Source organism: Shewanella sp. SM21 (assembly GCF_025654335.1).
GTDB lineage: Bacteria > Pseudomonadota > Gammaproteobacteria > Enterobacterales > Shewanellaceae > Shewanella > Shewanella oncorhynchi.
This window is the reverse complement of record NZ_JAKKRL010000006.1, coordinates 115344-230686: the sequence shown is the minus strand read 5'-3', so window position 1 is coordinate 230686 and position 115343 is coordinate 115344. Positions and strand designations below refer to the sequence as shown.

Below are 115343 nucleotides of genomic sequence, written 5' to 3'. Positions count from 1 at the left end.
ATCCCGCGTCCGATTGTTGCTGTTAATAACTGTTTTAATTCTGTCATCTAAGAATTGGTTGCGGTAGCCTGTTTTGAACTGACTACCTTCGCCTGTTGTTTATAAGGAGTTGAGCCCGATAAGCTGTTTCTCGTTATAAGCACATATATAAAGTGGTTGCGGGAGCCGGATTTGAACCGACGACCTTCGGGTTATGAGCCCGACGAGCTACCATGCTGCTCCATCCCGCGTCCGATTACTGCTGTTAATAACTGTTTTAATTCTGTCATCTAAGAATTGGTTGCGGAAGCCGGGTTGCTAATGTTAAATCAGCGACTACCTTCGCCTGTTGCTTATAAGGAGTTGAGGCTAATAAGCTGTTTCTCTTTATAAACACATGTAGAAAGTGGTTGCGGGAGCCGGATTTGAACCGACGACCTTCGGGTTATGAGCCCGACGAGCTACCATGCTGCTCCATCCCGCGTCCGATTGTTGCTGTTAATAACTATTTTAATTCTGTCATCTAAGAATTGGTTGCAAGAGTCGCATTTGAACTGACTACCTTCGCCTGTTGTTTATAAGGAGTTGGGCCCGATAAGCTGTTTCTCGTTATAAACACATATAGAAAGTGGTTGCGGGAGCCGGATTTGAACCGACGACCTTCGGGTTATGAGCCCGACGAGCTACCATGCTGCTCCATCCCGCGTCCGATATCTATCTGTATTACTTTACTATTTTGCTTTTAAATGGTTGCGGGAGCAGGATTTGAACCTACGACCTTCGGGTTATGAGCCCGACGAGCTACCATGCTGCTCCATCCCGCGTCCGTCTTCAAAGCGGGGCAGACTATAACGGCAGCGCCTTGGCATTGCAAGGACGAAGATCGAAAAAGGTGGTGAACGCTTAAATATAAAGCGGAGTGGGGGGCTTTCATACAATTTAAACATAAGTTAGGGATTTTTCGTTGATTATCTTAAGTCGAGGATGAGACTAAATGGGGTTTCGACTAATAACTGTTTATCTTTTATGTATTCGAGCAGGTATAATGTCGCTTTGATTTTGACTGCGTACTGATTATCCCATGCTTAATTTTTTTGCCGCCGCCCCTAAGGGCTTTGAATATAGCTTAGCCCAAGAGCTGACAGAATTTGGTGCGACTGAAGTAAAAGAGAGTGTTGCTGGTGTGTATTTCACTGCCCCCTTAGCTTTAGCGTATCGGATTACTTTATGGACACGTTTAGCCAGCCGTATCGTGTTGGTTATCTATAAAGGTAGCTGCGAGTCGGCAGAGCAACTTTATAATGCCGCCTATTGTGTCGATTGGCCGGCGCATTTTTCCAATAAAAGCACTTTTAGTATCGATTTTCATGGTACGGGTGGTTTTATCAATAATACCCAGTTCGGCGCACTCAAGATTAAAGACGCGGTTGTGGATAGATTCCGGGACGATGACGTTGAGCGCCCAAATGTGTCACGCGTCGATGCTGACTTTAAAGTTGATGCCCATTTTCGTAATGGCGTAATCACGATTGCGATGAACTTCTCTGGTCCATCACTGCATCAACGTGGCTATCGTTCTACTACTGGTGAAGCACCACTGAAGGAAAACTTAGCCGCCAACATGTTAGTACGCAGTGGCTGGCAAGCAGCGCCTTCGACCTTGCTCGATCCTTTCTGTGGTAGTGGAACTGTGCTGATTGAAGCGGCTTTAATGGCGGCCGATATTGCCCCAGGCTTACAGCGTAGCCGTTTTGGGTTTGAACATTGGCGTCGTCATGATAAAGCTGTGTGGCAAGAAATCGTTGAAGAAGCGAAAGCGCGTGCCTCATTAGGCGTGAAACGTTGCGAGATTAAATTCTACGGCTCAGATATCGATTCTCGCTTAGTTGCGTTAGCCAAACGTAATGCCGAAAATGCCGGTGTACTCGAGTTAATTGAGTTTCAAGTTGCAGATGCGTTGACGATAACACCGCCTGCAGAAAGTGGATATTTGATCACTAACCCACCTTATGGTGAACGTTTAGGCAATGTGTCTGAGTTATTGCAGCTTTACTATCAGCTAGGCGACAAGTTTAAGAAAGAATTTGGCGGCTGGAAAGTGGCCATGCTGTGTAGTGATATCGAGCTGGTATCATCACTTAAGCTTAAAGCCGACAAACAGATGAAGATGTTCAACGGCGCCCTAGAATGTGCCTTTAACATTTATACCTTGCATGCGACCAGTACACGTCGCGATACACCAGTGCTGCCAGACGGCGTCGACATTGCCGATATCGCCCCTGCTTTTGCTAACCGCATTAAGAAAAATGCCAAGTTATTAGAGAAATGGGCCAAGAAAGAAGGCATCGACAGCTATCGTATTTATGATGCCGACATTCCTGAATATAACGTCGCAGTAGATAAATACTTAGATTACGTGATTATTCAAGAATATATGGCGCCAGCAACTATACCTGAAGCCGTAACCAAGCGTCGTTTAAGCGATGTTTTGTTAGCACTGCCGTCGGCCATTGGTATCAATCCGAATAAGATGATCATGAAGACGCGTGAGCGTCAAAAGGGCACGAGTCAGTATCAAAAGCTGGATGAGCGTAAGTTAGAGCTTATCACTACCGAATATGGCGCTAAGTTCAAACTGAACTTAACCGGTTATTTGGATACAGGTTTATTCCTCGATCACAGATTGACACGCCGTTTAGTCGGTCAAAAATCTAAGGGACGCCGGGTACTTAACCTGTTCTCTTACACAGGTTCTGCTTCTGTGCATGCGGCGCTTGGTGGGGCTAAATCGGTGACGACGGTGGATATGTCAAATACCTATATTGCTTGGGCGAAGGACAACTTTGCACTCAATGGACTGCAAGGTAAGCAGTATGAGTTTGTTCAATCTGACTGCATGCAGTGGATCCGTGATTGCCGTGAAAAGTACGATCTGATTTTTATCGATCCGCCGACCTTCTCAAATTCTAAGCGTATGGAAGATTCATTCGATGTGCAGAGAGACCATGTGAACTTACTGGCATCCTTAGTGAAACTGCTCAGCCCAACAGGCGAGCTAGTGTTCTCTAATAATAAACGTAAGTTTAAGATGGACATAGAGGCACTGACAAAGATGAACATTAATGTGAAGAACATTGATGACGTGACTTTGCCTATGGACTACAAACGTAATCCACATATCCATAATACCTGGCTTATCACCCATGCCTGAGTTGACTCAAGCAGAATTAGATAACAGGCATTATCTGCTATATCACACAGAGGGATGTCATCTGTGTGAACTGGCCGCGGCCTTACTGGACGCGGCTGACATTGGCTATCGGGCCATAGATATTTGTGACGATGAATACCTCGCGCAGCGTTATGGCGTATCGATCCCTGTGCTTAAAGCTTGGGATGGTAGAGAATTACATTGGCCATTTAACGCAACGCAATTACAAGAGTTTACAGGAGCTTAGTTTGAGTCTGGTTCGTATCAATAGTGGCTCTTTAGCCTATGGTTACACTCCGTTGTTACAAAAAGCGGATTTTACTATTCAACGCGGTGAGCGCGTGTGTATTGTTGGCCGTAATGGTGCTGGCAAGTCGAGTTTATTAAAAGTGTTATCTGGTGATGTACTGCTGGATGAAGGCGAATTCAACATCGCTGGTAATGTGACCGTTAGCCGTCTACAACAAGATCCGCCAAAGGCTGAGCAAGGCACGGTATACGCTTATATTGCTGCGGGATTAAAGGAAGTGGGCGAGGCGCTTGAGCGTTATCATCAACTGTCCCACGATGTGGCCCATGCCGATCCTGAGCAAATGGATCGTATGCTGAATGAAATGCAAGGTCTGCAAGAAACCTTAGACCACTATAATGGATGGCAGCTAGATTCTCGCATCCAACAAAACTGCGAATTATTAGGACTCGATCCTGACAAATCCTTGAGCGAGTTATCGGGTGGTTGGCAGCGTAAAGTGGCGTTAGCCAGAGCACTGGTGAGCGAGCCAGATCTGTTGTTACTTGATGAACCGACCAACCATTTAGACATAGACACTATCGAGTGGCTTGAAAAGTTTTTACTCGATTATCAAGGCGCTATCGTCTTTATCAGCCACGATAGGGGCTTTATTGCCCGTATGGCGACGCGGATTGTCGATTTAGACCGTGGTGTGGTGACCTCATGGCCGGGCAACTATCAAATGTATCTTGATGGTAAGCAAGAATGGTTGCGCGTCGAAGCCGAGAAAAATGCCTTGTTTGACAAGCGTCTCGCCGATGAAGAAGTATGGATCCGTCAAGGTGTTAAAGCCAGACGTACCCGTAACGAAGGTCGAGTTCGCGCACTTAAGGCTTTACGTGAAGAGCGAAGTGAACGTCTGAATCGTCAAGGCAATGCTAAAATGGCAGTATCGGATACTGAACGTTCTGGTAAGTTAGTCTTTGATGTGACCGATCTTAACTTCAATCTGCCCGATAAAAATCTGGTTAAAAACTTTAATACGACGGTTATCCGTGGTGACCGTATTGCGCTGATTGGGCCAAACGGTTGTGGTAAATCAACCTTGATCAAGCTGTTAATCGAGAAACTGCAACCGCAATCGGGCGAAATTAAAGTTGGTACTAAGTTAGAAATCGCCTATTTCGACCAATATCGCGAAGCGTTAGATCCTGAGCAAACCGTTGAAGATAACGTTGGTGAAGGTAAGAAGACCATCACGATCAATGGTCAAGACCGCCACATATTAAGTTATTTGCAGGACTTCTTGTTCTCGCCTATGCGCGCCAGAACGCCAGTGAAAGCGCTGTCGGGTGGTGAAAAGAACCGTTTGTTATTGGCTAAGTTATTAATTCGCCCTGCAAACTTAATCATTCTCGATGAGCCAACTAACGATCTTGATATTGAGACCTTAGAATTGCTAGAGTCGTTGCTCACTGAATACCAAGGTACGTTGTTGCTAGTGAGCCATGATAGGGCATTTATCGACAATACTGTGACCAGTAGCTGGTGGTATGCGGGTAATGGCCATTGGAGCGAGTATGTAGGTGGTTATCAAGATGCCGTGAACCAAGGGGCAAAGTTTTATTCTGAGGAACCTAGTTCGCAAAAGGCGGTCGAAGCTCCTGCGGTTGAAACTAAACCCGTTGAAGTTAAAACTGCAGAACCTGTGAAAGCGGTAAAAAAACTGTCGTATAAGCTACAGCGTGAGTTAGAGTCGCTACCTAATGTGATGGAGCAATTGGAGGCAGAAATTCTCGCATTGCAGACCACTATTGGACATTCAGACTTTTATAGTCAGGCGCAGGATAAAGTCAATCAGGTATTGAGTCAGTTGGCTGATAAAGAAAAGCAATTGGAAGTTTGCTTCGAGCGTTGGGAAGAGCTTGAGTCACTGAAGTAAACCAATAATAAAAATGGGAATAGAATTAATGAAGTCAAAGTTGGATAAAGCCCTTTCCTTGGTTGCCTTAGGTGTCCTTGGTGTATTAAACAGTGCCCATGCTGCACCTGTCTATGAAATCGTTAACATCGATAATTATGACCTGCAGGGCACGCTTGAAGGCACTCGTAACGGTTATGCTTTAGGTGTGAATGCTAGTGGTGAATTAGTCGGTATTTCAAAGGGTAAGAAAAAACTCAGCAGTTCAGATGTCGAAGGCGGCGTGATTGATGTTGCCGACGGTATCGCACCAGAAGAAACCATTACTTATTCTATTACCGCTGCCATTGTTGCAAATAACTTTGCTTTTATTGCTGCAGAAAATGGTGCAGCTGGGGCTTGGTTACCGACATTCGACAGCATTAATGGTACTACACCGCCAAATGATACTGCTGTGATTAACTCTGTTGATACCTTTTATTACGGTATTAATGATGCCGGTATTAAAGTGGGCAGCATGACTGCGCCTGAAAAGAAAACAGAGAACACTGCAACTACTGATGTTACCGATGATTATTGGTATTACCGCGACTATGAGTTCCGCGGTGTTGTAAAAGTGGGGAGCACTGAAATTCCATTAGTTCCTCCCTACACGCAATTTGTTAATGCTGATAAGACTAAAACCGCAGAGTTAGGTGGATGGTCTGCTGCTACAGCTATTAATAATAATAACTTAGTGGCTGGTTATGCCAGTACTGCTATCAGTAAATATGGTAGTGATCGTGTTAATTATTGTTTAGGCTCGGATAATACTTTGCCATTGGATGTTTGTGTACAACGTGAGCAATATCCGAACTCTACGGGTACGCGTAACATTCAGTACCAGACGCGTGCCTATGTATGGCAAATCGACAATAATATCGCTACGGGAATTGAGTTGCCTTTAGGGTTAACGCCTAAAGCTGATAACACCTTAACCTTTACTGCTCAGGCGCTCGGCGTGAATGATAACGGCGTGGTTGTTGGTCGTTCGCACGTTTATCGTAACAACAATACAGATAAGTTGCACCAAGATGCGGCTTATTGGGCTAAGGATGCCGAAGGTAATTATAAATACCACTGGATCCCAATGGGCGAATCGATTTCAAGTTCCATTGCCTATGACATCAATGATAGTGGTATTCTTGTCGGTAGTTATCGTAGCTATATTCAAGGTTATTTACGCGACAAGTTTTTCTATTTTGATACTAATACACCCGATGTTGGCTATGTAACCCCTAATGATTTTGCCTCAACGGCAACGGATCTTTCGAGTAAACCCAAGGATATTAACAATAAAGGTCAAGTAGTTGGTTACGTTGAAACGACTTACGATAAAGAGAAGCCACGCCCCAAAGCGGGTTTCCTGTATGAGAAGTCGACGGGTGAGTTTAGCAATATCAATAAATTGCTGACCTGCGAGTCTAAGGGGTATGAAAAATCAAACGATGGTAGCTGGGCACGTCATCAGGTCGAAGTTCAGGATGGCTCGGGTAAAATTCTTCAATATAACGCTGATATTTTAGTGGTTGAAGGTACGAGTATCAATGAAGATGGCACTATCGTAGGTACGGCTTTTATTCGTAAACCTTCTTATCAATTTGATAAAGATGGCAACATAGTTATTGGTGAAAATGGCTTACCGCTATTTGAGCTGAGTGGTAGTGGCGAGCCTGTAACGGCTTATGTTCCACGTATGGTTGTACTTAAACCGGCTACCAGTGGTGAAGCTTGTACTGTTGAAGATAGTACCGATACCGGTAATTTTGAGCGTTCTGGTGCAGCAACGTTAGCTTGGTTATTTGCCTTGCCATTGGTGTGGTTCCGTCGTCGAATTCGTTAAGTTTTAAGCTTCAATTCAGACTAAAAAAATCGAGGCGAAATGCCTCGATTTTTTTTCGCTAAGATCTCAATAGTTTAATAAATAGTCAGTATAATAGCCGATTTTTTGATTGATCTTGGCGTCAAAAAGCACTATTTCTATGGGTGAAGCTTTTGCTTCTATTTTATGTAGAACAGAGGACGCTTGCATGAAAAGACAAAAACGAGATCGTTTAGACAGAGCTTTTTCAAAAGGATTCCAAGCTGGGGTTGGTGGACGCTCTAAGGAGCTCTGTCCATATGCAAATCTTGATTCGCGATCGCAGTGGTTAGGCGGTTGGCGTGAAGGTGTGGATGGCCGAGTTAATGGGCTATTTAATAAATAATTGAGTTTTACTCATTAATTAAATAGCCCAGAACAAGCAAAGTAATGCAGCATATTGCCCTCAGATGAGGGCATTTTTATATCTTCAGTGTATTGGAGTAAGACTGATCAGAATGTAGACGTATCGCTAAAGACACCGACTTTAAGATCGGTTGCACTGTAGATTTGACGGCCATCAACTTCAAGGATTGCATCGGCAATACCCATCACCAGTTTACGGTGAATAGTACGCTTGATATTGAGTTTATAAGTGACTTTCTTAGCGCCTGGTAATACTTGACCAGTAAACTTTACTTCACCTACACCCAGAGCACGCCCTTTGCCTTCTGCGCCTTCCCAGCCTAAATAGAAGCCAACGAGTTGCCACATGGCATCAAGCCCTAAACAGCCAGGCATTACCGGGTCGGTAATAAAGTGGCAGTCAAAAAACCATAAGTCTGGATTAATATCGAGTTCAGCGACAATTTCACCTTTGCCAAACTCACCGCCATTATCATTGATAGTAACGATTCTATCTATCATCAGCATGTTATCGACAGGCAGACGAGGTGAGTTTGGACCAAATAATTTCCCATGGCCACAGGCGATGAGTTCTTCTTTATTGAAACTGTTTGCTTTGTTCATTGTTTTACTACTCCAGCAATAAGAGCCGCCAAGATTAGCGAACACGTGTAAGCTAAACAACTCCGATCAGCTAATTAGCGGCGAAAAAATCCCAATTTTGCGAGTAATCTCGTGATTATGCCGATTTCCTCCTCGCCATTTCCTGCGAGCTTGTCTAATCGTTCCTGCACAAGGCCGTATAATGAATCATGTGGAAAATCATTATCTTCATCGGCTACACCCGCAGGCATTTGCATTAATAGCTCAACAGCTTGGTCCATATGCTCGATTGCATAGAGGTGAAATAAGCCTTTGCCTACAGCTGTAATCACTTTGGGATTGAGGTTAAGCTGTAACACGTTCGACTTGGGCATAATAACGCCTTGTTCTCCCGTGAGACCACGACGTTCACACAGATTAAAAAAGCCTTCAATTTTCTCGTTGATGCCACCAATCGCTTGCACATTACCAAATTGATCCAATGCACCCGTTATTGCCAGTGACTGAATAATGGGTTGTTCGGCAATCGCTGACATCAAACAGCAGTATTCGGCGAGTGATGCGCTATCACCATCAATTTCTTGATAGGATTGTTCGAAAACAATATTGGCATTTAGGTGTAATGGTGCATCTCGCCCAAAGATACGGTACAAGCAGGCAGAAAGGATCATCATTCCTTTGGCATGTATATTGCCACCAAGTTCAGATTTTCTTTCGATATCGGCGACTTCACCATCACCATAGTGAACAGATGCCGTGATCCGCGCTGGCTCACCATAACTATAATCGATGGCATCAATGACAGTTAAGCCATTGATCTGACCAACCATAGCACCCGAAGTTGGCAGATTTATGAAGTTGTCATCGAAGCTTTGACCTGAATATTCTTCCGAGCTGTTATGACGATAGTTGGCTTGGGCTAACGCGAGCTCAATACTGCTCGCATTGATACTCGGTTTACCACAATAGGCTTTAGCTTGTACCATCAGTTGGGCAAACTCGAGCATAGACAAACTGAGGCGGCGCTGATGTTCGGTTAACCGTGCACTATAACGAAAAAGTGGCGCTAGGCTTGATTGTTCTAGAGTGACCTCGACACTTTGTGCAACCGCTTGCAACCATGCGACGTATTGTGACTCTGTATAACGGACCAAGTCGATTTCGCTAGCGAGTTCTGCTAGTAGGGTAAAGTGACGTTGAAATTGCCAATCCTCAGTTCTGACTTGGCTATAAATCATTCCTGCACCGATAAGGACAATTTTACAATTGAGCGGGATAGGACTTAAGTTATTGCTAATCTGATACGCTTTATGAGTGAGGATTTGCATCACTAATTCCCATAAACCTTCACGTTTCCACAGTGACTCGGCGCAAATAAATACATAATGACATTCGGCCAGAGCACCAGCTTGATACTGACTTATTGTTCCTGTTTGTGCCATACGGCCAATGAGGTCTACACGGCGAATATTGCCACTGAGGTAGCGATAGCGAGTCGTTTTTTCGGCAATACTGATCTGATTTTCTAGTGGTTTCTCTGATTGCCACTGAAATGTTGCCGCTTTGTCAGTCGGGCGTGTTGCCACTAAATAAGCTGGAGATAACGGCGCTAGGCTATCAATACAGGCTTGGATCATTAACTGGCGGTCAATGCTCGGGAAATCAGCCAGATACAAGTGCTGATCGACAATAGCTTGGTGGAGTTTAAACGCATCCACAGCACGCTCTTGTCCTAAGAGTAATGCGCTTAGATTGTCAGCCGTTTCGGGAAGGGTTGGCAGGCTAAATTCAGGTGCGAGTGAAGACGTGGGTATCAAGAGTGAATTCATATAAGCATTTACCGTGAAAAGTTGCAGTGATTTTACCATACCAAGACGACAAGTCTCTCACTGTATAGGTCTTTTTACGTCTGTTTACTCGATTATTCGTTGAAACTGGGCATGTATTTGTTGTAAAAAACATCGGGGTGAACATAAGTTGAGCATTTGACTCGATATTTAAAAATTGAGGTTTACAAGTTAGCGGTATACTTATATTATTTTCGGCGTTCGGAGGGGTGGCAGAGTGGTTTAATGCACCGGTCTTGAAAACCGGCGTGGGTTTATAGCCCACCCAGGGTTCAAATCCCTGCTCCTCCGCCATATTTAGTCAAAAATCCGCTAAGCAATTAGCGGATTTTTGCATTTATACAGTTTGAACCCTTTGGTTCCTGATTTGAAGCGCATCTCCTCCGCTATATTTACAAAAAAGGCCATCAGTAATGATGGCCTTTTTTGTTTGTGTAATTTGAACCAAGGTTCCTTATTCTAAGCTCAGCTCCTACGTCATATTAAGTCAAAAAGCCGCTAAGCAATTAGCGGCTTTTTGCATTCATACAGTTTGAACCCTTGGGTTCCTGATTTGAAGCGCAGCTCCTCTGCCATATTCACGAGAAAGGCCATCAGTAATGATGGCCTTTTTTATCCGCGCTTCTCATTTATGGTCTACACTAAGTTTGTGGCCAAGTTAATGGTTTTTATGGCCTTTAAAATTTGCACTAGGATGGTGCGACGTATGATTCTCGACAGTCTTGGACCATACGGCCGAACAATTCTCCCATCTGGGTGACTTATTTTAAGTAGAGAAAGCTATGTTGTTACCTACACGTATTTCGCAGCAGCTCACAATGGGCAGTGTAGTGCTGCTTCTACTGACCGGGCTCGCGGTTTTTGGTGTGATGTCACTTCGAGGGCAGCCTCGAGTGGTGGCGGCGAGTCAAGAGTTAATTGAGCAAACGGGTAGCAGTATCGTAAGGCAACTCGCCCTTAAGTTGGCAAGCATTGAGGGGATTACTTTAAGCCTTGCACACCTCGCCGAAGTGTTGCCCCACGAGCAAGCTCTTTATCTTAATTCTTTACCTAATCTAATTGATAACAATGGCGATCTCACTATTGCTGGCGGTGGGATCTGGCCTGAGCCAAATAAATTCGTCGCTGGGAGTATCCGCCACAGTTTTTTCTGGGCCCGTGGTAGCGATAATCTACTGGCATATTCGGATGACTATAATGCGCCATCTGGCCCTGGGTATCATAATGATCCTTGGTATACGGGCGCGCGGACTAGCTCAGTATCTCAATGTTTATGGTCAGAGGCTTATCAAGATCCGGTTACAAAGGTGGCTATGGTGACATGCAGTGTGCCATATCGTCTCACGGGGACATTTGCAGGGGTCGCAACGATAGATTTAAAACTTGATGATTTAGCCAAATTTTTAACAGAACATGGCAATGTGACTGACGGTTATGCTTTTGCTTTAGACCAAGCGGGTAATATCTTACATTTTCCTGAAACGAATAAGTCCGACACTATGTTGCGTTTTACGGATCTCGTCAGGCAGTTACCTTGGCTTGCCCCCGTTGAAGCTGCACTTAAGCAAACCTCAATCAACAAAGTGGTCTCTGTAAGCTTAAATAAGGATGGAAGACTTAATCAGGCGAGTGAGGTGAGTCTTTTTGTGATGCCTGATACCGGATGGGTGATTGGCCTTGTGACGCCTAAAACGCGAGTCACAGGGCTTGCCCGTGAGCTAACATTTGATATTTTATTGTTTTTATTACCATTACTCGCCATTTTACTTTCTCTGGCTTGGTTATCGGGTAAAAAACTGTTGGCGCAACTTGAGGAAACCACAGATCAAATTGCTTCCCTTGGGAGCGGTAGTGTGGGGGCGAATGTTGAGCTGCAAATTCAGCGAGATGATGAGATTGGCGCTTTGCGCCGAGCCGTAAACACCTATGCAGGGACGTTAAGGGCAATGTTAGATCTGATCACTCAAGAAGCAAAGAAAATTCAATTTGAGGCAACGCAATTAAGCGGACTTAGCCGTAAGTTAGCTCAGCGCGCAGAGCAACAGCGGCTGGAGAGTGCACAATTAGCCGCTGCGATAACGCAAATGTCTTCAAGCGCTATGGAAGTCGCGAATAATACCAATGACTGTGCTGCAACTGCGCAATCGTCTTTGATTGTAGTGCGAGAAGGGCAAACCCGTGTTGCAGCCAGCAATACTTCCATCGAGGCATTATCAGGAGAAATTGCCAACGCAACTAAGGTGATATCCCAATTGGCCCAAGACAGCCAAAAGGTGGGCGCTGTATTAGATGTGATTAAGGCGATTTCTGAGCAGACTAATTTGCTCGCTCTTAATGCGGCAATTGAGGCGGCTAGAGCGGGCGATCAGGGCCGCGGTTTTGCAGTCGTTGCTGATGAAGTTCGAACCCTTGCGGGGCGTACTCAAGATTCGGCCAACGAAATTAGTACCATGATTAACGCTTTGCAATCGGCTTCGCGGCTCGCTGTGCAAGCAATGCAAGCAGGGGAGTCCCGCACTGTCCATGCGGTTGCGGAGGCTGAGGGCGCTGCCAATTCTCTATCGAGTACCGTACAAAGTTTCGATGATATTTCACAGCGTGCCCAACAAATCGCGTTAGCTGCTCAGCAGCAAAGCCAAGTCACTCAAGAAATTAATGAGTTGGCGGTGCGAATAAATAGCATCAGTGAAGATAACTCTCTCGATGCAACGGCGCTTGATGTGTTAAGCCTTGAGATGCAGAAACTATCTGACCGTTTAATCAATATCAATCGAGCTTAGTCTTAATATAGTGTGAAGTGTGCCACCTTAAAATGGCGCTTCAACTGACAAGGGTGTCAAAGATAAGTTGAATAACGCGATATTTTTAAGCGGATTGGATGTAGATTGACCATGTAGATTGCTTCTTTAAATTAAGGGTTTACAGCAGAGTAGTTGATAGCTATTATCTCGCTCGTTCGGAGGGGTGGCAGAGTGGTTTAATGCACCGGTCTTGAAAACCGGCGTGGGTTTATAGCCCACCCAGGGTTCAAATCCCTGCTCCTCCGCCATATTTAGTCAAAATGCCGCTAAGCAATTAGCGGCATTTTGCATTCATATAGTTTGAACCCTTGGGTTCCTGATTTGAAGCGCAGCTCCTCCGCTATATTCACGGAAAAGGCCATCAGTAATGATGGTCTTTTTTGTTTGTGCAATTTGAACTAAGGTTCCTCATTCTAAGTTCAGCTCCTCCGCCATATTTAGTCAAAATGCCGCTAAGCAATTAGCGGCATTTTGCATTCATACCGTTTGAACCCTTGGGTTCCTGATTTGAAGCGCAGCTCCTGCACCATATTCACGGGAAAGGCCATCAGCAATGATGGCCTTTTTTGTTCGTGCAATTTGAACTAAGGTTCCTCATTCTAAGTTCAGCTCCTGCGGCATATTTAGTCAAAATGCCGCTAAGCAATTAGCGGCACTTTGCATTCATACCGTTTGAACCCTTGGGTTCCTGATTTGAAGCGCAGCTCCTCTGCCATATTCACGGGAAAGGTCATCAGTAATGATGGCCTTTCTTGTTTGTGCAATTTTCATTTCAGTTTTCTCATCCTAAGCCCTTTGTTGTTCACGGCTTTCGATTTAAGTGAATATGAAATAGTCAATCAACGCTATTAACCATAAATTTAAGTTTACAGTGGCGACAGAGATAGCTATTATCTCGCTCGTTCGGAGGGGTGGCAGAGTGGTTTAATGCACCGGTCTTGAAAACCGGCGTGGGTTTATAGCCCACCCAGGGTTCAAATCCCTGCTCCTCCGCCATATTTTACAAAAAAGGACATGTTTATTCATGGCCTTTTTTGTGTGCGAAATTTGAACTAGGGTTCTCCATTCTAAGCGCAGTTCTTGCGCCTTTTTGCATTTAAGCTATTTAAAAACCTTAGGTTCCTGATTCTAAGCGTATCTCTTCTGCTATTTTCACGTGAAAGGCTAACAGTAATGATGGCCTTTTGTTTTTCTTGAACTGAAAAATTGCCTATATTTTCTGGATACTTTGATATCGATTTAACAGGGATTTTAGGCTGGTCATTCTGGGGTTATTGCTTCGTTTTTAAACGCTTTTTATTGGTATGCTATTCTGGAATCCTTCCTTTAAATATCATCTAGTTAACAATGTTGAATTTATGCTTTGCGAAATGGGGTTGTTGGGCTAAATTAGCCTTATGAACTCGTTATCCGTTTGCCATGTTGCTTTTTCTAACACACGGATCGAGCTGTAAATTGTAAAAGGTGGGTTAAGTTGATTTCGATATATTTGGTTGACGATCATGAGCTTGTGAGAACTGGGATCCGCCGCATCTTGGAAGATGAACGTGGGATCAAAGTCGTGGGCGAAGCCCCTGATGGTGAGACTGCGGTGCAGTGGGCTCGCCAGAATGAAGCGGATGTGATCTTAATGGATATGAATATGCCTGGGATGGGCGGATTGGAAGCCACTCGAAAAATTTTACGATATCAACCCCATGCAAAAATTATTGTATTAACTGTACACACGGAAGATCCGTTCCCAAGTAAGGTGATGCAGGCTGGCGCTTCGGGCTATTTAACAAAAGGAGCAACGCCACCAGAAGTATTGCAAGCGATACGTCAGGTCTCTCGCGGACAACGTTATTTGTCCCCAGAAATTGCCCAACAGATGGCGCTGAGCCAGTTTAATCCTGCCGATGAAAACCCGTTTAAATCTTTGTCCGAGCGTGAGTTACAGATCATGTTGATGATCACCAATGGCGAGAAGGTTAACGATATTTCTGAGCAACTGAACTTAAGTCCTAAAACCGTTAACAGTTACCGTTATCGTTTATTTGCTAAGCTGGGGATCAGTGGTGATGTCGAACTAACGCGGTTAGCTATTCGCTATAAGATGTTGGATGCTGGCCATTTTTAATGGAAAGTGGATTGCGTTGGTCGATGACTTTAATCTAGCGAGTTCTTGGGTTACATGTTCCTATGTTGTTTGTGGTAAGTCTTCAAAACTGTGGGTGTGAATGATGTCTAATGAATTTAACGCCCAAAGTTTCTTACGTACTGTTTCATCCTCTGCTGGGGTTTATCGCATGTATGACGTCAAAAATGACGTCATTTATGTTGGTAAAGCCAAAGATCTTAAAAAACGGCTCACCTCGTATTTTCGTAAAAACCTCGGTAATGTTAAGACCCAAGCCTTAGTTTCACATATTCACCATATTGATGTGACGCTGACCCACAGTGAAACGGATGCTCTGTTGCTTGAGAATGATTACATCAAGCAATACATGCCAAAATACAATGTGTTGTTGCGTGATGACAAATCTTACCCTTACATCTTATTAAGCCAGCATGAGCACCCAAGGCTTGCCTATCATCGTGGTCCGCAGCGGGAAAAAGGCCACTATTTTGGTCCTTATCCCAATGGCGGTGCTGTGCGTGAAAGCCTGCATTTGATGCAGAAGCTGTTTCCTATTCGTCAATGTGACGATCTTTACTACAAATCGCGCTCACGCCCTTGTTTGCAATATCAACTGTCTCGCTGTAGCGCGCCCTGCGTGGGCAAAGTCAGTAACGCTGATTATGATGAGCAAGTGAAATTAGCCAGCCTGTTTTTAAAGGGGAAAGATCAGCAAGTGATCAGCGCCTTGGTTGATAAAATGGAACTTGCGGCTGAGCAGCAAGCCTATGAACAGGCTGCACGATTTCGCGATCAGATCATGGCGCTGCGTAAAGTTGCCGAGCAACAGGAAGTCTCTAATAATAAAGGCGATATGGATGTTATTGGGGTGCATTATGCGTCAGGCATCGCCTGTTTCCACCTGCTATTTATCCGCGAAGGTAAAATTTTTGGCAGTCGTAGTTATTATCCTTCAGTGCCAGCCCAAACTGATATGGATGAGGTGCTACGCTCCTTTATCCTACAGTTTTATTTAAATGCAGATATTCAACGCACTATTCCAAAAGAAGTGGTGATTAGCCATAATTTTGAAGAATTACATGAACTTGAAGCGGCAATTTCAGAGGCGCTAGATAAAAAGTTTTCGATTAAGACCAATGTTCGCGCCGACAGGGCGAGCTTCTTACGTTTAGCCGTGACCAATGCGACGAATGCAGTGGTTACGCGCCTATCCCATAAGAACACCGTCGAACAGCGTTTTGTGTTACTCGAAGAAATCTTAGAGTTGAGTGGGCCTATCCAGCGGATGGAATGTTTCGATATCAGTCATACCATGGGGGAAAGCACCGTTGCCTCCTGTGTGGTGTTTAATCGCGAAGGGCCGCATAAAGGCGAATATCGTCGTTATAATATCGAGGGTATTACGCCGGGCGATGATTACGCGGCAATGAAGCAAGCGGTAAGCCGCCGTTTCGATAAGATTGAGGCAGGCGGTAAAATCCCTGACATTTTGTTTATTGATGGTGGGCTAGGGCAGTTGCGTATTGCTCAAAAGATAGTGGATGAAAAGTTTGTTCATTTGGATAAAGCACCGCAGCTTATTGGGGTGGCAAAAGGTGAGGGCCGTAAACCTGGGCTTGAAACCTTGATCTTAGGGGATACCGAAACCAGCTTTTCCCTCGAAGGGGATTCGCCAGCACTGCACCTTATCCAACATATTCGTGATGAATCCCATCGATTTGCAATCACTGGCCACCGTAACCGTCGCCAGAAAACCCGTAATACTTCAACACTGGAATCGATTCCAGGTATTGGTCCTAAACGCCGTAAAGCTTTGTTACAGCATTTAGGAGGCTTGCAGGAAGTGAAAGGTGCAAGTGTGGCGGAATTAGTCAAAGTACCAGGGATCAGCATAGAAATGGCACAAACCATTCATGATGCATTGCGAGGGTGATAAAATTAAGGCAAGATTGGCGCTGCTTTTGACTAACTGGTTTGATCATGCCGTTTAACTTACCTATAGCATTAACTCTTTTCAGGCTTTTTTTACTGCCCATTTTTGTGGTGCTGTTTTATTTACCCTATGACTGGACCCCTTTTGTTGCCGCATTTACCTTTTGGCTTGCGGCGTTAACGGATGCATTAGATGGTTATGCTGCCCGTAAATTGAAACAATTAACTCGTTTTGGCGCTTTTCTTGACCCAGTCGCTGATAAGTTGATGGTGATTACAGCTTTAGTTTTGTTGGTCGATCAATACGCGAATATCTGGCTGACGTTGCCCGCCCTGTTTATGATAGGTCGCGAGATTGTCATTTCAGCGTTGAGGGAATGGATGGCTGAAATTGGTAAACGTGGTACTGTCGCCGTGTCTTGGATTGGTAAATACAAGACGGCTGCACAAATGGTGGCAATTATTGGGCTGATTTGGCAATACAATCCTTTAATGACTAATGCCGCATTTGTACTGTTATATATCGCCGCTGTATTAACGTTTTGGTCAATGATGAGTTACATTTTAGCCGCTTGGAAAGATCTTACCGCTGAATAGTGCAATAAAAAATCAAAGAGATTATTTAGTGTGCAAGCAGTAAGTTATCGATAAAACAGCGGTTGACACTGGGTGGTAAATCGGTAGAATGCCACCCCGTAGACAAGAGGCAATGTGAAAACAAAGTCTTAACGTTACCAAATATTGACGTTTGATATTAGCTAGATAATAAAGTGAAATGCTTTGTTTATCTGAGTGAATAGTAAAACAAGATGCGACATTAGCTCAGTTGGTAGAGCGATACCTTGCCAAGGTATAGGTCATCGGTTCGAACCCGATATGTCGCTCCAATATTTTTAAAGTCTAATTCTACACAACATGAGTTAGCAACTATGGCGCGATGGCAGAATGGCTATGCTGCGGATTGCAAATCCGTCGATCTCGGTTCGACTCCGGGTCGCGCCTCCATAGATTAAAGTATTAATGACACGATTCCCGTCGTTAATATCAAGAGTTTGCCCGAGTGGTGGAATCGGTAGACACAAGGGATTTAAAATCCCTCGCTGGTAACAGCGTGCCAGTTCAAGTCTGGCCTCGGGTACCATTATTTTGATAGTGATGGTAAAAATAAAGTCCGAATCTTCAATAGGCTTTATTAAATAGATTTATTAGTGTTAAGCGTTAATGATGTAGAGTTAATAATATTTTTGACATGATTCCCGTCATTAATATTCAGCGTTTGCCCGAGTGGTGGAATCGGTAGACACAAGGGATTTAAAATCCCTCGCTGGTAACAGCGTGCCAGTTCAAGTCTGGCCTCGGGTACCAAAAAAGAAAAAGCCTCGATATTTATATCGAGGCTTTTTTGCATTTAGATTTCTACTTTTAGTCGGCATTCTTCGTGAGGGGTTTAAGGTCAAATTTGACTGACACACTTAACGTACTGCTTACTTTAGTTCGCAGAGGTCCTTGCGGCGACGCACATCAGGAGAGGCTAATAACCCTAAAAGCACACAATAGTGCTACGTTTTAAGTGATAGTGTCATTTTGAATTAAGCCTGTAGTTATGCTGGCAGAGAAGTCGAGCGATAAGGTATGGGATTATGTTTGCTGAAAAGCAGGTCGTGAGTTTTTAGCCTTGGCTTGTTCTATTTATGCTAGAGATAAAACCTATAAATAGTAAGCCTATAAATAAAACCCTAGGTATAAAAAAGCGCCAGTAAAAACTGGCGCTTTTATTCATTTACTCGGTCAGTTTATGCTTGTTAGACAGTGATATTAGTGAATATCAGCTTATTGCCAATCATCGCTATTCCAGCGGTACAGCCAAGTCGCTGCAAGTGGTTTATCGTCTTTCTTAAGCTGTATTCTCAGTTCGGCTACATTGGTACTTTCTGGTTCGAAGCTGATAAATACTCGAGCGCCATTGATGTCCGGGTGGGTGACAATCCGAGACGACAGGATTTTACCTTTGCTGATGCTGGCATCGATGATAATTTTATCAATATCTTGCGGCTTGATGTTACTGAAATCGATAAGTAATTCTTTGCCTTTTGCTAACACTTGCCCTTTAGTACTGCGGACAACACGTGCTTTTAACGCCGTAGAAGGGCTGTCGTTTGAGGCCGTTATGCGATAGGAGTATTTATAGGGCTGATCCTTTTTCAGTCCGCCTTGCGGCTCCCAATAGGCAACTATGTTGTCGTTGGTTTCAGCATTAGAGGGAATTTCAAGCAACACCAGTTGGCCTTTGCCCCAATCATTGAGGGGTTCAATCCATGCTGAAGGTCGAAGTTGATAGTTTGCACTCAGATCTTGATAGTCTTCAAATTTACGATGGCGCTGTATAAGACCAAATCCCTTTATATCTTCATCGCCAAAAGCACTGATCTGCAGTTTGTTAGGATTATTTAATGGACGCCATAGGCGCTCGCCATTACCGCGATCGATTTGTAGGCCGTCGGAGTTATGTACTTGTGGGCGGTAATCGGGTTTATCTGAGTTATCGAGTCCGCCAAAGAGGAACATAGAGGTCAGCGGTGCAAGACCCACATGCTGGATATCTTTGCGTGGGAATAAGGTTACATCCACTTCGACACGTGATGGTGCGCCGGGATAAATACCAAAACGATAGGCGCCAGTGACACTTTGGCTATCTAGCAGAGCATGAACCACAATTGCCGTCTGATATTTAGATGGACGCTCGACCCAGAAACGCTTAAACAGGGGATATTCTTCACCTTTTGGCTGAGCGACATCAATCGCTAAACCACGATTAGACAAGCCATAGGTTTGCCCTTTAGAGAGCACGCGAAAATAGCTCGCACCTTGAAACATGATGAATTCATCTTTTATTTCATCATCATTGATAGGGTAATGTAAACGCACACCCGCGTATTGGCCCACTTGAGTGATGAGTTTTTCAATGGTGTCGTTAGGGACATCGAATGAAGCTTCTGTTAGCTCAATTGGAATAGCTTTGCTGTTTTCGACCACGTCGATATCGACAAGGTTTTTATAGAGAAAGCCTGGAGCAAAAAGTTGCACCGAAAATTTGGTCGGTGTTCCGCCCCAAATCGCGGCATTTTCTTGGTAATTGATTTTGCCATAGGTCGCGAAATCGAGATCAACCAGTTCTTTAGGTGCTTTTTTCGCTTCTTTAAATGGTTTTTGCGACAGTTGTTGAGCGAGTTCAATGACTGTGTCTTGGGAGAATTTTTTGGATTTCTTCTCTGGTGCAGGCGTTGGTGTTGTCTCTGCCGCTGCGGCATTGACGTTGTTTATGCCGACGACATAGACGATGGCGGTCAAGATGACAAAAGGTAGTTTTTTGAGTAATGCCGGATAACCGGTAGGGTAATTCATCATAAGATTCATTCGCAAAATGGAAACTCCTTACTAAAATGACGCTGATTCATAGGCACAATATATGCTTCAGTCTATCTAATCCCTAAATATTAATAACTTGTCTGCTATAAAATCCTCAGTCGTGGGATTCGAGTAGCTGAGGTGAGGGATAATTTTACCTGCGTAGCTAGAGATTTGTAACATAAATTATGCTTGGCGCTATTTTAGGTGCCGTTCTCAATACTTTGCGGTGTGATTTTACGATAAGTAATCACAATTGGTACTGCAGTAAAAACTCTCTTGGCTGAGCTAACACTGTTCTCATTGAATTCAGTGGCGATTTTATACAAACTTGGCGAAGTTGAATCGAGAGTGTTAATTAAAAACTTACAATATCAAATGGTTAATCTTAATTATTGCTAATGAGTGATTCAGGCTCACGGTGTTAACTGTGAGCCCATTTAGATATGCTAACGTGGATATTATGACTTGAGTAAGTGCGATAGGTCACTGCCCACAGGAATTAGGATCTCTTGCTGCTCACCACAGAATAAATACGCAGGTTTGTCACCTAAGAGTGATAGTGTGTCTCCTTGTCGCCACAAAGCTGAGCCTTCAACTATGCCGATCACTGGGGTTAATGGGTCGACTTTAGTGAATTCTAATAACCGCTGGGCACGGGTTTCACCATTGTGGCCCGGTGCTTGGTAATTGGAATAGTGTGGATTGAGCTGGAACGGCACTAAGTTTAATGCGTTGAACGAAGGCGGTTCGATGATCGGCATATCATTAGTGGTGCGAATACTCAGTCCCGATACGTTTGAACCCGCGCTCCAGCCGATATAAGGTTTACCAAGGGCGACTTGCTCACGAATAAGCGCGACCAGATCATAATGATATAGTTGGTGTAACAGGTGAAAGGTGTTACCCCCACCGATTAAAATTCCATCGGCATCTTTTATTGCTTGTTTAGGGTCTGGATGCTGATGAATGCCACTGATATCGAGTTCAAGCTCAGCTAGCCCAGTCACGACAGACGCTAAATAAGTGTCATAACTCATGCTAACCCCTGCATAGGGGATAAAAATCCATTTTTGTGCGTTGGCGGTGAGCGGTTTAATAAAAGGGAGCGCGTGGGCAAGATAAGGCGTATCACCGACACGAGAGCTGCTCAGTAGTAGGGCGTTGATTGTCATTTTGTATCCTGAAATCTCGGAGTGTATTGGTATGTTAACAAAGATTAATTCCGATAAACATAGAGAGTTAAAGCAGAATTGCGCCATAGCACGGCTAGCGGTGGTGTTTTTCAAGATAGTGATCCCCACCAAGATGGAGCGTTCTGGGCATTCTACTTCTGTGTGGCATCAATGCAAAAGTCAGAGATTGATGCGCCTTGAATTAAAGCTCTCAGAACGCGATGAAACTCGTATCTTGAGGTTGCTTGGGCATAAGTTTAAGTTTCGATTAATATACTGTCCCTAGACTCTCGGCCATGAAAGGCAGTGTCTATATACGAGAAAAATAACCTATTTTAAAAACTCTTTTCTTTTACCACTTGAATTTCGATGATTTGGACATATTATGTCTTTGAACAAAGTTAAATGGCCTATTCTTGCCCTAAAGGAGCTGAAATGAAGCGTATATTTCTATTGATTGCGACTAACCTAGCTGTGTTGCTAGTAGCCTCAATTGTGATGTCTATTCTAGGCGTGAACACGTCTACTATGGGTGGACTGCTGGTGTTCGCTGCCATTTTTGGATTCGGTGGGGCCTTTATCAGCTTAGCCATTTCAAAATGGATGGCGAAAAAGACCATGGGTTGTGAAGTCATCACCACCCCACGTGACAGTACCGAACGTTGGTTAGTGGAGACGGTTGCCCGTCAAGCTAAGCAAGCGGGGATTAAAATGCCAGAAGTGGCTATTTATCAATCGCCTGACATGAATGCGTTCGCTACTGGTCCAAGTAAAGACAATTCATTAGTGGCTGTCAGTACGGGTCTGTTATATGGCATGAGCCAAGATGAAATTGAAGGCGTATTAGCCCACGAAGTGAGCCACGTTGCTAACGGTGACATGGTGACCTTGACACTGATCCAAGGTGTGGTTAACACGTTCGTGATCTTCGCGGCTCGTGTGGTTGCTGGCATTATCAACAACTTCGTGTCGAGTAATGATGAAGAAGGCGAAGGTTTAGGTATGTTCGCGTACATGGCCGTTGTTTTCGTACTGGATATGCTATTCGGTATCTTGGCTTCAATTATCGTCGCTTACTTCTCACGTATTCGTGAGTACAAAGCCGATGAAGGTGCAGCACGTTTAGCGGGTAAAGGTAAGATGATTGCTGCGCTTGAGCGTTTACGCCAAGGCCCTGAAAGTACGGCAATGCCTGCACAAATGTCAGCCTTCGGTATTAACGGCAAACGTTCAATGGCGGAAATGATGATGAGTCATCCTCCATTAGAGAAACGTATTGCTGCGTTAAGAGCGAGCTAATAAAGAGTGAGTTAACTCTTAACTCTTAACTCTTAACTCTTAACTCTTAAATGTTAAATCTGAGTCTTTAAGACTCACTTGATATTAGATTGAAGGCTTTTAACATCGGGCTCAAACTTTGGTTTGAGCCCGATTTTTTATGCCTGCAGCAAATTATGCTGCGCGGTTGCCGCAAGGGCACGGTAAACCAGTGTCGTTTGTTTTGCTTTGATATTCCAATGCTGCCAAAACAGCGGCACGCGCATGCGCCGTTCTGGGGTGATCTCAATCAGTATCCCTTTATCGATTAATGGTTTAGCTTGTAAATGCCCAACGAGCCCATAACCTAAACTCAAGTTAATCGCTTCTAAAAAGCTCTCGGAAGAGGGGATAGTATGTTGCCACCATTGCCCTGGCGTCATATTGAAATACTGGGCGAGAAACTTCTCATGTAGTTTGTCTTTGGTGGAGAACACTACCGCTGGCGCCTTTGCTAACTGAGCTTGGTTGATGGTGTTGAATGACGAGGTGTCACTAAATGATGGAGTATCGCTCAGGTCGCCAAAATAGCGCGCAGCAAATTCGGGTGTGGCCACACACAAATATTCCATGGTGCCTAAAAACTCACTGCTGCAACCCGCCATCGGCACTTCGGTTGTGGTGACACATCCGACCGCTTCACCATTTTTCAATAGATGATGGGTGTAAGACTCATCATCGACAATTAATTCCAATAACCAAGCGTGGCGACTGAACATGCCTGCTAGCGCAGGTAAAAACCACGTGGCCAAACTGTCGGCATTCACAGCGATGCGCACTGTGGTTGGATGGTTGGGATCGTCGGCGTCCATCTCAGCTCTTAATTCACTCTCTAGTAATTGTACCTGTGAATAGTGGCGCAGCAGGCGCTTACCTGTGGGCGTTGCGACCACAGGATTGGAGCGAATAAGCAGTGACTGACCAACTTTTTCTTCAAGTTGTCGAATGCGCTGTGATACCGCCGACTGGGTGATGTGCAGCACTTTGGCAGCGCGGTCGAAGCCGCCTTCCGAGACCACAACGGCGAGCGCTTTGAGATTCGCGTATTCCAGCATAGTCATCCTCAAATGAGTGTATTTGGACGGTTATTAATTTTACTTATGATACATAAAAAACATTAGTTATATTAATTTTGTTGTTTTGACTATGCTAGCGCCTTCTTTGAACATGAGAGGTGGTTATGCAAGCGGCATTTATACAGGGTATGGGGATTGGTGGGAGTTTGATTATTGCTGTGGGCGCGCAAAATGCCTTTGTGCTCAAGCAAGGCATCAAGCGCTCATACCCGTTACCGATTGCCTTGCTCTGCTCTATCATTGATGCGCTGATGATCACTGCGGGTGTGGCGGGGCTGGGGCACATTATTGAATCTTTCCCGACCATTAAGCATGTGGCGAGTTTCGGTGGCGCCGCGTTTCTACTCTGGTATGGTGCGAATGCGCTAAAGGCGTCGTTTGTGGCTAAGGGCATTGAGATGGATCAGGCCGATAATGCGGACACATTTAAGAAAGCCGTACTGACGACGCTTGGGATCAGTTTGCTTAATCCGCATTTGTATCTTGATACTGTGGTGTTGCTCGGCAGCATTAGCACTCAATTTGATGATTTTGATCGACCTTGGTTTGGCGCGGGTGCCGTACTGGCATCATTTATTTGGTTTTTTGGCTTAAGTTTTGGTGCGCGTTTGTTAGCGCCCATTTTTACTCGCCCAGCGGCATGGCGTTATCTTGACCGTTTTATTTGGTTAACCATGTGGAGCATTGCCGCTGCGATTATTTGGCCCTATGTGGCAGGATAACCGGTGTTGGGATGCCATCGAATACGGGCATAGCTGAATACTTTTGCGGTTTTTTTGCTCGGTTAGAACGTATCTTGTGATATGAAAGTGAAAATTTTTCATGAAAAAGGTCCTGATTTCAGGACCTTTTCGTTATCGATTGCCGATTATTTATTCAGGCTACCAAGACCAACTGACAACGTTTACACTTTTGTGCCGATTAAAGCAGCAGCTTGAAGCCTTGTATTCGTCGTCATATTAGTCATTAACCCGCGATTTGCGCGAGTACGACTTCATGGTGATCTTTGGTTTTAAACTTATCGAATACGTGGGCGATGGTGCCGTCAGTATTGATAAGGAAGCTTAATCTGTGGATGCCATCATAGGTTTTTCCCATGAATTTCTTTTCACCCCAGACCCCAAAAGCGTCGGCGACACTGTGGTCTTCATCGCTCAACAAAGTGAAGTTGAGTGCTTGTTTCTCTGCAAATTTAGCCAGTTTAGCCACAGGATCTGGGCTAATGCCAAATACAGTGACATTTTGACTATCGAGCTCGGCTTTACTGTCACGTAGGCCGCAGGCTTGAACTGTGCAACCCGGGGTTGATGCTTTTGGGTAAAAATACACTAAAACAGGGCCTTGCTTAAGGCTGTCTGCCAGCGATACTGAGTTGCCATGTTGATCTTGCAGTGTAAAGTGAGGCGCTTTTGCCCCAGCCGTTAAGGTATTCATCTATTATCCTCTGTCCTCTAAGATGGCAGTGCCTTCCATACGACGAATAGTACAATCTAAGGTCATATCTTGGGCGAGCTGATAGATACTCTGTTCGAGCTTTTCTAGTTCAACTTTTTCAGGAATATTAATAGTTAGCGACACATTTTGCGTTTGTTCACCACCGGGGAGTTCCTCAGAAAATGAACGTACTGCGGCAAGATCTAATGACCTGTCAGCAAGGAACTGGGTAATGCGTTTAATGGTGCCGCGTTGGTCTTTACCCGTGAAGCGTACTTCGAGGCGAGAAAGGTAGTTTTGTGGTGTGTGTTTAGAGGTGCGTTTCATCACCGTCAGCAGTTCTAACTCAACGCTGAGACTGGGGAACATACTTTCAATTTTCGTTATTGATGCCCACGAGCCAGACAACATCATGATCAGGGTAAATTCGTTACCAAATAATGCCATACGGCTGTCGACGATATCGCAGTCACAGTCACTGGCAAGTCGAGCTAGTTTACTTACAAGTCCAGGACGGTCGAGACCCATCGCTGTTACGACCAGGAAATTGGTCATGAATTTTCCTCACTTTTTCGATATCATAGAGCGAAAACTCAGGGTTAAAGCTGAGTTTTTGTGCGGGATGTAATGCTACCATAACTAATTCAATTTGAGAGCCCCGTTAATGCTTGTCATTAGTGGTTGGCATCAGTACCATAGCGAATCCTGAAATCTTGGGGAAAGTCAGATGATAAACGGAAGCATCGTAGCCTTAATCACGCCAATGAACAGTGATGGCTCAGTAGATTTTGCAAGTCTTGAAAGGTTAGTCGAATTCCATATTGACCAAGGCACAGATGCCATTGTGGCCGTTGGTACTACTGGCGAGTCAGCGACTCTGCCTATGCCTGAGCATGTAGCGGTCGTTTCACAAACCGTTAAATTTGCTGCAGGACGTGTTCCTGTCATTGGTGGCAATGGCGCCAATGCCACATCTGAAGCCGTTGAGCTCACCAAGTCCTTATCTAAGGTGGGTGTTGCCGCTATGCTTGGTGTAACGCCATATTATAATAAGCCAACGCCTAAGGGATTGATTGCGCATTATAAAGCCGTGGCCGCTAGCACAGATATTCCACAAATTCTTTATAATGTTCCAGGCCGTACTGCCGTTGATATGCTGCCAGAAACCGTTGCCGAGCTTGTTAGCGTGAGCAACATTATTGGTGTAAAAGAGGCGACCGGTGACTTATCCCGTGTAAAACGTCTGCGCGAACTGTGCGGCGACGATTTCCTCTTGTATAGCGGTGATGATGCCACTGCCAGAGAGTTTTTACTCTTAGGTGGAAATGGCGTAATTTCTGTGGCTAACAACATAGTACCAAAGGCTTTTAAAGCTATGTGTGATGCGGCGCTCGCTGGCAATGCCGAGTTGGCTCAGAGCATAGATACCCCGCTGCGCGGTTTGTATAGCACACTGTTTTGTGAAGCCAACCCTATCCCAGTAAAATGGGCTGCCCATCGTATGGGGTTGATTAAATGTGGCCATATTCGTTTACCTTTGACTGAACTTTCTGAGCAATGTCATGGTCTGTTGATAGAAGCAATGACTCGTGCCCAGATAGAGGTTAAATAATTAATGTTAAAGAAAGTCACTCCACTGATCTTAGTTGCTGCGGTTGCAGCCTGTAGTTCGCCACTTGATCGCCGCCAAGCGAACGGTAACGACGACTATGTTCAGGCCGAGCAAGCGCCTTTGCTTAAGATCCCCGCGGGATTAAAAACGCCACCCTACAATAAAGAATTCGATGTACCAGCACTGGGTTCTAAAGTGAATGCTTCGCTGTATGGCAAAAACTTAGATATCCGTCCGCCACTGCAAGTACTGCCAATGGCGGAAGGTACTCATGTGGAAGAGGGCAGTGACAACATTAAAATCGTGGTTGAATCCATCGACAATGCTGTGGATTTGAAACAAGAAATCTTCACAAACTTAGATGGTTTCTTTGCTCAAAAAGGTATTGCTGTTCGTAGCCGTGATTTTGACAAAGGCAACATAGAAACCGATTGGATTGAAAGCCGTGAAGTGATTGAATCGAGCATGTGGGGCTCGGATAAAGTTTATCTGTTGCGCCAACGCTATCGTTTTGATGTGGAAACACGTCCACATGGTCGCACTGCCAATATCGTTATTCACTTAGTTGAACACGAAGAGTTCTACGACGATAAAGCGCAACAAGTTTTATTAAGCGGTGAAGATAAGCAAAGATACACTATTGATATGCTGAACAGCGCCATTGCGTATATCAGCGTTAAGCGCGACCAAGCGATTCAATCGAATCGTTTGAAGCAAACCTTAGGTATTAATGTAGATCTCGTGACGCCTGAAGAAGGTAAAGCTTACTGGTCTGCTAAAGCCTCTTACAAGCAAGTATGGGATCGTCTACGCATAGTGCTACCTGAAATGGGCTTTGAAATTGCCGATATGGATAGTGCTAAAGGATTGTACTTTATCAAGTTTGACGATAACTCTGGTTTCTGGAGTTCATTGTGGGGCGAAGATAAGTTAGCACTGAAAGAAGGTAGCTACCGTTTACTGCTTGAAGATGGTGATACTCCAGAAGAAACGAAAATCTTCCTTCGTGATGGCGAAGATCAGCCATTAAGCGATGAAGTGGTTAGCAATGTGTACCAGTCACTGTCAAACCTGATGAAAGAAGAACGTCAAATACGTTAATTTCAGCAGTTGACTAGAAAAGGGCGAATTATCGCCCTTTTTTATTGGCTGCGATTTGAGTTTTAAGCAGGGGATTGTCGATTATCTAGGCGATCTGTGTTTCAGGATTTAATTATCTATATACCAATCTTTTTCAAATGGTTTTAGTGATAAATGTTGATTTAGTGGCGATAAGTAAAATTAATCACTTAACAACCTTGTTATCGTACTGCATTCTGGCTACTCAACCATTGATATCGCCAAAGACACTTAATCATACATATTTTGCGCTATCAGCGTAATTTGTAAGAAAAAGTAAAACGTATTGATGCGATGATGTGAGTGAGTAAACTAGCCGTCATTAATGCGAGTCATTCCTTGGAAGCCCGATGAAAAAAATTATTCTAATAATCGCCATATTGGCCGCGGCATGGTTTGGATACCAAGCCATGCAACCGCAAGAGATTGCTGCAGCCCAGATTAAACTCATACCTAATGTGGTGATTGCCACTGCCGCTATGGCGCCCATTCGCGATGAAGTTGAAGCTATTGGTAGCAATAAAGCCGCAGAATCTGTAACGATAACGCCTAAAGTCACCGACATGGTGATAGCGCTTAAATTTGACGACGGCGATATCGTTAAAAAGGGTGAGTTATTAGTCCAACTGCAAAATGCTGAGCAGATCGCTAAGGTTAAAGCCGCGCAAGTCAAAGTCAGTGATAATCAACGTGAATTAGCTCGGATCAGTTCGTTGGTGACTAGCCGCACTGTGGCCGAGTTAGAACGCGATAGATTACAAACCCTTATTGATACCACCCGTGCCGAGCTCGAACAGGCACAATCATCACTCAATGATCGCAGTATTCTGGCGCCTTTTAATGGCCGTTTAGGTTTACGTCAAATCAGTGTGGGCAGCTTAGTGTCGCCCGGCACTGTGATTACGACATTGGATGATATTTCTACCATTAAGCTCGATTTTTCAGTGCCAGAGCGCTTTATTCAAGATTTAGAGCCAGGTAAAAAGGTGGAAGCCAAAGCGGTCGCTTTCCCTGATGTGACTTTCAAAGGTGTGGTGACATCGATTGATAGCCGCGTGAATCCAACCACGCGCACAGTGATCGTTCGCGCCGAAATCCCAAATCCTGAGCTGCGTTTATTACCGGGCATGTTGATGAAGGTTAAACTCATCAAGCGTAGCCGCGAGGCCTTGATGTTGCCTGAATCTGCCATTATCCCGATCCAAAACAGCCATTATGTTTACAGCGTCAATGCCGACAAGGTGATTGAACGTAAACAAGTGACTATTGGTATTCGCACCCGTGGCTGGGTGGAGATCTTAGATGGTTTAGCCTTGGGCGAAAACGTGGTCATCCGCGGCTTACTGAAAGTTCATCCTGGGGATAAAGTGCAAACTGAGTTCGCGGAAAAGTTTAGTTATCTTGCCGATACGAACGCGGAGCCAAGTGTATGATCCTTACTGATCTCTCGGTTAAACGTCCCGTATTTGCCTCAGTGATCAGCTTGCTGCTGGTCGCTTTCGGGCTTGTCTCCTTTGATAAATTACCCCTGCGCGAATACCCGAATATAGATCCGCCAGTGGTATCTATCGACACGAATTACCGCGGTGCCAGTGCTGCCGTGGTGGAAAGCCGCATTACCCAATTGATCGAAGACAGGATCAGTGGCGTCGAAGGCATTCGTCACGTGAGTTCATCGAGCAGTGATGGCCGCTCATCGGTTACCTTAGAGTTTGATATTAGTCGTAATATTGAAGATGCAGCTAACGATGTGCGCGATAGGATCTCAGGTTTACTCGACAATTTACCCGATGAAGCAGATCCCCCAGAAGTACAAAAGGCCAATGGCAGTGATGAAGTGATCATGTGGCTCAATCTTGTGTCAGATCAAATGACGACCCTAGAATTGACCGATTACACCAACCGTTATTTGTCGGACCGCTTTTCGGTGGTCGATGGTGTGGCGCGGATGCGTATTGGTGGCGGTAAGGTTTACGCCATGCGCGTTTGGCTTGACAGACAAGCCTTGGCTTCTCGCAGTTTAACGGTTGCCGATGTTGAGGCCGCGCTCAGAGCTGAGAACGTCGAGTTACCTGCAGGTTCGATAGAGTCGAAGGAGCGGCACTTTACAGTGCGACTGGAGCGGGGTTATCGCACTGCCGAAGATTTCGCAAACTTAGTGATCACCCAAGGGGAAGACGGTTATTTAGTCAAACTGAGCGATGTCGCGCGGGTGGAAATTGGCTCTGATGAAGAGCGGATTATGTTCCGTGGCAACAAAGAGGCAATGATAGGTTTAGGCGTGTCTAAACAGTCAACCGCCAATACGTTAGAAGTGGCGCGCGCAGTGAACGCGCTGGTTGACAAAATCAACCCGACTTTGCCAGCGGGGATGTCGATTAAACGCAGCTACGATAGCTCAGTGTTTATCGAAGCCTCGATTAAAGAAGTGTATCAAACCCTGTTCACTGCGATGATTTTAGTGATTATCGTGATTTATCTGTTCCTTGGCAGTGTGCGCGCTATGTTGATCCCTGCGATCACTGTGCCTGTGTCTCTGCTCGGCACCTTTATTGTGCTGTATGCGCTAGGTTATACCATTAACCTCTTGACCTTATTGGCAATGATCCTCGCCATTGGTATGGTGGTGGATGATGCGATTGTGATGCTGGAAAACATCCATAGACGTATCGAGGAAGGAGATTCACCACTCAAAGCTGCTTTTCTCGGTGCGCGTGAAGTGGCTTTTGCTGTTATCGCGACTACACTCGTGTTGGTCGCGGTATTTATGCCAATCACTTTCCTTGAGGGTGATTTAGGTAAACTCTTTAAAGAGTTTGCCGTGACCATGAGTGCGGCAGTGCTGTTCTCTAGCCTAGTGGCGCTCACTCTCACGCCCATGATGTGCTCTAAGTTGCTTAAGCCGAGCTCGCAGGATTCTTGGTTGGTGCGTAAGGTCGACGGCATCATGACAAAAGTGTCAAACCGGTATCAATTGTCCTTAAAATCCGCCATGGCTCACCCGATATTGGTGTCGATTCTGGTGTTAGTCGCATTAGGCTCTAGTGTCTATTTAGTCCAAAAAGTACCGCAAGAATTTGCGCCACAGGAAGACCGTGGTTCGTTATTCTTGATGGTCAACGGGCCACAGGGCGCGAGTTACGAATACATAGAATCCTATATGAATGAAGTGGAAAACCGTTTGATGCCATTGGTCGAAACGGGTGATATCAAACGTCTGCTCATTCGTGCCCCCCGTGGCTTTGGCCGCGCGGCGGATTTCTCTAACGGTATGGCAATCATAGTACTGGAAGACTGGGGCAAACGTCGTCCAGTAAAGGAAGTTATCGTCGACATTAATAAGCGTCTTGCCAATCTCGCCGGAGTGCAAGCGTTCCCTGTAATGCGCCAAGCCTTTGGTCGCGGCGTAGGTAAACCTGTGCAATTTGTGATTGGTGGACCTAGCTACGAAGAGCTTGCCCGCTGGCGCGATATCATGATGCAAAAGGCGGCACAGAATCCTAAATTATTGGGATTAGATCACGATTATAAAGAGACTAAGCCTCAACTTCGTGTCGTCATCGACAGAGACAGAGCGGCGAGCCTTGGGGTGTCGATTTCAAACATTGGTCGTACGTTGGAATCCATGTTGGGCTCACGCTTAGTGACGACGTTTATGCGTGACGGTGAAGAATACGATGTGATCGTTGAAGGCGAGCGCGATAATCAAAATACCGCGGCGGATCTGCAAAATATCTATGTTCGTTCCGAGCGCAGTCAGGAGCTTATTCCGCTGTCTAACTTAGTGACTGTGGAGGAGTTTGCCGACGCCAGTTCGCTGAACCGTTACAATCGTATGCGTGCGATCACTATAGAAGCCAGTTTAGAAGATGGTTATAGTCTAGGTGAAGCCCTTGATTATATGAATCAATTGGCGCGTACCTATTTGCCAGCGGAAGCGGTGATTAGCTACAAGGGCCAATCCCTCGATTATCAAGAGTCGGGTAGCTCTATGTACTTCGTATTCATCCTCGCACTGGGGATTGTATTCCTCGTGCTCGCGGCGCAGTTTGAGAGTTATATCCACCCTGTGGTGATCATGCTTACTGTGCCGCTGGCTACCGTCGGAGCATTAATTGGTTTGTGGCTTACGGGGCAGAGTCTTAATATTTACAGTCAGATAGGCATTATTATGCTGGTCGGGTTAGCCGCGAAAAATGGCATCTTGATTGTCGAGTTTGCTAACCAATTACGGGATAAAGGCGTTGATTTTGATAAGGCCATTATCCAAGCGTCAGCGCAGCGGTTACGACCTATCTTAATGACAGGGATCACCACTGCCGCTGGCGCCGTGCCATTGGTATTGGCAGTAGGCGCGGGTGCTGAAACTCGTTTTGTGATTGGTGTAGTGGTGTTGTCGGGGATTTTACTGGCAACCTTATTCACTATCTTCGTGATCCCCGCCGCTTATGGACTCTTTGCCCGCAACAGCGGATCGCCCGAAGCCATCGCTCAACAGTTAGAAAAAGAATTAGCCCAAGACTAACGCCTCGTGCAGGTTGATGTTGAAAGTACACTAAAGTCCTCACATAGGCGCTTGGTATTCATCAAGCGCCTTATTTTTCGCCATTCGAACCTCGTTTTAGCCCTTGCCCTTGAAAAGCAAATTTGGAGCCCCATTTAGTAAACACTAAGCGTTACTTTTACCAAATTGCGTAACAAATAAAGGAAAATTTCATGTCACAACAAGAAACTCATGGTTTTCAAACAGAAGTCAAACAGCTGTTGCATTTGATGATCCATTCTTTGTACTCCAACAAAGAAATTTTCTTGCGTGAACTGGTCTCCAACGCTGCGGATGCGGCGGACAAGCTGCGTTATCTGGCGTTGACCAATGACGCACTCTATGAAGGCGACGGTGAACTGCGAGTCCGTATCAGTGCCGATAAAGAAAAAGGCACTGTGACCATCGAAGATAACGGCGTGGGTATGACCCGCGACGGCGTGATTGAGCATTTAGGCACAATCGCAAAATCAGGCACCGCTGATTTCTTTAAGAATCTATCGGGCGAATCCTCAAAGGATTCACAGCTAATCGGTCAGTTCGGTGTCGGTTTCTATTCGGCTTTTATCGTGGCGAAAAAAGTCACCGTTCGCACCCGTGCTGCCGGTCATAAGGCCGATGAAGCCGTATTGTGGGAATCAGAAGGCGAGGGTAACTTCACCGTTGATACCATCACTAAGGCGAGCCGTGGTACTGAAATCACGCTGCACCTACGTGACGAAGAAAAAGAATTTGCCGATGATTGGCGCCTGCGCTCGATCATCACTAAATACTCAGATCATATCTCTGTGCCAGTCGAAATGTGGCAAGAAGGCTCGCCAGAGCGTGATGGTCCTGATGGCGAAAAAATTCCTGCGACCGAAGGTCAATGGAAAGTCATGAACAAAGCCACGGCTTTGTGGATGCGCAATAAAGCTGATATCAGTGACGAAGAGTATCAAGAGTTTTACAAACACATTTCCCACGATTACACCGACGCACTACTGTGGAGTCATAATCGGGTAGAAGGTAAGCAAGAATACACTAACCTATTGTATATTCCTGCAAAAGCGCCTTGGGATATGTGGAATCGCGACCGTAAGCACGGCCTGAAACTGTTTGTGCAACGTGTGTTCATCATGGATGACGCTGAACAATTTATGCCATCTTATCTGCGCTTCGTGCAGGGCTTAATTGACTCAAACGATCTGCCGCTGAACGTATCCCGCGAAATTCTGCAGGATAACCACGTGACCAAAGCGATGCGTACTGGTATCACCAAACGTGTGCTTGGCATGCTGGAAAAACTGGCGAAAGACGATGCGGAAAAATATCAACAGTTCTGGGCTGAATTTGGTCAAGTGCTGAAAGAAGGGCCTGCGGAAGATTTCGCCAACCGTGAGCGTATTGCAGGCTTATTGCGTTTTGCCTCGACTCACACGGGCAGTGCTGCGCCGACTGTGTCACTTGATGACTACATCAGCCGCATGAAAGAAGGTCAAACTAAGATTTATTACATTGTTGCCGACAGCCATGAAGCCGCCGCTAACAGCCCACATTTAGAGTTGTTACGTAAGAAAGGCATTGAAGTCTTACTGATGTCAGAGCGTATCGACGAGTGGCTAATCAACCACTTAACTGAGTACAAAGAGAAACAACTGCACTCAGTGACCCGTGGTGATTTAGAACTTGGCGAGCTAGAAGATGCATCTGAAAAAGAAGCGCAAGAAAAGCTTGAGCAAGAATCGGTAGCTTTAGTTGAACGCATTAAAGCGGCATTAGGCTCAACCGTTGCGGATGTGAAAGTCACGTCACGCTTAACTGACACCCCAGCCTGTGTGGTGGCGGGTGAAGGCGAAATGTCGACTCAGATGATTAAGCTGATGCAAGCTGCGGGTCAACCTGTGCCAGAAGTGAAGCCGACATTTGAGATCAACCCAGCGCACCCATTAGTATCGCGCTTAAATGATCTTCAAGATGAGGCCGCCTTCGCGGATTGGTCAAATCTGCTGCTGCAACAGGCGCAATTATCTGAAAAAGGTAGCCTTGCGGACCCATCGGCCTTTATCAAGCTGATGAACCAAATGTTACTGGCTAACATGAAGTAAATGACTATCGGGGCCCTTCTTTGAACGGCCCCGATATTGTTTCTAGTGCAGGAAGAGTGGTTTGCGCCTAGCCTGTCACTCAATCCGTTAGCGGTAAGACTCGATTTTAAGACTTGGTTCTAACGCTTAGTTTTAAAAGAATAAGGCCTCCCATGATAGAGGCCTTAAATGTTAAGGGAATACTATGGATAATATCCTCAGTCTGACTAAAGACAATATTCAGCAAGTGGTTGACACCTCGATGCAACAGATCGTGGTGTTAGCATTTTGGGCTCAGCCGCAGGAACAAAGTGTGGCTATGCTGCACACCTTAGAGAAAATTGCCGCGCAAAATGCGGGTCGATTCGTGCTCGCAAAAGTTGACTGTGAAGCCGAATTAGAAATTGCCAATTACTTTCGCATTCAAAGTCTACCGACCACGTTAGTATTGGATAAAGGTCAGCCTGTAGATGGTTTTGCTGGCCTGCAAGATGCGGCGCAAGTCACGGCTATGCTGGATAAATATTTACCGCTTATGTGGCAGTTACAGTTAGCACAGGCCAAAGCATTACTCGCCCTGAGTCAAGTTAGCGCAGAAGATCTTGCTACTGCAGCTGTGTTGCTTAAAGAAGCACATACAGGGTCAAATCAAGCGGGTGAGGTGAGTCTAGTGCTTGCCGATGTGTATCTGATGCAGGGCGAATTAGTGTTAGCACAAGCCATGCTTGAGAAGGTAGGGCTTGCCGACCAGGATGGTTATTACCAGAGTTTAAAAGCTAAGCTCGCACTTGCCTTGGATGCGGCGGATACCCCTGAAATTCGCGATTTGCAGCAAAAGTTTGAGCAAAATCCAACAGATTTAGTGTTATTACTCGAGCTGAGTAAGGCATTGCATGCTGCCCACCGCGATGATGAAGCATTAGAACTGTTATTCGGTGTGCTCAGTAAAGATTTAGGTGCTGAAAATGGCACAGTAAAACAAGTATTTATGGAAGTATTAACGGCACTTGGCCAAGGTAATCCCATAGCCAATCAATACCGCCGTAAACTCTATACCTTGCTCTATTAATAATAAAAATGCCTAAGGAACCGCAGTTTATTTGCGGTTTCTGAGGCTAAAGTCGAAGCTAAAAGCCTTCTCAATGGCGGCCAGATGTGCGAAGATCGCCGCCCTAAGAAGAATATCAATGCGAAAAGAGGACTCTTGAGATGCGCATTATCCTATTGGGCGCCCCAGGTGCCGGTAAAGGTACCCAGGCCCAGTTCATTATGGAACAGTATGGTATCCCACAAATTTCCACTGGTGATATGTTACGTGCCGCGGTAAAAGCGGGTACTCCACTGGGTTTGGAAGCGAAAAAAGTGATGGATGCTGGTCAACTGGTTTCTGATGATCTGATCATCGGTCTGGTTAAAGAGCGTATCGCACAGGAAGACTGTGTTAAAGGTTTCTTGTTAGACGGTTTCCCACGTACCATCCCACAGGCGGATGCGATGGCGGCAAACGGTATTAGCATTGATCACGTGATTGAAATCGACGTGCCAGACGAAGAAATCGTTAAGCGCATGAGCGGTCGCCGTGTTCACCCAGGTTCTGGCCGTGTTTACCATGTGGTTTTCAATCCACCTAAGGTGGAAGGTAAAGACGACGTGACGGGCGAAGATTTAGCTATTCGTCCAGATGATGAAGAAAGCACAGTGCGTAAACGCCTCGCGATTTATCACGAGCAAACTAAGCCGCTGGTTGAATATTACGGTAAAGTGGCTGCCGCTGGCCAAACTCAATACAACAAGTTTGACGGTACTCAATCGGTTGCGGCCGTGAGTGAGCAGTTAGCTAGGGTGTTGAAATAACCGAATAAAGGTTAATTTACGAGAACAAGTTCTCATATTAAGAAAAAGCCTGCCGATGCAGGCTTTTTTTATGGGTATCGCAATGTTAGCCTCCAAGTGAACTTCATTAACCATGAGCCTAACGTTGAATCCTTCCCCTGCTTTTGGTGTGTTATTGGTTAACCTCGGCACGCCTGATCAACCTAGTCCTAAGGCCGTTAAACGCTTTTTAAGGCAGTTTTTAAGTGATCCGCGTGTCGTCGATTTATCGCCGTGGATTTGGCAACCGCTGCTGAACGGCATTATCCTCAACACCCGTCCGATGAAAGTCGCCAAACTTTACCAAAGCGTGTGGACGCCAGAAGGTTCGCCCTTGATGGTGATAAGTGAGCGCCAAGCACAAAAACTGGCGGTGGACTTAAGCGCTACCTTTAACCAGACCATTCCGGTTGAACTGGGCATGAGTTACGGTAATCCCTCCATCGATGCGGGATTTGAACGCCTGAAAGACCAAGGAGCAGGGCGCATTATTGTGCTGCCTTTGTATCCCCAATATTCCTGCTCGACGGTGGCAAGTGTGTTCGATGCCGTTGCCAGTTATCTTAAAACCGTGCGTGATATACCTCAGGTTCGCTTTAATAAAGACTATTTTGACCATGATGCTTATATAGCGGCGCTGGCGAATTCAGTGACGCGCCACTGGAAAACCCATGGGCAGGCCGACAAGTTGCTCTTGTCATTTCATGGTATTCCACTGCGTTATGTGAAAGAGGGCGATCCATACCGCGAGCAGTGTTTTGTCACGGCTAAACTGTTGGCGCAAAAACTTGAGCTGAGCGAGTCGCAATGGCAAGTGTGCTTCCAATCGCGCTTTGGCCGCGAAGAATGGTTAACGCCCTACGCCGATAAATTACTGTCCGAGTTACCTGCGCAAGGGATCAAAAGTGTCGATGTGATTTGCCCTGCGTTTGCGACCGATTGCCTCGAAACCTTAGAAGAAATCTCCATTGGTGCTAAGGAAACCTTTTTACATGCGGGTGGCAGCGACTATCGGTTTATCCCTTGTTTGAACGACGATGAGTTACACATTGAATTATTACGGCAATTAATCCAAGAACAAGCTGTATCTTGGGTATAGGATCACTGGCTTCGAACTGATTTTGTGATAGAATCTGCGCCCTTCCGGCTAAGGGGGTGGTTTTTTTGTCTCGCTAGCCTAGACTCAATATTTTTAGGATGCTGCTTGGCTTGACCGCCTCGGCAGACGCCAATTAGCATGGATGCCAGGAAAAGAGAGCCACTATGAAGTTTCCCGGTCAGCGTAAATCTAAACATTATTTTCCGGTTAAAACCCGAGATCCGCTGCTTGAACAGCTGACTCAACAGCCTCAGCCGTTTGCGACCTATATCAGCGGTATTGATCAAACCTTAGTGGATATCGAAGCGAAAGTGGAAGACGAATTGCTGAGCCGTTATGGCTTGCCCAAAGGCAATTCTACCTTGATCAATGATGAACAGGCCCACAGACTCTACACAGAGTTAAAAATTCATGGTTTGATTAGCGATGAATTTGCTGGTGGCACTATTGGTAACACAGTGCACAACTATTCTATTCTGGCCGATGACCGTTCAGTGCTGTTTGGGGTTATGAGTCAGAATATTGAAGTGGGCAGTTACGCCTACCGCTATTTATGTAATACCTCTTCTAAAGTCGACCTTAATTTTCTACAACCTGTAGATGGTCCTATCGGTCGCTGTTTTACCCTGATTTCTGAGTGCGGCGAGCGAACATTTGCGATCAGCAAAGGCGCTATGGATAAACTCACACCTGAATTTATCGATAAAGACGTGGTGCAGGGCAGTTCAGCCTTAGTGTTGACCGCGTATTTGATGCGCGCCAGTGATGGCGACCGTATTACCGATGCGGCCATGTGCGCTATCGAATATGCAAAAGCCGCCGAAGTTCCCGTGGTATTAACCTTAGGCACGCGTTTCTTGATTGAAGAAGATCCACAATGGTGGCAAAACTTCATCAAAGAACATGTCACCATTTTGGCGATGAATGAAGACGAAGGTGAAGCCTTAACGGGTTCACGGGATCCTCTGCTTGCCAGTGAAAAAGCCTTGGAATGGTGCGACATGGTATTAACCACAGCGGGTCCAATCGGGCTTTATACTGCGGGTTATACTGAAGATTCTGAAAAACGCGAAACGACTCACACGCTGTTGCCGGGTGCTATCCCTGAATTTAATCGTTATGAATTTTCCCGTCCAAAGCTTAAAAGTGACTGTGAAACACCAATCAAAGTCTTTGCCCACATTTCACCTTACATGGGCGGCCCTGAAAAAATCGGTAACACTAATGGCGCTGGCGATGGCGCATTATCGGCGTTATTGCACGATCTGGCGGCCAATACTTTCCACAAGACTAACGTGCCAGGCTCAAGTAAACATAAGCGTGATGGACTATGTTATTCCTCGTTTTCTCAAGTGTGTAAGTACGCTAACCGCGTCGCCTACGAAGTCTTAGCCCAGCATAGCCCGCGTTTATCCCGTGGTTTACCTGAGCGCGAAGATAGCTTAGAAGAATCCTACTGGGAAAGATAAGTCGATAGCTGTATTGGTATTAAGCTAACTGATTTACGCTAGGGCAATAACGGCAAACCGTTGTTGCCCTTATTTTTATGGCGTTTATCAATAATCAATTAACTAAGCATTAATTTTAACTACAGGCAGTTGCGAATAAATGTTAACGTTAGTTGGGTTCAGGTAGTCCAAATACAGCGATAATTTAAGGTGGAATTTTCGGTGAAAGCGCAAATCTTAAGAGAAATGAAGGTACTCACGGCCATAGAGCCTGAGTTCGAAGTGCAACGTCGTGTCGCGTTTATTAAAACCAAACTAAAAGAAGCACGCAGCAAGGCATTGGTATTAGGGATCAGCGGTGGGGTGGATTCTTCTACTGCTGGGCGTTTGTGTCAGTTAGCGGTGGACAGTTTAAACCAAGAAAATAGCCAAGGCGGTTACCAGTTTATCGCTGTGCGATTACCCTATCAGATCCAAAAAGATGAGCATGAGGCGCAATTAGCCTGTCAGTTTATTCAGCCCTCTAAGTTGGTCACTGTGAATGTGCATCAAGGCGTTGATGGTGTGCATAGCGCTACCGTTGCCGCGTTAGTCGAAGCTGGATTGCCTTTGCCCGATGTGGCGAAGGTTGATTTTGTGAAGGGTAACGTCAAAGCCCGTATGCGGATGATAGCGCAATACGAACTCGCCGGACTCGTGGGCGGGCTTGTGGTAGGGACAGATCACAGCGCCGAAAATATCACAGGTTTTTACACTAAATGGGGCGATGGTGCCTGCGATTTAGCGCCATTATTTGGTCTTAACAAGCGCCAAGTTCGTCAACTTGCCGCTTATCTTGGTGCGCCAGAATCGTTAGTCTATAAAGCGCCGACCGCGGATTTAGAAGACAATAAACCGTTACTCGAAGATGAAGTCGCGCTTGGCTTAACCTATGCGCAAATCGATGATTTCCTTGAGGGTAAAGACGTCGGCAAGGCGGTTGAAGACAAGTTGATTGGTATTTATAAGGCGACGCAGCATAAACGTCAGCCTATTCCAACCATTTACGACTAACCCTGAATCGTCCTTGAATATGCACTCGTTTGAACTCTGTTCACGAGTGCTTTTTTATGCCTTTGTTATTTGGTGACTAATGCTGTGGTGACAGCCGTTACCACAATCATAATGGGATTATTCACTGTGTTGGGGCTCTGGCGTTGCTAAGTGTTGGCGTGTCAGGGCGATCAGTTGGTTTGGGTATTGGCGATAATCCAAATAGGGCGTGAGTACACAATGCTGTCCTGGCGAAGATGGCAGCTTAAGTGCGGTTATGGATTTATTTTGGGCAGTTAAATGCTGCGCACCGGAATCGTTCACGGACATGGTGAGCCCTAAAGCATTTGCAGCTACTTGCCCCGCAATGAGATGAATCTTAGAATTTGCCATCAGCTCTATAGCGCCTATGCAGAGCAGTTCATTTTGCTTAAGTAACACTTGGTCACGATAGCTGCGCCAATCTTCTCCAACCGCGCTGACTTTTGCCATAATAGTGAAGATCTTACGCCAATGATTGCCATTGAGAGCTATAAGAGTCGCGACAGCATCTGGCTGAGTGTAATGCCAGCTCTCAGGTACCAGCGGCGCAGTAGGAAGATAGTAGGCGAAGCTAGCGTGTGGATTACCGATTATCATCGAGAGTGTATAAGTTTCGTTGGCATAAGACTATTTTCGATCCTAACCCGATTAAGGCCTATGCAGTTAATAAAATTGCGAGATGAGTAAATTGGGGTGACTAAATTGAAGTGACTAAATTGGAGTGATTAAATTGTACTGTTTAAGTGGTTTTTATCGCGGTAAAACGTTTGAAGGATGTTTTTATCTACCCGTATAATCTAGTTGCACATTTTATCTTCATATAGGAACAGCGATGAAGGCTATCATCATAGGTTCGACAAAACACCTATTTTTAGCTGCAGTGTATGCGAGTATTGGCATAGTGGTGGCGTTACTCGCGACAGGGATCTATTTTCTTAATGCGCGCCCTGAGCTGTCACTTTGGCATACGGTTGAGCTAAAAAATGAGTTCCATTACAATACCAAACTTGCCAATTTTAATGAGTACTTAGCGCTAGAAGACCGCTTATTCGCCGAAGTTGAGCGCAAAGTTGTACAGAAGATTCCTGCCTCTGAACTATCTCCCGTGAACCGCTATGTCAAAAATAGCTTATCCGATCCTGCTCACTGGCCACAAAATTGGAATCGCAGTTATGAATGGCCTGTGGCTAATGCCGAATTTGGAGTATTACTGCTCCACGGTATGTCGGATTCGCCTTATGCTCTATCCAATGTGGCAGTACACTTTAAAGGTAAAGCCCATGTGCTCGGTTTAAGATTGCCAGGACATGGCACGATTCCAAGTGGATTGACTGAGCTTTATTGGCAAGATCTGGCCACAGCAGTGAATTTAGCCACAGCGCATATGCGGCAAACTCTGAAAGATAAACCGTTATTTGTGGTGGCTTTTTCGACGGGTGCTGCCGTCGCGCTGAACCATGAGTTAGAACGTATAAGCCATGATAAAGCCCCTGATTATGATGGAATGATTTTTATCTCTCCCGCGATAGGGCTAGCGCCATCTGCGGCGGCTGCACGCTGGCAGAGTTGGATAGGACGATTGTTGGAGCTGGATAAACTGCAATGGAACAGTATTCAAGTTGAGTACGATCCCTTTAAATACACCTCTTTTGCGGTTAATGCGGGCGATGTAGTTTATCAATTAGCCCTGCGTAACCAAGGTTTATTGGCAGGATTAACGCCGAAGCAACGGGCGCAAGTTCCGTCGATACTCACCTTTCAGTCGGTAGTGGATGCAACCGTTTCAACCGCGGCGGTGGTGAATAATCTGTATCAAACATTGCCAGAAAAAGGTCATGAGCTAGTGCTGTTTGATATGAACCGACTCGATGTGAATGCCAAGATGGTATCCAATGATCCGCTTGCGGGCTTATTGGCGAACATTAATAACCCTGAGTTACATTATCGCGGCACTGTGGTGGAAAATATCAGTAATGAAACCACGCAGGTTCAGGCGCGCAGCTTTGGTTTAGATGCGCTGGGTAACGTGGTCACAGAAGGCAAGGAACAAGCGCGTGCATTAGATTTGTATTGGCCAGCAGGTGTGTATTCTTTATCCCATGTTGCGCTCCCCTTTGGTGTGGATGATGGCCTCTATGGCGCTGTTATTCAGCCTGATTTACATCGGATCCAAATTGGTGCCTCAGCTTCGCGGGGGGAGCGCGGCTTGTATAGTGTGTCAGCATCTGAAATGTTACGACAGAAATGGAATCCCTTTTTCCCATATCTACTCGAGCGCATGGATGAGTACCGACTCGCCCATATGCACTCGCATTGAATGATGATTTAGTAAACGGGTGTCATTATGTCTGTTCTGCAGCTAAATCCTGTTTGAGTATGGACGTAATCAGTATCGATCAATCATTATCGACGAAAATTGTGTCATTCAGAACATAAACTAAGCAGTTGATCAAAGAGATGTAATGAAGCCCTTGCGCAGTTGCGAGGCAATTGCTACAGTTCTGGCTCGCTTAAGATAAACCCCATAAACAGTATCTTAGGTGATAAGTAATTGAGCAAAAGCCGTAAAGATTATTGCTAAACTATATTTAGCTAAGTCAGCACAGGTATGCAATATACTTAAAAATTCGGTATGTAGCGCAGCCCGGTAGCGCACTGTCATGGGGTGTCAGGGGTCGGAGGTTCGAATCCTCTCATACCGACCAAATTTCTCTTATTAAGAGTATGAAAAGCCTCACTTTTTAAGTGGGGCTTTTTAGTTTTAGAATTCCACATCGCAAAACTCTCGCAAAATACTCGCAAAACCTCCTATCAAAACTAACCATTAAAGTGCATTAGTGTTTTGTTCGTAAGCTAATGATGTGGGCAACAAAAGTAGCTTTAGTTTGCATTTATTAGACTGCTTGAGAGTCGATATTGTCATCTATTAAATAGAGAGTCTGGGGGGGCTTCGGAAAAAGGTAACCTTAGTAATCTTTAAAAAATGACTATTTTAAGTAATTGAAATTATGAGTAATTTACGTTTCGATAAAGGTAACATTTATAGTAACTAAAGAGTAATCATATTACCTTTTTAGATAGTAATATTTTGTATTTAAATAGTTGAATAAATTCAAATACCTAAATAAAGATTACCTTTAAGGTTACCTTTCATTACCTTAAAAGGGTAATCTTTATAAACTATTATTATCAATAGCTTATAACTTGTTTTTCCATGTGATTACACTAGTTACCTTTTTCCGAAGCCCCCCATGCTACTTTAGCATTGCGCCGAGATAGAACATTCTACGATGTAAGTTCGATTTTGCGTTTTTTTGCGTTGTTATTCATCAGGTTGAATTACTGAGAAACCCTGCATAAAGCCTCAAGACTCTCAGTTGCATTATTGCATTTTTTTCACCCGATAAAGCGCGCAGGCGTGGCGTGGGTCTGACGGCGCGCGCTGGGTTGAAAGTGGGGGTAAATCGCAGGCAATAAAAAACCGCCCTAGGGCGGTTGATGGGAATGGGGTTCCGATAGTTACTTGGCTTCGGTTGCGACCGCCAGCTGGTACGGCTTGAAGCGGACTATCTCTTCGCCGGCCCAGTCGTTGATGGCCAGTAGTGATTGGCGAATACAATCCAGCTCGTTAGCATCAAATACCTGTGCCGCCTTGCCGGCATCACCAAAGCCGCCGGTATTGTTGGGCACAATCCCCATGAGTTGAGGCGGTACGCGGTGCGATGCCAGCTGGTCGTCACGGCTGACGTTCTTAATACTCAAAAACTCATCATTCGCGGCAACTTCTGCCACTGGGATTAATTTAACACCGTCCTTATTACCACCAGGCGCATGCAGAAACACGTTGCGGAAGTTGCCAGGGCCTTTGCTGTTCCTTAACGCTTCTCGTAACTTGTCGACGTCTTTCTCATTCACGGTTGAGTCGGTGAGGTACATGATAAATCCGGCATGGCTACCGTTCTCATAGTATCGACGCCTAAAGATTGTTGCGCTTTCATTTAGCAGTGATGAGTTCATGCTAGCCACATAGTCGGGGATGCCATAAACCTCTTGGTTTAGGTCTGGATCTTTTACATGAAAGATTGATGCTTCGGGAAACTCCATTTCTTCGTGAAAATTAGGTACCCACCAATACTGATTAGGTTTAATACCTACTCGAGTATATTTAGCCGGCGAGGCTTGATACTTCAATGCACCGCCAAGGCGATTCTTAATGACTTGCACATAGGCATTATCAAAAACCAAATAGTCGAGCACAATGGCGGAAAAGTCATACAGGCTGAGCTTAGGATGCGGGATAAAACAACTTTTTAGAATGTTGCGCTTTACCTGAATCGCGCTGGCATGATGCACAGAAGCACGATAAATCCGACTTAGGCCCGTCAAGGACAGCGGCGGCTCATAGTACTTGCCGTTAGACATGGCCTCAAGATAGTCGAAAATCTCCCGCTGGCTCAGCACCGGCATGGGGTCGCCAAAGGTAAAGGTTTCAATTCGTTGCTCTTGCGGTCCTTGCTGCTGTTGCTGTTTGGCTGTCATAGCTCGAGCCTTTCTATATTTTGCCATCAGTCGTAAATCTCCATCGTCGATGTACTGGTGCCGCTGGTATCCAGTGGCTCATTGTAAAGCGCATGCATTGCCGCCCACGCGATATCGGCGTGGCTAATTTCTTCACTGCGAGCGGATTCATAGGTAATTTGTCTGCCGCTGGCGGTCAGGGTTTTGCGAATGCTAATGAATGCCTGGGCGAGGTCGGTCCAACCTGCGTCATATTCCAAACGGCCTTTGCTGATCACGTCATAGGCCTTGATCACCATCTGACTTTTCAGCACAGGGTTGTAGAGGAATGGCGTGACCTGCGGGAAAAACTTCTTCACCAGTTGATACACAGCTTCACCCAGTCCCGTGGTATCGATGCCGATAAAGGTCACGTTGTATTTATTGCAGATATCCTGAATTGCTTTGGCCTGCGCCTCAAAGTCCATCCCGTTCCAACGGTGTTTTTCAATCACGCGGAACTTACCGCCTGGCACAGCAGGCGGGCAGATCACGATGCAACCTGCGCTATCACCTTTGCCGCCTTTGTTAGGGTCGTAACCAATCCACACTTCACGGTGCGCCAGCGGTCTTGGCGCAAAGGGTTTGTAGTCTGTCCACACTTCCCACGAGTCAACCATGCAGCGCTGCATCATCACCATAGGGAACACCGACATAGTGTCGTCGATGAACTCGCACATCAGCAGGTTTGAATATTCGTCAGGGCTGTACTCTAAGTGCAGGGTATCGGGGTCGAATAAGTTGCAACCTTTACGGATAGCATCATCGACCGTGACCACTTGGCGCCATTGGCCATCCTCACACCTGCGGCCATTTGCTAGGGCACTATGGCTCACATCAATCTCAATGCGATCGGCTTTTGGGCGGCCACGATTAAACAATGTGCCAGTCCAAAATGGGTAGGCGTCGTGGGTAATCGATGACGGGGTAGAAATGTAGGTTTGGCGCCATTTGGCATGGATAGCCATACCTGAGGCGACCTTGCGGAACTCTTGGAACTTGTGGATCCAAAAGTACTCATCCAAATACAGGTTGCCGTGGTACGACTGAGCTGTTCTGGCATTGGTGCCCAAAAAGTACAGAATGGCACCGTTGAAAAGCACAATAGGATCGCCCTTGAGTTCAATGCCGGTGACATCCTTCACGAACTGAATGATGTACTGCTTAAACACATGGGCCTGCGCTTTACTGGCCGACAAAAAGATTTGGTTACGGCCCGTTACTAGCGCATCAATAATGGCTTCATGGGCAAAAAAGTAAGTCGCGCCAATTTGGCGAGACTTTAAGATGTTGCGTATACGCTGGGTGAGTCCTGCTGTGTACCATTCCTTTTGATAGGCAAACATCGAGCCTTGGAACGCTTCAATCAGCTTTTCCAAATCCTCTTCGCTCACATGGTTCTTCACCGGCTGCTTTTTAGGTCCAGCATTGCGGTTTTGTACGTTTGGATTGAGGTCTGCCTCATTGCCGCCATTGTGATAGCGAGTGATGCGGGCAATGCGCTCCAGCTGCCGACCGAGTAGGTCTATCTCCTTAAAATCCTTGCCGTCTTTATCCTCTTTGTTGATGAGCTGCAGCATGCGCATTTCAAGCGCAGAGTCCACCCTGTCAATGGGCTTGGCATCTTCCCAGGCATCGCGTTTTTTCCAACTCGACACGGTACTTTCAGGCAGTTGTAAATGCTGGCTAATCTCGCGGACAGCCCAGCCTTGCCAAAAAAGGTTTTTGGCAGATTGGCGTTGATTCTTATCTGTAGAGATTTGGGGATTCAGTTTCATGGCGCCAGTGTAAATAGCCCAATACCGAAAACCCTGCTGTTTAAGCGGTATCGGTTTCCTTATACCGCCCGAAGCCCTTGCCCATCATCGCCTTGCTCTTGACCATACAGGCAGCAGTTAACAGACCTAATTCAACCCCAAAGGGCGACAAAATGGCTAAGAAATCGAAATTTTTCCGTGTATTTACTGAAGGACATACGACCGACGGCCGAGTCGTTGAGCGCCAGTGGATCACCGATATTGTAGAAACCTATAACACGGCAAAGTATGGCGCCCGTATTTGGCTTGAGCATATTCGCGGTATTACCCCCGACAGCGCATTTAAAGCCTATGGCGATGTGACTGCGGTAAAGGCTGAAGAAGTCGATGGCAAATTAACTCTGTTTGCGCAAATCGAGCCAACAGACGAACTGATCGCCATGAACCAGAAAAAGCAGAAAGTGTATACCAGTGTTGAGATTGATCCCGACTTTGCCAAAACAGGTAAATGCTATCTCTCAGGCTTGGCAGTCACCGATTCCCCCGCATCACTTGGCACTGAAATGCTGGCGTTCTCCGCAACCTGCAAAGACAACCCGCTTAACTCGCGCAAGCAACGCCCCGAAAACCTATTTACCTCTGCAGTGGAAGTGGATTTTGAGTTTGAAGAGGTCAGCGACGAGCCCGGGCTATTTGCCAAAGTCAAAGCGATGCTCGGTAAAAACAAGGCCGAAGCCAAAACCGACTTTGCCGATGTGCATCAGGCCGTTGAAGAAATCGCCCAAGCCGTTGCTCATGCTGAAACGCAATTCGGTAGCAAGGTCACCAAAGGCATGGAAGATTTGACCAAGTTGCAGACGGATTTTAATGAGCTCAGCACGCAATTTAATGCACTCAAGACTCAGCTCGAAAAAGAAGAGCCAACAGGCCAACGACGTTCACCCGCAACCGGTGGCGACACCAACATGAAAACCGATTGCTAAGGAGCAAACATGCGCAATACAACTCGTACACTTTTTAACGGTTACCTAGGCCAAGTCGCCACGCTCAATGGCGTAGAAACAGCAACCGCCAAATTTACCGTTGAACCAACAATCCAGCAGACGCTAGAAACCCGAATGCAAGAAAGCTCGCAGTTCTTGACGATGATTAACGTTGTACCTGTCACCGAAAAGTCAGGCGAAAAGTTAGGCCTTGGCGTTAACGGTACGATTGCTGGCACAACTGATACGACTCAAAGCGATCGCCAAGCCATTGACCCAACCGATTTAGATGCACTGGGTTATGACTGTACCCAAACCAACTTCGATACGGCGCTTCGCTACGCCAAAATCGATATGTGGGCTAAGTTCCCTGATTTTCAGGCGCGCATCCGTGATGCCATTCTGAAACAGCAAGCACTCGACCGCATCATGATTGGCTTTAACGGTACCAGCCGCGCGGCTACCTCTAACCGCGCAAATAACCCATTGCTGCAAGATGTAAACATCGGCTGGCTGAAAAAAATTCGCCAGCATGCACCGCAGCGTCATATGGCAGAAGTGGTTGAAGGCTCTGGTAAAATTGTCATCGGCACCGATTACGCCAACCTCGATGCTTTGGTATTCGACATGGTTAACAACATGATTGATCCATGGCACCAAGACGATACTGAGCTGGTTGTGATTTGTGGCCGTAAGCTGTTGGCTGATAAGTACTTCCCGATTATCAATAAAGACAACGTCCCCACTGAAACCATGGCCGCTGACATGATCATCAGCCAAAAACGCATTGGCGGATTAGGCGCGGTGCGTGTGCCGCATTTCCCCGCTAACGCCTTGCTGGTCACGCGCCTGGATAACCTAAGCCTCTACTGGCAAGAAGGCGCTCGCCGTCGCAGTGTGATTGACAACCCTAAACGTGATCAAATTGAAAACTACGAATCATCAAACGATGCCTATGTGGTTGAAGATTATGGCTGCACAGCTTTTGCCGAAAACATTGAGATGGGAGCATAACCATGACATCACCCGCCCATAAACGCTTTCATGGCGTGTTAGCGGCAGCGCGGGGAACGGATTCCCCCTTAAGCGCTCGCTCCGAAAATACCTACGAGCTCATGCTCATGCAGCTTACCGAACATCGCCGCATCTTAAAAACAGTGCAGGCGCTCGCGCGTAAGCTACAGGCTAAATCGCAATTCTTGCCTGAATATGATGCCTATATCGACGGCACCATTAAGGGCGACTGTGGCGTGCAGGATGAAGTATTCGTGATTGTGCTGCTGTGGCATATCGACGTTGGCAACATCGACCGCGCGATTGAGCTGGCCGCATACGCGCTTAAGCATGATTTGGTGATGCCAGACCGCTTTGAGCGCAATCTGGCTTGCACCATTGCCGAAGAAATTGCCGAAACCGCCGCGCGCGTGATTGAAACTGAAACCCCAGTAAAAAGTGAGCAATTAAAGGCTGTGCTTGAACTCACGGCCGAGTGCGACATGTACGACGAAGCGCGCGCTAAGTTGCTGCGTCAAATGGGGCAAGCATTTGAAGCTGAAGGCGAGTTAACCGCTGCGCTCGACGCCTATCAACAAGCATTAGCCCTAAACGATAAAGTGGGTGTGAAGAAGTTTATCGAGAAAGTCACTCGTGATCTTAAGAACGCCGACAAACAAACAACCGAAAGCACTGAGCCCTCAGAAACACAAGGCAGTGCTGGTTAACCGAGCGACCCTCGCAACCCGTGCGGCGCTGGCAAAGTAGCGTTATCCAATTTCACTACTTAAGCCAGCCCACCGCACAACCTAGCCGCAAGCAGGTAAACATGAGTTTTATCGCCTCAGCACCAAGCAGCGCACCCAAAACCATCACTAACAGTGAGTTTTGGCCTGATATTGATTTAGCTAAGCTGCGCGAGGCCATGCGCCTTGATGGCACTGTGACCAATGAGCGGCTTGAGCACTCCGCAATCAATGCAGCGCTGCAGACAAACAGTGATCTCAAGGATTGGCGTATCGGGCAGCAAATCTTGGGCTTTGACGGTTTAGAACAGGTGCCAGCCGAGCAAATCAACGGTCAGAGCATCTATTTGCAATTGTATTTACGCGCGGTGTACTGCCTCACCAAAGCCAATCTCATTGAGCGTTATAGCGATTTTGATAGCACGGCCAAGGGGCTAAAGGCGGGTGAAGTGCTTGGTGATAGCGTTGACGATCTTCGCCGTGATGCACGCTTTGCTATTCGCGACATCTTAGGCGAAAGCCATGTCACGGTGGAACTCATTTAATGAGTAGCTTGCAGGCAGTGCGCAGCATCGAGGGCGATACCGTCGATAAGATTTGTTATCGATACCTTGGGGCAACGGCTGAAATCACTGAGCAAGTGTTAGATGCTAACCCGCAGCTGGCCGCCATCGGCCCTATATTGCCAAACGGTACGCTGGTACTTCTTCCTGTGCAGGTGGCCGCGCCGACACAGCCAAACTTTATTCAACTATGGGATTAATGATGAGCGAGCCAATTTCAGCGACATCAGCCACATCTGCAGTCGTCACCGCCAGCGTGCTTACATTAGTGCCAGGGGCTGAACCTGCAGTCATGATCGGCGCGTTTACTGGTGCCGTGTTGTTCATTATTTCGAATGACGCCGCGGGGAATTATCAGCGTATCGGGCTGTTTATTGTGTCATTTTTGGGCGGCGTACTGTGCGCCAATTGGGCCGCCAATGCTTTGAGCGCATTACTGCCAGATGCCTTGCAGGTCAATGTGGGCATGGCAGCATTAATTTCATCCGCCTGTGTTGTGCGCATGCTGCAGTATTTTATGAAACTCACCAATAACCCAGAAAGTTGGCTCAATGCCCTACGTGGGCTTAGGGGGAAATGATGCTGATCATCAATGCCATTATTTGCAGTTTGATTGTGTTGCGCCTGGCTTTGTTTGTACGAACAGGGCGGCATCGAATCTTCATTAGCATTTGCGCCTATCTCATCACCGTTGCCGCAGGCATTGAGGTCATTCTCACTGTGTATGGCGTCGCCACAGTGCCAAGTTATGCGGAGCTATTTCTAAAGGCCACGCTCTGCATCGCCATTTTCCAAGTGCGGGGCAATGTTGCGCATCTGCTGCAACTCAATACGAATAAAGCTGGCAGCAGGCTAGGGCGTATTCCCCGCCCACAAACATTCAAAACCAAGCATAGGTAATTGAGATGACTCTAAGAAAAGGCAGTAATGGCACGGCAGTGCGTGATTTACAACAACGGCTCAATGTCGCTGGCGCGTCATTAACGGTAGATGGTTGGTTTGGTGATGCAACCCAAAAGGCCATCGAGCAATTCCAAGACAAGCAAGACTTACCACGAACTGGCTATGCAGGGGTAAGAACGCTGGCATTGCTCGCGGGCGAAAGCCGCAGCAAGTTTATTCACCACTCACAATTAGCTGATGCTGCAATGGTGCTGGGCGTCTCGTTTGCCGCCATGGCCAGCGTGGCAGAGGTGGAATCTAACGGCTTTGGCTTTTTCGCCTGTGGTAGGCCAACGATTTTATTTGAGCGTCATGTGTTTTATCGCGAGCTGCTGGAACAAGGCGCCGCAGTGGCAGAGCTTGCGGCTAAATACCCGAATATTTGCAACCCAGCCCGTGGCGGTTATACCGGCGGCAGTGGTGAATATCAACGGTTTGCTATTGCGTACCAGCTTAATCCGGAGGCCGCAATTTGTGCCTGTAGCTGGGGCATGTTTCAGATCATGGGCTTTCATTGGCAAGCCTTGGGCTATCCATCACCGCAGGCATTCAAGCAAGCCATGGAAACATCAGAGGGTGAGCAGCTCAAGGCCTTAGTCAAATTCATCGAGGCAGACCCTATTTTGCATAAGGCACTCAAAGCGCGTAAGTGGGCAGAGTTTGCCAAGCGCTACAACGGCCCGGCCTATAAAGAGAATGACTACGACATTAAATTAGCGCGCACGTATCAGCAGTTTACTGCCGCGAGCCAGTCGCAGGGCGCCGATAATGTTGTCGCTGCTTAGTCGGTTTATTCGGCCTTTTGCTGGCTATTTAATTGTCGCCGCCATTGGGGTTGCGCTCACCATGGCGTGTGTGATTTATCAGCAACAAGAGCGGCTTAGTCAGTTGCAGCAGACGCAGGGCGCAATGTTGCAATCGTTGACACAAACATCACAGTCCTATTTTGAATTAAAGCAGCTATCAGCCGAAAACCAACAAGCGCAGGCAGAGCTACGAACGCAGCTAGCCAGCGTGAAAAGCACGAGCCAATACCGAAAAAACAAAATTGAGGAGTTAAAAAGTGAACTTAGTGATGTTAAAGCCTGGGCTGATGCTGTTCTGCCTGATGATATTCGCCGGCTGCACCAGCGCCCCGACATTAGTGGCAGTGCAGAGTACCGTCGTTGGTTGTCCACTCGTGATCCCTTGCCAGTTGCCGGCGAGCAACCCCATCAGCAATCAAGGGATAAGCAGTGAGCTCGATAGCTGCGAAACGGCTTGGCATGACTGCGCTGCGCAAATCGATATGATTATCGAGTGCCAAACTAAACAAGAAGCTAAACAGAAAGTTAAGCAGCAAGCCAAAGAATTAAGTCAGAAAGAAGGGAAACGCCATGAATAAGCCGGCGCAGCTGCGTGAGTTGTTATCCAGTCACGTTCCCCACTTGCAACAAAACCCTGATTGCCTGCACGTCTTTATCGAGAACGGCAACATCATCGCCACCGGTGCGGGGCAAAACCTGAGTTTTGAGTATCAATTCAACTGCGTATTAATCGTGACAGACTACGCCGCCCATGCTGATACGCTTATCGTGCCGATTTTAGGTTGGCTTGCATCGCAGCAACCAGAGCTATTATTTAACCCGGACAAGCGCGAGGCTGGCTTTAAATTCAAAGCGGAAATCATTAATCACACCACTGCTGACATCGAAATTGTGTTGGCATTAACTGAGCGAGTAAAAGTTGTTGCGGGTGAAGGGATGCAGCTTGAAGTGACGCACTTACCTGAACCCGTTTTCAATGACGAAGCGATTGATTGGACGCTTTACACCAATGGAATTGAAGTGCCATGGCCACCGACGATTTAAACCGACTGAATGAGTTGTTTGACGGGCTAATACAACAATTATCCCCTGCTGCGCGCAAGCAACTAAGCCGCGATATTTCAAGACGCTTAAGAGCAAGCCAGGCACAGCGGATTAAGCAAAATACTGCGCCAGATGGCAGCGCATTTGAGGCTAGAAAGCCCCAGCCTACATGGGCGAAAAGGCTTAGGGCTATCAAAAAGAAGCTGATGTTCCAGAAAATTATCAGGCAAAAATACTTAAAGCCTGAGTATTCAGCATCAGCAGCCAGTGTTGGGTTTACGGGGTTTATTTCCCGCGTAGCGACCGAGCATCAATATGGGCTTAGAGGACGGATAAACGAGCGGATATCGGCACAATATCCGCAGCGTGAATTATTGGGGTTCACGGTTGATGAACAGGAAATGATAGAAGAGGCTATCGTTAGGCATTTAGCGATCATGTACTAAATCCATCATCCAACTAAAAACTCAAACAGCTTTGAGACAAATGCATGTTAGCTCATCAGCTATAACTGGTGAATTTCAAAAAATTTCTATTGGGTAACGCCTAAATAACAGGCTAAGTAATGGTTGGCTAAAATTGTGAGCGAAGCGAAACGTAGCCAACTGTTACGTGTCCTTGTTGATTTTCTTGTTAGCTGTCTTTTGAGGAATAAAAATTCGATTCAAAATTCTAGGGATTGAACCATTTTCGATATATTTATAGCTCAAAGAAGAAATATAATGAATTATAACAGTTAGAGTTAAAAGTATACCAACCTCCTGAAACATACTAAAGTCATTGCCAGAAAAATGAAGTAAAACACCTAAAACTAAAACATGACTTAGATAAATAGAATACGAATAATCTCCAGATCTTATCAAAAATTTAGCAAGCCAATTTGAATATGAAATTCTTGATTCTAACAGTATGCAAGACAATACAATACAGCTAGCAGCAATGGTTTTATGTATTAACCCAAACCCTAAAACCCCCGAAAGCATGATTAAAGAAACGATAAGTAATACTGATACCTGAATATATGAAGGAAACAAATTATTTATTCTTTTAAATATATCACTCCTAAAATAAAAACCTATCGCAAAGCCAAATAAAAACTGACATATTTGAGAACCACCTAGAACTTTCGAATATAGGTTTCCTTCTGGAAAAAACAAAGATAAAAATATAACAAGAGAAGAGCAAATTATTATTGAGTATTTTTTAGCTATACCAATGCTAATAGCTAATATCGTATAGAATGCCATTTCAAGAATTAAAGTCCAACCGACTGTTAGTACTGGGTAGAGCCCTATACCAGATGGATTTTGTGAAGGAACCAGAAAGTAAGATTTAATTAAACTTTCGCCATTAAAACTTGTAAACCCAAACTCTTTAGGAAATATGAATAAAAGCACAATCAAAATGGATGTATAGAACCAATAAGCAGGAGCAACCCTTGATATTCTTTTTACAAAAAAACTAGTAGCAGTTATGCCTGTATTTTGTGAAACTAGATACATGACCAGCCCACTTAAAATAAAAAACAAATCTACGCCAAAACTTCCACGTGTTGACATAACACTCCCAATGAGCGTTTTAGATTCAAAGTTATGAAACAGCTGCATGTAATGGTGATAAACAACCAACCAAGCAGCAAAGGCTCGAAGTATTTGTAAAGAATATATTTTATTCATAGATATCTTTTTATTTGTTATTGTGGATGTCATTGATTAGCTCATAGTAATGCTGACAGCTAACGTTTAGTTAAGGGGCGGGCTTTAGCCCGTCCCAGTGAGCGGAGCGAGCGGTTTGAACCAGTTGTTAGGCGTTGTACAGCCTTGCCCATTAACGCGTCATCACCCAGCAGCTCCCGATAAGGCTCAAATGGAAGATTGCCATCGTTAACTTGGCGCTTAATAAAAATTTGCATACGCCAAGTATCAGGTTCTGGTTTATCAAAATCGAAATCTATACCGCCAGTATCTAGGGTTTTATAGACGTCAACACCAATGCCGTGAGTGCGCATGTACCATGCCGTGCCTGGAATGATATGATTTCCGCGATACTCACGGAGCAGAATGTCTTCAGCTTTTTCCAAGCCAAAGCTTCGAGTAATGAGTTCCTTTGCCCAAGCGACCTGAGCGTACCAAAGAGGAATTACTGTTTTTATTGGGTTCACATCCATGATTGCCTCAATGCCTTAAGATTTTATTAGTGCGCATGCGCGTTTACCTCATTATACCAGTAAAAACGCGCATCATTAACTGTCTGTATTGCAAAGAACTTATCAGCTTTTTATCTAATAGACCATCCGGAAAAACGCGCATGCGCGTTTTCCAAACCTATTAACTAATTTTGGTAAGGCTTATGCGATTGATTTTTAAGGGTTTTATAAATTTTAGTCTGGATGGACGCGCAAACTAATGAGTTTAAAAACACTCAAAAGCATCTAAATTTAAATACGACTGTATACCCATACATTGTTAGTCGCTTTACGATAGGGCTAAACATTTGGTAAATAGATGAGATTTTGTAGGGCAATTCATTCATCAGTTTTCAATTCACTAAATGAATGCCAGCCTGCTTTGGGGCATGAATAAGTTTGAAGTAACTTTTAATCGTATCTTGCGCTATAACTTCCCACATACCACTCAAAGCCTTTGCGGCTCGCCATACAACTGGCAACCATAGCCGCATGAACACGACCGCCGCGATTACTGAACTTACACGCCGTATCGATAACCTTTTACGTATTGGCACCGTTGCCGAAGTAAAGGGCGATTCGTGCCGCGTAAAAACAGGCGAGTTACTTACCCAGTACCGGCCCTTTTTTACTCGCCGCGCCGGCACGGCCAAAACCAGCTGGCGGCCTACCGTTGGCGAGCAAGTGATGCTGCTGTCGCTTAGCGGCGACCTTACAAACGCCTACATTCTGCCTGCGCTTTATAGTGATGAAAACCCAGAGCCTGACGATAACAACAACCGTGAGCGCACCACCTACCCAGATGGCGCGGTGATTGAGTACGATCCAGATACCAGCGCGCTTAAAGTGACCGGTATTAAAACCGCCACCGTACAGGCGAGCGAGCGGGTGACTATCGACTGCCCAAACTCGGTATTTACGGGCAACTTACAGGTAAAGAAAAAGCTTACCGTAGAACAAGGCGCTAAGGTCACAGGCGCGATTGAACACAACGGAAAAATGACGAACTCAGGCGGCGTAAGCATCGACGGTATTAATTTTGGCACCCATAAACATGGCGGTGTCGATACCGGCTCGGGCACTTCAGGAGACCCGCAATGAGCGCCAATGAAAAATGGCAAGGTATGAATCGCTTTACTGGCCAAAGCATTAGCGAGTCGCAGCATATCAGCCAAAGTATCCAGGACATATTAACCACGCCATTAGGTTCGCGCGTGATGCGTCGTGACTATGGTAGCGCCATTTTTGAACTTATCGACCAACCCCAAAGTGCAGCGGTAAAGCTGCAGATTATGGCGGCGGCAGTTATCGCGCTAACCCGTTGGGAGCCGCGTATTCGCATTACTGAGATTGAAATTATCAGTGGTGACAGCGACGGCAAAGTGCAATTCAACTTAGTGACCGACCGCATCGACACTCAACGCGGCCAATTATTCGAGGCCACCTATGGCTGAGCTAATCGACTTATCTAAAGTTCCTGTGCCTGACATCATCCAGCCGTTGAGCTTTGAGCAGCGCTTTGCTGCGCTAAAGCAATTACTGATTGATATCGACCAAAGCTATGAAGCTGTGCTGGCACTGGAATCCGACCCTATTACCAAATTACTGCAGGTGTTTGCCTACCGTGAAATGCACTTGGTTGCGCAAATTAATGATGCTACGCGCGGCAATATTTTAGCCTCATCAACAGGTAATAATTTGATTGCATTAGGCTCGCGTTATGGCCTCGCGCCATTAGTTATCCAAGCGGGAAATCCAACTGCAGTACCTCCAATTCCTGAAATTTTAGAGGATGAGCAATCCTTTAAGCGCCGCGTGCAAATGGCATTTGATGGCTTAAATACGGCAGGAAGTATCGACGGTTATATCTTTTTTGCGCTGGGCGCCGATGGCCGCGTGGCTGATGCCAAAGCCGTGAGTCCTGAACCCTCTGAAATGGTGGTCACCATTCTGTCTATCGAGGGTAATGGTGCTGCCAGCAATGAGCTGCTTATCAAGGTGCGTGACGTCTTTGGCGTGAGTGCCGACGGCTTATCACAGTCAAATACCCCGTCAAAAGTGCGGCCGCAGGGCGATAGAGTCTCCATCCAATCGGCAGAAATCATTAGCTATAACGTAGAGGCCCAATTGCAGATACTGCCGGGGCCTGATTCTCAAGTGGTGTTAGCCGCCGCTAATCAAGCTCTAGCACTCTACCAAAAGGAGCAGCGCCGCTTAGGGGCTGATATTACCCGCTCGGGAATATTCAAAGCGCTGCACCAAAACGGCGTCAATAACGTCAATCTGATTAGCCCATCCGCTGATGTAACCGTGCTTGGCCATCAAGCGGCGTATTGCACCAGCATTAATGTCTCAATAGGGGGTGTGGGTGAATAATCGGGTTTCTTCATTATTGCCACCTAATGCATCCCAGCTTGAGCGCGATATCGAGCAAGTGATCGCCAGCTCGTTGGATTTGCCATTGTCTATTGCTGACCTGTGGGACCCGTTTCGCTGCCCATTGTCTTTGTTGCCTTGGCTAGCATGGGCCTACTCAGTTGACCAATGGGCGGACAGTTGGCCTGAAAGCGTTAAGCGCCAGGTCGTTAACGATGCTTTTGGTATCCATCGATTTAAAGGCACTCCATACGCGGTGCAGCGGGCACTTAACAGCCTAGGTATTAAAACCAATATCTTAGAGTGGTGGGAAAGTGCAGGCAGCAACATGCGTGGCACGATGAAAGTGCTCGCGTTAGTTAACGACAATATCACTGACGAAAATGAAGGATTGATAACGGCCAAAATGCTCGCCATGGTGACAGAGGCTATTCGTGCCTCAAAGCGCGGTTCGATCCATTTCGATGTTGAGCTTGGTATCTCATTTGAAGAATCGCTTTCCATTGCAGCGGGCATTAGCCCTAGCGTTGGTATATCTGATATCGATGCCGATTCTAATGGCGTTCGCCCTGATGATGTTATTGCCTTAGCTGGCGTATTTGGAACCTCGCATCGTATCGACTGCATAGATACTGATTACCTGTTATCTCCTGTACTACCTGACGAATTGTTATTTACCCATAGGCTTGCGGCGGTGTCGCATCAACTAATCATCTCTGAACACGAATTAACGGGAGTTGTGTAATGGCACTCACACTGCAATTTACCGAGGCGGGCCTTGCCGCTTGCTTATCAGCAAAAGACAAAGGGCTGAGAGCCGAGATCACTCACATGGCGTTTGGCTCAAACGCCTATACGCCCTCTAAAACCCAAACCAGCTTGAGCGCTGAAAAAGAACGCATTGCCATTTCTGATTATCAAGATGGCGGTAAGAGTCTGCGGATGGCGGGTGTGTTTGATGGTGAGCTTGAATACGCCATCAAGGAGATCGGCTTTTACATTGGCACTACTTTGCTAGGCGTATACAGCGCACCGAACAAGACGCTGGGCTACCGAACCCCAGCGGTAAAAGTCGTGCAGTGGTTTACGTTAAATATTGAGGCGCTGCCAACTGACAGCATCACAGTAGTTGTGGGCACTGAAAACCTTAACCTGATTTTAGACAAAGAGTTTATCGCGGGCTGTACGGCATTTTTACAAAATGCGGCGGCAGTGATTAAAAATGCTCACTGGAACATGCAACTCAGTGAGCGCATTAGACAACTAGAGGGATAATTATGAGCTCAATTGCTGAAGAAATTGCGGAGCTAAAAGTCGCGTCCGCAGCACAAACAGCCGCATCACAGTCGTTATCGCAAGAGGTCGCTGGCAAGATGGCGGCTATCGATAAAAAAACCAATGATTCGATTACTAAGGTCGAATCAACCTATGATCAAAAAGCGGCTGGGCTGACCATTATCGCCACCGACGGCTATAAAAAAGCTATCGAGCACAATTCTGGTGGTCGCAATACCGTGGTGTATGACGCCCAAGGCAACCCTAATATTATGTGCGTTATTCCGCGCTTTAATATGGAAGACCTAGGGCTAGTTGACTTAAACCTTGGCACAGGGGTTCACCCTGCGTTTCAGACTAATGGCGTACCACGCGGCGAGATATTAATCGGCAAGTATTTAGCGTCGGCAGCAGACAATGGCAGTGCGGTGATTGGCGGGGCGCAGCCGCGCACATCCGTTAGCTACGATGTCGCAAAAGAGCTGTGTACGCGCAAAGGCGCAAATTGGCACATGATGTCAGTGCACGAATGGGCAGCTATTGCGCTATGGTCTCTCGCCAACGGAACAGTACCGCGTGGTAACACAAACTACGGTCGCTCACACGAGAAAAAGTGGGAAACTGCAAGGCGTTCTGATAATGGCGCACCTGGCGACATCAGCGGCTCTGGTCGAACAGACACAGGCAAAGGGCCTGCCACTTGGAATCATGATCATACCCATTTGGGTGTGTGTGATTTAGTGGGCAACGTCTGGGAATGGTTAGATCAAATGAAGTTAGATAATGGTCAGATTATTACTACGCTGGACAATAACCCTGCGGTAGCTGAAGCAAATTGGCACAGACACGCAGCTTATTTTGACTCGCCTACGAATAGCCAAAGTGGCACAGGTAGCGCTGGCGTGCCGATCCTTAGTAATGCTGTAATAAACCGTAACGGTCCGATGAATGATGACTCACAAGACTATCCCTACCTTAGTGCGTCGCACTTTGCGGCTATCTCTAAAGCTGTAGGGTACGTACCAAACGAGCTATTGCGTAAATTACTAATCGAGTCGGCAACCCCTGCGACGATAGGTGGTTATGTTGGTGCAAGAAATTACGGTGATCGTTTTCCTGTCCGTGGTGGTTATTGGGATGACGGCATGCGTGCTGGGCTGGGAGCGCTCGACTTGAACGGCACACGTTCGAATGCGATTAGTAGCCTCAGTTTCCGTCCAGCTTTCTTTGTGTAGTGCAGTCTAATTCTCAGGAGAAGCCACAATGAATACCTTCGCCTATTTATTTACCGGCGTGTTGCACACTGATGTGTCGCGTGAATACATGAACAACCTAGGCATGAGCACTGAGCAGGTTAACTCTGTGCTCGCTCAGCGTGACTTTGAGCTGTCACAAAATATCGATAAACGTAAGGTTGCATATCGAGAAGAGTCGGACCCGCTTTATATGGAGTGGCAATACGACCAAACGCCAGAAAGCGAGCAACATTGGCGCGATAAAGTGGTCGAGATCAAGCAGCGCTATCCTGTTGCTACTGATGAATGATCAGAGGTTTTTAGGTCAATAAACGACTCTTACCACTCAAACCAGTAGCACCGCTCCGGTGTGCTCTGCAAGCTTAGCCCTGCTTAGTTTTGCAAAACCCACAGCACCGGAGCTTATTATGGATTATCACCACGGGGTCCGCGTCATTGAAGTCAATGATGGCACCCGAACCATTCGCACAGTATCAACCTCAGTCATCGGCATTGTCTGCACCGCCAGCGATGCCGATGCAAAGTTATTCCCGCTAAACACCCCAGTGTTGCTAACCAATGTCATGCAAGCCATTGGCAAGGCGGGCACCTTAGGCACATTAAAGCCCACGCTTGAAGGCATTGCTGATCAAGTCAATACGCTCACCGTTGTGGTGCGTGTTGAGCAGGGGGCGGATGAAACCGCCACAACGGCGAACATTATTGGCACTGTAACGCCACTGGGCCAATACACTGGCCTTAAAGCATTACTGGCGGCACAGTCTTTATTGGGCGTTAAGCCGCGTATTCTTGGCGTGCCTGGATTAGACACTTTACCCGTTGCCACAGCGCTTGCAGCAACCGCCAAAAAACTGCGCGCTTTTGCCTATATCAGCGCCTACGGCTGTGCCACCAAAGAAGAAGCTGTGGCTTACCGTGAAAACTTTGGCGACCGTGAAGTGATGATCATTTGGCCTGAGTTTGTTGCCTTTGATACCGTCGCGGCCGCCAGTGTTAACGCTACTGCGACCGCTCGCGCATTAGGTTTACGTGCGCGTATCGACAAAGAAGTTGGTTGGCACAAAACGCTATCAAACGTCACGGTTAGCGGCGTTACCGGTTTAAGCAAGCCCGTGTTCTGGGACTTACAAGATCCGTCTACCGATGCAGGCTACCTAAACAGTAATGACATCACCACGCTGATTAATCAGTCAGGCTTTCGCTTTTGGGGCTCACGCACCTGTTCAGAAGATCCCTTATTCCAATTTGAAAACTACACCCGCACCGCCCAAGTGTTGGCTGACACCATTGCCGACGCGCACATGTGGGCCGTTGATAAACCGATGACTCCCACATTGGTTAAAGACATTATCGAAGGCATTAACGCCAAGTTCCGCGAGTTAAAAGGCCTTGGGTATATCGTTGACGGCCAAGCCTGGTATAGCGAAGACGTTAACGACGTCAGCACGATTAAGGCTGGCAAGTTGTATATCGATTATGACTACACCCCAGTGCCTCCGCTGGAAGATTTAACCTTCCGTCAAAAAATCACCGACCGCTATTTAGTCGACTTCGCGTCCGCAGTTGCTGCGGCCTAAGGATAACCCATGGCATTACCACGCAAATTAAAACATTTGAACGTCTTTATCGACGGCGATAACTGGATTGGTGAAGCGGAGGAATTCACTCCAGCAAAACTGACGCGCAAGTTTGAGGCTTATCGCGGCAGTGGCATGCCAGGCTCAGTCAATATTGACATGGGGCTGGATGAGTCAGCCCTCGACGTCGAGTTTGTTTTTTCAGGTATAAGCGATGCCATCATCAAACGCCAAGGCTCCGCCAAAATCGAAGGTGTGCAGCTGCGATTTGCAGGCGCAATGCAGCGAGATGATTCGGGCGAAGTCAGCTCCATTGAAATTGTGTGTCGCGGCCGCTTTAAAGAGTTTGATAGTGGCACGCTCAAAAATGGCGATAACAGTACTACCAAGGCCAGCATGAGCTGTACCTATTACAAGATCATGATCGGCGGAGAAGTTCTGCATGAAATCGACATCATCAACATGATTGAAATCGGGCCGGATGGTGTCGACCGTATGGCCGAACATCGCAAAGCCATTGGCTTATAACGCTAACTACCAACCTAAGCCCGCATCGGAGAGCCGTTTGCGGGCATTTTTTAACTAGGCGGCACCGGGCATCCTGCCCTCAAGCCGCATACCGGCCATCCTGGCCATAACAGAGGGTCTAACAATGTCAGTCACTATTACCCATAAAAAAGTCACACTCGATCAAGCCATCAGCCGTGGTAAAGAGTCCGTTACTGAAGTCACTTTACGTAAACCCAAGGCGGGCGAACTGCGAGGATTATCGCTATCTGATTTACTCAATCTTGATGTTAATGCTATCTCCACTTTGTTGCCTCGTATTAGCACGCCGATGATCACCAAAGATGAAGTACTCACCATGGACCCTGCAGACTTAGTTCAAATCGGCGGGGAAATCAGTAATTTTTTGGTGCCGAAGAAGTTACAGATGGACAGTCAGAGCGAGAACGACAGTCAAGCCTCCCTGAGTGCATAGATGATGTGATGGCGGATATCGCCATTATTTTCCATTGGCCGCTATCCGAGATGGCGGCAATGGATATTGAAGAGCTAATGGGCTGGCACGATAAAGCGTTGGATAGATGGGAAAGAATTAACAAGGTTTCACATGACTAAAAAATTAGAGATGCGCGTGTTATTGGCGGCAGTGGATAAAATCACGGGGCCATTAAAAAAGATGCGCCAAGCCAGCGGCATAACCGCCACTCAATTAAAAGAGACGCAAGACAGAGTTAAGTCTCTTAATAAACAGTCAGCTCAAATCGATGGTTATCGCAAGGTGAGCCGCAGCCTTGGTATTACCTCCAATGATTTGGCCAAGGCACAAAAGGAAGTGAAACGCCTAGCGCTTGAGATGCAAAGTAGTCAGGCACCGGCTAAAGCGCTGGTTAAAGAGTACGAGCAAGCTAGGGCGGCAACGGTCAGGCTGAATACTCAGCATAAAAACTTGACCATTAGCCAGCACCGGCAGCGTGAAGCTCTCCGCACTGCGGGGATTGATACTCGTAATCTTTCGCAGCATCAACGCACGTTGACTGCTGATCTTTCTCAGGCTAACAAACAACTCGACCAACAGAAGCGCCGCCTACAACAGGTTTCGGCCCAACAGAAACAGCTATCCGCAGCACAAGCCACTTACCACAAAACCAAAGCACTGCAGGGCAATATGGCAGGTGCGGGCGCAACAGCTGCAGCCTCAGGTGCGGCTACGCTCTATGCTGGCTCGCAGGTGTTACAACCAGGTCTAGATTTTACCGCCGCACAATCCAAGGTTCAGGCATTAACTCGGCTTGATAAGAACGACCCGCAACTCATCGCGCTGCGAAAACAAGCGCGCGAACTTGGCGCCTCAACCAGCTTTACGGCTAACGATGTGTCACAGGGGCAGTCATTCTTAGCTATGGCGGGCTTTGATGCTAAGTCAATAAAACAAGCCATGCCTGGCATGCTCGACTTAGCCAAGGCCAACGATACCGATCTCGCGGTGACGTCCGATATTGCCTCAAACATATTATCTGGCTTTGGTTTGGCTGCAGATCAAATGAATCGTCTTGGCGATGTGCTCACCGCAACCACAACTCGCGCCAACGTTGACTTAACCATGCTGGGTGAAACGATGAAATACGTTGCACCTGCCGCGCGTGATTTAGGTGTGAGCGTAGAAGAAGCTGCCGCTATGTCGGGGTTACTCGGCAACATTGGTATCCAAGCGAGCCAAGGCGGCACGGTTATGCGCGCCATGCTTAACCGCTTGGCAGGGCAAACAGGGCCAGCTGCCGACGCAATAGAATACTTAGGACTAAAAACCAAAGACAGTGCCGGCAATTTGCGCGCGATCCCCGACATCTTGGCTGATGTGGTCAAGGCGACTAAGGCAATGGGTAATGCTGACCGCGCCGCAATACTTAAAACCATCTTTGGTGAAGAAGCGGGCACTGGCGTCAGCGAGCTGATTAAACAGCAGGGTGATGGTGCCATTACCTCGTTTACCAATGTACTGCGTAAATCTGCTGGCGAGAACGCGCGAGTGGCTAAGACCATGGCTGATAATGCCAAGGGCGATATAGATACCCTTAAATCAGCATGGGAAGATGTCGGTATCGAAATATTCGAAGGTAACAACAGAGGTATTCGCAGTTTTATCCAGCAAATCACCGGAGTCGTTAACGGCATTGGTAATTGGATGCGGGTGAATCCTGAGTTAACCGGTACGCTTTTTAAAGCGGCTGCAGCCATGGCTATTGTCGCTGCCGTCGGCGGTTCGATCACCATCATGTTAGCGGGCATCTTAGGCCCAATGGCCATGCTTAAATACAGCGCATCGATACTTGGCATTAAGTCATTGCCGCTGATGGGTGGTGCATTCACGAAGCTGGGTAGCGCATTCAAGTGGGTGATTGGTGGATTAAGGGCGCTATCTTTGGCGCTGATATCTACACCCATTGGTTGGGTTATCTTAGGCATTACGGCGTTAGTCGCAGCGGGGTATTTGCTCGTTACTCACTGGGACACGGTTAAGGCGTGGATGACAGGGTTCTGGCAGACAATCACCTCATTGGTCGATAGTGGAGTTATTGCAGTTACAAACCTATTTAATGGTTTACCAGACCCCATTAAAGCCGTGCTTTCTGGTATATGGGAAACCATGAAAACCGTTTTTTCATGGTCGCCACTCGGGCTGATTGTGAACAATTTTAGCGAAATCATGTCGTTCTTCACTGGATTGCCCGCTAAGTTTAGCAGCCTAGGCGAGATGACGATGGATGGCCTAGTTAAAGGGATCACCGGCAAGCTGACCGAGGTAAAAGAAACCATCACCAATGCGGCCAGCAATGCGATTGGTTGGTTTAAAGATGTGCTCGGTATTGCTTCACCCAGTAAAGTGTTTGCAGTAATGGGTGACCAAACGATGGACGGTTTAACCGTTGGCCTTAATCGTAGCCAGCAAGCCCCACTAAACGAAGTCAGCAAGCTCGGTAAGCAGATGGCAGGCACTGCCTTTGTGCTGGGCATCTCGGCACTTCCTGCCGCCGCTACGCCGAATGACGTTACTAACCTGCCGTCGCCAGCGCCTATCTTTCAGAACCGTGAAATCATTGAGCAGCTGTCGCCGGCTAAGTTGAGCCAGCCTGAGGATATTGTGCGCCAGGTGCGCGAGGAATATCTGGGCACATCATTGCAGGCAATCCCAGACCAAACTCGCACCATTAAGGATGAATACCAAAGCGCTGATTATTCAGTGCCGGATGCAATCCGTTTGGTAAAAGAGGGCGAGCTACCTGCCAGAAAAGCGAAGAGTGACGACTTAACGCATAACGGCAGCGACTTAGTGCTTAACAGCAATGGCTTAACGCATAACACAGTGCCAGATAGATTAAGCGCCGGCAGTGCCTTTGCGCAGCGCCAAGCGCCACAGCCTCAAACCGTTCACATCGATGCGGGGATTCATGCACCCATTACCATCCACGCTACCGCCAATATGGATGCGCAGGATGTCGCGCGGTTAGTTGCCATCGAACTAGAAAAGCGTGACCGCGCTCAGCAGGCACGCCTGCGCAGCAGCCTTAAGGACCTGAACTAACATGAGTCAAATATTATGATGATGACACTCGGTTTTTTTGTATTTAGCCGGCTAACTGTGCCATACCAAACATCGCAACATGACATGGTATGGCGTCACCCAACCAATAGTCGCATCGGTGCGCGACCATCGGCGCAGTTCTTGGGTGTGGGGGACGAAACGCTAACGCTATCTGGTGTGTTAATGCCAGAAATAACGGGCGGAGAGCTAAGCCTTGAGGCGCTGCGTAAAATGGCCGACACAGGTAAAGCCTATCCACTTATCGAAGGGCGCGGCACTGTAACAGGCTTTTTTGTGATAGAGAAAATTAGCAAAGGCCGCAGCGAGTTTTTTAGTGACGGCGCGGCGAGAAAGATTGAATTTACAATTGAGCTGAAACGGGTGGATGAAAAGAACACTAGCTTAATTGGCACTGAAAACCTTATCGGCATGGGTATCAGCAAGCTAATAAGGAAGATTTTGTGAACCTACTCGAGCAGTTTAACCCGCTGGCATCGAGCGACCAGCCCACGCCAGACTATCAAATATTGGTCAATGGCAAAGACATAAGCCCCAAAGTGAAAGCGCGGCTTATGTCGCTGCGCCTAACAGATAACCGCGGCTTTGAGGCCGACAGCATTGAAGTGCAACTTGATGACGCAGACGGTGAGCTGGCGATGCCACCCAAGGGCGCAACCATGCAAGTGCGTATTGGCTGGAAGGGTAGTGCGCTGGTTGATAAAGGCACTTACACCATTGACGAACTTGAGCACAGCGGACCGCCAGATTGCTTAACCATTCGCGGTAAATCCGCCGATATGCGCGGCACCTTGCAGCAAAGCCGTGAGCAAAGCTTTCACCAACAAAGTGTGAGCAGTATTATCGATGTCATCGCAGCTCGGCATCAGCTCAAGGCTAAAATTAGCGACAACTTGAAAATGGAGTTTATCGATCACATCGACCAAGCCAACGAGTCCGATGCTAATTTTCTAAGCCGCCTCGCTGAACAGTTTGATGCCATAGCGACGGTAAAAAACGGCAACCTGTTATTTTTACAAGCGGGTTTAGCCCATAACGCCAGCGGCATCGCGCTCGACCGTGTAGACATTACCCGTCAGTCCGGCGACAGCCATCACTTTGGCGTCGCCGATCGCGATGCTTACTCAGGCGTTGTGGCCTACTGGCAAAACGATAAAGCCGCCAAGCGGCAGACAGTTAAAGCCAAAAAACCTTGGCAAAAAAGTAAACCGAAAGCTGAACCTGAGCAGCCTCTAGATCAAAATGGTGCGCCAATAGCTGTGGGCGAAAAGGAGATCATGGTTGGCAGTAACGATAACGTCAAAACCCTGCGGCATACCTATGCCAACAAGCAGAACGCCGAGCGCGCAGCGCGTGCCATGTGGGACAAACTGCAACGCGGCGTGGCGACCTTCACCATCACCTTAGCCATGGGGCGACCGGAGCTATTCCCTGAGCTGCCGGTTAACGTCAGTGGTTTTAAACCGCAAATCGATAACAGTGACTGGCTACTCACTCGCGTCGAGCACAATATCACCGACACGGGTTACACCACAGGGATAGAGCTAGAAGTAAAAAACAGCGAAGTGGCTGAGATTGAATTTTGAGTTTTGTTTTAAGAGAAGCAGACTTTGTTGTACAGTCATCAGTTGTTTAAACATCACGAGTATATAAATGAATTATCACGAAAAAATACTGATACTTGGCAGCTTTGACCCTTTTTTAATTTATCAATTATTGAATGAAAATGGTGAAATAATTGGCTATCAAGTTTTTAATGGAAATCAATCGATTAGCGATATTTTTGGAAGTTTAGATGCTGCTACTGAAGTGGCGTTGAGTTTATCTTTAGCAGCAGTGTTAGATGATGCATTATTAGACATGGAATTAACGCCAAAACCTAATCATCTAAAATCAAATAGCACACCATTCAAACCAAAATAAGTTATACTGTTTTTATATACAGTGCTTGTGAGTTTGGATTATGAAAGTGTTAGGCATCTCTGTTCAGCGGGAAAAGTACAATATCCCGCTATTTAGCTCATTGATTGCTGCGGGATTTCCCTCTCCTGCGCAGGACTATGTTGAACAAACATTGGATCTCAATGAACTCTGCATTAGGCATCCTGCGGCGACGTATTTTGTAAGAGTGCAGGGTGATTCAATGATTGAAGCGGGAATATTTAACGGTGATATTCTTGTTGTCGATCGCTCATTAAATCCCGAACATGGTGATACAGTTGTGGCCTCTGTAAACGGTGAGTTTACGGTTAAGCAGCTACAGCTACGTCCGACAATTCAACTAATTCCACGCAACGCTATGTTCTCTGCAATCCCTATTAGTGATGAATCAGAACTGAGTCTGTTTGGTGTCGTCACTAGTGTGGTGAAAAAACTCAAATGAAGCAGACACTGTTTGCACTGGTTGATTGTAATAATTTTTATGCCAGCTGTGAGCGTATGTTTAGGCCTGATCTGATTGGCAGGCCGATTGTGGTGCTATCAAATAACGATGGTTGCGTTGTTGCCCGTTCAGCGGAGGCTAAAAAACTCGGGATTAAAATGGGCGTGCCAGTATTTGAAATTGCCCAATTACTTCGTCAGCATAACGTTGTCGTATTTTCATCTAACTATGCCCTTTACGCAGACCTATCAAATCGGGTAATGACAACCTTAGAACAAATGGCTCCAAGGGTAGAGGTGTATTCAATCGATGAGGCATTTTTAGACCTTTCGTGTATGGACAAATGTACCGACATAAATACCTTAGCCACTGATATTCGCCAACGCATTCACCAGTGGGTTGGGATTGCGGTTTGTGTCGGTATTGCGCCAACAAAAACACTGGCAAAACTCGCAAATCATGCCGCGAAAATCTATCCAGCGACGAAGGGCATAGTTGATTTAAGAGACCGCGAACGCCAGCGCCGTCTTATGGCGCTCACGCCTGTTGACGAAGTGTGGGGGATTGGTCGTAGGCTTTCAAAACGGTTACAGACCATGGGGGTGAATACCGCTTTGCAATTGGCCGATGCTCACCCTAAGTTAATTCGCGATACCTTCTCGATTACGGTTGAACGCACAGTGCGTGAATTAAACGGTATTGCTTGTGCAGACTTGCAGCCAGAAGCCGCAACAAAGCAGCAGATCATCAGTTCCCGTTCCTTTGGTGGCCGTATTTATTCACTCGCGGATATGCAGCAAGCCATTAATGAGTACACTTTTCGTGCTTGCGAAAAGCTAAGGCTTGAGCGTCAATATGCCAAAGTGATGTCGGTTTTTATTCGTACTAGCCCGTTTAGCGACGTTACCCCGCAATACAGTAAATCGTTAACGGGTAGTTTAGTTTGCCCCAGTAACGACACGCGTGATTTCATTGCCTTAGGCCAAGCCTTATTACAGCGTATTTGGAAAGATGGCCATGCTTATGCAAAGGCTGGCGTTATGTTGGGGGATTTTTTTGATCCTGGCGTATATCAATTAGGGTTATTTGATGACGTTACACCTAGGCCCAAAAGTAAAGAGTTGATGCAGTTAATGGATAAGGTTAACCATAGTGGTAAGGGTAAAATATGGTTTGCAGGGCAAGGTATAGACCCGACTTGGGGGATGAAGCGGGAGCAGTTGTCGCCCAGCTATACTACACAATGGGCGCAACTACCTGTGGTTAAGTGAAATTAAAAGTGTTATTTTTCTCGAGTTATCTATAAAAACAATGGCTTATTAATGTGGTGGGAATATGAGAAACGATGATCTGGAATTAGAAAGTACGGTAAAAAGAGTCTATTTAGATGCTGCCATAGAAGCTCTAGAAACAAGAGGTAGGTATTGGAACAATACAATACCTAAACAGGAAGCAAGAAAGTTATACCAGATGTTGGCAGAACGTGGTTATGGACATTTAATGCACGCATCATTCAAACCTCGTTTTGAACATGTATTTTACTTTGAACGAGATTTTGAACTTGTACAATCGATAGCTATAGAACGCGATAGGATACAAAAGTTACATCCTGAAATATCTGAAAATGAACTGCCCATTTAATTAGTAGATAACAGCAATTGGCTATTCATCAGCGTCGAGTGAATACCAAAGACATAGATCGTAGAGTAATGACTATGTATATAAATGAATTGCTATCCTGATAATGTTACTTAGTAAGATGTAGGGAATATTGATTATTTTATACGAGGTGATAATTGACTAATACTAAAAAAATTACTAACAGTTATCATGCTTCATTTCTGTTGTGTGGAATGTTTAAACCATATGGAAAGTCAACGGGTTTTCATGTGAAAAGCCTTTAGGCGAAGTGGTTAGTTTGGAAAATAATCGCAGATGCTATCAGTGCAAAGCTAGTTAATACTTAAAGTCCTTGAAAAGTTATGATATATTTTACCTTTAATGTTAAAAGTGATGAAAGTAATGAAGTATTTACCAATTTTTGACATCTATCCAATAAGCGATGGTCCTGTTACAAGTGAAGAGTTGAGATCTCATTATTTTGCTATGGAGATAGGCATTCAGCCTAATCCGTTACGAAATGAAACTATAATTAACACGCCACTTTGTTTTGTACAACATTGCTTAACTAACGTAATGTCTGGTGTGACTTGGAGATATCATCAATCACTTGATGCTTTTTTATCAAATGTAGGGCTGAAGGATGAGGTGTCTTCATATCTTGATTATTATCAAAATGAAAATTATAAAGTTAATTTTAAAGCGTTAGATGACGAGATACTTAGAAATGGATTTAGTCTTACACCTGGTCAAGTTGTTTTTCATGGTGGAACATTCCCTTATGAAACTGGTACGTTAAATATAGACTTTCCATTTTCAACCACCTTTTCACCAGAAGTAGCTGTACATCATGCATTTAGACAAAATGCAACAACGATGATGCCAGATGCACCATTTAATATTGATTCGACAGTGCTTATACTTTTTATTTCAGAGACTTGCAGAAAGAAATGTCATGTATATTTTTCATGCGACAGTGAGATGAATTATGAATATGAGGTTTTATTTGAGAGTGGATTATCCATACAGATTGTAAAAAAGTGTGAGTGTATTAATTACACTGGTAAAATGACTAGGGTGCTAATTGGGCGTGTGCTGTAAAAAATAGATGTAAAATGTGGAATTTTTATTTGTTTTAAAATTAATCATCAAAAATAGAAATAGAGAGGTCAAGTGCAAGCGGTTTTAAGATGTCATAAGACAAAGGCCAATTTTCAATTAAACGCTCTTTTCTGTTTTTTAACATCCAATAAATGAAAAGTATTGTACTTTGTTGATAAAGTGAGTTGGTGGTATAGTTTGATTTTATTAATTCACCTAGATGACTACATTGCTCTGTTGCTAAAAATATTTGGATTTTATCAATCAAGTTTTCATCAATAAATTTCTCGAAGCAATCAAAAATAACAATAGAAGATTTTTGATTGTAAGATACTAAACCAGTGTAGCAATGATAAATACTATCAAGTCTTTCTAATATCTTAAACTCTTCTAATGGTCCATTATTAAGCGACTCAGTAACAATAGTAAATAGTTCATCAGTTGTCTCAATTAATGCCATGCTCTTTGCAACATTACGATGAATAAGAGGTTTAACGATACGTTTAGACTTATAAATCGCATCATGCGTAAGTTCGGCATGAGCATGCTGCAAAAGCGTTCTTACTTGAACTTCACATGGTGTTGATGTGGATATATTTATATTTTTAAATATGATCTCTTTTTTTGGTTTGAGTATAAAGTGCACTGACTGATAAGTGAAAAGTAGAGGCTCATTCTCTTTATCTTCATTGAAGTGTTTGCATGGATCAAAGTTCCAATCACTAGACTGTTCAATAATATCGGATAAGATATTAATATCAGCTAGAAGAAGAACAACAAATCTAACTCCAACTTTATCTTCAATTTGATTATAAGGGTCTGAATAGCTTTTTTCCGCTCGATTAAAGGCTTTGTCAATAAGTGAAATATCATCTTTAACTCGATGCTTAGGTGGGATTTTTAGAAAAGTATTTACATCCTTTCCTCTAAGCTCAATTTCTCTTGTTATTTTATTGACAATAAACTCTCCCCATGCATCAAACATGGGTTTATCTTCTAACCATTTCGCGCGAAACTCTAGTTCATTCATTCTTGCTGTATAATCCTATCTTTGATAATTATTTTTGTCCATTCAGCAGGAGAGCCAGTTGCATCAAGATCACCGTCAATTGTTTCTATATTAATTAAGGATTTAAACGTCTCAGACGGTGCCGTGATTTTAATATTGTTTTTAAAGCTGATACGCCTAAATTTCAACTTACTTTCAATGTATTCGTTATTTTTTGTAAAAGATACTGCAGGAATGCCAATACTATTCATATGTTCTTTGAAAGAATCACGGGTATCTACATCATTAAAGTAATTTGAAGCAAAATCTAGAGTATTAATTACCGGTGACGTATTAACTTTCAAGTACGTAGTTAATGCGTTGAGAAGGTCACTTCTTTCTTCCGCTGATATTGATAATTTGGATATGAATTTACTTGATTCTTCGAAAAATAGTTTTGTTGTTCTTGCGCTTGATTCTGGATATCCACAACCTAAAAATTCAGAGTAAAAATATTTCGCAGCAGCTTTTCCATCAGCCTTGTTAATTTGATAGTCAGAAATCAGTACAGAAAAGTTGCTTTTTAAATCAACGTTATGGACATCGTAAGATGCTTTCTTGAAAAATGCTGCTGTTTTGTATAAGCGTGTTCCTGGAGTTAATAATATATCTGTAATGTACTTTAATGAAATCTCACCTTTAAAATTTGTTTCCCTTTCATATCCGCTATGCATTTCAGCTTTTATTATGCCTAGAAAACTTCGAGGGTTACTACCTTGTGTTCCTGTAAAAACAACAACAATTCCACCTGGTATATTTCTTTTTGTTTGTGCATCATTTAATTTTACCGCTATATCATAGGATGAAACTGCAAAAGTTATATCATCCTGGTCTATAATTTTATTTATTAATGATGGTAAATCTGTTGATGCTTGATTAAATATTTCCATTTCTACAGCTTTAGAGTCCTCACCTAATGCATCAATAACTCTCTGCTTAAATGTTGTCATTGCCGCAGCGTCAAAATTAGTAAAATTATGCGTCTGGGTTGGCTTAATTTTAGCCCCATCATCTGCTCTAGAAAAAATTTGGTGGATAATTATTCTATCAATATTGACATTGATCAACTGCATATACTTGTTCCTTGTATAGAGAGCTAAACGCTTTTAGTTAACGCATTTGCCATTGCTAGTAATAGTTGCTTATTGTCATCATCAATAATTTTCCATGACTGTAAAAGGTCATTGATAGCTGCATCTGATTCCACTCTCGACTCACCCGTCAGCACGTACTGCACATCGACACCGATTTTGGCCACTTTAGCGAGGTAGTGTGCATCGGGAGCGCGTTCGTTGGTTTCGTATTTGCTTTGGGTATTTTTACGAACACCACCATGCCCACCGAATTCGGTTTGACTTAATCCCAGCTTTATACGCTCGTCACGCAATCGCGTGCCAAAATCTGTCATTTTAGCTAAATTCCAGTTTAACTTTCATTCATTTGGTGGAATAATGATTAAGTGAATTTTGCAAGGCAGTTATTTTAAATCTTGCAATTACAGTCACTTATAAGCACAAGTGTTTATATTCACATATTCAAGCTAGTCATGTCCAACATTCACGCAATAAACCAGTTAAGGAAGATGAAATGCACATCAATTCTGCGATACCCATCGCACAAAATAGCCAGACCAAATCCACGGCTGCAGCAACTGAACCCACTGCGACCCAAACCAATATGGCACCCGTGCAGCAAGACACTGTAACCCTCTCTGATGAAGCCAAAGAAAAGGCCGTTGCAGAAACTCAAGGGAATGGTTGGAGCAATGAGCCTAAAGTCACAACTCAAGGGAATGGTTGGGGTAATGAGCCTCAGTAATCGGTAGTAAAAGGGGTTAGCAGTGGGCAGTTTCATTATCGATATAGCGCCGTACCTATGGATTCTTTGCATCGTTATTTTGTTAGCAGGCTTAATGATGCGTTCCGACAAATCGTCAATGGTAACGCTGACGATCTGGATCGTGTCAGGATTGCTAATGGATAAACTTGCACCGCAAATTATGGCGATTGAAGATAAGCAAATTGCTCGAAACCTATGGTATTTAACTTGGGTTGTGATTGATTGCGTTAGCATCGTTCTGGTACTGCTAACCCATAAACGTTTTAAGTTGCTAGCGAGTGAATTAACCCGATTTATCAGTCACACCTATGCCATGCTTATCGCCGTACAAGCATTAAGATTCTTTGACCGCATGATAATGGAAACCGATTTACTGGGTGCATTTTATATGTACGCCATTCCAACATTAGACATTGCCGTTATCTTAGTATCGCTAATATGGTTATTGGGACATTTAAAGCAGCATAAACACAATACAGGGAGTTAAGTTATGTTAGAGATGGTGGCCTCAATCATTATTCTGCTTTGCATCTTCATAGCTGTAAAAGTAAACCTAGCGATCAAGTGCTCAATAAAGCGTGAGCCGCAGCGAAATGGCTTTGATAATCAGTATGAGCCAAGAGCAAGAGCGCACCGCCTTTGTATGCAGGCCCATGTGCTTCATGCAATGCCTAATGATTTTAGTAAAATCAAAGCAGATGAAGATTTTAAACTGGGAATAAAACGATATGTTAAAGATATCTCCATTACAGCAGAGTCGCAGAATACGTTGAGTATTACAGTCAATAACGTGACCCAGTTATACCCTAACAGCACAGGTAACAAGACCTCAAAGCAATACAACTAGCCTTGGTTACTTTCTTTTAAAATGGGTGTTGGTCGTTGTTGTAGTGCCTGGTTTTTTTCGTCCTGCTTTTGGAAGATAAATCTGGCGAGTTCTTGTACTTGCTCGAATTGTTTTTCATCTAAGGATAAAAACTGTAATCGGCTTGATGTGACTAATAGCTCAGCAACCATATTATCGAATTGTTCAGAAGATAATTTATTCTCTTTCAGAATGTTCCCTGAATGCTGAGCAAAATAATCAGGGATAAAAAACATCCAATGCTCAATCCACTCGAAACCTGGCAATAGCCGCATGACTTGGACTATCTGCTCGGATTTCTCTAAGGAAGGATTAGTCACACCGCGGCGAACATCCATCACATAGGTGTAGTCAATGGATATGCCTGCGGCCTTTGCCTGTCGAACTAACTCCTTTACGTTACTGTCACCGATAACAATTGACATGTTGTCAGCAAAAATTGCCTTAGCTTGCATTATAAAAGTGCCTATAGTCATTAATTGATATGATTATAGACATCCTTTCTATGAGATCTCAATTAAAAAAGTCCTGCTTGAATAGATATCGGACATTTTTAGTTTCTAATTAGCAACTAATACGCGCTTTTAAGATTGTAATTTCTCATATTCGAAATATTTCACATATTCAAAATATGTGTATTGTCATATTTAAGTTGACCTTAGTCATATCGCGATTGTACTCTTGCCATTATTATCAACTGAGTTCTCTCGCTGGGGTTCAAATGACAACAGATCAAATCCGTTCGGCATTAAAAAAGATGCATCAGCAGCGCGGTCGCCTAATGACGTTCGCAACAGCTAACAAGCTGAATTACAACTTATTAATCAAGTTCATGAGTAAGCCTGAACGTCAACTATGGCATGACAATGCTCAACAAATTATCAATGCCTTGCCGCAAGAGTTTAAAGATTGTAAGCAGATTCAACAGGATGCCGCCTGATGGGTAGGGGCGCAGGCATCACCTGCCCACATTGCGACAGCCGCGCCTTGCTACGCCGCACTAAAGCCATATCGGAACTCACTCGCGAGAAAACCTACCGCTGCAACAACGATAACTGCGGCCATGTGTTTGTCAGTGTTGAAGAAATTCAAAGAACTGTGGTGAGACCTCGCCAACCCAGAGATGGGGTGAACCTGCCTATGAGCAAAATGGTAATTGCCAGACTATCGAGCGAAACTTAAACATGGACTTATTAAATATGACTATAAGCATCTTTATTCGCTTGCGTGGGCTTAAAGCCCATGCCATAATTCCAACCGTTGCCACTCCCTTAGACAAGGAGCACCCGCAACAAAGCAGGTGGACTAGACACCCACATGCTGTGACTCAAACAGGAAATAGCGATAACCATATCCCCTATACCGGCGCAGTGCGCGGGTATATCCAAAACCATTGCACGGTATTTGGGGGCATGGACTGGGAGCCAAAGAAAACGCCCCCGATGCGCCTTTCCTGTTTGGGGCGCAGTCTTGCGGCTACCCAGTTCACCTTCACTAAACAAACAGTGAAGGTTTTCATCATGTTATATACATTTCTTATTGCCTATCGCGATCAAAAGCTGGCACAGCTTGCCCGCATCCGCACCGTTTCAACCATTGCCAACACCGAACAAGCTGCCCGTAATCAATTAAACGGCATGCCGCTGGTTTTTGTGTGCCGCACGCCTGCAAATGACAATTCCTGTCATGTTGGAGGTGAAGCATGAGCCATCCATTCGCACCCTTTACCCGTACCGTCAACATCGATGGCAGTAGCCAACGCAAAACCGTTAATGGTTGCGCATTCAATATCACTTGGCCACAGCAGCAACTCAATGCCGACCGTGAAACCCTTGCCAACTTTTTAAGCCGTTTCGGCTATTGTGAAGTGGTCGACGCACCTGAAGATAAGCGCGACTGGGCGCAAGAATTTGCCCAGCAGTTTAATCAGCACAGAATGCCGACGCATGCTAATACGGCCCAACACCGTGGAGGTGCGCTATGAGAACACCATTAGCATTTGAGTTGGCGCAACAGTGGCTGACTGACGACTGCGTTGTATTTGATACTGAAACCACAGGGCTTGGCGATACGGATGAAATTGTTGAAATCGCCTTGATCAACAGTCGCGGTGAAGTACTGCTTAATAGTCTGGTGCAACCATGCAAATCCATTCCAGCGGAAGCGACTGCCATTCATGGCATCACTAATGAGATGGTTGCCAGCGCCCCGCGTATTAGCGAGCTGCTGCATCAGATTAACACCATCATCAGCGGTAAAACGGTTATTGCGTATAACGCTGATTTTGATGTCCGGTTATTAAATCAAAGTTTAATGATGTGCGGCTTTAACGATAGTGATATTGCGCTGCATACCGTGAAGCTTGGCTGCGCCATGAAAACCTATGCTAAGTGGTATGGCAGAGTGGATCAGCAAAAAGGTGAGTACCAGTGGCATAAACTGAGCAATGCAGCTTTTGTTTGTAAGGCAACGTTACCAGAAGGTATGCAGGCTCACCGCGCCTTGGCCGACTGTTTAATGACGCTGGATGTGATCCGTTATATGAGCAACTGTGTGGATCAAATTCGGGCTGGTGTTGTCGCTGATTTTTGTATCTCACGCCTGATCGGCGAGCTGGACCGAGTATGTGTGATGAATGGCGATAGCAGCGTATTTTTTGAGACTGAAGTGGCGCGCATATTTGAAAAACGTAATGGCTATGAACTGTTCGCCGCGTGCGTTAATGGTCAGTTGAGCTTTGAGTTGGCACTCGATCGCCATAGTGCGTTCGCTTTGATGAAAATGTTTCCCGCTATCCAAATTGTTGCGTTAGATCCACAGCGTAATTCCAATGCCATGGGAGTATCAGCATGATTGCACTTGATCAGGCTCAATTTGATGCCGCCATGTATTGGGCGGATAAACCGATTAAAAAATATGTTTGTACTTTACGAGAAGCTGGCAAGTTTGAAACCCGTATTTATGGCGCAACATGCTCAGACCGCGCCGCCGAGCTTGCCCTGGATAACACAGAATTAAACCGTGAGAGTGCCACCGTTACTGAGGTGCGCCTAGCTACGCCAGAGGATTTAGGCTGCGTACTTATGCCGCCACCTTCGGTAAAAGCCAAAATGCTGACCTTTGCAGCAAATCATAAACTGGGTGAGGTGTGCATTGGTGATTCAGCACAGCAATTGCTCATTGGTAATTTGCCGGCGATAGCTGCCGTAAATGAACTTAAGGATCAACACGCCAGATTGTGTCGCGCTCTAGTGGATTGCCTCGCAGTTATGGGGGAGTGTGAGAAGCATAAGAGTTTCCCAAAAACGTTTGCGAGTCCTGTTGGCGGCTTAGGTTGGGATGCGACTATGGCTACAGCGCGCCTGCTGCTTAAGGGAGGCGTGTGATGGAGGCTTTATCTGAAAAAGTTGAAACCCTTAATACTCATTTGGTTCGGCTTGATGGCAGTGTTCAGGCACTGGGCGCTGTCACAGAGTTACTTAATCTCTGTCCGGCAGAACATAAAATTAATGCTAATGCATTAGGGCATTTATTACATGTTGTGAAGAAGGATGTCGATGCTCATCTGCTTGCCATCGATGTTACACAACACCGCCTGTGTGAAAACCTTCAGTCTCAAGCACAGCAGGGGTAGATTATGTCTATGTACCCTGAATTGCTGCGCGAGGTTTTGCCTCGCCTGCTGAACGAGTTTGACTTCGTTGAGGGTAAACAGGGCTTTCTGCAGCAGGGGCGTTGCCCCAGCTGCGGTAAAAAAGAGCTGTATACCAATAGTGAAAGTCCGTGGGTTTTGCGCTGCGGACGTTTAAATAAGTGCGGTGAAGAACTGCACATAAAGGACTTATTTCAAGATCTCTTTACCAGTTGGAGCGATCGCTTCCCAACTAAAAACAACCTACAAACGGGCGCAGTAGAAAATCCTAATGTGGCGGCTAACGCATACATGCAGCATGGTCGTGGCTTTGATTTGGCACCGATTGAGGACTGGTACAGCCAGGGGAGTTATTACTGCGGCAAGCGCGATATAGGTACTGCGACCGTTAAATTTGCCCTACCAAATGGTGCCAGCTGGGAGCGGTTCATCGATAACCCGCAGCGTTTTGGTAAACAAAAGGCTAACTTTGTGGGCAGTTATCAAGGCTATTGGTGGCAACCGCCAACAATAACTGCAATGGATTTAGCGACAGTTAAGGAGCTGTGGCTAACCGAAGGCGTGTTTGATGCCATTGCCTTGCTGCAAAACGATGTGACTGCTTTTGCCTTAATGAGCTGTAATAACTTTCCCGATAAAGCACTAGAGCAACTGGATGCGCAGCTGCCTAGTAGCTCACGCCCAACGCTGGTGTTTGCACTTGATGACGGCAAAGCCGGCGAGAGTTTCACTAAAAAGTTTGTTAAGCGAGCGCGGGAACTGGGCTGGAAGGCAACGGCTGCACAACCTCCTAAGGGTAAAGTAAAGCTCGACTGGAACGAGTTACACCAGCGTGAGCGCCTTACCGAAAAGCATTTAGATGAATACCGCCATTTAGGCCAGTTGCTCATTGCAACCAGTGCGACCCAAAAAGCTTTGTTGATGTATTCAAAGAAAGGGGTGCAAGAGTTTCCCTTTGGTTTTAATAACTCGCTGTTTTGGTTCAAGCTTGATCTCAACCGTTTTAATAAGGCCTATCAGCAGGTTGAAGAAGCTGCTATGCGTGATGAAGAGGAACTGACAGAAGAAGAGATCCGTGAACGAGCACTGCAGGAGTCCGGCAGTATTCAGGAGCTGGCCAAGTGTTACCCTCAGGCTTTGTATTACCAAGAAAACAAACTAACGGATGAAAGCTGGTATTACTTTAGAGTGGACTTTCCGCACGATAGCCCCAGCGTTAAAAATACCTTTAGTGGTAGCCAGTTAAGCTCAAGCGCTGAGTTTAAAAAGCGCTTATTAGGTATGGCGCCTGGTGCGGTATTTAATGGGCAAACACCGCAGTTGGATAAGTTGATGAGCCAGCAGCTGTATAACATTAAGCGGGTTCAAACCACGGACTTTATTGGCTATAGCCGTGAATACGCTTGTTACGTTTATAACGAGGTGGCCATTAGAGAAGGGCGCTTGTATCGACTGAATGAAGAGGATTTTTTCGATATTGGTAAGCTCAGTATTAAGACCTTGAGCCAGTCGGTTGGGGTACATCTTAACCCTGATCTAAAGAAGCTAAATAACGAGTGGCCGCGCCGGCTTTGGAAAGCATTTGGGGCCAAAGGTTTTGTGGCGCTTAGCTTTTGGTTTGGCAGTTTTTTTGCCGAGCAAATACGCCAAGAACATAAGAGTTATCCGTTTTTGGAGGTTATTGGTGAGCCTGGCACGGGTAAGTCAACCTTGATTGAGTTTATGTGGAAACTGGCTGGCCGTGCCGATTACGAGGGCTTTGACCCGAGTAAATCAACTCTCGCAGCAAGGGCGCGTAACTTTGCCCAAGTTTCTAACATGCCAGTGGTATTGATTGAGGGTGATCGTGGCGATGGTAAGGATGCGAAGCAAAAAGGTTTTGACTGGGATGAGCTAAAAACCGCTTATAACGGCCGTAGCGTTCGCGCCCGTGGCTTGAGAAATAACGGCAACGAAACCTATGAGCCACCGTTTAGGGGGGCGATTGTGATTGCCCAAAACGCTGAGGTACAGGCGTCTGAGGCGGTATTGCAGCGTATTATCCATATTCACACTGATCGCAGTGGGCAAACACCGGCTACGAAAGAAGCGGCTGAGTGGATGGAGCGGGTTAGTGTTGATGAGCTTTCGGGTTTTATCTTAAAAGCTGCATTGCATGAGCGTGAGATCATGGCGAGCGTGAACAGCCGCTGTAAGCATTATGAACAGTGGCTAAGCACTTGCCCTGATATTAAAAATATCCGTATTATCAAAAATCACGCTCAGCTTTGTGCCTTGATGGAAGCACTCGCCATAGTTGCTGATGTGAACCAGGAGCAAATAGAGCAAACCCATAATATGCTGCGAGATATGGCGGTTAAACGCCAGCAGGCTATTAACGCAGATCATCCAATGGTGCAGGAGTTCTGGGATGTTATCGACTTTATTGATGACGATAACTTACCTATTTTGAATCATTCGCGGGATCCTAAGCTATATGCCATTAACCTCAACCATTTTGCAGAGGTAGCTGCAGAGCGAAGGCAGAATGCACCCGCTTTAACTGACTTAAAGCGACTGCTTAAGTCTGCTCGTAACCGTAAATTTGTTGGCGTTCGCACCATTAATAGTGGTGTTAACGCACGTCATAATGAATCTCATCCCTACGCGAAACGCCCAACATCGGTGAAGTGTTGGGTATTTGCCAAGGAGGCTTAAGATGGCAAAGTTATCGATACCAGAAGAAGTAGCAAAAGCTAAAGCTGTAGATGTTGCCACGTTTGTTTCTGTTAATGTGCATGATTGTGGTACCGCTTTACGTTATACCAACAGCCACGGTGAATGCGTTCACTGTAAGCTGCTAAAAACAAAATCAAAACGTGATGCAATGAGAAAAGGAAAAGAAAGAAACCTTGAGCATGCCATTGCAGCTTATGGTGACGGTTTGAGTTTGCAACAAGCCTCGATAGAGGGCCGTATTTCAAATCACTCGCTGCGTAAAGAACTTGAAGCCCGTGGTTTGTTAAGGGACCGATATTTAGGTAGCGAAAGTAAAAGCGTTGGCTATGATGCCAATGAGAACAGAGAATCATCAGCTGGCAGTTTAGCACTTAGTTTAATGCGACCTGGGAGATCATTATGAAACTAATGAAAGCCATGGCATGGGCTAAACGTGAATTTGCAGATGGTTCGGTACCTGATAATAAGACCGTCCGCCGTTGGGTGGAACGTAATGTGATTGCTGGGCGGGTTATTGATGGCAATACTTATGTATTCGAAACAGAGAAGGCGGGCGTTGATCCCCATGTGTCGCAAGCCGTTCAAGCATTGTTGAGGGAATGATGGCAGCCAGACCACGCAATAAACAACAAATTAATCTGCCCGAGCATCTTTATTATGATGCTCGATGGGGGACTTATCGAATAAAGCTGGTTAGCGGCAAATTTAAGTCGTTAGGCAGTGATCGAGATGCCGCAGTTTCTATCGCTAGAGAATACAACTTAATTGCCAGGCCAAGAATTGGCATGAAGGTAGATGATTTATTGTCTGGCAATAATGGCAGTATGTTAGGTGAACCAGCATTTTCTGAGCATATTCCTGCACTTCTTAAGCGTATTATTGAAGATGAAAGGCCATCTGCAGACCTTGTAAAAACAATGGAGAATGATGCTCAACGATGCCAATTTTTTTTCGCGAATATTCCCAGTTCGCAAATTACCCTTCAGCATGTGAATGACTACATAACTCAATACCACTCTACTAGCAGCGCTAATGTCCAAAATCGCAAAGTGAGTTGGCTTAAGAAGCTATTTTCTTACGCAGCAGATGAAAGCATCATGCCGAGTAATCCTGCTTCGAATAAGAAAATGCGCAGAGTGAAGAGTAAGCAACGGCAACGTCTGAAAATGGAATGGTTCATGGCCATTCACTCTGTTGCGCCGCTGTGGTTACAAACGGCGATGGATTTATCGCTACAAACAACGCATGCGAGATTAGAAATATCTCGCATACAGTACGCGCTTAAAAAGCCGAATAGTAAGAGTTGTGGTTGCTATTGGTTTGATACGCCTAAAGTCACTCCTTATGGCAATGTGTTCGGCACGCTTTATATTCATCGGCAAAAGGTTGAAGGAAAGGAGGCCGCTCATGTGGCCATACCTATTGGGGATGAACTTAAGCGGATAATCGACCGTAGTCGGGATAAAATAGTTAGCTCTTATGTTGTCCATCGTTTACCCACAAAGCGCTCCAATGGCTTAAGCAAAGAAGTTAATCACATATCGCAGCTAAGCCCTGATTACATCAGCCGAGCATTTTCAGCGTTACGTGATGAGGTTGGGTGCTGCAATCACTTGGAGGCTGCAGAACGGCCAACATTTCATGAGATACGAGCACTAGCTGCACATTTGTTCGATATTCAGGGAATAGATCCTCAATCACGAATGGCGCATACCGATGCTAAAAGCACAAAGATCTATACCCAGAATCATGTGGAATGGGTCGAGGTGCCATTTGCTGAAATCAAAATGATGGCCTGATTGCACTCGCAAAACTAGGGTGTAAGTACTTGATTCGTATAATCCTGAAAATCCAGTTTTACGAGCGTAATTTTGAGGCTAAAACTAAGGTAAAAATCTTTAATATTATGAAGTTACTTAACTACTGTTCGTTGTGATGGGGTGTCAGGGGTCGGAGGTTCGAATCCTCTCATACCGACCAAATTCCTCTTTTTATAAGAGTTAAAAAGCCTGCAAACTTAATCGTTTGCAGGCTTTTTTATTTTTATGCGATTTTTAAGTTCTATTTAAGCATGCCAAAAGACTTCGTTATATGCATGGTAAAGTGTCCTAGCTTGAATCATGAAAAAACATAACAAATATGGGCAGGCTGCGCGTAGCTGCGACTTTATCCCAGTGTTGAATCACCCCGAGGTTTGATTGATTGGGGGGCGGAATGGATAAGTTGTATCGTTAAATAGAAATTTGCTGAAAGCTTTGGGTAGTGCTTTGAAGATTCAGGAGTGGCATTTATTGGGAGCAAAAAAATTAGTTGGACACACTTTTTGTTCCCATCTTATGGTTGAATAAACTGCATTAAAAAACCAAAATACCATGCCAACAAAGACGCCCAAGTATAACCCCAAACTGCCATCAATAAAGCAGCGGAAGCCAGCCTTGGGTGAAAAGCGCTGGCGATAACTGGTGCAGAAGCCGCACCACCAATATTACACTGACTCGCGATCGCGAAGTACATGATAGGTAATCGAAAAAATACAGTAAAAATAAATAAGATAATAATGTGTATAGAGAACCAAATAAGAGCGATACAAACGTAATAGGGCGCGGCGCTCAATGCGCTAATATCAAAGTTCAACCCCATCAACATTATCATGATATAGATAAAAAAAAGAGCTGCCTGCTGAGTTTTCTTGACTAACACATGTCTTGCATTTGTTAATGAAAATAATAATCCTAAAAAAGTTGCAATTAATACTGACCAAAAAAATTCAGAAGTAAGATTGTATTTAAATAAGTGTGGGAAACTATTAGCGATTCTTGTTGCAAGGAAGGATGATAATTTTTCACTAAAGAGAATTACAATGAAAAAAGTCAAGCTCAATATCAGGATCCAATAATAGCTTGTTTGTTTTCCTATCACTTTACGTTTGATGTCAGTGCAAAATATCGGTCTATAGCTTTTATCAGCTTTCAGGAAATCATCGATTTTATCTTGGCGTTCTGCAATGAAAAGTAATATAACCATCCATATACCGGAAAAAAGAATATTAATAGCCATCATTACCGCAAATACGGCATCACCGACACTGTGGATTTCTTTTACAGCCAATTGATTGGCGGTTCCGCCAAGCCAGTTTGCCATCAGTGTTGACATGCCTTTCCAAGCAGCATCATCTCCCTGCCAGACGAGTTCATTCGGAAAAAATATAGAGCCTAACCATAGGCTTAATGGACCACCAATACAGATGCTCACAGCACCTAGCACGTACATGCCGAGAAGTTTTTTTCCCACTAAACTGAGAGCAAAGAAATCGGTACCTAAAATCAACAAAAATAAACAACCGGGCATTAAGTGTGTTTTTGCCATTTCGCTAAGTTGACTATTACTTGCATCAATAATATTTAGCGAGCTAAAGATGGCTGGTAAGGTGTAGCACATTAGCATCAGTGGAAAAATACGATAAAATTGCTTAAAAAGTGTAATAGAGGATGTGTGTGTATAAAATAAAGTACATAGTAAAAAGACTAAAAAAAATCCTATTCCAAGATCTGATGATATCAATTTAATTCACCTAGTAAGAATAGCTGGTATACATTATTATATTTTACAGTAGCTTACTAAAGGCTAGGAAACTCATGCTTAATGCAGATAATTCTTCTCCTTCACGCTGAATTGACCAATAAGTTCGTTTATAATCCTATCCATCCACAGATAATAAAATAAGGTCTTTTCTTGCTAATTCAGCGTCAATCGCTAACAGGGGTAATACACTCAAACCTATACCTGTTCCAATTGCCCTTTTAATTGAGCCAATGGTTGACATGCAGATTTCATCACGAACGTGAATATTTAAGCTTTTTAATAACTGAATTGCACGAATTCGAGAGAACGATGATTCATGGTCGAATATCCACAATTGTTCACTAAGCCAAGATTTTGTATTTAAACCATTCGCAGCAGGATGAGTTACGCCACTCACAATGCAAAGATTATCTTGTAACCAATGCTCACAAATGAGATTTTTACTCGCGGGTTTAGCATCAATAAAGCCTAAGTCTAGTTCTTTTTCTGAAACCATTTTTTCAATAATTAAACTATTATCAATGACTAGTTTTATTTTTACATCGGGATATTGGTTCTTAAATAATGGAATTTTTTTAGATAATACATAGTTACCAGCAGTCTTACTGCTCCCAATGGTTAACGTCCCCTTAATGCCATGCTCAGGGAATGAAAATATATTTTCTAACTCTTTTCCCTTGGATAGCATTTCATTAGCATAAGGTAATATTATTTCTCCATGCGCATTTACAACCAAACCTCCCGCCACTCGCTCAAATAATCTGCAGCCTAAAGACCCTTCTAATTCTTTAAGTGCCATACTTACAGCAGGCGTTGACATATGAAGCACTTTTGCCGCTTTTGAGATCTGCCTCTCAGAATGTATGGCTTTAAAGATCATCAATTGTCTTAATGTTATCCGCATCAAATGCTCCGCGAGGGGAAAATCAATTATACTAGCAGTATAATAGTTTAAAACGATAAATAATTAACATGATAAATATCTGATTTTTATAAAGCGGCTATTTAGCCGCTTTATCTATAGAGGTTAAAATAGATATCTTGTAGATACAAAAATGAGAGTATCATCAAACTCAGTATGTCCTTTGGCGTCAGTATAATCACCATCAAAATAGGAAATACCTACTCCAAAAGTCAAATCCTTTTGAGCCTTAAAATCAACGCCTACTGAATATTGACTTGCATCACTCTCTCTTAGTGTTTTTAGATCTGCTCCGGCATTTTTTGTCACTTTACCCAGCCCAGCATCATCTTTTAAATATTGAAATTTTATATCATATTTATTAATAGGAACAACCATACTTAACAGGTAGGAGTTACCTTTAATATTATCATAAATACTTGACTCAGAGCGCTGGTACATAGCCCCCAATTTTACGGATGAAATAGCAACACCACCCACCAGTCTTGTTGCCTCTAACTGGTTCAATCCATCAGCATAGGCTATTGAAATATAGTGACTATTCTTTTTAAATGCAGCATCGCCTAGGGAAAAACTAATTGCATAATTGTTTTGTTTATCAGAAAGTTCTGGATTTTTTTGATTAAAATCCTTTTCAAAAACATAACTAATACCCATAGTAACACCTGCGACCTTAGCGCTATTTAATGTTACCGAATCGCCTAATCTATCGTTACCTGCAATGATCATATTCATATCGCTTGAGGTAATATTAAATAAATCCACTTTACCTTCAGCACTTTTAAAAACGGTATCATTTCTTCCGAAAACAGCTGAACCATAGTTAGTTTTAAAACCTAAGTATGAGTTTCTCGGTTTGAAAATATTAGAATCATCGTTATCAAAGCTTTCTATCCCTGCTTCAAATTTATATAACAAGCTAAAATTATCATATACACTATACTCACCTTTAACGCCTAAATATGATGCATAATTTTCAAGGGAAAATCCATCAACTTTTTCGTTACCAGAAAGACCATTACTTGAGTTGGCCACACCAAGCCACAGTCTTCCATAAAAATCTAGTGGCTCAGATAAAGCTGGAGTTGAACAAATTAAAATTAAACTAAAACCAATATATTTAGTGTTTTTCATCGACATCACCTTTTTAGAATGTAAAAGCAATGCCATATTAGAGATTTAAGCAAACACATCTCCGCTTTAGATCACATCTAATCAACAAAAATATCGAGTTAAGCATAACTTAAAGTGTGTTAAGTTATATTTAATAATTTCAATTTATTGCTCAATGTCACTATTTAAAAAAATTAAGAAACTATCATCACGCCAAATCTTACCAAAATAAAAACTGGAGAATTGCATGAGGATAAAATACTTGAGTATTATTGTCTGTTCGATTTTAACGGCGTCATCATGGGCTGCTGATAATAAAAATGATTTAGCATCATTCCATAAAGATGTTAATGGTTGTAAAACCTGCCATACAGCACCCAATAAAGTGAGCGATAGCGAGACATTTGAAAATAAACAATGTAAATCCTGCCATGGTGATTATGGAAAACTAGCAAATCCCAAACTAGAAATTGACCCACATTCTTCACACTTAGGTGATATTAATTGTACGTCTTGTCATAAAGGACATGAACAACCAAAGTTATATTGTAATGAATGTCATTCATTTAAAGGGCTCGACATGCCTTTTAATAAAGCCAAATCTAAAGAACCGTGGGACAAAGGTTGGGATAATGAAGCAATAAATAAAGCGATAGCTGCAGGTCCTAAAGAAACAACGGATGTGATTGTTGTTGGAGCCGGTAGTGCTGGATTTAATGCTGCGATTGCAGCTAAAAAGGCTGGGGCTAACGTTATATTGCTTGATAAAGCACCATTTAGTGGTGGTAACTCTATGCTCGCCGCTGGCGGGTATAATGCTGTGGGTACAGTTCAGCAAAAAGATCATAAAGTCGATGATAAAATCGAATGGTATGTCGAAGATACAATGAAAGGCGGTCGATATGCTAACGACCCTAAATTGGTACAAATATTAGCGGAGCAATCGGCTGATGGCATTAAATGGTTAGAATCTTTGGGCGCCAATATGGATGATTTAAAACGCTCTGGCGGCGCTAGAGTCGATAGAACACATCGTCCATCTGGTGGTTTAAGTGTTGGTCCACATATTATTGATGTACTAAGAAAAGCATCGGATAAAGAAGGGGTTGATACAAGACTCAACTCCAAAGTTGTTAAATTGGTTGTTGATGATGAACAAAAAATTGTGGGTGTTGTCATCCACGGTAAACACTCTGGTCACTATATGGTTGCAGCTAAGTCGGTTGTTTTAGCCACAGGTGGTTATGGGTTTAACAAAGAAATGATTGCTTTTTATCGCCCTACATTTAAAGGCATGACAAGTTCAAATAATATCACTTCAACTGGGGATGGTATTGAACTTGCTAAAGCAGTCGGTGCAAGTATGACTGATATTGATTGGATCCAGACACATCCAACAGTCGGAAAAGATAGCCGTATATTAATTTCAGAAACGGTTCGAGGTGTCGGAGCCATAATGGTTAATAAAGAAGGCGATCGCTTTATCAATGAATTAACAACTCGAGATAAAGCCTCCGATGCCATTCTAAAACAGCCTGAACAATATGCTTGGCTAGTATTTGATAATGAATTATATAAAAAAGCTAAAATGGTTCAGGGGTATGATCATTTAGAAATGCTTGAAAAGGCCAATACTGTTGCAGAGCTTGCAAAAATAACAGGAATGACTCCAAGTGTTTTAGACAAAACTATCACAAACTACAACCATTATTTCAAACAGGGTAAAGATGAGGCATTTAACCGTGAGCAGATGCCGCTATCAATAGAAAAATCTCCTTATTATGCCGTAAAAGTTGCTCCTGGCATCCATCATACTATGGGGGGAGTTGCCATTGACACTAAAGCTGAAGTACTCGATATACAAAGCCAACCGCTTAAAGGTTTATTTGCGGCGGGAGAGGTGACTGGTGGTGTTCATGGGTATAATCGACTGGGGGGGAATGCTGTCGCTGATACTGTGATTTTCGGTAAAATCGCAGGGACAAATGCTGCTAAACATGCTCTAAATACAAAGTAACGCTAAATCAGTGAGAGACTCGTTATTGTCTCTCACAACATCTCAAGTTTTATTCATCGTAAATATAAGGAATAAAATTATTGCTTGAGTTAAAGTACTCCCCTGCTATTTTTTGAGAGGCTAATGTAGCCTCTCTTTTTTTATTTTTCGGCAGAATTAGATATCAGGGATTTTGCTAACTCTTCGATCGTTTTCATCTTCTTTATATCGTGTGGTATATGGGTTAAAAGTACTCACTTTTCCATAAAGCTAATCGTTCCCTGTGGGCGAGTTCGGCATTACATTACTATTTGATTGGAGTGTTCACAGACTTGATTAAGTGCCTCATAAGCTGAAACTATTGTGATTACTGAACCTATATTTCCAGCTTTTTAAATGATGACAGATATATTGACTAGCGCTAGCGCTAGTGCTCTGTTGGCTCGTGTCACGAAACTCCTACAGAGCATTAGCGAGGCGTCAGCTCATTTCCTGAGGCTGTTTGGCTGTATTATGCCGCGCAAGCCAGGCACTCAAGCGCTCTTGTGTGCCGATGACAAAGACAAAAAACGCCGGTACGAAGAATATTGCCAGCAAGGTACCACTGAGCATGCCACCGAATACGCCAGTACCGATTGCATGCTGAGTTTCGGCGCTGGCGCCGCTCGCAAGCATTAAGGGTACCACTCCGAGAGTAAATGCCAGTGACGTCATCAGAATTGGCCGTAGACGCAGGCGTGCTGCGGTCACTGCAGCATCTATCAGCGTATGGCCCTCGGCGTGCAGTTGGCGGGCGAACTCGACGATGAGGATAGCGTTTTTGCCGATAGGCCGAGGTGGTGGCTAGGGTGCAGGCGGTATTGCGACGCGATCGCACTAACACGCCTATAAATACCCAAATGTTGCGCGTCGGCCCGTTCCAAATCGACTTAGACAGTCACGAGGCTAGCGTAATCTGTAACGGTCAGCAGCAGGCACTGGATCTGACTTTGACCGAGTTCAAAATGCGCGCCAGCATGCAGAACCTGGCACTTTGACTGTACGATTCTACCGCTCGGGGGCAAGCTGTTACCTCAGCGTAGAAGATGAAGGCCCCGGTATCCCTGATGAAGCTGCAAGCTACGTATTCGAAGCATTTCGCCGAGTCGATCCGTCTCGCTCTCGAAAAAGTGGTGGCAGTGGACTCGGTCTCGCAGTGGTTAAGACAATTGCTGAAGCTCACGGCGGCCACGTGGTTTGCCAGCCATCGGGCCATGGAGGAACAATATTCATCCTTTCTTGGCCTGTCAAAGCTGGTTTAGGACCTCCTTAACTATGTCCTGGTGATTCCTGCACGTATGGTCACCACGCCAGAGCACATTGCTGAATCGGGAAAATGCAGGGATTGTAGGTATTCCCTAGATCCCTTTGGTTGTTATCCGATATTGATTACAACTAATGGGATGTTATTTTGTTTGAATACGCTCAATTTGTTGTACTTGTAGTCTTGATATCGCATTTGCGTGTAACTGTACATAAATTGTTGAGGTAATTAAAACGTGCAAAATTACATGATTTATGTTTAAATTTAGCAGGTTATGATTAAACGGTTCACTGTTATAGAGTGTCAGAGGGCGGAGGTTCGAATCCTCTCATACCGACTAAATTAGATGCTTAATTGTTAGTTTGTTTTAATCATTAAAATAACCAGCAGTTAAGTTAAACAAAACCCCGTGTTAGCATTGCTATACGGGTTTTGTTTTTTATACGTTTTCGCTGCCGATATGACTAACGCTGCTTGCGACTAAGGTTCAAGTTCGAGTGATTAGGCTGGCTTTGGCACAGCAAAAGGCAAAAATTTTCAAGGCGAAATCGTCAATTTCACAAATTATATGCATCCGCCATTTAGCATTTAAGACATTATTGAGTAGGACATTTACCTATGCGCGCGTTTGTTTTACGAGCAAGATCAGCACCTACTGACAGTCAGTTGTTTTTGGCTTCTGTCGGCCAAGAGGCGCATACCGAGATTTTAGCTCATACCCTGATGAACACTATCTTTGTGGCTCAGTCCCATCGAAACGATGTTGTCGTTTATTTGGTGCTAGAAAGTACCCATGATTTTTCCCGCACTATCTGCTTCGATACTCGAAATATTTGCCATATTGGTGGTTTTCACGAGCAAGCTTTGCTCACTAAAATTGCCAAAGCCTTAGATATTTCTCGGGGCATGACGAAGGAGCAAACCCGTGTTGTTGACGAGGGCATCAGTGTCAGTACCACCAGTTTTGAAAAGCTGGTACAGGACCTCGCGGTGGATTATCAATTGTTTATGATGGATAAGAAGGGTACATCAATCCGTGAGCAAGAATTTGTGGGTAATCCGTGCTTTTTACTGACCGATCATATTCCTATGCCGAAGAAAAGTTTTAATACCTTGAAACGACTCGGTGCGCAAAAGATCAGCTTAGGGCCAAAGATGCTGTTTGCTTCTCAGTGCGTGGTATTGATCCATAATGAATTGGATATCAATCAATAGCCTCTGAGTCTTATGTATCCGTTGCTAACGCTGACTATTCCTGTGTGGCAACGTGTGTGTCGAGCCCTATTTTTTAATGGGGGTTTTATATTTTCCCCTTTAAAAATGTAATCGCTTTTTGGGCTCTGCGTGACAAGGGCCATTCCGCGCGGTGGATAAACCAAATGGTGTCTACAACTTGGCTGCCACATTCCACAACATAGATATCTTCTTGTCGTTCAAAGGCTTTGCGGGCGTATTGCGGGATAACCGTAAATCCTAGCCCTTTTGCTACAGGTTCGAGAATGAGGCTGATTTGGTTGGTAAATCCCTTGCAGGGGATCTCTTGAATGCCGGGGTGAGTTGGATATTTACGGCTAAGCAGCCGAGTCGCCATAGCCTCACCATCGGGATGGGAGATAAACCCTAGCCGTTGTAAATCAGTCCATTCATGTTGTTTATGGCTCGCCGGTACCACAAGTTCAAGTGGCTCTTCGGTAAAATGTGTGCTGTGAATACGAGGATCGGAAGGTTTTAAGGTGACCATGCCGATTTCATGTTCATTGGCCAACACTGAGGCCACTATCTCACTGTCAGGTGCAAAACGGTGGCGAATGCTTAACGCCGGAAAGGCTTGTTGTAATTCGATTAATAGCGGAAAGAGCGTTAAACCAATGCTACCTGGAGTGATAAGGCTAATATCACCGACATTGGCATCATCATGGATCAGTTTTTGCTGTAAGCGCTTTTGCGCACATTCAACTTCTTTGACGTAGGTCAGCAGGTTTTCCCCAATGGGAGTGATTTCAAGCTGGCGGGTGCGTCGTAAAAACAGTGTGCCGTAGGTTTCTTCTAAGCGACTGATATGCTGACTCACGGCCGCTTGGGTGATACCTATGGCTTCGGCGGTGCGGGTGAAATTCCCTTTCTCGACTAGCACGCTAAAGGTGTGTAACCACTGTGGATTTATCATAAGTAAAATTTATCAAATCTATAATCTGTATGTGCTTTTAATTATGGCACGATAAGACTAGTCTGTCGTCATTCAGTATTCAAATACCTTTTGATCTTAATAGACACAGGAAACACCATGGCCGATCTATTTTCATCCTTTAAACTTAAAGACATTACTCTCAAAAATCGTATTGCCGTTGCGCCCATGTGCCAATATCAAGCCACTGATGGACTTATCAACGACTGGCATCAGGTGCATTACACTAGCCTTGCCCGTGGCGGTGCCGGTCTTGTTGTGGTTGAAGCCACTGCAGTTTCTCCTGAAGGACGTATTACCCCCAAATGCCTTGGGTTATGGAATGACGAACAAGCACAAGGCTTAGCAAAAGTGGCTAGTGCGATTAAAAATGCGGGTGCTGTTGCAGGCATTCAGATTGGTCATGCAGGCCGTAAAGCGAGTGCCAATATCCCGTGGGAAGGGGATGACCATATTGCCGATGATGATGCGCGAGGTTGGCAACCGATTGCACCATCAGCCGTCGCCTTTGGGGCAAATTTACCTAAAGTGCCTACCGCTATGACAATTGAAGATATTGAGCGGGTTAAAGCCGACTTTGTGGCGGCGGCAAAGCGTGCTTTAGCGGCAGGATTTGAATGGTTAGAACTGCATTTCGCCCACGGTTATTTAGCCCAAAGCTTCTTTTCAACCTATGCTAATCAACGCACCGACCAATACGGTGGCAGTGCGGAAGGACGCGGACGCTTTTTGTTAGAAACCATTGCCGCGGTAAGAGACGTTTGGCCATCGCATTTACCCTTAACGGCGCGATTTGGTGTGATTGAATTCGACCATAAAGATGAAGAAACACTGACGGAATCGATAGCCTTGGTGAAGCAATTTAAGCAAGCGGGGCTCGATATGCTGAACGTCAGCATTTGCTTCTCGACTCCAACGGCAAAGATTCCATGGAGTCCTGCATTTTTGGCGCCTATTGCCGAGCGGGTTCGTCAAGAAGTGGGGTTCCCCGTTGCGACTTCTTGGGGTATGGATGATCCACATCAAGCCAATGCGGCCATTGAAGATGAGCAAATGGATTTAGTGATGATAGGTAAAGCGTTTTTAGCGAATCCACATTGGCCATATCAAGCGGCGCAAACCTTGAAAATTGCGCGCCCATCTTGGGTATTACCCGCTTCCTACGCCCATTGGTTAGCACGCTACTCTACGGTTAAAGCCGATTGATTGTAGAGTGACTTGAGTTGATTTAAACCTAAGCCTTAAAAAGCCGTTATCTAAAGATAGCGGCTTTTGGCTTTAGTGGCAGGTAAGGTCCATCATAAGAGACTCGCTACAAGAGACTAGATTCAAGATACTGGCCACGCAGCCTTCAACCCACGCAGTTAAATCCAAGCTTCGTGCATTTTGTATTCATCCAGTCACTAGGGAATAAAAAAAGCCCCAATCCTTTAGGAATGGGGCTTTCTTAACTAAGATGATGAAGCTCAGTGGTTATAGAAACGTCGACCTTCACGCATCACTTCAATTAATTCAGGCGCGCTCATTTTTTTATTGAGCCTATGTTCATAGTTTTCATCGTAAATACGATATTTACCGTGGCGGTCAATCACTGTCACTTCTGCTTCTTGATAGATAGCAAAAATACGGCTATCACCTATATAGATCCACGTTTCTTTGTCAGGTTGTAATAGGCTGCGGCCAGCGCTGTAATCTGTCGTGTTATTGGTGCAACCTAGCACGTGGGTCATTAAAGTCGGCGCAATGCCGTAATGGCTGGTGCGGTATTTGACCTTAGAAGCACCCGTATTCGGCCAGTGGATCACTAATGGCACTTTGACACTCTGTGGTGACAGGTTGCGATTCGCTTCATCACTATTGCTGGTGAACATTTTGCCATTGACCCCAGTGATAATCACTAAGGTGTCGTTGGACACATTGGCCAGCATCGCCTTGAGTTGTTGATCGACAAAATACAGAGATTGGCGATATTGATTAAACAATACTTTTTGCGCTGGCATTAGGTCGGTATCGGCTTTCACTGTTTCGATACCCAGAAAACCCACGGGAGTATCAAAATTTTCTGGCGCTTTTAAGTTAACGAGCGCCAACCAAGGCTTATGTTGGATGCTGTGCCACTCGTTAAAACTGGCCACTGTGTGCAAATCGGCATCGGCACTGCCATTGGTTTCTTTGGCTATGACAGGATTAAAGTCATTAAACATCGCCTGTGATGAACGCAAATTGAGATTGGTTTCAGGGAGGAAAAGCCCCAATTCATAGCCTGCTTGTTGAAAGCTTCTGGTCAGTAAAGGACTGGTGCTATTAAAAATTCGCGCATCGCCATAACTGCCTTGCAGGCCATAGAGTAGCGAAAACATGCCCGTTCTAAATTGGTTGCCGCCGCTGAAATGCTGGGTAAAAGATTGATTATTTTCAGTGTATTGGTGTAGGAATGGCATGCTTTTACCATCGACCATATCCGCCCGCAAACTGTCGATGGTAATCATCAACACGTTGATTTTCGTGTCGGCCTGGCAGGTGAGTGGTTGCTCTGGATAGCTGAGTACACTGGTGTTGTGATTGACGTCATCGCCTTGGTATGAACCATCGATACCGTGACTTTCCATAAAGGAGCGAGCAGTCGCGGGATAAGATAAAGGATAAGTATCGTCGAAACGGGTAATTTCGGTGATATCGGCGGCATCGGCCCAAATGTGGATCAAGTGGCTGCTGATAAAACAGATACACACTAGGGTGATAACTTTATTGCCTAAATTGAGTTTTTGGATTTTCTCTATGCGTTTCCACAAAAAGTTCGCCATGGTCAGTTCAATGGCGATGATGGCCAGTGGTGTGACGATATAAGAAGTACCACGGAGCAGGGCATTGAGATCCGCCCAAGCTAAATCGAAGGCAAAGGGGCTCAAGTGCATGCCGTAATCGGCGTAAACAATGGTATCGTACAATAAGATACAAAGACTTAGGGTCGCGATCACCGCCGCGACACCTCTTAATATCTTTGAATAGGGCAATATCAAAGTTAGTGGAAATAGGCAGATCAAATAGGCGATAAAGGCGAGAAAGCTAAACTGACCAATAGTGCTGACGCTCAGATAAAACCAGCCATACCAAGTTTCTGGATAACCCACGCTGCCAAGGTATCGGCTTCCGACTATCATGGCTAATAAACCATTGAAGAAGGCGAACCAATGCCCCCAGTTGATGAGCCGGGAAACCCGATCGCGGCTCATTTGCTTTTTTCGCTCGACCATAGTGATCCGCTTATTCCTAAAAGGCCTTGTATCTTATATTCTTTTGATGATTATTACCCAGTTAACTTACTGGGATTTAACCGATTGTGCGAGTGCTTTTGCAAATTGTTCGGCCACGGCTTGGCGCGATTCGCTGGGCACTTTACGTTCTAGCAGGTTAGTCACGCAGTTACCCAATGCCATCAGGCTCAGGTCAGTCGGTGCTTTATGCTTTTCTAACACAGCCAATATTTCGGCGATTAATGATTCAACTTGGGTGTTTGAGTATTTCGATTGGATTGCCATAATCAAAAAATGTTTCACTTTGGAATGGATTAGCGGCATATAATAGCGGATTTATCCCAGTATCACTATCAGGGCTTATGAGTATTAACATCGAACACGCAATTATTCACGAGATTTCTCAGGACAGTCAGGGGCAATTACGCTGCCGTTTGCGTCCTCAACCTCTGCTGAACGGTCAGGCGGTCGAGGTGATGCTCGACGAGTTGCATCAGACATATACGGGAAAGGCCGGTAAAGGTTTTGGCTATTTTGGTATCCATGGTGACGACGGTGAGGCCAATCCCGCCTTTGCCAATGCGCTAACTCAATACCGTGGCGGCGATTTAGGGTTTGTGGAGTTTTCCGGTCAAGCCAGTAAATTACTGCAAGAAGAATTGTCAAAGTACGACTTCAGTCAAGGCGGTTTCCTGTTGATGTCTTGCTATACCAGCATCACCAGCGATTATTTGTTTGTGGCTTTATTAAGTGCTAAGTCGTCAATGACAGTATTAGACGATATGGAACTGTCGCAAAATAACCATTTGGATTTAAATAACATCCAACTCGCGGCGCGTATCGATTTAACTGAGTGGCAAGCCGATAAGGATTCTCGCAAGTATATCTCCTTTATCCGTGGCCGTGCGGGACGTAAAGTCGCCGACTTTTTCCTCGACTTTATGGGCTGCGTAGAAGGCGTCAACACTAAGGCGCAAAACAAAACCTTAATGAATGCGGTTGAAGATTTTGTTGCCAGCAGTGAGTTGACGAAAGACGAGCGTCAGCAGTGCCGCAATAAAGTGTTTGAATACTGTAGTGAGCGTTTCGATGAAGGCGCTGACATTGAGATCAAAGACTTGGCCGATGAGTTAGCCGATCAAGGTATGGACTCCTTCTATGATTTTGCCCGTGGCGGCAGTTATGATCTTGATGAAGAGTTTCCGGCCGACAAATCAACCCTGCGCCAATTGAAGAAGTTTTCTGGTACGGGTGGCGGCGTAACGTTAAGTTTTGATGGCGGCCACTTAGGTCAACGGGTGATTTACGATCCCATCTCGGACACGATTTTAATCAAAGGTGTGCCAGCAAACTTAAAAGATCAGCTTGATCGTCGCCTTAAAGGCGAATAGTACTTAATTCATCCATCGTTTTTTAAGCGAACGAATAACTAAAGGCCGAAAGTTTTTACTCTCGGCCTTTTTGCTAACTAAGTCGCGCTGACTCAGCTTCTAAGTGAGTACTTCTTAGTCAGTGACTCGTCGCCTATGTTAATTATTGGAGCTAAATGGCACTGGACGTGGCGTATCTTTATTCGATGGTGGCAAAATAGGTAGCGTGATTTGCGGCTGATCGCCCGTTAAGGACTCAAGGAAGGCGACCATTTCTTTCACTTCTTGGTCAGAGAGTTTTTGCCCTAATTGAATGTCTGCCATGGTATTCACCGCTTCTTCCAAGGTCCAGACGCTGCCATCATGGAAGTAGGGATAGGTGAGTTCAATATTGCGTAGTGTCGGCACTTTAAACACATATTTATCAGCTTCTTTACCAGTGACGCCCTTACGACCTTCTGCTGGGTTATTGGTGTGGAACGGTTTGATGAGTCCCATTTTCATATACATAGTTCCACCGACAGCGGGGCCGTTATGGCAACTCACGCAACCTTTATCCTTGAAGAGTTGGTAACCCGCTTTGGCATTCGCGCTTATGGCCTCTTGCTTGCCCAGAAGAAATTGATCGAAGGGGCTATTAGGGGTAACTAAGGTTTTTTCAAAGGTGGCAATCGCATCGGTTAAACGGTCAATTGTGACTTTTTCATCGCCATAGACCTTGGCGAAGTGCGCTCGGTAGGCAGGCATAGAGGCGATAGTTTCAGTTGCGAGTTCATGGGTAAAGCCCATCTCTTTCGGGTTGGCGATAGGGCCCGCGGCTTGTTCTTTCAAATCACTGGCGCGACCATCCCAAAATTGAGCCAGCATAAAGTCGGCATTAAGCACTGTGGGTGAGTTAATTGGGCCTTCCTGCCAATGATGACCAATGGACGTTGGCAGAGCATCGACACCACCAGTGGATAAATTATGGCAAGAGTTACAAGAGATAAAGCCAGATTTAGACAGTCTGGGTTCGAAGAACAGCATTTTACCTAATTCAACTTTTTCAGGCTCAGTGATCTTGGCTGCTGTAATGACTTCGATGGGTTCTGCACTGATAGCATGGGTACTGGCTAATATACCTGCGATGAAAATGGCGATAGATGTAAGTTTGGTCATCTTATTTCTCCCTGTATAACCTTGGTTTTTGTATGGTTTAACAGGGATGCTAGCGGTTAATGATGCTGAGTGATAATGCTTTGTTTCGATTGGGTCTATCGCTGTTGCGGATTAAGCTTTTGCGATCTAATTCGCTGTTTTTACGTTGTTATTTTGCTAGGTTGAGTGGTATTTCTGTTAAGGCTTTATCTGTTAATCGACAAGGTCGATGCATTGTTGCTTTCTGCCTATCGGTACCTGATGGTTGCAATGAGTTGCATTGCTGGATTTTAGAAAACCTGATACAAACATGTGATACAAAATATTGGGCCGAGTGGATTCATTTGTCGCGACAACAGACGGAATTGATTAGAATCTCCATTCATGTTGAGTTAACTCGTGTTGAGTGCCTCAAGTTAGCATGCTCGGCCATCGCCAAGCGGTGCTATAAAATTATATAGGTGGACTGTTTTTCTGCCGAGGAGCGTTAATGCAATTGTTTGTCAAAGATTTAACTGTGATCGATTTTTCCTATTTGTGCCCAAAGCGCGGCATGGTGGGGGAGAGTTGGATTGTTGATGTTCTGCTAGAGGGCGGATTAGACGAGCAAAACATGGTACTCGATTTTGCTAAAGTCAAACGCACGATCAAGCAAACCATAGATGCGGTGGCCGATCATCGTTTATTAGTGCCTACGGCCTGCAGTAGTGTGCGATGGCAACAGCAGGGCGATAGAGTATGGATGGATTTTGATAGTCAGTTAGGTGAAATTCATTTGGCCTGTCCTTCACAAGCCTTTGCCTTAGTGCCGACCGAAGAGATTGATATTCCCAGCGTGAATGTCTTTTTACAGAAAGCATTGCGCGAAGCTTTACCTAAGAATGTCGAAGGGATCACGCTCACCTTGAGACACGAAATCCTCGATACGCCTTATTACCATTACAGCCATGGTTTACGTAAACACGATGGTAATTGTCAGCGTATCGCCCATGGACATCGTAGCCCTATTCACGTTTATGAAAATGGCAGTCCAGCAGCTAAGTGGGATGAGTATTGGGCCAAACGTTGGCACGATATTTATTTAGGCAGTGAAGAGGACTTGGTTTCAGTTAAGACCCTTAATCTTTCGCCGCAAACGCGGATAACCGATGACAGCCACTATGGCTTTCATTACCAAGCCCCCCAAGGGGATTTCCAATTGGCAATGCCAAAGGAATGCTGTGATTTAATTCCCCACGACACGACGGTTGAGTTGTTAGCCGATTATATTGCCACGACATTGGTCGCTAAAGTGCCAGGAAGTCAGTTTAAAGTGGTGGCGTTTGAAGGTGTTGGCAAGGGCGCGATCGTCGTTAAGGGATAGGCACTACGAGCTGATATAAGTGAATGGACTTAAACTATTCACCTTTTAATCACGGATTTAATAGGCCTCGGTAGATTATCGGGGCTTTTTTGTTTGTTTTGAGGATAGGCTGAACTGAGATTACGACAGGGATGTGGGTTTGCAGAATCGATTTTTATGGTGCGTTAGGTTAACGTGGCATTGATTGAATTCGGCTGCGTTTTGTGTCGCGATGAATGTATTTAGTGGGTCTTGATCCCTATTGCCCCTCGATAAGGATTTTTTGAAGATGTTGGAAACTAGGATATTGGAAACTAAGATGCTGGAAAATAATAAGATGTTGAGAAATAAAGTATCGCAATTTTTATCTCACGGTGGAGCCCCCCTAAGTTCAAATCCAATGCGCTGCTTATCGGCATTATTCACTTTGGGCCTAGTGCTCATTGCGCCTCAGGTACAAGCTGAGGTGAGTTTACAGGGTAAGTTAGAGCAAGGCGCATTAATGCGGGGTCAAGCGCCAGCGGGCACTCAGATTAGCTTAAATGGTGAAGCCATCAAGGTCACGCCTGACGGTCATTTTGCCTTTGGTTTTGATCGCGACGGTGAATTGAGCCAGCAGCTAACCTTGGTTTATCCCGATGGTTTGACTGAGGTTAAGCCTTTAACCTTAACCAAGCGAGAGTACGATATTCAAAGTGTAAAGGGCATTAGCTCGAAGATTATGAAGCCCGATCCTGTCGCGCAGGAAAGAGCGGCGAAAGACACGGCGCAGGTCAAAGCGGCACGGGCAACATTTAGTGAGCAAACTGCATTTTTACAGGCGTTTATTTGGCCTTTGACGGGGCGTATTTCAGGTGTTTACGGTAGCCAGCGTATCTATAACGATGTACCCGGTAATCCACACTTTGGGGTGGATGTGGCGGCGAAAACCGGCACTATAGTGGTCGCCCCCGCCGATGGTGTTATTAGTCTTTCTGTGCCTGACATGTTTTATTCGGGCGGGACTATGGTGATCGACCATGGTTATGGCGTGAGTTCGAGTTTTTTGCACTTGAGTAAGCTGTACGTCAACGCGGGTGAAGCGGTTAAGCAAGGCCAAGCTGTTGCAGAGGTGGGCGCAACAGGCCGTGCAAATGGTCCACACTTAGATTGGCGAGTGAACTGGTATCAAATGCGCCTCGACCCTACGACCATAGTGCCGCCAATGGCAACAGTGCTGGCGAATGAGAAGGCCAATAAAGCGGCCAAAAAGGGCTAGGTTCGATATCCAGTTTAGGCTCACTTAAATGGCGCAATGATGCGCCATTTAATGGTGATCTATATCGGGAACACTTAGCGAGTTGGCTTCTTTCTAGGCTAGCTTCAAATGTCTGCTTGCCAATAATCATTTTTAACCGAGTCGTCTAAAAAGATTACTTCAACAGTGGATGATCAGCAGGCAGTTGGCGGGTGATCCATAAAATCAGTTTATGTTTCATGTTTGGCCCATCTTCTTTATCTTTGGCCAGTGGCTGGATTAAGTTGTCGGTGACCAATAAACGATAAATGCATTCCACTTTGTCTTTGGGTGAGATGCCTTTGTCAAAGTCCGCATATCCGCGTTTTTTGGCATAGCCCACGCCGATTTCCATGGCGAACTTCAATATTTGTGCTTCGTTCTTGTGTGGCTTCATTGGCGATCCTCTGTTTGCACATAGCATCCATCTACTGGACACGATAATTTGTGCCTGATGGCATCTGCGAGTTATACGTCCTAAGTTACGCTAAATATGCTGTTTTTTAGATTTAATTTTGGCGATTTTTGACAAAACCACCAAAAAAACTGACCTAAAAATAACGAGAATATTGAATCTGATTAAATTGTCATCAACTCAGATGTTAACTCAGGTACTGTCGTAGGTTTTAGCTAAGGCAAGTGCCAATGAAAATCTAAGCTCAGTTTTATCTGCCTGAGTTTAAGTCTGACTTAGTATTCAGATACTTGTTCGCTCGCGATGACCGCTTTTATGCCATGGGGATGCACTTTAATGCACACATTGCCGCGTTTAAAGGCGATAGTTGGATTGGCTAAACGTTCTTTATCGCCTTTGGGCGAGCTCATCTTGACCTTAATCTCAGCAAGGGATGGCAAGTCTGGTAATCTTGACTGCTCTGATTCAGCTGTCTGCTCAGATTGCGGCAATGGACTCAGTCCTAGGTTGAGTAAAGAGCGGAGTGTTGGACATAAGACCAGTAAATCTTGGCTCAAGGTATCGCAATCTTTGGCTTTAGAATCAATAACTAACTCTATGTGCTCCCAGCCTTCCTGTGGATAAACTTTATCTCTAGGATAGGGAAGCTCGACGCAGGCAATGCTAAATTGACCGAGTGTGAGTGGCGTGTCTAGCTCGATGATCAGAATCGTACGGCCATTGATGATGTTGTCTGAAATGATTTTACCTATGCGGCTAAAGGCGTCTTTCAGTGCATTGGCACTGGCGATAGAGTTAACGCGTAATGCCACGTGATCGCAAAACAGTGCTTTATCTGTTAAATCTAAGGTCTTAAGGAAAGCGACAATTTGTGCTTCAAAGGCTGGCCAGCCTTGGATTAATTGCTCATAGCTGAGGTTTGCACTGTGCGGCGCAACAGGCTCGTTGAATTTAGGCATAAATACTCCAAGGCATTTCTATTGGCGTTAGTTTTATCCCTTAAGTAAATGACCGAGACTATTACAACTAACATCATGCTTTAAAAGGTTAAATAAAAACGCCCATTAAGCTGGGCGTGTTTGATATCGTTCAATTATCTATTTGGCATTTTGCCATTAGGAAGCGGGCTAAGATTAAGGCCAAATCTCAATCGGCGTTCCTTCATCGACTACTTTCCACACTTCATCCATTTCGGCGTTGGTAATCGCGATACAGCCGTCAGTCCAGTTGTATTGCTGAGCTTGTTCTGGCGGCAGTGACGACTTAGGGTTTTGGCCGTGGATCATGATCATGCCTCCGGGTCTAATGCCTAAGGCTTTGGCTCTGAGTTTATCCTCTTCATTAGGATAGGAAATATGGATCGATTTATAATAAGCACTATCTGGCTTTTTATAATCTAGGGTATAACGCCCCTGTGGTGTGCGTTGATCGCCTTCCTTTAATTTGTGTCCAGCGGGTAGGTCACCCATGGCGATACGATATTGTTTGAGCACTTTGCCATCGCGCAATAAAGCCATACTGGATTCGGATTTAGTGATCACCACCAGATCCACTTTACCCATGCCAGAGGCATGTAATTCGGGTGAAACGAGAGCCGCGATAGTCACAGTGAGAGATGTCAATGTGGAAAGTAGGGTGGCGCGCATGAAGTCCTCGAAAATAAACACAGGTCGTTGGCTTTTTTCGGCATCATACCGCAATTTTATCCTACTGTGAGTAGATAATTTTGAGCTAGGTGCAATTGCATGGCAGACTCGTGGCATATTTATGCTGTAATCCCTGTGTTAGTCAGTTTGTTGCAAGGAAGTAAAAGTTTGTATGTCTGAGAATATCGAATCCGAAAGTCCGTTAAAACGTCAATTACGTACCATTATTTTTGGCACTGATACTCCCGCTGGCCGCTATTTTGATATCGCCCTCATGGTGTGTATTGTGTTGAGTGTCGGCTTAGTGTTCCTCGACACAGTAGAGATATTCCATCGTGAATACGGCCAGCTTATTTCTGTGTTGGAATGGGTATTCACCATTATTTTTACGATTGAATATGGCCTACGTTTGTACTGCGCGACTCATCCTGTGTTATATGCTCGCAGCTTTTATGGTTTAGTGGATTTGTTATCGGTATTGCCAAGTTATCTGGCGTTGCTGATCCCTGGTGCTAACTTTACCTTAGTCATCCGGATACTTAGGCTGTTTAGGATTTTCCGCGTACTCAAATTACTGCGTTATTTGAGTGAAGGAAATGTGCTGCTTAGGGCGATGATGCAGTCGAGTCGTAAGGTTTTTTTGTTTTTCTTCTCGGTTAGTTTGATCGTTATGGTACTGAGTTCAGTAATGTATGTGGTTGAAGGGCCTGATAATGGTTTTAGTTCAATCCCTAAATCTGTGTACTGGACAATTGTGACTATTACTACAGTCGGTTACGGCGACATTACCCCGAAAACCGGATTAGGTCAGGCGATTGCGGCTTTTACTATGCTAATTGGTTACTCGATTATCGCAATCCCAACGGGGATTTTAACCGCCGAGATATCCCAAGAAGTAGGGCGTCATCGAGATTTACGCTCGTGTAATCAATGCCATAAGACAGGTCATGATATTGATGCCATGTATTGTAGTCGTTGTGGATGTGAGTTAGATAGCCTAGATGTGCCCGTTGATAAAGGCGTTTCATGATGATTTCGGCGAACACTTTTTATTTTTTGTAGGTAAAAGACACGTATGACGCAAGCCAAGTTTGTTGAAGGCCCCATATTACGCCATATCTTAGTGATGAGTTCGACCGCCGCGGTAGGGATTTCTGCCTTATTTGTCGTGGATTTACTGGATATCTTTTTCCTGAGCCTATTGGGAGAGCATGAACTCGCGGCGGCTGTGGGATATGCGGGGAGTATTTCGTTTTTTACCACATCTATTGGAATTGGTTTATCGATTGCATTAGGGGCTTTAGTGTCTCGCTCGATTGGCGCAAAAGAGGTGGCGTTGGCAAAGCGCTTATTACTCAATAGCGCGGTTGTGACGACACTGATCAGTGTGCTGGTGGCGGCTGTGGTCACCACCTTCATTCCTGAGCTAGTTGCCTTAGTTGGCGCGAGTGGTCATACGGCAGAACTTGCTGCGAGCTATTTGTATATTCTCGTGCCTTCCTTACCTTTTATCTGTCTTGCGATGGCGCTCGGCGGGGCTTTACGCGCCGTGGGTGATGCAAAGTTATCTATGATGTCGACCTTAGCGGGGGGCGGGGTTAATGCTGTACTCGATCCGATTTTTATCTTCATGTTCGCCATGGGGATTGAAGGTGCTGCATTGGCATCCGTCTTAGCACGGGTGGCGGTATTTGTGATTGCCGCTCGCGGTGTGGTGGTTAAGCATAAGTTGTTAGGCCATTTTGATAAGGCACATTTTGTCGCCGATCTTAAGCCTATCTTTGCCATTGCAGGCCCTGCGATGTTAACCAATGTGGCAACTCCCATCGGAAATGCCTTTGTGACCCGAGCGATCGCCGATTTCGGTGATGCTTATGTGGCAGGCTGGGCAGTATTGGGGCGTTTAATCCCTGTGGCTTTTGGGATGATCTTTGCACTATCCGGCGCGATTGGACCTATTGTTGGGCAAAACTTTGGTGCAGGTCAGTTTGACCGAGTACGTGAGAGTTTAACGCGGGCGATTCAGTTTTGTACTGTGTATGTGCTGGTAATGTCTTTGCTGCTGTTTATGCTTAAGTCACATTTGGTCAGTGTGTTTGATATGAAGGGCGATAGTGCTGATCTTATTCATTTTTTCTGCAGTTATATTGCGGTATTCTTTATCTTTTCGGGGATTTTATTTGTGGCGAATGCGTCCTTTAATAACCTTGGCAAGGCCAAATATTCCACGCTATTTAACGTAGGTAAAGCCACTTTAGGCACTGTGCCCTTTGTGTATTTGGGTGCGCTTTGGGGTGGTGTTTACGGTGTATTGATTGGGCAAATTTTAGGGTCTATTTTGTTTGGTACATTAGGTGTGTGGGTTGCCTATCGTTTAGTGGATAAAGTGGCGGCGCAGGCACCGTTTTCAGCCGCGCCTAATCTTGATGCTGCGAATGCTATCCCCCGTAATGTCGTACTGAGTGAGGAAGAGGAAATCGCTAATTGTATTGCACAGAACTTACCGAGTGCGACCAATCCGCTTTCATCCTCGTGCGTGCAGATGGCGCAATTAACGGAGGAGCAAGAGAATGAGCCCGTATTGCCCTATTTAGACGAGGGTAAAAAGCCTAATTGACGTTATGTGGCTTAGCTGCGCCATGTAGAAGCTGTGGGCAAGAACGCAGATAAAAATGAGCTCTTAATAATGAGGAGCAGTCAGAAAGCTGCTAATGATAGGAATGCTGAAAAACAAAATGCCACAAGATTGCTTGTGGCATTTTGTTTGAAACGGCGTTTGCACTTCATTTAGTTAAGCTAACAATGCCAAAATACGCCGCTAAAAGACTATTCTGCTGAGCTTCTTATTCTTCAATACTTGGCGTGTCTTGTTGGCCTTCGACTTGTTCAGTCGCAGCTTCTGATGCCGCCATTTTTGCACGATCAGCCTTAGAGATGTAACCTGATTTTGCAGGTGAGCCGATAGTCACTGGGTCGACTTTATTCAGTCTGGCCTTAGCGCGTTTAGCTATTTTCTTGATGATCTTTTGTTTCTTGTTCATGACGTCTCTAATTTCGTTTCGCACCCGCTACGCGCAGGAATATGAGGCCAAGGGCTCAATTGAGGCGGGATTCTAACTCAATCTGAGCGAACTGACCATGTTTTGCTGAATTTTGTCGAAAACAACGGCTACTCTTTGAGAACTAGTTTTGCTAAATGGCGTTAGCATAACAATTTGACTTAAACGGCGCTGTTAGTATTTCACACGACAAATGCTGCGGTGTAGACTGTCTGTGTGGATCAAAAGCCATTATATTGCCTAGCATTATGAGTTTGAAAAATTAACTCTACTGTTATTTTATTGCTCATATCCTGAGCCGAGGAAGATGTGTGTTATTAACTAAAATCACTTTTTTTGAGCGCTTTGAGCACGATATATTAAGTGGCACTAAAACCATTACATTGCGTGATGAAACGGAATCCCATGTGATTGCAGGTCAAACGCTTCCCGTTTCAACCTTCGAAACCGACCGCTGGTTTTGTGATATCCATATTATTGATGTCGTGCCAGTGACCTTAACTGAGCTCTCAGACATTCATGCTAAGCAAGAGAATATGACATTGCCGCAGCTACGTGATGTGATTGCAGAAATTTATCCCGGTCTTGAGCAATTGTTTATGATCCAGTTTAGGGTTTTACCGCAGTAAAAGTATAGAGCGTAATTCGTAAAATAAAAAAGGCCGCACAGCAGCCTTTTTATCACAAATTCAATGGCATATTAAGTTGCCGAAGATTGCTGAACTGTTCAAGAACATCAGCTATCCAAGACAACTAAACCGTCCAAGGTAACAGTTTTTTCGCAAAGTGATCGGCTTGGTCTAAGCGAATCGCTGCGCGGTGACGCATCCGATAAAAAGCTTGATAGCACAGGGGGACTAAGTACAAGCTAGTCACTGTCGAGAACGATAAGCCACCGATAATGGCGATTGCCATGGGGTAATATGGCGGGCCGCCGCCACCGATTTGGGTATCACCCATCGCCAGTGGGACTAATCCCAGTACTGTTGTACCTACTGTCATTAACACTGGCCGCAAACGGGTGATACACACCTCCCGAATGGTGTCAGACAATTTGTCGAGATCCGGTGTCATCTGATTGATTTGATCCACCAGAACGATACCGTTGTTCACCACTATCCCCATTAAAATCAAGATACCTATCATTGCCATCACAGAAATAGGGGTACCTGTGATAAACAGCGCCCAGAATACACCTGTGATGGAAAATAGGATTGAGGTAATAATCGCCGTCGGTAACAGTAGAGATTCAAACAACGCCGCCATAACAATATAAATCATCGCGACAGCCAAGAGCATATTAGTCACCATCACGTTCTGATCTTCATCTTGGCGCTCGAAGCCACCACGGAGTGAATAGTCGTAACCATCGGGGAAACGGATATTTTCCATCACTTGCTTAATCTTAGTTTGCGCCTCTTCTGTGGTGAGGTTTTCTAAGTTAGCCCCAATCGACAGCGAGGTTTGGCGGTTGAAGTGTTTGATAGTATCGAAGCGGGGTTGGATCTCAATCTTCGCCAGATTATCTAAGGTGTACACTCTTTGGTCTAGGCGTACTATGGGTAACTGTTTGAGTTTCTCAAGTGACTTTTGCCATTCTTTCTCGTAGGCCATTTCGATGCGTAGCTCGCCATTAGGATCGTGGCGGAAGGATCGCAGCGGTGAACCGCGCAGTGCCATGGAGATACTTGAGGCAATTTCATTGAGTTTTAAATCTAACCGCGCCGCCATTTGTCTATCAATGCGGATAATCACTTCTTGCTGAGCGCCATTAAGCTCGGAGCGAACATCTTGCAATCCTTTGATGTTTTGCAACAAAGGAATAACTTGCTCGCTCAAATTAATCAGCTCAGAGGTTGAGCGCCCTGTCAGTGTGACTCGCACGCCAGAGTTGTCATTGCCCCAGCCAAATTGCGGTTTGGCGATGGAATACTTAGGGAAGCCACTGCGGATTTTCTTTTTTAACTCATCCACTGACATAGGCAAATCTTTCTTTAGGAGGATCACCGATGAGCCATCGTCAGAGGCATAATAGCTGTAGACAGAATCAATATGGAATTCCTCTTTATTGTTATAAAGATACTCTTCCATTTGGTTGATCATCGCCTCAGTGACATTGAGATTATGTCGACCTTCTACTTGGTAGTTAATGTAGATTCGTTCATTGCTCTCGCTGTCTTCTTGATCCTGTTTAACCATAGATAGCGGCAGGGCGGTGGATGCGAGGATCGCTACAGCAATCACGCCTGAACGCCAAGGTCTGAGCAATACCCAATCTAAGGTATTATTGTAAAAACGTTGTAATTTACCCGCATCCTTTTCGGGGGCGATGTCGAAGTGGAACTTAGTCAACATCAAAGGAATTAAGGTTTTTGCGACCAATAGCGACGCGGCGAGTGAGATACAAATTGCAATAGCAACATGCTCTAGAAAAATAGTGATCTCGACTTTTACGCCAAAAATATTAGGTAAAAATACAATGGCGGTTGTCATTGTGCCTGCCAATACCGCCAGAGACACTTTATCGACCCCCGTCATGACTGACTCTTCATTGTCTTTAGGGTGTTTACCTTGCTTTTCCTGCAGTACGCTCTCAGTGACGACCACTGCGTTATCAATCAACATACCGACGGCGAGCAGGAGTCCCATCATAGACAGAATATTCAAGCTGTAACCGAGTAGATACATAGCGGCGAGCGTCATACCGATTGAAATAGGCACGGATGACACAACCACTAAAGTCATTTTCAAATTACGCAGGAATAAGTACAGCACGACAAAGGACAGCAGTGCACCGATTAACCCTGAAAGCAGCAAATCCATTAGTGAAGATTTTACTCCAGAGGCTTGATCTTCCATGATAAATAGGCGAATACCTTGGAACTGTTGGTCCTGCTTCGCAAGCTCAATCACCTTCATGACACGGTCTGACACTTCGACTAAGTTAGCGCCAGATTCCTTAAACACATCCAAACCCACGGCATAGTGCTTATCTAAATGTCGACCTTCGATACGTTCAGGTAGGGCAAATTGCACATCGGCGATATCGCCTAAGGTCAATCCGGGGATCAGTACTAGTGCTTTGATATCTTCAAGGTTTCTAAACTCACCCTTAGGTGAAACTTGATAAACGATATTACTGGCCCTGAGTGTACCTGCGCTCAGCACAAAGTTCTCTCTGCCGAGATGTTGTTGCAAATCTGTGGCTGAAAATCCACTGGCGGCAAGGCGGTCGGCATTGATGCGTACCTCAATTTGCTTTTGCTCAACGCCGTACAGGCTGACCTTAGAGACACCTTCAACACGTTCAAGTGGACGCTTGAGCTGTTTATCGAGTAGATCGAATGCACCTGAAAGCTCACGATCACTTGAGATGCGTATGGTGAGCACAGGCATGTCGGCGGTGGAGAATTGTCGGATAAAGACCCGCTCCACATCTTTGGGCAGTAAATGCCGCACTGCATCGATTTTTTCCCGCGCTTCTAAGCTCTTAGTGGCAACGTTTTCCCCCCACTTCATGTTGATTTCGATTTCGGCGCCTTCTTGGGAGGATTCTGATTCAAGCTCATCAATCCCACCCATAGTCGCGAGGGATTCCTCCAGCACTTTGGTTATATCGCGTTCCACTTCAGCAGGGGTCGAGCCTTTGTAAGGCACTTCCACCACTATCTGTGGGATATCAATACCGGGGAACATTTCCAGCGGTAATAGGCGACTCGAGGCGAGACCAAACAGCAAGATAGCAAAGAAGAACATGCTGGTGGTTACGGGGCGCTTAATGGCTAAACGGGTGAGGTTCATGGGCGAGCCTCCTCTACGTTTACATGTGAGCCAGTTACGGCGTATTCTTTACGGTCGAACAGGGCATAGAGCACTGGGAGCACAATTAAGGTCAGTAATGTTGACAAACTCAGACCAAAGATCACCGTAATCGCCATCGGTGCGCGCACCTCTGAGCCATCACCTAGACCTAGCGCCATCGGCAATAAGCCTAAGGTCGTGGTGAGGGTTGTCATCATAATCGGGCGTAGGCGCGATTTAGCTGCATCGCGAATGGCATCAAGTTTTTGAGCACCTTCGCTACGCAGTTGATTGATCCGATCCACAAGCACAATCGCGTTGTTCACGACGATCCCCGCCAACATGATAAGGCCAATAAATACCACCACACTCAAATGAGTTTGGGTGATATAAAGCCCAAGTACACTGCCACCTAATGCCATAGGTACGGCAAAGAGGATAAGCAAGGGGTGCAGTAGTGATTCAAACTGACTCGCCATGACTAAATACACTAAGAAAATCGCTAAGATAAGGGCAATTTTGAGTGATTGGAACGAGTGCTCCATTTCCTCATTTTGACCACCAAAACGGGCCTGGACCGATGCGGGTAACACTTGTTGCGATAGTATCTGCTGCGCCTGTGCCACCGCATCGCTTAAATCACCATAGGCGAGGTTAGCTGATACGAGAGCCACACGTTGTTGGCTGATGCGGTTAATCGCAGATGGGCCTAATTGCAATGAAACTTCTGCAACTGCGCTTAATGCAATAGGCTGACTGCTATTCGGATTGATGATTAAGGCATCGATATCGCTGATTTGATCCCGCTCCGCGAGTTCACTGCGCACCAGAATATCAATCTTACGGTCACGCACTGTGTATTGACTGGCAACAGTACCACCAACACGTTGGGCAATACGGTTCGCAACCGTTGGTGCATCCATTCCTAGGGCCGCTAACCTTGCATGATCGAAACGGATACTTAGCTCAGGTTGACCATCACGTAGACTGGTGTTCACGTCGGCAAAACGCTCCGATGCGGATAATGCTTTGACGAGACTATCTGCGCTGCGTTTGAGTAAGTTTAAATCGTAACCTGTGAGTTCAATCTCCAGTGGCGTTTTAAAGCTGAATAACTCAGGTTGCTCAATTTTCGCTTCAAGTTCAGGAATGCGGCGCGCAGTATCACGTAATACTTGAGTGACTGCGTTATAGGCACTGTGGTCGTTAAGCACCACTTGCAAGCGGCCCCAGTTTTCACCCCCGCGGGCAGTATCCGAAGTCATCAAACCGCCGCTACCAGCTTGGCTATAAGCATGTTTAACTTCGGCTCTGTCTTTAATGGACAGTGCAAGTTGCTGTAATATCTTGTCGGTTTCGCTCACTGCCGTACCCGGCGGTAGCAAGATCTCCACATAAAACTCACCCTGATTCATTGGCGGAATAAGCTCCATACCAAGTCGCGGTAACAAGCTAATACAAGCGCCTGTTATTGCAATCGTGAGTAACAGTGTTGCTTTTTGTTGGCGCAGCGCCGAGGCCAGAAGTTTGTAATAAACCTTCTCAATACTGTGGTAGACAAAGTTAAATGCTGAGCTTAACGGGCGCATCACTAGACCAATAAGCCATGAGAAGAAGCGGCCTAAAATCAACACTAAGGTCAGTAGTGCACTGGGTAAGTAACTAACAATTAATAGAATAGGAAAGGAAAACACAGTCGCACTATAGTGTTTAAGCTTGCCCATTCTAGTGGTGGGTTTATCCTTAGGTGTCGTTTTTATCAGCGCGGGTAAGGTTTTAAAGCCTTCACGTGATGCCAGCATTGGGATGGACGTTAACGCGACTAATAGCGATGCTAACAGTGCAAAAGTGACCGTTAGCGCTTGGTCTGAGAAGAGGGCGCCGGCAATCCCATCCACAAATACTAGCGGCACAAACACCGCAAGAGTGGTGAGTGTTGAGGCAAAAATTGCGCCTGCCACTTCTTTAGTCCCCGTCACTGCAGCTTCTAATTTACTCATGCCTTCGCTACGGCAGCGGTCTATGTTCTCTAATACCACAATGGCGTTATCGACCAAGAGACCGATGGCAAGGGCAATACCACCTAATGACATGATGTTTAAGCTGATATCGGCAAAATACATCATGTTAAAGGTGGCGATGACTGAGAAGGGAATCGAGATAGAAATAATCAGTGTCGGGATGATATTACGCAAGAACAGGTAAATCACTAGCATAGATAACAAGCTGCCCATCAGCGCAGAAGAGGTGACTTCGCTGACCGCACTTTCGATAAACTCAGACTGATCGTAAATCACTTCGAGCTTATTTTGCTTAGGGTCTTGATTGATTTTGACGAGTTCATCGCGCAGTTTTTTGGCGACAGCGACAGTATTTGCATCACCTTCTTTATAAATGGCCAGTTCAATCGATTCTTGACTGCCAATGCGGGTGATATCACTACGCTCCTTGTAGGCATCTGTGATGGTAGCAACTTCGAATAAACGGACTAAAGCTTGCTCATCGCGATAGACGATCACTTGGCCGAGTTCATCTAATGAGTTGAATTGGTTTAGCGTTCGTACTAAGTATTCGCGATCACCTTGGATCACTTTACCCGCAGAGAGGTTGATGTTTTCCTCATTAATACGACGTTTAATATCATCGGCATTGAGATTGAGCTGCGACAGTTTTTCTTGATTGAGCTGAATATGCACTTCTTGCTCTAGGCCGCCAGATAAACGCACGGCGGCGACCCCAGATAGCGCCTCTAAACGACGCTTAAGCTCTTCCTCTGCATAGGTGCGCATTTGTTTGAGATCGGCTTCTGAGGCATTGGGCACAGACAGCGCAAGACGCATAATTGGGTCGAGATTGGGGTTAAAACGCAGTAATAAGGGCTTTTTAACATCAAGTGGTAGAGCGATAGTGTCGAGCTTTTCACGTACATCTAAACTCGCCATATCCATTGTTGTGCCCCATTCAAACTCAAGCACCACATCTGACATGCCGGAGCGCGAAATAGAGCTGATTTTACGTAAGCCTTTGACCACGCCAACGGCTTCTTCAATCGGTTTAGAGACGAGCTGTTCAACTTCTACTGGCGCCGCACCGTCATACATAGTGCGAATGGTTAACGTGGGATAGCTTAAGTCTGGCAGTAACTTCACCGCTAGGCGGGAAAATCCCACCATACCGAATAAAATCACTGCCAGCATGAACATCCATACCGTGACTGGCCGTTTAACGGAAGTGCTGATAATTGACATGAAAGGCTCCTATCAGTTCTTAGCGGAAGCAAGATCGAGTGGGGTGATCACTTCGACTAAGGATTGGTCTTTCAAGTTTTGCTGGCCACGGGTAACGACTTGCTCACCGGGGTTAATACCTGTAATCACTTCTACCGAATCACCTTCACGGTAGCCAATTTCGACTTCACGACGGTTCGCATTGGTACCATCAATAACATAAAGCGCTTGTTTGTTGTCTTGGTTAATCAAGGCGCTGTAGGGAACAGTAATCACGTTCTCGTGGGTATCGTATTTGAGCTCAACCCGGGTAAACATGCCAGCTTTAAGGCGCGCCTCTTGATTCGGCACAGCAAGTGTCACCTTAAAGGTGCCACTTTGTGGGTCCACAATCGGGCTTATGCGCAACACTTTGGCGTGGATAGCATTCTTGCTATGTTGATTACTAAACACTTGTGCTTCTTGGCCGAGTTTTAAGCTGGCAAGCTGTTGCTCTGGGAGATGAACTATACCGTGGAGTTCATCTTGGTTGACTATATAAAACAAGTCGCCAAATTCCTTCGCCATATTGCCAGCTTTAACATAGCGTTTAGCAACGACGCCGCTGATAGGGGAAAGGACGCGGCTTTCTTTTACTTGCAGTTCGGCGAGATCTTTTTTAGCAATAGCGGCTTGCAAGTTATATTCAAGTTTGGCCATTGAATCCGCGCTGATAAATTCTCTGTTGCTCATTTTCTTCAGACGATTTAATTCTTGCTCGATGATTTTGACTTCGGCTTCTGAGCGGTCTAAATCATATTGCTGCCTCTTGGCATCAATAACAGCGAGCACTTGGCCCTTTTGAACGCGGTCACCTTCTTCAACAGCGAGAGATTCAATGAGTCCTGATATACGACTCACTACATTGGCTTCCTGTGGCGCTTCTAAGGTGGCAGTTGTACTGTAAAAAGATGAAACGTTTCCTTGCATCACTGTAGTGGTTTCGACGGGAATGGCATATTTTTCTTCTTTTTTGACCACTTCTTCCTCACCACAGGCTGCTAGCATCGAAATCATTAGCAGTGGCAGGGTGAATTGAGCAATTTTTGACTTTTCCATAAGAATGTTACCTGTTGTCTTTATTGTGATGCCAGTTGATAGCAGAAACCATGCCAATGTTTAAATTTGTTTAATTTCAGTCTATTAGTCGTATTTTTGGCTAAGTGTGATTTGTGATTCTTACCAAATGTAGCCAAAAGGTTTAAAAAGTGATGAGAATAACTAAACGCGGTTAATTAAGATTACACAAGTGCGCAATTGCAACAATGTATTTTGTCAGGAGAAGGAAGTCTAAAAGAGGATTATTTGAAATGAAAAAAGCGCCCTTAGGCGCTTTTTAATGCGTAAGTCGTGGGACTTAGCGTTTGTCTTGTGCGACGAAATCACGCGCAGTTTCACCAGTATATAACTGACGTGGACGGCTGATTTTGTGGCCTGGTTGATCTAACATTTCTTTCCAGTGAGCAATCCAGCCTACAGTACGTGCCAGTGCGAACAGCACAGTGAACATACTGGTTGGAATACCAATGGCTTTCATAATGATGCCGGAGTAGAAGTCGACGTTTGGATACAGCTTTTTAGAAATGAAGTATTCGTCTTCAAGTGCAATGCGCTCAAGCTCCATTGCCACATCCAAGAGTGGATCTTGTACTTTCAGTTCTTTCAGCACTTCATGACAAGTTTCACGCATCACTTTGGCTCGTGGGTCAAAGTTTTTGTAAACACGGTGTCCAAAGCCCATCAGACGGAAAGGATCATTTTTATCTTTAGCGCGTTCAATGAATTCAGGAATACGGTCTACTGAACCGATTTCTTCTAACATTTGCAAACAGGCTTCGTTAGCGCCGCCGTGTGCAGGGCCCCAAAGAGATGCGATACCCGCTGCGATACACGCAAATGGGTTTGCACCTGAAGAACCGGCTAAACGTACTGTTGAAGTCGATGCATTTTGCTCATGATCTGCATGTAAAATGAAGATCCTGTCCATTGCACGTTCAACAATAGGGTTCACGACGTATTCTTCGCACGGTACAGCAAACATCATGCTTAAGAAGTTGCCTGCATAGCTTAAGTCATTACGTGGGTACACGAATGGCTGGCCTGAAGAATACTTGTAGCACATGGCTGCTATCGTAGGCATTTTTGAGACTAAGCGATAAGCGGCGATTTCGCGGTGACGTGGATCGTTAACATCCAGAGAGTCTTGGTAAAATGCAGATAATGCACCCGTCACACCACATAACATGGCCATAGGATGAGCATCACGACGGAAACCTCTAAAGAAGAAGGCTAGCTGCTCGTGAACCATAGTGTGGGTTTTAACTGTATGTACAAACTCAGTATATTGCGCTTTGGTCGGCAGTTCACCGTAAAGCAGCAAATAACACAGGTCTAGGTAATCGGAGTCAACGGCAAGTTGATCGATTGGATAGCCACGGTGTAACAATATACCCAGATCACCATCAATATAGGTAATTGCAGATTCACAGGAGGCAGTCGCAAGAAAACCTGGATCAAAAGTAAAGTAACCTTTGCTGCCAAGTTTACTGATATCGATTACGTCAAAACCAGCGGTTCCCTGCTTTACTGGCAATTCTATCGAGTCGTTCCCTGGTAATTCTAATTTGGCTTTTAAATCAGCCATACCCCGTTCTCCTTACTTAGTTCTTATCTGTGAGTGCGGCATGTCAAACCGCCATTACTTTACAGCCATTCTAGATCACATTTCAATTTAAATAAGCGTTTAAATTTGTTAGACCATGGTATAAAAGCCTTTACTTTTCTATTTGTAACTGGCACTTACAGTAAAAAATAGTCAAAAAAACATAATTTGCATTCTGTGATGTTTGTATTTGACATTTGCCGCGAGTATACTTGCCTCGCCCAATAAGGGCCGCAAACAACGATTATAAAGCACCCTTTGTTTACATGTTAAATGAGTGCGTGCTCAGATAGTTAACTGTTTGTTTAAACTTTGCTTTTGTGTTTACTTTTGCAGTGATCAACCTCCTGTTTAAAGTTTGTACAAAAGCGGTTCACATAACAAAAAAAATGCTCAATGGAGCTGAGTGAGCAGAACGTGAAAAAGCAAAGACCTGTCCATTTAGATCTGCAGACCATTCGCTTTCCTGCAACAGCGATTGTGTCAATTCTTC

Annotated in this window: 108 protein-coding genes, 13 tRNA genes and 2 pseudogenes (2 of these 123 cut by a window edge); 86 read left to right on the top strand and 37 right to left on the bottom strand. The window is 45.2% G+C overall.

Annotated features, from left to right (window positions below; translation table 11 throughout):
- The 5 genes from L5L94_RS10110 to L5L94_RS10090 all read right to left on the bottom strand — a co-directional run.
- Nucleotides 1-8 (bottom strand) — tRNA-Met (locus L5L94_RS10110); it reaches 69 nt to the left of the window's first position.
- 145 nt (nucleotides 9-153) lie between these two features.
- Nucleotides 154-230: transfer RNA gene (locus L5L94_RS10105), tRNA-Met, on the bottom strand.
- A gap of 156 nt (nucleotides 231-386) precedes the next feature.
- A tRNA-Met gene (locus tag L5L94_RS10100) sits at nucleotides 387-463 on the bottom strand.
- Nucleotides 464-608: 145 nt separating this feature from the next.
- Nucleotides 609-685 (bottom strand) — tRNA-Met (locus L5L94_RS10095).
- 41 nt (nucleotides 686-726) lie between these two features.
- Nucleotides 727-803 (bottom strand) — tRNA-Met (locus L5L94_RS10090).
- A 257-nt stretch (nucleotides 804-1060) separates the two neighbouring features.
- On the opposite strand from L5L94_RS10090, the gene rlmKL reads away from it, so the two are divergent.
- The 5 genes from rlmKL to rmf all read left to right on the top strand — a co-directional run bounded on the left by rlmKL (nucleotide 1061) and on the right by rmf (nucleotide 7589).
- Nucleotides 1061-3190: a bifunctional 23S rRNA (guanine(2069)-N(7))-methyltransferase RlmK/23S rRNA (guanine(2445)-N(2))-methyltransferase RlmL gene (gene rlmKL / locus L5L94_RS10085; RefSeq protein ID WP_263148520.1), complete on the top strand. Its 2130-nt coding sequence runs from the start codon at nucleotides 1061-1063 to the stop codon at nucleotides 3188-3190.
- The gene (locus tag L5L94_RS10080; RefSeq protein ID WP_168827464.1) at nucleotides 3183-3437 is read left to right on the top strand and encodes a glutaredoxin family protein; all 255 of its coding nucleotides are present in this window, start codon (nucleotides 3183-3185) and stop codon (nucleotides 3435-3437) included. The genes rlmKL and L5L94_RS10080 overlap by 8 nt, the downstream gene beginning before the upstream one ends.
- A 1-nt stretch (nucleotide 3438) precedes the next feature.
- Nucleotides 3439-5364: an ABC transporter ATP-binding protein gene (locus tag L5L94_RS10075; RefSeq protein WP_173497384.1), complete on the top strand. Its 1926-nt coding sequence runs from the start codon at nucleotides 3439-3441 to the stop codon at nucleotides 5362-5364.
- Nucleotides 5365-5392: 28 nt separating this feature from the next.
- The gene (locus L5L94_RS10070) at nucleotides 5393-7225 is read left to right on the top strand and encodes a DUF3466 family protein (RefSeq protein WP_173497385.1); all 1833 of its coding nucleotides are present in this window, start codon (nucleotides 5393-5395) and stop codon (nucleotides 7223-7225) included.
- 187 nt (nucleotides 7226-7412) lie between these two features.
- Nucleotides 7413-7589, top strand: a complete 177-nt coding sequence (gene rmf, locus L5L94_RS10065; RefSeq protein ID WP_006082074.1) for a ribosome modulation factor — start codon at nucleotides 7413-7415, stop codon at nucleotides 7587-7589.
- A 107-nt stretch (nucleotides 7590-7696) separates the two neighbouring features.
- Here rmf and fabA read toward each other — a convergent pair whose 3' ends face one another.
- Together fabA and L5L94_RS10055 are read right to left on the bottom strand one after the other, a co-directional pair.
- Nucleotides 7697-8212 (bottom strand): bifunctional 3-hydroxydecanoyl-ACP dehydratase/trans-2-decenoyl-ACP isomerase, encoded by a 516-nt coding sequence (fabA, locus tag L5L94_RS10060; protein ID WP_028759638.1) that lies wholly within the window; start codon nucleotides 8210-8212, stop codon nucleotides 7697-7699.
- A 74-nt stretch (nucleotides 8213-8286) separates the two neighbouring features.
- Entirely contained in the window at nucleotides 8287-10020 is a 1734-nt protein-coding gene (locus tag L5L94_RS10055) for an AAA family ATPase (RefSeq protein WP_263162997.1), read from the bottom strand.
- 221 nt (nucleotides 10021-10241) lie between these two features.
- Here L5L94_RS10055 and L5L94_RS10050 point away from each other — a divergent pair.
- The 11 genes from L5L94_RS10050 to L5L94_RS10000 all read left to right on the top strand — a co-directional run bounded on the left by L5L94_RS10050 (nucleotide 10242) and on the right by L5L94_RS10000 (nucleotide 18255).
- A tRNA-Ser gene (locus L5L94_RS10050) sits at nucleotides 10242-10332 on the top strand.
- 488 nt (nucleotides 10333-10820) lie between these two features.
- A complete protein-coding gene (locus L5L94_RS10045) occupies nucleotides 10821-12818 on the top strand; it encodes a methyl-accepting chemotaxis protein (protein WP_263162995.1) in 1998 nt (665 codons plus the stop codon).
- Nucleotides 12819-12996: 178 nt separating this feature from the next.
- Nucleotides 12997-13087: transfer RNA gene (locus L5L94_RS10040), tRNA-Ser, on the top strand.
- Nucleotides 13088-13744: 657 nt separating this feature from the next.
- A tRNA-Ser gene (locus L5L94_RS10035) sits at nucleotides 13745-13835 on the top strand.
- Between the two features lie 478 nt (nucleotides 13836-14313).
- Nucleotides 14314-14958, top strand: coding sequence for a UvrY/SirA/GacA family response regulator transcription factor (gene uvrY / locus L5L94_RS10030; protein ID WP_006082070.1), 645 nt, complete (start codon nucleotides 14314-14316; stop codon nucleotides 14956-14958).
- A gap of 103 nt (nucleotides 14959-15061) precedes the next feature.
- Nucleotides 15062-16891: an excinuclease ABC subunit UvrC gene (gene uvrC / locus L5L94_RS10025; RefSeq protein ID WP_263142449.1), complete on the top strand. Its 1830-nt coding sequence runs from the start codon at nucleotides 15062-15064 to the stop codon at nucleotides 16889-16891.
- A 47-nt stretch (nucleotides 16892-16938) separates the two neighbouring features.
- Nucleotides 16939-17487, top strand: a complete 549-nt coding sequence (pgsA, locus tag L5L94_RS10020) for a CDP-diacylglycerol--glycerol-3-phosphate 3-phosphatidyltransferase (protein WP_028759642.1) — start codon at nucleotides 16939-16941, stop codon at nucleotides 17485-17487.
- 214 nt (nucleotides 17488-17701) lie between these two features.
- Nucleotides 17702-17777, top strand: a tRNA-Gly gene (locus L5L94_RS10015).
- Nucleotides 17778-17821: 44 nt separating this feature from the next.
- Nucleotides 17822-17895, top strand: a tRNA-Cys gene (locus tag L5L94_RS10010).
- Nucleotides 17896-17944: 49 nt separating this feature from the next.
- Nucleotides 17945-18031 (top strand) — tRNA-Leu (locus L5L94_RS10005).
- Between the two features lie 137 nt (nucleotides 18032-18168).
- Nucleotides 18169-18255: transfer RNA gene (locus tag L5L94_RS10000), tRNA-Leu, on the top strand.
- 465 nt (nucleotides 18256-18720) lie between these two features.
- Here the strand turns inward: L5L94_RS10000 and L5L94_RS09995 are convergent.
- Nucleotides 18721-20304, bottom strand: coding sequence for a glucan biosynthesis protein G (locus tag L5L94_RS09995; RefSeq protein ID WP_263163059.1), 1584 nt, complete (start codon nucleotides 20302-20304; stop codon nucleotides 18721-18723).
- 452 nt (nucleotides 20305-20756) lie between these two features.
- Nucleotides 20757-21470, bottom strand: a complete 714-nt coding sequence (pepE, locus tag L5L94_RS09990) for a dipeptidase PepE (RefSeq protein ID WP_028759644.1) — start codon at nucleotides 21468-21470, stop codon at nucleotides 20757-20759.
- A gap of 435 nt (nucleotides 21471-21905) precedes the next feature.
- Between pepE and htpX the strand changes: the two genes are divergently transcribed.
- Nucleotides 21906-22769 (top strand): protease HtpX, encoded by an 864-nt coding sequence (gene htpX, locus L5L94_RS09985; protein ID WP_006082065.1) that lies wholly within the window; start codon nucleotides 21906-21908, stop codon nucleotides 22767-22769.
- Between the two features lie 137 nt (nucleotides 22770-22906).
- Here the strand turns inward: htpX and L5L94_RS09980 are convergent, their stop codons facing one another.
- Nucleotides 22907-23842 carry a LysR family transcriptional regulator ArgP gene (locus L5L94_RS09980; protein WP_263162993.1) on the bottom strand — a complete coding sequence of 312 codons (936 nt, stop codon included), beginning with the start codon at nucleotides 23840-23842 and terminating at the stop codon, nucleotides 22907-22909.
- Between the two features lie 125 nt (nucleotides 23843-23967).
- Here L5L94_RS09980 and L5L94_RS09975 point away from each other — a divergent pair, with 125 nt between their 5' ends.
- On the top strand, nucleotides 23968-24585 hold the full coding sequence (locus L5L94_RS09975; RefSeq protein WP_028759646.1) for a LysE/ArgO family amino acid transporter: 618 nt from the start codon (nucleotides 23968-23970) through the stop codon (nucleotides 24583-24585).
- Nucleotides 24586-24829: 244 nt separating this feature from the next.
- Here L5L94_RS09975 and bcp read toward each other — a convergent pair whose 3' ends face one another.
- Both bcp and L5L94_RS09965 read right to left on the bottom strand, forming a co-directional pair.
- Nucleotides 24830-25297, bottom strand: a complete 468-nt coding sequence (bcp, locus tag L5L94_RS09970) for a thioredoxin-dependent thiol peroxidase (RefSeq protein WP_263162992.1) — start codon at nucleotides 25295-25297, stop codon at nucleotides 24830-24832.
- 3 nt (nucleotides 25298-25300) lie between these two features.
- The gene (locus L5L94_RS09965) at nucleotides 25301-25852 is read right to left on the bottom strand and encodes a glycine cleavage system protein R (protein WP_028759648.1); all 552 of its coding nucleotides are present in this window, start codon (nucleotides 25850-25852) and stop codon (nucleotides 25301-25303) included.
- A 172-nt stretch (nucleotides 25853-26024) separates the two neighbouring features.
- Between L5L94_RS09965 and dapA the strand changes: the two genes are divergently transcribed.
- The 10 genes from dapA (at nucleotide 26025) to nadE (ending at nucleotide 40109) form a co-directional block, all read left to right on the top strand.
- Nucleotides 26025-26909, top strand: a complete 885-nt coding sequence (gene dapA / locus L5L94_RS09960) for a 4-hydroxy-tetrahydrodipicolinate synthase (protein WP_263162991.1) — start codon at nucleotides 26025-26027, stop codon at nucleotides 26907-26909.
- A gap of 3 nt (nucleotides 26910-26912) precedes the next feature.
- Nucleotides 26913-28010: an outer membrane protein assembly factor BamC gene (bamC, locus tag L5L94_RS09955; RefSeq protein ID WP_263162990.1), complete on the top strand. Its 1098-nt coding sequence runs from the start codon at nucleotides 26913-26915 to the stop codon at nucleotides 28008-28010.
- A 368-nt stretch (nucleotides 28011-28378) separates the two neighbouring features.
- Nucleotides 28379-29461: an efflux RND transporter periplasmic adaptor subunit gene (locus tag L5L94_RS09950; protein ID WP_198572356.1), complete on the top strand. Its 1083-nt coding sequence runs from the start codon at nucleotides 28379-28381 to the stop codon at nucleotides 29459-29461.
- Nucleotides 29458-32553, top strand: coding sequence for an efflux RND transporter permease subunit (locus tag L5L94_RS09945; protein ID WP_131523289.1), 3096 nt, complete (start codon nucleotides 29458-29460; stop codon nucleotides 32551-32553). The genes L5L94_RS09950 and L5L94_RS09945 overlap by 4 nt, the downstream gene beginning before the upstream one ends.
- Nucleotides 32554-32744: 191 nt before the next feature.
- Nucleotides 32745-34658, top strand: a complete 1914-nt coding sequence (gene htpG / locus L5L94_RS09940) for a molecular chaperone HtpG (RefSeq protein ID WP_028759653.1) — start codon at nucleotides 32745-32747, stop codon at nucleotides 34656-34658.
- A 184-nt stretch (nucleotides 34659-34842) separates the two neighbouring features.
- Nucleotides 34843-35706, top strand: a complete 864-nt coding sequence (locus tag L5L94_RS09935; RefSeq protein WP_263162988.1) for a co-chaperone YbbN — start codon at nucleotides 34843-34845, stop codon at nucleotides 35704-35706.
- A gap of 140 nt (nucleotides 35707-35846) precedes the next feature.
- On the top strand, nucleotides 35847-36491 hold the full coding sequence (gene adk, locus L5L94_RS09930) for an adenylate kinase (RefSeq protein WP_028759655.1): 645 nt from the start codon (nucleotides 35847-35849) through the stop codon (nucleotides 36489-36491).
- Nucleotides 36492-36603: 112 nt separating this feature from the next.
- Nucleotides 36604-37608, top strand: coding sequence for a ferrochelatase (gene hemH, locus L5L94_RS09925; RefSeq protein WP_263162986.1), 1005 nt, complete (start codon nucleotides 36604-36606; stop codon nucleotides 37606-37608).
- 164 nt (nucleotides 37609-37772) lie between these two features.
- Complete coding sequence (locus L5L94_RS09920) at nucleotides 37773-39077, top strand: inosine/guanosine kinase (RefSeq protein WP_028759658.1); 1305 nt, start codon at nucleotides 37773-37775, stop codon at nucleotides 39075-39077.
- A gap of 201 nt (nucleotides 39078-39278) precedes the next feature.
- Complete coding sequence (nadE, locus tag L5L94_RS09915; RefSeq protein WP_263162984.1) at nucleotides 39279-40109, top strand: ammonia-dependent NAD(+) synthetase; 831 nt, start codon at nucleotides 39279-39281, stop codon at nucleotides 40107-40109.
- 117 nt (nucleotides 40110-40226) lie between these two features.
- Here the strand turns inward: nadE and L5L94_RS09910 are convergent, their stop codons facing one another.
- Nucleotides 40227-40727, bottom strand: coding sequence for a DUF6942 family protein (locus L5L94_RS09910; RefSeq protein WP_263162982.1), 501 nt, complete (start codon nucleotides 40725-40727; stop codon nucleotides 40227-40229).
- 235 nt (nucleotides 40728-40962) lie between these two features.
- Here L5L94_RS09910 and L5L94_RS09905 point away from each other — a divergent pair, with 235 nt between their 5' ends.
- On the top strand, nucleotides 40963-42447 hold the full coding sequence (locus L5L94_RS09905; RefSeq protein WP_263162980.1) for an alpha/beta hydrolase: 1485 nt from the start codon (nucleotides 40963-40965) through the stop codon (nucleotides 42445-42447).
- Between the two features lie 311 nt (nucleotides 42448-42758).
- Nucleotides 42759-42835: transfer RNA gene (locus L5L94_RS09900), tRNA-Pro, on the top strand.
- Nucleotides 42836-43649: 814 nt separating this feature from the next.
- On the opposite strand, the gene L5L94_RS09895 is transcribed toward L5L94_RS09900, so the two are convergent.
- Both L5L94_RS09895 and L5L94_RS09890 read right to left on the bottom strand, forming a co-directional pair.
- Entirely contained in the window at nucleotides 43650-44696 is a 1047-nt protein-coding gene (locus tag L5L94_RS09895; RefSeq protein WP_263162979.1) for a phage portal protein, read from the bottom strand.
- Nucleotides 44696-46459 (bottom strand): terminase ATPase subunit family protein, encoded by a 1764-nt coding sequence (locus tag L5L94_RS09890; protein ID WP_263163057.1) that lies wholly within the window; start codon nucleotides 46457-46459, stop codon nucleotides 44696-44698. Before L5L94_RS09890 ends, L5L94_RS09895 begins: the two co-directional genes overlap by 1 nt.
- A 158-nt stretch (nucleotides 46460-46617) precedes the next feature.
- On the opposite strand from L5L94_RS09890, the gene L5L94_RS09885 reads away from it, so the two are divergent.
- The 12 genes and pseudogenes from L5L94_RS09885 (at nucleotide 46618) to L5L94_RS09830 (ending at nucleotide 52967) form a co-directional block, all read left to right on the top strand.
- A complete protein-coding gene (locus tag L5L94_RS09885) occupies nucleotides 46618-47427 on the top strand; it encodes a GPO family capsid scaffolding protein (protein ID WP_263162978.1) in 810 nt (269 codons plus the stop codon).
- Nucleotides 47428-47436: 9 nt separating this feature from the next.
- On the top strand, nucleotides 47437-48441 hold the full coding sequence (locus tag L5L94_RS09880; RefSeq protein WP_115407010.1) for a phage major capsid protein, P2 family: 1005 nt from the start codon (nucleotides 47437-47439) through the stop codon (nucleotides 48439-48441).
- Nucleotides 48442-48443: 2 nt separating this feature from the next.
- Nucleotides 48444-49148 (top strand): phage terminase small subunit, encoded by a 705-nt coding sequence (gene gpM / locus L5L94_RS09875; RefSeq protein ID WP_263162975.1) that lies wholly within the window; start codon nucleotides 48444-48446, stop codon nucleotides 49146-49148.
- A gap of 101 nt (nucleotides 49149-49249) precedes the next feature.
- Nucleotides 49250-49711, top strand: a complete 462-nt coding sequence (locus L5L94_RS09870; protein ID WP_263162973.1) for a head completion/stabilization protein — start codon at nucleotides 49250-49252, stop codon at nucleotides 49709-49711.
- The gene (locus L5L94_RS09865) at nucleotides 49711-49929 is read left to right on the top strand and encodes a tail protein X (protein ID WP_219235396.1); all 219 of its coding nucleotides are present in this window, start codon (nucleotides 49711-49713) and stop codon (nucleotides 49927-49929) included. The genes L5L94_RS09870 and L5L94_RS09865 overlap by 1 nt, the downstream gene beginning before the upstream one ends.
- Nucleotides 49930-49931: 2 nt before the next feature.
- A complete protein-coding gene (locus L5L94_RS09860; protein WP_012197334.1) occupies nucleotides 49932-50309 on the top strand; it encodes a putative holin in 378 nt (125 codons plus the stop codon).
- Nucleotides 50309-50629: a phage holin family protein gene (locus L5L94_RS09855; RefSeq protein ID WP_212601723.1), complete on the top strand. Its 321-nt coding sequence runs from the start codon at nucleotides 50309-50311 to the stop codon at nucleotides 50627-50629. Before L5L94_RS09860 ends, L5L94_RS09855 begins: the two co-directional genes overlap by 1 nt.
- Nucleotides 50630-50634: 5 nt before the next feature.
- Nucleotides 50635-51456: an N-acetylmuramidase family protein gene (locus L5L94_RS09850; RefSeq protein ID WP_263162932.1), complete on the top strand. Its 822-nt coding sequence runs from the start codon at nucleotides 50635-50637 to the stop codon at nucleotides 51454-51456.
- Nucleotides 51440-51814, top strand: a pseudogene (locus L5L94_RS09845) (peptidase); the annotation flags it as partial. The gene L5L94_RS09850 and the pseudogene L5L94_RS09845, both read left to right, overlap by 17 nt.
- Complete coding sequence (lysC, locus tag L5L94_RS09840) at nucleotides 51747-52055, top strand: Rz1-like lysis system protein LysC (RefSeq protein ID WP_317629640.1); 309 nt, start codon at nucleotides 51747-51749, stop codon at nucleotides 52053-52055. The pseudogene L5L94_RS09845 and the gene lysC, both read left to right, overlap by 68 nt.
- Complete coding sequence (locus L5L94_RS09835) at nucleotides 52048-52521, top strand: phage tail protein (protein ID WP_259515454.1); 474 nt, start codon at nucleotides 52048-52050, stop codon at nucleotides 52519-52521. Before lysC ends, L5L94_RS09835 begins: the two co-directional genes overlap by 8 nt.
- Nucleotides 52503-52967 carry a phage virion morphogenesis protein gene (locus L5L94_RS09830; RefSeq protein ID WP_263162927.1) on the top strand — a complete coding sequence of 155 codons (465 nt, stop codon included), beginning with the start codon at nucleotides 52503-52505 and terminating at the stop codon, nucleotides 52965-52967. Before L5L94_RS09835 ends, L5L94_RS09830 begins: the two co-directional genes overlap by 19 nt.
- Nucleotides 52968-53129: 162 nt before the next feature.
- Here L5L94_RS09830 and L5L94_RS09825 read toward each other — a convergent pair whose 3' ends face one another.
- On the bottom strand, nucleotides 53130-54197 hold the full coding sequence (locus L5L94_RS09825) for an acyltransferase family protein (protein WP_263162924.1): 1068 nt from the start codon (nucleotides 54195-54197) through the stop codon (nucleotides 53130-53132).
- Nucleotides 54198-54256: 59 nt separating this feature from the next.
- Complete coding sequence (locus L5L94_RS09820) at nucleotides 54257-54688, bottom strand: DUF6896 domain-containing protein (protein WP_263162921.1); 432 nt, start codon at nucleotides 54686-54688, stop codon at nucleotides 54257-54259.
- Nucleotides 54689-55198: 510 nt separating this feature from the next.
- Between L5L94_RS09820 and L5L94_RS09815 the strand changes: the two genes are divergently transcribed.
- The 19 genes from L5L94_RS09815 to L5L94_RS09725 all read left to right on the top strand — a co-directional run bounded on the left by L5L94_RS09815 (nucleotide 55199) and on the right by L5L94_RS09725 (nucleotide 70399).
- Nucleotides 55199-55807 carry a phage baseplate assembly protein V gene (locus tag L5L94_RS09815; RefSeq protein ID WP_263162919.1) on the top strand — a complete coding sequence of 203 codons (609 nt, stop codon included), beginning with the start codon at nucleotides 55199-55201 and terminating at the stop codon, nucleotides 55805-55807.
- Nucleotides 55804-56160 carry a GPW/gp25 family protein gene (locus L5L94_RS09810; RefSeq protein WP_263162916.1) on the top strand — a complete coding sequence of 119 codons (357 nt, stop codon included), beginning with the start codon at nucleotides 55804-55806 and terminating at the stop codon, nucleotides 56158-56160. Before L5L94_RS09815 ends, L5L94_RS09810 begins: the two co-directional genes overlap by 4 nt.
- The gene (locus L5L94_RS09805) at nucleotides 56153-57082 is read left to right on the top strand and encodes a baseplate J/gp47 family protein (protein ID WP_263162913.1); all 930 of its coding nucleotides are present in this window, start codon (nucleotides 56153-56155) and stop codon (nucleotides 57080-57082) included. Before L5L94_RS09810 ends, L5L94_RS09805 begins: the two co-directional genes overlap by 8 nt.
- Complete coding sequence (locus L5L94_RS09800) at nucleotides 57075-57827, top strand: phage tail protein I (protein ID WP_263162910.1); 753 nt, start codon at nucleotides 57075-57077, stop codon at nucleotides 57825-57827. The genes L5L94_RS09805 and L5L94_RS09800 overlap by 8 nt, the downstream gene beginning before the upstream one ends.
- The gene (locus tag L5L94_RS09795; protein ID WP_263162908.1) at nucleotides 57827-58357 is read left to right on the top strand and encodes a hypothetical protein; all 531 of its coding nucleotides are present in this window, start codon (nucleotides 57827-57829) and stop codon (nucleotides 58355-58357) included. The genes L5L94_RS09800 and L5L94_RS09795 overlap by 1 nt, the downstream gene beginning before the upstream one ends.
- A 2-nt stretch (nucleotides 58358-58359) precedes the next feature.
- Nucleotides 58360-59592, top strand: a complete 1233-nt coding sequence (locus L5L94_RS09790; protein ID WP_263162905.1) for an SUMF1/EgtB/PvdO family nonheme iron enzyme — start codon at nucleotides 58360-58362, stop codon at nucleotides 59590-59592.
- Nucleotides 59593-59620: 28 nt separating this feature from the next.
- On the top strand, nucleotides 59621-59902 hold the full coding sequence (locus tag L5L94_RS09785; RefSeq protein WP_263162903.1) for a hypothetical protein: 282 nt from the start codon (nucleotides 59621-59623) through the stop codon (nucleotides 59900-59902).
- Between the two features lie 115 nt (nucleotides 59903-60017).
- Entirely contained in the window at nucleotides 60018-61190 is a 1173-nt protein-coding gene (locus tag L5L94_RS09780; RefSeq protein WP_263163056.1) for a phage tail sheath protein, read from the top strand.
- 9 nt (nucleotides 61191-61199) lie between these two features.
- Entirely contained in the window at nucleotides 61200-61718 is a 519-nt protein-coding gene (locus tag L5L94_RS09775) for a phage major tail tube protein (RefSeq protein ID WP_259544679.1), read from the top strand.
- 124 nt (nucleotides 61719-61842) lie between these two features.
- A complete protein-coding gene (locus L5L94_RS09770) occupies nucleotides 61843-62172 on the top strand; it encodes a phage tail assembly protein (RefSeq protein WP_263162898.1) in 330 nt (109 codons plus the stop codon).
- Between the two features lie 8 nt (nucleotides 62173-62180).
- Nucleotides 62181-62312, top strand: coding sequence for a GpE family phage tail protein (locus L5L94_RS09765; protein ID WP_263162895.1), 132 nt, complete (start codon nucleotides 62181-62183; stop codon nucleotides 62310-62312).
- Nucleotides 62305-65277, top strand: coding sequence for a phage tail tape measure protein (locus L5L94_RS09760; RefSeq protein WP_263162893.1), 2973 nt, complete (start codon nucleotides 62305-62307; stop codon nucleotides 65275-65277). The genes L5L94_RS09765 and L5L94_RS09760 overlap by 8 nt, the downstream gene beginning before the upstream one ends.
- A gap of 15 nt (nucleotides 65278-65292) precedes the next feature.
- Nucleotides 65293-65742, top strand: coding sequence for a phage tail protein (locus tag L5L94_RS09755; protein ID WP_259520214.1), 450 nt, complete (start codon nucleotides 65293-65295; stop codon nucleotides 65740-65742).
- The gene (locus tag L5L94_RS09750; RefSeq protein WP_263162888.1) at nucleotides 65739-66881 is read left to right on the top strand and encodes a phage late control D family protein; all 1143 of its coding nucleotides are present in this window, start codon (nucleotides 65739-65741) and stop codon (nucleotides 66879-66881) included. Before L5L94_RS09755 ends, L5L94_RS09750 begins: the two co-directional genes overlap by 4 nt.
- Before the next feature lie 67 nt (nucleotides 66882-66948).
- The gene (locus L5L94_RS09745) at nucleotides 66949-67218 is read left to right on the top strand and encodes a hypothetical protein (protein WP_263162885.1); all 270 of its coding nucleotides are present in this window, start codon (nucleotides 66949-66951) and stop codon (nucleotides 67216-67218) included.
- Nucleotides 67219-67258: 40 nt separating this feature from the next.
- Nucleotides 67259-67678, top strand: coding sequence for a translesion error-prone DNA polymerase V autoproteolytic subunit (gene umuD / locus L5L94_RS09740; protein WP_263162882.1), 420 nt, complete (start codon nucleotides 67259-67261; stop codon nucleotides 67676-67678).
- Entirely contained in the window at nucleotides 67675-68949 is a 1275-nt protein-coding gene (gene umuC / locus L5L94_RS09735; protein ID WP_317629639.1) for a translesion error-prone DNA polymerase V subunit UmuC, read from the top strand. The genes umuD and umuC overlap by 4 nt, the downstream gene beginning before the upstream one ends.
- A 64-nt stretch (nucleotides 68950-69013) precedes the next feature.
- Nucleotides 69014-69319: a hypothetical protein gene (locus L5L94_RS09730; protein WP_263162880.1), complete on the top strand. Its 306-nt coding sequence runs from the start codon at nucleotides 69014-69016 to the stop codon at nucleotides 69317-69319.
- A 381-nt stretch (nucleotides 69320-69700) separates the two neighbouring features.
- Nucleotides 69701-70399, top strand: a complete 699-nt coding sequence (locus L5L94_RS09725; RefSeq protein WP_263162877.1) for a hypothetical protein — start codon at nucleotides 69701-69703, stop codon at nucleotides 70397-70399.
- Between the two features lie 40 nt (nucleotides 70400-70439).
- Here the strand turns inward: L5L94_RS09725 and L5L94_RS09720 are convergent, their stop codons facing one another.
- From L5L94_RS09720 to L5L94_RS09710, 3 genes are read right to left on the bottom strand one after another with little or no spacing between them, the layout of a single operon-like run.
- Complete coding sequence (locus tag L5L94_RS09720) at nucleotides 70440-71429, bottom strand: GTP pyrophosphokinase family protein (protein WP_263162874.1); 990 nt, start codon at nucleotides 71427-71429, stop codon at nucleotides 70440-70442.
- Complete coding sequence (locus L5L94_RS09715) at nucleotides 71426-72520, bottom strand: nucleoid-associated protein (protein WP_263162871.1); 1095 nt, start codon at nucleotides 72518-72520, stop codon at nucleotides 71426-71428. Before L5L94_RS09715 ends, L5L94_RS09720 begins: the two co-directional genes overlap by 4 nt.
- A gap of 23 nt (nucleotides 72521-72543) precedes the next feature.
- On the bottom strand, nucleotides 72544-72855 hold the full coding sequence (locus L5L94_RS09710) for a helix-turn-helix domain-containing protein (protein WP_263162868.1): 312 nt from the start codon (nucleotides 72853-72855) through the stop codon (nucleotides 72544-72546).
- A gap of 179 nt (nucleotides 72856-73034) precedes the next feature.
- On the opposite strand from L5L94_RS09710, the gene L5L94_RS09705 reads away from it, so the two are divergent.
- From L5L94_RS09705 to L5L94_RS09695, 3 genes are all read left to right on the top strand, one after another.
- A complete protein-coding gene (locus tag L5L94_RS09705) occupies nucleotides 73035-73265 on the top strand; it encodes a hypothetical protein (RefSeq protein WP_263162866.1) in 231 nt (76 codons plus the stop codon).
- Nucleotides 73266-73422: 157 nt separating this feature from the next.
- Nucleotides 73423-73773 (top strand): hypothetical protein, encoded by a 351-nt coding sequence (locus L5L94_RS09700; RefSeq protein WP_263162865.1) that lies wholly within the window; start codon nucleotides 73423-73425, stop codon nucleotides 73771-73773.
- Between the two features lie 3 nt (nucleotides 73774-73776).
- Nucleotides 73777-74133 carry a hypothetical protein gene (locus L5L94_RS09695; RefSeq protein ID WP_263162863.1) on the top strand — a complete coding sequence of 119 codons (357 nt, stop codon included), beginning with the start codon at nucleotides 73777-73779 and terminating at the stop codon, nucleotides 74131-74133.
- On the opposite strand, the gene L5L94_RS09690 is transcribed toward L5L94_RS09695, so the two are convergent.
- The gene (locus L5L94_RS09690) at nucleotides 74130-74606 is read right to left on the bottom strand and encodes a hypothetical protein (RefSeq protein ID WP_113941649.1); all 477 of its coding nucleotides are present in this window, start codon (nucleotides 74604-74606) and stop codon (nucleotides 74130-74132) included. The two genes, L5L94_RS09695 and L5L94_RS09690, sit on opposite strands and share 4 nt — an antisense overlap.
- Nucleotides 74607-74872: 266 nt before the next feature.
- On the opposite strand from L5L94_RS09690, the gene L5L94_RS09685 reads away from it, so the two are divergent.
- The 11 genes from L5L94_RS09685 to L5L94_RS09635 are packed head-to-tail and all read left to right on the top strand — an operon-like array spanning nucleotide 74873 to nucleotide 82320.
- Nucleotides 74873-75091 carry a hypothetical protein gene (locus L5L94_RS09685; RefSeq protein ID WP_263162862.1) on the top strand — a complete coding sequence of 73 codons (219 nt, stop codon included), beginning with the start codon at nucleotides 74873-74875 and terminating at the stop codon, nucleotides 75089-75091.
- Nucleotides 75091-75333 carry an ogr/Delta-like zinc finger family protein gene (locus L5L94_RS09680; protein ID WP_113941647.1) on the top strand — a complete coding sequence of 81 codons (243 nt, stop codon included), beginning with the start codon at nucleotides 75091-75093 and terminating at the stop codon, nucleotides 75331-75333. Before L5L94_RS09685 ends, L5L94_RS09680 begins: the two co-directional genes overlap by 1 nt.
- Before the next feature lie 2 nt (nucleotides 75334-75335).
- Nucleotides 75336-75857 carry a host cell division inhibitor Icd-like protein gene (locus L5L94_RS09675; protein WP_263162861.1) on the top strand — a complete coding sequence of 174 codons (522 nt, stop codon included), beginning with the start codon at nucleotides 75336-75338 and terminating at the stop codon, nucleotides 75855-75857.
- Nucleotides 75854-76135, top strand: a complete 282-nt coding sequence (locus L5L94_RS09670) for a hypothetical protein (RefSeq protein WP_263162859.1) — start codon at nucleotides 75854-75856, stop codon at nucleotides 76133-76135. The genes L5L94_RS09675 and L5L94_RS09670 overlap by 4 nt, the downstream gene beginning before the upstream one ends.
- The gene (locus L5L94_RS09665) at nucleotides 76132-77004 is read left to right on the top strand and encodes a 3'-5' exonuclease (RefSeq protein ID WP_263162858.1); all 873 of its coding nucleotides are present in this window, start codon (nucleotides 76132-76134) and stop codon (nucleotides 77002-77004) included. The genes L5L94_RS09670 and L5L94_RS09665 overlap by 4 nt, the downstream gene beginning before the upstream one ends.
- Nucleotides 77001-77537 (top strand): hypothetical protein, encoded by a 537-nt coding sequence (locus tag L5L94_RS09660; protein ID WP_263162855.1) that lies wholly within the window; start codon nucleotides 77001-77003, stop codon nucleotides 77535-77537. The genes L5L94_RS09665 and L5L94_RS09660 overlap by 4 nt, the downstream gene beginning before the upstream one ends.
- Nucleotides 77537-77785, top strand: coding sequence for a hypothetical protein (locus tag L5L94_RS09655; RefSeq protein WP_263162852.1), 249 nt, complete (start codon nucleotides 77537-77539; stop codon nucleotides 77783-77785). The genes L5L94_RS09660 and L5L94_RS09655 overlap by 1 nt, the downstream gene beginning before the upstream one ends.
- A gap of 3 nt (nucleotides 77786-77788) precedes the next feature.
- A complete protein-coding gene (locus tag L5L94_RS09650; RefSeq protein WP_263162850.1) occupies nucleotides 77789-80500 on the top strand; it encodes a toprim domain-containing protein in 2712 nt (903 codons plus the stop codon).
- Between the two features lies 1 nt (nucleotide 80501).
- On the top strand, nucleotides 80502-80924 hold the full coding sequence (locus L5L94_RS09645) for a hypothetical protein (protein WP_263162847.1): 423 nt from the start codon (nucleotides 80502-80504) through the stop codon (nucleotides 80922-80924).
- The gene (locus L5L94_RS09640; RefSeq protein ID WP_263162844.1) at nucleotides 80921-81124 is read left to right on the top strand and encodes a hypothetical protein; all 204 of its coding nucleotides are present in this window, start codon (nucleotides 80921-80923) and stop codon (nucleotides 81122-81124) included. The genes L5L94_RS09645 and L5L94_RS09640 overlap by 4 nt, the downstream gene beginning before the upstream one ends.
- Nucleotides 81124-82320 carry a phage integrase Arm DNA-binding domain-containing protein gene (locus L5L94_RS09635; RefSeq protein ID WP_113941640.1) on the top strand — a complete coding sequence of 399 codons (1197 nt, stop codon included), beginning with the start codon at nucleotides 81124-81126 and terminating at the stop codon, nucleotides 82318-82320. Before L5L94_RS09640 ends, L5L94_RS09635 begins: the two co-directional genes overlap by 1 nt.
- Before the next feature lie 535 nt (nucleotides 82321-82855).
- On the opposite strand, the gene L5L94_RS09630 is transcribed toward L5L94_RS09635, so the two are convergent.
- From L5L94_RS09630 to L5L94_RS09620, 3 genes are all read right to left on the bottom strand, one after another.
- Nucleotides 82856-84082: a DUF819 domain-containing protein gene (locus L5L94_RS09630; RefSeq protein WP_263162840.1), complete on the bottom strand. Its 1227-nt coding sequence runs from the start codon at nucleotides 84080-84082 to the stop codon at nucleotides 82856-82858.
- Between the two features lie 136 nt (nucleotides 84083-84218).
- Nucleotides 84219-85007 (bottom strand): LysR family transcriptional regulator, encoded by a 789-nt coding sequence (locus L5L94_RS09625; protein WP_263162837.1) that lies wholly within the window; start codon nucleotides 85005-85007, stop codon nucleotides 84219-84221.
- 123 nt (nucleotides 85008-85130) lie between these two features.
- Nucleotides 85131-86159, bottom strand: coding sequence for a porin (locus L5L94_RS09620; RefSeq protein WP_263162834.1), 1029 nt, complete (start codon nucleotides 86157-86159; stop codon nucleotides 85131-85133).
- 226 nt (nucleotides 86160-86385) lie between these two features.
- Here L5L94_RS09620 and L5L94_RS09615 point away from each other — a divergent pair, with 226 nt between their 5' ends.
- Entirely contained in the window at nucleotides 86386-88155 is a 1770-nt protein-coding gene (locus tag L5L94_RS09615) for a flavocytochrome c (RefSeq protein WP_173244433.1), read from the top strand.
- A gap of 459 nt (nucleotides 88156-88614) precedes the next feature.
- Here L5L94_RS09615 and L5L94_RS09610 read toward each other — a convergent pair.
- Nucleotides 88615-88956 (bottom strand): annotated as a pseudogene (locus tag L5L94_RS09610) (efflux RND transporter permease subunit); the annotation flags it as partial.
- A 211-nt stretch (nucleotides 88957-89167) separates the two neighbouring features.
- On the opposite strand from L5L94_RS09610, the gene L5L94_RS09605 reads away from it, so the two are divergent.
- Together L5L94_RS09605 and trmY are read left to right on the top strand one after the other, a co-directional pair.
- Nucleotides 89168-89446, top strand: coding sequence for a sensor histidine kinase (locus L5L94_RS09605; RefSeq protein ID WP_317629638.1), 279 nt, complete (start codon nucleotides 89168-89170; stop codon nucleotides 89444-89446).
- A gap of 609 nt (nucleotides 89447-90055) precedes the next feature.
- Complete coding sequence (gene trmY / locus L5L94_RS09600) at nucleotides 90056-90652, top strand: tRNA (pseudouridine(54)-N(1))-methyltransferase TrmY (protein WP_263162830.1); 597 nt, start codon at nucleotides 90056-90058, stop codon at nucleotides 90650-90652.
- Nucleotides 90653-90737: 85 nt separating this feature from the next.
- Here trmY and L5L94_RS09595 read toward each other — a convergent pair whose 3' ends face one another.
- Complete coding sequence (locus tag L5L94_RS09595) at nucleotides 90738-91604, bottom strand: LysR family transcriptional regulator (protein ID WP_263162827.1); 867 nt, start codon at nucleotides 91602-91604, stop codon at nucleotides 90738-90740.
- A gap of 117 nt (nucleotides 91605-91721) precedes the next feature.
- Between L5L94_RS09595 and L5L94_RS09590 the strand changes: the two genes are divergently transcribed.
- Entirely contained in the window at nucleotides 91722-92828 is a 1107-nt protein-coding gene (locus tag L5L94_RS09590; RefSeq protein ID WP_263162826.1) for an NADH:flavin oxidoreductase/NADH oxidase, read from the top strand.
- 260 nt (nucleotides 92829-93088) lie between these two features.
- On the opposite strand, the gene L5L94_RS09585 is transcribed toward L5L94_RS09590, so the two are convergent.
- Together L5L94_RS09585 and L5L94_RS09580 are read right to left on the bottom strand one after the other, a co-directional pair.
- The gene (locus tag L5L94_RS09585) at nucleotides 93089-94876 is read right to left on the bottom strand and encodes a DUF3413 domain-containing protein (protein WP_263138480.1); all 1788 of its coding nucleotides are present in this window, start codon (nucleotides 94874-94876) and stop codon (nucleotides 93089-93091) included.
- A gap of 66 nt (nucleotides 94877-94942) precedes the next feature.
- Nucleotides 94943-95161 (bottom strand): YejL family protein, encoded by a 219-nt coding sequence (locus L5L94_RS09580; RefSeq protein WP_011847036.1) that lies wholly within the window; start codon nucleotides 95159-95161, stop codon nucleotides 94943-94945.
- A 77-nt stretch (nucleotides 95162-95238) separates the two neighbouring features.
- Between L5L94_RS09580 and yejK the strand changes: the two genes are divergently transcribed.
- Nucleotides 95239-96267, top strand: coding sequence for a nucleoid-associated protein YejK (yejK, locus tag L5L94_RS09575; protein ID WP_006081997.1), 1029 nt, complete (start codon nucleotides 95239-95241; stop codon nucleotides 96265-96267).
- Nucleotides 96268-96405: 138 nt separating this feature from the next.
- Here yejK and L5L94_RS09570 read toward each other — a convergent pair whose 3' ends face one another.
- Nucleotides 96406-97404 (bottom strand): cytochrome-c peroxidase, encoded by a 999-nt coding sequence (locus L5L94_RS09570; protein ID WP_173244445.1) that lies wholly within the window; start codon nucleotides 97402-97404, stop codon nucleotides 96406-96408.
- Nucleotides 97405-97873: 469 nt separating this feature from the next.
- Here L5L94_RS09570 and L5L94_RS09565 point away from each other — a divergent pair, with 469 nt between their 5' ends.
- Nucleotides 97874-98746, top strand: a complete 873-nt coding sequence (locus tag L5L94_RS09565; RefSeq protein ID WP_173244448.1) for a 6-carboxytetrahydropterin synthase — start codon at nucleotides 97874-97876, stop codon at nucleotides 98744-98746.
- A 379-nt stretch (nucleotides 98747-99125) separates the two neighbouring features.
- Nucleotides 99126-99983, top strand: a complete 858-nt coding sequence (locus L5L94_RS09560) for a M23 family metallopeptidase (protein ID WP_173497902.1) — start codon at nucleotides 99126-99128, stop codon at nucleotides 99981-99983.
- A gap of 154 nt (nucleotides 99984-100137) precedes the next feature.
- On the opposite strand, the gene L5L94_RS09555 is transcribed toward L5L94_RS09560, so the two are convergent.
- The 3 genes from L5L94_RS09555 to L5L94_RS09545 all read right to left on the bottom strand — a co-directional run bounded on the left by L5L94_RS09555 (nucleotide 100138) and on the right by L5L94_RS09545 (nucleotide 102062).
- Entirely contained in the window at nucleotides 100138-100398 is a 261-nt protein-coding gene (locus L5L94_RS09555) for a DUF5062 family protein (RefSeq protein WP_006081993.1), read from the bottom strand.
- Between the two features lie 293 nt (nucleotides 100399-100691).
- Nucleotides 100692-101375, bottom strand: a complete 684-nt coding sequence (locus L5L94_RS09550) for a VOC family protein (protein WP_263162818.1) — start codon at nucleotides 101373-101375, stop codon at nucleotides 100692-100694.
- A 174-nt stretch (nucleotides 101376-101549) separates the two neighbouring features.
- The gene (locus L5L94_RS09545) at nucleotides 101550-102062 is read right to left on the bottom strand and encodes a murein L,D-transpeptidase family protein (protein WP_028759690.1); all 513 of its coding nucleotides are present in this window, start codon (nucleotides 102060-102062) and stop codon (nucleotides 101550-101552) included.
- A gap of 172 nt (nucleotides 102063-102234) precedes the next feature.
- Here L5L94_RS09545 and L5L94_RS09540 point away from each other — a divergent pair, with 172 nt between their 5' ends.
- Nucleotides 102235-103092 carry an ion transporter gene (locus tag L5L94_RS09540; RefSeq protein ID WP_028759691.1) on the top strand — a complete coding sequence of 286 codons (858 nt, stop codon included), beginning with the start codon at nucleotides 102235-102237 and terminating at the stop codon, nucleotides 103090-103092.
- A 45-nt stretch (nucleotides 103093-103137) separates the two neighbouring features.
- Nucleotides 103138-104679 (top strand): MATE family efflux transporter, encoded by a 1542-nt coding sequence (locus L5L94_RS09535; RefSeq protein WP_263162816.1) that lies wholly within the window; start codon nucleotides 103138-103140, stop codon nucleotides 104677-104679.
- 226 nt (nucleotides 104680-104905) lie between these two features.
- Here L5L94_RS09535 and L5L94_RS09530 read toward each other — a convergent pair whose 3' ends face one another.
- Entirely contained in the window at nucleotides 104906-105103 is a 198-nt protein-coding gene (locus L5L94_RS09530) for a DUF2986 domain-containing protein (protein WP_028759693.1), read from the bottom strand.
- Between the two features lie 329 nt (nucleotides 105104-105432).
- Between L5L94_RS09530 and yqfB the strand changes: the two genes are divergently transcribed.
- Nucleotides 105433-105750 carry a N(4)-acetylcytidine aminohydrolase gene (yqfB, locus tag L5L94_RS09525; RefSeq protein WP_113940516.1) on the top strand — a complete coding sequence of 106 codons (318 nt, stop codon included), beginning with the start codon at nucleotides 105433-105435 and terminating at the stop codon, nucleotides 105748-105750.
- A 124-nt stretch (nucleotides 105751-105874) separates the two neighbouring features.
- Here the strand turns inward: yqfB and L5L94_RS09520 are convergent, their stop codons facing one another.
- The 4 genes from L5L94_RS09520 to L5L94_RS09505 form a co-directional block, all read right to left on the bottom strand.
- Nucleotides 105875-108922 (bottom strand): efflux RND transporter permease subunit, encoded by a 3048-nt coding sequence (locus L5L94_RS09520; protein ID WP_263162814.1) that lies wholly within the window; start codon nucleotides 108920-108922, stop codon nucleotides 105875-105877.
- On the bottom strand, nucleotides 108919-112170 hold the full coding sequence (locus tag L5L94_RS09515; RefSeq protein ID WP_263162811.1) for an efflux RND transporter permease subunit: 3252 nt from the start codon (nucleotides 112168-112170) through the stop codon (nucleotides 108919-108921). The genes L5L94_RS09520 and L5L94_RS09515 overlap by 4 nt, the downstream gene beginning before the upstream one ends.
- 12 nt (nucleotides 112171-112182) lie before the next feature.
- Nucleotides 112183-113247: an efflux RND transporter periplasmic adaptor subunit gene (locus tag L5L94_RS09510; protein ID WP_105252698.1), complete on the bottom strand. Its 1065-nt coding sequence runs from the start codon at nucleotides 113245-113247 to the stop codon at nucleotides 112183-112185.
- Nucleotides 113248-113545: 298 nt separating this feature from the next.
- On the bottom strand, nucleotides 113546-114832 hold the full coding sequence (locus L5L94_RS09505; protein ID WP_105252697.1) for a citrate synthase: 1287 nt from the start codon (nucleotides 114830-114832) through the stop codon (nucleotides 113546-113548).
- 414 nt (nucleotides 114833-115246) lie between these two features.
- Here L5L94_RS09505 and sdhC point away from each other — a divergent pair, with 414 nt between their 5' ends.
- Nucleotides 115247-115343, top strand: partial view of a succinate dehydrogenase, cytochrome b556 subunit gene (sdhC, locus tag L5L94_RS09500; RefSeq protein WP_012089416.1) — the 5' end (the start) only. The gene runs 299 nt beyond the window's last position; only the first 97 of its 396 coding nucleotides appear in the window; its start codon is at nucleotides 115247-115249; its stop codon lies off the right edge, out of view.

Coding starts and splice junctions, on each gene's coding strand:
- rlmKL (WP_263148520.1), top strand. CDS start 1,061: ATGCTTAATTTTTTTGCCGCCGCCCCTAAGGGCTTTGAATATAGCTTA.
- L5L94_RS10080 (WP_168827464.1), top strand. CDS start 3,183: ATGCCTGAGTTGACTCAAGCAGAATTAGATAACAGGCATTATCTGCTA.
- L5L94_RS10070 (WP_173497385.1), top strand. CDS start 5,393: ATGAAGTCAAAGTTGGATAAAGCCCTTTCCTTGGTTGCCTTAGGTGTC.
- rmf (WP_006082074.1), top strand. CDS start 7,413: ATGAAAAGACAAAAACGAGATCGTTTAGACAGAGCTTTTTCAAAAGGA.
- fabA (WP_028759638.1), bottom strand. CDS start 8,212: ATGAACAAAGCAAACAGTTTCAATAAAGAAGAACTCATCGCCTGTGGC.
- L5L94_RS10055 (WP_263162997.1), bottom strand. CDS start 10,020: ATGAATTCACTCTTGATACCCACGTCTTCACTCGCACCTGAATTTAGC.
- L5L94_RS10045 (WP_263162995.1), top strand. CDS start 10,821: ATGTTGTTACCTACACGTATTTCGCAGCAGCTCACAATGGGCAGTGTA.
- uvrC (WP_263142449.1), top strand. CDS start 15,062: ATGTCTAATGAATTTAACGCCCAAAGTTTCTTACGTACTGTTTCATCC.
- pgsA (WP_028759642.1), top strand. CDS start 16,939: ATGCCGTTTAACTTACCTATAGCATTAACTCTTTTCAGGCTTTTTTTA.
- L5L94_RS09995 (WP_263163059.1), bottom strand. CDS start 20,304: ATGAATCTTATGATGAATTACCCTACCGGTTATCCGGCATTACTCAAA.
- pepE (WP_028759644.1), bottom strand. CDS start 21,470: ATGACAATCAACGCCCTACTACTGAGCAGCTCTCGTGTCGGTGATACG.
- htpX (WP_006082065.1), top strand. CDS start 21,906: ATGAAGCGTATATTTCTATTGATTGCGACTAACCTAGCTGTGTTGCTA.
- L5L94_RS09980 (WP_263162993.1), bottom strand. CDS start 23,842: ATGCTGGAATACGCGAATCTCAAAGCGCTCGCCGTTGTGGTCTCGGAA.
- L5L94_RS09975 (WP_028759646.1), top strand. CDS start 23,968: ATGCAAGCGGCATTTATACAGGGTATGGGGATTGGTGGGAGTTTGATT.
- bcp (WP_263162992.1), bottom strand. CDS start 25,297: ATGAATACCTTAACGGCTGGGGCAAAAGCGCCTCACTTTACACTGCAA.
- L5L94_RS09965 (WP_028759648.1), bottom strand. CDS start 25,852: ATGACCAATTTCCTGGTCGTAACAGCGATGGGTCTCGACCGTCCTGGA.
- dapA (WP_263162991.1), top strand. CDS start 26,025: ATGATAAACGGAAGCATCGTAGCCTTAATCACGCCAATGAACAGTGAT.
- bamC (WP_263162990.1), top strand. CDS start 26,913: ATGTTAAAGAAAGTCACTCCACTGATCTTAGTTGCTGCGGTTGCAGCC.
- L5L94_RS09950 (WP_198572356.1), top strand. CDS start 28,379: ATGAAAAAAATTATTCTAATAATCGCCATATTGGCCGCGGCATGGTTT.
- L5L94_RS09945 (WP_131523289.1), top strand. CDS start 29,458: ATGATCCTTACTGATCTCTCGGTTAAACGTCCCGTATTTGCCTCAGTG.
- htpG (WP_028759653.1), top strand. CDS start 32,745: ATGTCACAACAAGAAACTCATGGTTTTCAAACAGAAGTCAAACAGCTG.
- L5L94_RS09935 (WP_263162988.1), top strand. CDS start 34,843: ATGGATAATATCCTCAGTCTGACTAAAGACAATATTCAGCAAGTGGTT.
- adk (WP_028759655.1), top strand. CDS start 35,847: ATGCGCATTATCCTATTGGGCGCCCCAGGTGCCGGTAAAGGTACCCAG.
- hemH (WP_263162986.1), top strand. CDS start 36,604: ATGAGCCTAACGTTGAATCCTTCCCCTGCTTTTGGTGTGTTATTGGTT.
- L5L94_RS09920 (WP_028759658.1), top strand. CDS start 37,773: ATGAAGTTTCCCGGTCAGCGTAAATCTAAACATTATTTTCCGGTTAAA.
- L5L94_RS09910 (WP_263162982.1), bottom strand. CDS start 40,727: ATGATAATCGGTAATCCACACGCTAGCTTCGCCTACTATCTTCCTACT.
- L5L94_RS09905 (WP_263162980.1), top strand. CDS start 40,963: ATGAAGGCTATCATCATAGGTTCGACAAAACACCTATTTTTAGCTGCA.
- L5L94_RS09895 (WP_263162979.1), bottom strand. CDS start 44,696: ATGGCAAAATATAGAAAGGCTCGAGCTATGACAGCCAAACAGCAACAG.
- L5L94_RS09885 (WP_263162978.1), top strand. CDS start 46,618: ATGGCTAAGAAATCGAAATTTTTCCGTGTATTTACTGAAGGACATACG.
- L5L94_RS09880 (WP_115407010.1), top strand. CDS start 47,437: ATGCGCAATACAACTCGTACACTTTTTAACGGTTACCTAGGCCAAGTC.
- gpM (WP_263162975.1), top strand. CDS start 48,444: ATGACATCACCCGCCCATAAACGCTTTCATGGCGTGTTAGCGGCAGCG.
- L5L94_RS09870 (WP_263162973.1), top strand. CDS start 49,250: ATGAGTTTTATCGCCTCAGCACCAAGCAGCGCACCCAAAACCATCACT.
- L5L94_RS09865 (WP_219235396.1), top strand. CDS start 49,711: ATGAGTAGCTTGCAGGCAGTGCGCAGCATCGAGGGCGATACCGTCGAT.
- L5L94_RS09860 (WP_012197334.1), top strand. CDS start 49,932: ATGAGCGAGCCAATTTCAGCGACATCAGCCACATCTGCAGTCGTCACC.
- L5L94_RS09855 (WP_212601723.1), top strand. CDS start 50,309: ATGCTGATCATCAATGCCATTATTTGCAGTTTGATTGTGTTGCGCCTG.
- L5L94_RS09850 (WP_263162932.1), top strand. CDS start 50,635: ATGACTCTAAGAAAAGGCAGTAATGGCACGGCAGTGCGTGATTTACAA.
- lysC (WP_317629640.1), top strand. CDS start 51,747: ATGTTAAAGCCTGGGCTGATGCTGTTCTGCCTGATGATATTCGCCGGC.
- L5L94_RS09835 (WP_259515454.1), top strand. CDS start 52,048: ATGAATAAGCCGGCGCAGCTGCGTGAGTTGTTATCCAGTCACGTTCCC.
- L5L94_RS09830 (WP_263162927.1), top strand. CDS start 52,503: ATGGCCACCGACGATTTAAACCGACTGAATGAGTTGTTTGACGGGCTA.
- L5L94_RS09825 (WP_263162924.1), bottom strand. CDS start 54,197: ATGAATAAAATATATTCTTTACAAATACTTCGAGCCTTTGCTGCTTGG.
- L5L94_RS09820 (WP_263162921.1), bottom strand. CDS start 54,688: ATGGATGTGAACCCAATAAAAACAGTAATTCCTCTTTGGTACGCTCAG.
- L5L94_RS09815 (WP_263162919.1), top strand. CDS start 55,199: ATGAACACGACCGCCGCGATTACTGAACTTACACGCCGTATCGATAAC.
- L5L94_RS09810 (WP_263162916.1), top strand. CDS start 55,804: ATGAGCGCCAATGAAAAATGGCAAGGTATGAATCGCTTTACTGGCCAA.
- L5L94_RS09805 (WP_263162913.1), top strand. CDS start 56,153: ATGGCTGAGCTAATCGACTTATCTAAAGTTCCTGTGCCTGACATCATC.
- L5L94_RS09795 (WP_263162908.1), top strand. CDS start 57,827: ATGGCACTCACACTGCAATTTACCGAGGCGGGCCTTGCCGCTTGCTTA.
- L5L94_RS09790 (WP_263162905.1), top strand. CDS start 58,360: ATGAGCTCAATTGCTGAAGAAATTGCGGAGCTAAAAGTCGCGTCCGCA.
- L5L94_RS09785 (WP_263162903.1), top strand. CDS start 59,621: ATGAATACCTTCGCCTATTTATTTACCGGCGTGTTGCACACTGATGTG.
- L5L94_RS09775 (WP_259544679.1), top strand. CDS start 61,200: ATGGCATTACCACGCAAATTAAAACATTTGAACGTCTTTATCGACGGC.
- L5L94_RS09770 (WP_263162898.1), top strand. CDS start 61,843: ATGTCAGTCACTATTACCCATAAAAAAGTCACACTCGATCAAGCCATC.
- L5L94_RS09765 (WP_263162895.1), top strand. CDS start 62,181: ATGGCGGATATCGCCATTATTTTCCATTGGCCGCTATCCGAGATGGCG.
- L5L94_RS09760 (WP_263162893.1), top strand. CDS start 62,305: ATGACTAAAAAATTAGAGATGCGCGTGTTATTGGCGGCAGTGGATAAA.
- L5L94_RS09755 (WP_259520214.1), top strand. CDS start 65,293: ATGATGATGACACTCGGTTTTTTTGTATTTAGCCGGCTAACTGTGCCA.
- L5L94_RS09745 (WP_263162885.1), top strand. CDS start 66,949: ATGAATTATCACGAAAAAATACTGATACTTGGCAGCTTTGACCCTTTT.
- umuD (WP_263162882.1), top strand. CDS start 67,259: ATGAAAGTGTTAGGCATCTCTGTTCAGCGGGAAAAGTACAATATCCCG.
- umuC (WP_317629639.1), top strand. CDS start 67,675: ATGAAGCAGACACTGTTTGCACTGGTTGATTGTAATAATTTTTATGCC.
- L5L94_RS09730 (WP_263162880.1), top strand. CDS start 69,014: ATGAGAAACGATGATCTGGAATTAGAAAGTACGGTAAAAAGAGTCTAT.
- L5L94_RS09725 (WP_263162877.1), top strand. CDS start 69,701: ATGAAGTATTTACCAATTTTTGACATCTATCCAATAAGCGATGGTCCT.
- L5L94_RS09720 (WP_263162874.1), bottom strand. CDS start 71,429: ATGAATGAACTAGAGTTTCGCGCGAAATGGTTAGAAGATAAACCCATG.
- L5L94_RS09715 (WP_263162871.1), bottom strand. CDS start 72,520: ATGCAGTTGATCAATGTCAATATTGATAGAATAATTATCCACCAAATT.
- L5L94_RS09710 (WP_263162868.1), bottom strand. CDS start 72,855: ATGACAGATTTTGGCACGCGATTGCGTGACGAGCGTATAAAGCTGGGA.
- L5L94_RS09705 (WP_263162866.1), top strand. CDS start 73,035: ATGCACATCAATTCTGCGATACCCATCGCACAAAATAGCCAGACCAAA.
- L5L94_RS09700 (WP_263162865.1), top strand. CDS start 73,423: ATGGATAAACTTGCACCGCAAATTATGGCGATTGAAGATAAGCAAATT.
- L5L94_RS09695 (WP_263162863.1), top strand. CDS start 73,777: ATGTTAGAGATGGTGGCCTCAATCATTATTCTGCTTTGCATCTTCATA.
- L5L94_RS09690 (WP_113941649.1), bottom strand. CDS start 74,606: ATGCAAGCTAAGGCAATTTTTGCTGACAACATGTCAATTGTTATCGGT.
- L5L94_RS09685 (WP_263162862.1), top strand. CDS start 74,873: ATGACAACAGATCAAATCCGTTCGGCATTAAAAAAGATGCATCAGCAG.
- L5L94_RS09680 (WP_113941647.1), top strand. CDS start 75,091: ATGGGTAGGGGCGCAGGCATCACCTGCCCACATTGCGACAGCCGCGCC.
- L5L94_RS09675 (WP_263162861.1), top strand. CDS start 75,336: ATGGACTTATTAAATATGACTATAAGCATCTTTATTCGCTTGCGTGGG.
- L5L94_RS09670 (WP_263162859.1), top strand. CDS start 75,854: ATGAGCCATCCATTCGCACCCTTTACCCGTACCGTCAACATCGATGGC.
- L5L94_RS09665 (WP_263162858.1), top strand. CDS start 76,132: ATGAGAACACCATTAGCATTTGAGTTGGCGCAACAGTGGCTGACTGAC.
- L5L94_RS09660 (WP_263162855.1), top strand. CDS start 77,001: ATGATTGCACTTGATCAGGCTCAATTTGATGCCGCCATGTATTGGGCG.
- L5L94_RS09655 (WP_263162852.1), top strand. CDS start 77,537: ATGGAGGCTTTATCTGAAAAAGTTGAAACCCTTAATACTCATTTGGTT.
- L5L94_RS09650 (WP_263162850.1), top strand. CDS start 77,789: ATGTCTATGTACCCTGAATTGCTGCGCGAGGTTTTGCCTCGCCTGCTG.
- L5L94_RS09645 (WP_263162847.1), top strand. CDS start 80,502: ATGGCAAAGTTATCGATACCAGAAGAAGTAGCAAAAGCTAAAGCTGTA.
- L5L94_RS09640 (WP_263162844.1), top strand. CDS start 80,921: ATGAAACTAATGAAAGCCATGGCATGGGCTAAACGTGAATTTGCAGAT.
- L5L94_RS09635 (WP_113941640.1), top strand. CDS start 81,124: ATGGCAGCCAGACCACGCAATAAACAACAAATTAATCTGCCCGAGCAT.
- L5L94_RS09625 (WP_263162837.1), bottom strand. CDS start 85,007: ATGCGGATAACATTAAGACAATTGATGATCTTTAAAGCCATACATTCT.
- L5L94_RS09620 (WP_263162834.1), bottom strand. CDS start 86,159: ATGAAAAACACTAAATATATTGGTTTTAGTTTAATTTTAATTTGTTCA.
- L5L94_RS09615 (WP_173244433.1), top strand. CDS start 86,386: ATGAGGATAAAATACTTGAGTATTATTGTCTGTTCGATTTTAACGGCG.
- trmY (WP_263162830.1), top strand. CDS start 90,056: ATGCGCGCGTTTGTTTTACGAGCAAGATCAGCACCTACTGACAGTCAG.
- L5L94_RS09595 (WP_263162827.1), bottom strand. CDS start 91,604: ATGATAAATCCACAGTGGTTACACACCTTTAGCGTGCTAGTCGAGAAA.
- L5L94_RS09590 (WP_263162826.1), top strand. CDS start 91,722: ATGGCCGATCTATTTTCATCCTTTAAACTTAAAGACATTACTCTCAAA.
- L5L94_RS09585 (WP_263138480.1), bottom strand. CDS start 94,876: ATGGTCGAGCGAAAAAAGCAAATGAGCCGCGATCGGGTTTCCCGGCTC.
- L5L94_RS09580 (WP_011847036.1), bottom strand. CDS start 95,161: ATGGCAATCCAATCGAAATACTCAAACACCCAAGTTGAATCATTAATC.
- yejK (WP_006081997.1), top strand. CDS start 95,239: ATGAGTATTAACATCGAACACGCAATTATTCACGAGATTTCTCAGGAC.
- L5L94_RS09570 (WP_173244445.1), bottom strand. CDS start 97,404: ATGACCAAACTTACATCTATCGCCATTTTCATCGCAGGTATATTAGCC.
- L5L94_RS09565 (WP_173244448.1), top strand. CDS start 97,874: ATGCAATTGTTTGTCAAAGATTTAACTGTGATCGATTTTTCCTATTTG.
- L5L94_RS09560 (WP_173497902.1), top strand. CDS start 99,126: ATGCGCTGCTTATCGGCATTATTCACTTTGGGCCTAGTGCTCATTGCG.
- L5L94_RS09555 (WP_006081993.1), bottom strand. CDS start 100,398: ATGAAGCCACACAAGAACGAAGCACAAATATTGAAGTTCGCCATGGAA.
- L5L94_RS09550 (WP_263162818.1), bottom strand. CDS start 101,375: ATGCCTAAATTCAACGAGCCTGTTGCGCCGCACAGTGCAAACCTCAGC.
- L5L94_RS09545 (WP_028759690.1), bottom strand. CDS start 102,062: ATGCGCGCCACCCTACTTTCCACATTGACATCTCTCACTGTGACTATC.
- L5L94_RS09540 (WP_028759691.1), top strand. CDS start 102,235: ATGTCTGAGAATATCGAATCCGAAAGTCCGTTAAAACGTCAATTACGT.
- L5L94_RS09535 (WP_263162816.1), top strand. CDS start 103,138: ATGACGCAAGCCAAGTTTGTTGAAGGCCCCATATTACGCCATATCTTA.
- L5L94_RS09530 (WP_028759693.1), bottom strand. CDS start 105,103: ATGAACAAGAAACAAAAGATCATCAAGAAAATAGCTAAACGCGCTAAG.
- L5L94_RS09520 (WP_263162814.1), bottom strand. CDS start 108,922: ATGAACCTCACCCGTTTAGCCATTAAGCGCCCCGTAACCACCAGCATG.
- L5L94_RS09515 (WP_263162811.1), bottom strand. CDS start 112,170: ATGTCAATTATCAGCACTTCCGTTAAACGGCCAGTCACGGTATGGATG.
- L5L94_RS09510 (WP_105252698.1), bottom strand. CDS start 113,247: ATGGAAAAGTCAAAAATTGCTCAATTCACCCTGCCACTGCTAATGATT.
- L5L94_RS09505 (WP_105252697.1), bottom strand. CDS start 114,832: ATGGCTGATTTAAAAGCCAAATTAGAATTACCAGGGAACGACTCGATA.